Raw genomic sequence first — 89,232 nt, 5'->3', positions numbered from 1 at the left:
CTGTGGCGGTTCCGGCTGTCCGCGCTGGCCGTCCAGGCCGTGCTGTGGGCGGGCTTCGGTCTCGTCTTCGGCGAGACGGCACAGCGCCTGCTGCGGCCCGAGCCGGTGCCGGACACCCCCGGACAGACGGTTCCGGCCGCGCACTGACCCCTTCCGGACAACAAAGGGCCCTTCGGAACCATCCGGGGGCCCTCTGGCGTTCCCCCGGCACCGAAGACCTGGACTGACAGGAACGGCACGGCAGGCGGCCCGGCCGGACGCGGACCACTCGGGCGAGGAGCGGAGGAACCGAGTGGCCGAAGCCCAGGCCAGTCGCAGGAATGCCGACGGGGCCTGTCCACGGTGCGAGTTGGCGGCCCTGTCGCGCCGTCACCGGGGCCCGGCCTCCCGATCCGTCGGTCACCGACCTGCCGCCGCCGATGCCGCGGTGAGTCCGTCCACGGCCGTCGCGACCGCCTCGGGACTGGAGATCATCGTCAGATGCCTGGCGCCGGGGATGAGCGTGGGAGGGGGTGCGCCGATGCGCCGGGCGGTCTCCTGCGGTGTCCGCCGGGTGAACACGTCGTCCTCGGCGCCGAACACCACCGACTTGGGCAGGCGCACACCGGCGAGCCGGGCCACCTCATCCGCGGACAGACCCGGCACACCCGCGGCCAGCATGCTCCACAGCGCGCTCTCCGCGCCCCGCACCCGAAGCGGGCGGCGCCACTGATCCAGACCGGCGGCGTCCAGGGGCGGACAGGCGGGCCCGCACTGTGAGTCGTACATGCGGCGGATCAACGCGTCGGTGCCGAGCCCGAGCCGCAGCAGGCTCGTGCGGTATGGCTCGATCAGCAGGTGCGTGAGGGCCGGCGGCGGCCCGGCGCCGGTGTCCAGCGCGTCGCCGTCGAGGAGCATCACGCCGCCCAGCCGGCCCGGGGCCCGCAACGCCGCCTCGGTGACCACGGCGGCTCCGCTGGAGTGCCCCACCAGCAGCGGGCGCTCGCCCGGACCGCCGAGGCGCATCGCGCCAATGAAGCCCAGGAGCTGCCGGGCGAAATGGTCGACGGTGTACGGGCCGTGGCGCTCGCTGTACCCGTTGCCCGTCAGGTCGAGCGCGTACACCCGGTGGTCACGGGCGAGCAGCGGGGCGAGCCGCGACCAGGTGTCCACGGATTCGAAGGCGCCGTGCACCAGGACGACCGGCGGGCCCTGGTGGCCCCAGGTCTGGTAGCGGGTGCGGATGTCGGCGGCCTGCACGTACGTCAGCCCGCGCGGCGCGGCGGCGCGCCCTGCCGTGACGCCGTTGTAGGCGAACGAGGCCGCCGTGACGACCACCAGCAGGCCGGCGAAGCCCACCGCGGCGCGCCGCAGCCGGCGCCGCCAGCGAGGTGTCCGCCGCGCGCGCCGGCCAGGCGACGGCGGAGAAGAGACGGGACCGGCGCTCCCGTCCCCGTCCCCGTCCCCGGGTACGGCACCGGTACGGTGAAGATCAGCTCCCACAGCCCACAGCATCGCCCATGGCACCCACCGGTCGTCCGGGGGGGGGGGACCGGGGCTGCTCCACCCGGCGCAGGGGGAGTACCGCTGGGTTCCGGTCCGTGGAGGATGATCGCCCCGGAGGGACAGAAACCGGTGGCCGTACACCCGTCGGCAGACCGAGGTCCCTCGTCAGCGCACCCTTCCCCGGGGCCTCAGCGGTGCTTCCGGCAGTGCCGGCGCGGGCAACGGGGTCCCGTCGTAGCCCTTCACCTCGCCGAACCGGGCCCCTTGCGCCCAGTCCTCGCGAGCCTGCACGATCTCCTCCTGGGAGCGGGCGACGAAGTTCCACCACATGATCAGCTCCTCGGCGAACGGCTCGCCGCCCAAGAGCATGAATCCGGCGTCCGATTCGGCCCGCAGCGGGAGTTCGGACCGCCCGCACCCGAGGTACAGCATCGAGCCGGGCAGCACGGGCACCCCGTCCACGTGCACCTCCCCGGACATGGCCAGCACCCCGTACTCGAAGTCGGGTTCCAGGGGGAGGCGGACGTCGGCGCCCCGGCGCAGGGCGAGGTCGGCGCCGACGATCGGGGTGTACGTCGTACCGGGCGAGACCGAGCCGTCCAGGGAGCCCAGGATCACCGTGGCGGTCAGACCGGGCGCGGTCACCGTCGGCAGCTCGGGGTGGTACTCGAACCTCGGGTCGGTGTTCCGGTGCGCGTCGGGCAGGGCGACCCACAGCTGGGCGCCGTGCAGGAAGCGGGCGTGCGGGCGCGGGCTCTCCTCGGAGTGGCTGATGGCGCGGCCGGAGGTCATCAGGCCCAGTTCCCGGGGGCCGATCGTCTGCTGGCTGCCCGTCGAGTCCCGGTGCAGCACCTCGCCCTCGTGCAGCCAGCTGACCGTCTGCAACCCGATGTGGGGGTGCGGCGGTACCTGCATGCCGGGCTGGTCGGCGATGTCGTCCGGACCGTAGTGGTCGACGAACGCCCACGCGCCGATCATGCGCCGGCCGAGGTTCGGCAGCAGCCGGCGGACCTCGGTCGACTCCCCCAGCCTGACGTGCCGGGGGCTCAGCAGCTCGCGCACGGGTTCGGCGACGACGAACCCACGGCCGCCGCAGACGCTGGGCAGGGGCGCGCGGTCAAGGTTGCTCATGCCGCCCAACCTAGCGGGGCGCAGGCCGGACAGGGGTGCGCGGAAACCCTTTTCCGCCGATTCGGCCCCGGCCGTGCCGCGCACACCGGCGGCGACCGGGCGGTCGGTCCCGCTCCGCGGAGTGCCGCCCGGCTCACGGATGCGGTGCGCTCGGGGACGGCGTCGGCTCACGGATGCCGTGCGCCCGGGGATGCGCCGACGCGACAGGCTCACCGCGCTCGGGACCGGGGCCGGGGAGCGGGCCGAGGGCGTCGGGGGCCCTGCCGGCCGTGGACCTGGCGGCACCCGGGACAGACCGAGCGTCGCCGCGATCTCGGCCTCGGTCAGGTGCGGCCGGCAGCGCAGCACCAGCACCTCCCGCTGCCGCCGGGTCGGCGTGCGCAGCGCCGCCAGGGCCTCCCGGTGGTCCTCGTGGAGCAGCCGCCCGACCGCCGTCAGCCCAGCTGCTTCAGCAGTTCCTCGGCGACCGGGGCCGAGGAGGCCGGGTTCTGGCCGGTGACCAGGTTGCGGTCGACCACCACGTGCGGTGCCCACGGCTCGCCCGCCCGCACCTCGACGCCCGCCTCGGTCAGCCGGTCCTGCAGGAGCCACTTGGCCTGCCCGGCGAGGCCGCCCTGGATCTCCTCCTCGTTGGTGAAGGCCGCCGCGCGGTAGCCCGCGAAGGCGTTGGTTCCGTCGGCCCGGACCGCGGCGAGCAGGGCGGCCGGACCGTGGCAGACCACGGCCAGCGGCTTGCCCGAGTCCAGGGCCGTCACCAGCAGCCTGCCCGACTCGGCGTCCACGGCCAGGTCTTCCATCGGGCCGTGGCCGCCGGGGTAGAACACGGCGGCGAAGTCACCGAGGTCCACCTCAGCGAGCTTCACGGGCGTCCGCAGTTCGGTCATCTCCTCCAGCGCGCGGGCGATCTCGTCGGCCCGCTCCTGGCCGCCGTTGACCTCGGCCGCCAGGCTCGCCCGGTCCACCGGCGGCACCACACCATCGGGCGTGGCCACGACGACCTCGTGGCCGGCGGCCCTGACGGCACGGTAGGGGACCACGGCCTCCTCGGCCCAGAAGCCGGTCGGATGCGTGCTGCCGTCGGCGAGCGTCCACCGGTCGGCGCCGGTCATCACAAAAAGGATCTTCGACATGGGTTCTCTCCAGAAAGCCGGGAGCCCGGAAAGCCGGGCTCTGCGGGATCGAACGTAGGCGAGACCACCCATAGGCAGCCAATGAAGTACCGAATGGCTGACATCGGATCTCCTATGGATCCAGGGGAGCGTCCGCGGCGATACTCGGACCCGTGGAGACCCCTTCCCTCGCTCACCTCGACCTGAACCAGCTGCGCACCTTCCTCGCCGTGTACCGCTCCGGTTCCTTCACCGGTGCCGCCCGGCTGCTCGGACTGTCGCAGCCGACGGTGACGACGCAGATGCGGGCGCTGGAGCGGCAGACGGGCCGGGAACTGTTCGAACGGCTGCCGCGCGGTGTCGCACCGACCCCGGTGGCCGACCAGCTGGCAGCCCGGATCGCCGCGCCCCTGGACGAGCTGGCCGCCGTCGCAGGACCCACCCCGCCGGCCGGCACCCGAGCCGAGCCCGTCCACCTGGCCGGCCCGGCGGAGTTCCTGTGCACGGTCGTCCTGCCGGCTCTCGCACCGCTGGTCGCGGAGGGGCTGCGGCTGCGCGTGTCGACCGGGCTGACCGATCCGCTGCTGGACGAACTGCGCGCCGGCCACCACGATCTGGTGATCGCCACCACCCGCCCGCGCGGCCGTACGCTGAACGCCGTGCCGCTCAGCGACGAGGAGTTCGTGCTCGTCGCCGCTCCGGTCTGGGCCGAGCGGCTGACGGTACGACAGCAGGACCCCGCGGTGCTGCACGGCGTCCCGCTCGTCACCTACGCCGAGGACCTGCCGATCGCCCGCCGTTACTGGCGGCACGTCTTCGGCCGGCGTCTGTCCCGTACCGCCGACGTGACCGTGCCCGATCTGCGGGGGGTCCTCGCGGCCGTGGCGGCGGGCGCCGGGTTCAGCGTGCTGCCCCGCTACCTGTGCCGGGAACCGCTGGAGTCCGGCGCGCTCGTGGCGCTGCTGGAGCCGGAGGACGCGCCGATCAACACCGGCTTCCTGGTCCAGCGCCCCGGCGCCTCCGACAACCCCGACGTGGCACGTGTCCGCGCCTTCCTGCTGCGGGCGGCCCGCACGTGGTAGGCCGCCTCAGGCCCGGTGAGGCGGGCGGGAGCAAGTCCCCGCGGGGCAACGGGCGATGGGGCCCGACCTCGTAGTCTCATGGCCGGACGGCGAGGCCGGACGGCGAGATTCACGATGGTCAGACCGTGACGACCACCTTCCCACGCGCATGTTCCTCCTCCAGGTACCGGATGGCCTCCGGTGCCTCGTCCAGCGGGTACGTCCGGTCGATCACCGGGGCGAGCTTCCCGGAGTCGGCCAGCTCCCGCAGGTCCGCCAGCACCTCCTTGCTGGGTGCCGGGCCGACGAGCGGGCGCAGCCGCTGGCGGACCAGCGGGGACAGCGCGACCCCTTGGAGGATCAGGACCGGGGCCCCGAAGAACTGTCCTGATCTGCCCCCGCTGCCGAGGACGAGCGTCCCGGTGGGGGTGAGGGCGCGACGCAGGCCGGAGAGCGACTGGCTGGCCGCGAGGTCGAGGACGACGTCGTAGCGCCGTCCGGCGCGGGTGAAGTCCTCGCGCGTGTAGTCGACGACGTGGTCCGCGCCCAGCGAGCGGACCAGCCCGGTGTTGCGCGTGCTGCACACACCGGTCACCTCCGCGCCGAGCGCCTTGGCGATCTGCACGGCGAACGTGCCGACCCCGCCCGAGGCGCCGTTGACCAGCACCCGCTGCCCCGGCCGCAGCTCCGCCACGTCCCGCAGGCCGCGCAGGGCGGTGCTCCCGGCCAGCGGCAGGGCCGCCGCCTGCTCGAAGGTGAGGGAGGCGGGCTTGCGCTCCACCCAGGCGTCGGGGACGCTCACGTACTCCGCGAACGTGCCGTCCACCTCGCCGAACACCTCGTCGCCGGGCCGGAGGCCGCTTACGTTCCGGCCGACCGCCGCCACCTCGCCCGCGAAGTCGCGGCCCCGGATCCGGGCCCGGGGCGCGCGCGGCCCCAGCGCCAGCCGGGCCACGTACGGGTCGCCGCGCATGAGGTGCCAGTCGTACGCGTTCAGCCCGGCCGCCCGCACCCGCACCAGCACCTCGTCGTCGCCGGGCACCGGCTGCTCCACGTCCCTCAGCTCCAGCACGTCCGGTGCGCCGTACCGGTCCTGGACGACTGCCTTCATGTCCTGTTCTCTCCCCCCGGGCCGCGTACTCGAAGGCTAGGGCCGGGGGCACCGCCGGCACATCGGGGAACAGCCGTAGTCCCGGGGGAGGAGGAGAGAGGGTGCGTGTAGGGGGCCGCTTCCCGGGCGCTCAGAACACGTGGGTGCCGGCCGCCTCCTGCGCGGCGGCGACGGCGTCCGCGTGGCCGAACAGTCCGGGCAGGCCGCCGGTGTGCACGAGCACGGTCTTCTCGCCCGGCCGTACGTCTCCGTCCCGGACGGCTGCGGCCAGTCCGGCCAGGGCGCGCCCGGTGTAGACCGGGTCCAGGACGATCCCCTCGGTGCGGGCGGCGAGCCGGAGCGCCTCGGCCGCAGGGCCGGTCAGCGTCGCGTACCCGGCGCCCACCTGGTCCCGGCGTACCCGCAGCCGGTCCGCCGTGACCCGCTCCGCGGTGAGCGGCGCCCCGAACTCCGCCGCCGCGGCGGCCGGGTCGGCCAGCGCGCCCACATCGACACCGAGCACCGACTCCGCGCCGAGCGCGGCGACGAGCCCGGCCATGGTGCCGCCTGAACCGAGCGCGACCACCGCGGTGCGAAGCTCCGGCACCTGCGCGCGCAGTTCCTCGCCGCACCGCACGTAGCCCCGTGCGCCCAGCGTGCTGGACCCGCCGAACGGAACCAGGGCCGGCCGGGCCCCCTTCTCCCGCAGCCGGGCGCAGACCTGCTCCGCCACCGTGTCCAGGGCCGCCCGGTCCACGTCACCCGCCCAGTGCAGCCGGGCCCCCAACAGGCCGTCCAGAGCGAGGTTCCCGGAGCGGGACACGCCCGGCGAGCCGCGCAGCACCAGGACGGCGTCCAGGCCCAGCCGGGCGGCGGCCGCGGCGGTGAGCCGGGCGTGATTGCTCTGCGGGGCGCCCGTGGTCACCAGGGTGTCCGCACCCTCGGCGAGTGCCGCGGCCACGATCCACTCCAGCTTGCGGATCTTGTTCCCGCCGCCGCCCAGGCCGGTCAGGTCGTCCCGTTTCACCCACAGGTCGTCCGGTCCCAGCCCGAGCGCGGCGGCCAGCCGGGGTGCGGGTTCGACGGGAGTGGGGAACGTGCCGAGCGGCACGGGCGGGTGGCTCATCGCGGGCCTCCTGGTACACGGGACGACGGGCGACCAGTCGATCACGGCGGGCCGCCCGGCGTCACACCGGCGGCAGTCGGTGGGCCGCGCCCGGTGTCACACCGGCAGCAGCCGCGCGATCAGGGCGCTGAGCTGCCGGGCCGTACGGCACTCGTGCATCTCGACCAGCTCGGCGTAGGCGGGCGCGGCCGAGTCGCCGGTGCCCCACCGGTTGCTCGGCTCGGGGTTGAGCCAGTAGACGCGCCGGGCCCGCCGGGCGAGTTCGCGTACGGCGTTGAGGTTCGGGTCGCTCATGTTCGTGCGGGCGTCGCCGAGGACGAACACGGTGGTGCGCGGGCCGACCGCACCGCCGTACCGTTCGGTGAACTCGCCCAGCGCCAGGCCGTAGTCGCTGCTGCCGTGCCAGCCGGTGAGGGTGGCCTCGGCGCGGATGCGGGCGCCGAGCCCGTCGGGGTCGGCGCGGCCGTGGTCGAGCAGTCCGGTCACCTCGTCGAGCCGGTTGACGAACGCGAACACGCGGACCTTGCTGAACTGGTCGTGGAGCGCCTGCACCAGCAGCATCGTGAAGTCCGAGAAACCGGACACCGAGCCCGACACGTCGCAGAGCAGCACCAGTTCGGGGCGGACCGGGCGGCGCCGGCGCAGCACCGGCCGCATCGGCACGCCGCCCGTGGACAGCGAGGAGCGCAGGGTGCGGCGCAGGTCGACGGTGCCCCGCGCGGCCCGGCGGCGGCGCGCGGCGAGCCGGGTGGCGAGCTTGCGCGCGAGCGGCTGGACGGCTCTGCGCAGCTCGGTGAGCTGGTCCCGGTTCGCGAACAGGAAGTCGACCCGGTCGGCGGTCGGCCGGACCCCGCGCCGGGCGATCTCGTCCCGGCCGCGCCGCTCCGCGACCCGGCGCCGGGCCTCCGCCCCGACCAGCCGCCGGAACTCCTCGATGCGGCTGCGGATCTCGTCGTCCAGCAGCCGGTCCGCGAACCCCGCGCCGCCGCCCTCCTGCCCCCGGACGTCGGCCCGTACCCGGGCCAGCAGGGTCTGCGGGCGCAACCGGTCGAGGGTCTGGTAGGCCGAGAATCCGTCCGAGCCGGGGGAGTTGCCGTATCCACCGAGGGCGTCCACCGCCTCCGACGCCAGCCGGGCCATCGCCGCCCGGTCGTCGGCGGCCAGCGCCTGCGCGAGCCGGTCGCGCAGGGCCTCACGGTCCGCCGGCGCGCCGTCGGGGCCGCCGACCCCGCGCGGGAAGTAGAGGTCGAAGACGGGGTCGAACACCGCCCGCTGGCCGGGGCCGTGCAGCAGCGTCGCGGCCAGCCCCTCGCGGAGCAGCTCCCGGTCCGCGAGCCCCAGCGCCTCCACCGCACGGGCCGCGTCCACGGTCTCCCCGGTACCGATGCGCACCCCGTGCGCGCGCAGCGCACCGACCAGACCCGTGATCCGGTCGGCGACCGCGGTCACAGTGCGTCCAGGTTGAGCTTGGCCGCCGCCTTCTGGATGTCGTCCTGATGCTTGAGGATCACCCCGAGCGTGTCCTTGACCACGGTCTCGTCCAGCGCGCCGGCGCCCAGGGCGAGCAGGGTGCGGGCCCAGTCGATGGTCTCGGCGACGGACGGCACCTTGCGCAGGTCCATCGCGCGCAGCGCCCCGACCACCCGGACCACCGACTCGGTCAGCGCCTGGCCGAGGCCGGGCACCTTCAGCCGTACGATCCGCCGCTCCAGCTCCTCCTCCGGGAAGCCGATGTGCAGGAACAGGCAGCGGCGGCGCAGGGCCTCGGACAGCTCGCGGCCGGCGTTGGAGGTGAGGACGACGAACGGGCGGCGGGTCGCGGTGACGGTGCCCAGTTCCGGGACCGTGACCTGGAAGTCGCTGAGCACCTCCAGCAGCAGCCCCTCCATCTCGACGTCGGCCTTGTCGGTCTCGTCGATGAGCAGCACCGTCGGCTCGTCGCCGCGGATGGCGGTCAGCAGCGGGCGGGGGAGCAGGAACTCCTCGGTGAAGATGTCGGTGCGGGTCTCGTCCCAGCTCTCGCCGCGGCCGGCGCTGATCCGCAGCAGCTGCTTGGCGTGGTTCCACTCGTACAGGGCACGGGACTCGTCCACGCCCTCGTAGCACTGCAGCCGCACCAGCCGGGCCTGCGCCACCTGGGCGACGGCCTTGGCCAGCTCGGTCTTGCCCACGCCGGCGGGGCCCTCCACCAGCAGGGGCTTGCCCAGCCGGTCCGCCAGGAAGACGGTCGTGGCGACGGCGGGCGAGGCGAGGTAGCCGGTCTCGGCGAGGCGGGCGGAGACATCGTCGACGGACGTGAACAACCGGGCCTCCGGTGCGGGTCGGGGTAACAGGGACCGCCTTCTATCTAAGCGCTTGTTCACCTCCGGCGCCACGGTATACACCGATCGGTTTCCATTCTCGCGGGGCGCCGGTAACCTCGGGGTATGGCCAGCACAGAGAAGGCGTCCCCCCGCGACCGGCTGCTCGACGCCGCGGCCCGGCTCTCCTACCGCGGCGGTGTGTCCGTCGGCATCGAGGCCCTGTGCCGGGAGGCGGGCGTGTCCAAGCGGTCGATGTACCAGCTGTTCGACAGCAAGGACACGATGCTGGCCGCAAGCCTGGAGCGGAGCATTCCGTGGTACGACGCCCAGCTCGCCCACCCCGACCCCGGGAACGCGACCCCGCGCGAGCGCATCCTGCACGTCTTCGAGCGGATCGCACAGGCCTCCCTGGACGCCGACTACCACGGCTGCCCCTACCTGGCCGTGCTCGTCGAGCTGAAGGACCCCGAGCACCCGGCGAGCCGGGTCGCCCGCGGCGTCAAGGAGAGCCTCGGGGCACGTTTCCGCCGCGACGCCGAGCAGGGCGGAGCCCGCGATCCCGAGCTGCTCGCCCGCCAGCTCCTGCTGGTCTTCGACGGCGCCAGCGCCCGGGCCGGCGCGGGCGTGGAACGCCTGGACGACGGCCTCGCCGCGCTGACGGCGACCGCGCTGCTGGACGCGGCCGGCATGCGCTAGACGAGGTCCAGGGCCCCCGGTGCAGCAGGAGCAACGGACCACCCCGTCGGCCGCCACCCCGCCGGCCCGCCCGTCGGCCGCCACCCCGCCGGCCCACCCGGCGGCCCGTCCCTCGAGCCCCCCGTCGGCCGCCGCCCCGCCGGTCCACCCGCCGGCCCGCCCCTCGAGCCACCCCGTCGGTTCACCCGTCGGCCCACCCGGCGGCCCGTCCCTCGGGCCACCCCATCGGGCCACCCCAGCGCGCCGAGCCGCTCGGGCGCCCGGTCCAATGGAGCCGTGACCGCGCCCCCGGACGACTGCCTCGCGCGCAACGAATGGCTCTGCGGCGCCTATCTGGACACCCGCCGCCACCTCCTGTTCGACGCGGTCGTCCAGCACCTCCAGCTGACCGTCCTGTCGGTTCTGACCGGCCTGGCCGTCGCCCTGCCGCTCGCGGTGCTGGCCCGCCGCTGGCGCTGGGCGGCCGGTCCCGTCCTCGCCCTGACGACGGTCCTCTACACGATCCCGTCGCTGGCCATGTTCTCCCTGCTGCTGCCGCTCTACGGCCTCTCGGCCACCCTCGTCGTCGCCGGGCTCGTCCTGTACTCGCTGACCCTGCTGGTCCGGAACATCCTCGCGGGCCTGCGCGCGGTCCCCGAGGAGACCCGGCAGGCCGCGCTCGGCCTCGGCTACGGCCCCATCCGGCTCCTGCTCACCGTCGAGCTGCCCCTCGCCCTGCCCGCCGCCATGGCCGGGCTGCGCATCGCCACGGTCTCGGCGGTCTCCCTGGTGACGGTCGGCGCGATCGTCGGCTTCGGCGGCCTCGGCAACCTGATCTACGCGGGCATGAACACCTACTTCAAGGCCCAGGTGCTCACCGCGTCCGTGCTGTGCGTGCTGATCGCCGTCGCCGCCGACCTGCTCCTGCTGGGCGTGCAGCGGCTGATCACCCCGTGGACCAGGGCGGCCCGGGCGTGAACACCCTCACCGCGGCCTGGGACTGGCTCACCGACCCCGCGCACTGGCCGGGCGCCGACGGCATCGGGCACCGGCTGCTCCAGCACCTGGTGCTCACCGTCGTCTGCCTGGCCGTCAGCTGTCTGATCGCCCTGCCCGTCGCGCTCGTCCTCGGCCACCTGGGCAAGGGCGGCGCGCTCGCCGTGAACATCTCCAACGTCGGCCGTGCCGTCCCCACCTTCGCCGTGCTCGTCCTGCTCCTGCTGACCCCGGTCGGCAGGTGGGGCGAGGGTCCCACGGTGGTCGCCCTCGTCCTGTTCGCCGTACCGCCCCTGCTCACCAACGCCTACGTCGGTGTCCGCGAGGTCGACCGGAACGTGGTGCAGGCCGCGCGGGGCATGGGGATGACCGGCCCGCAGCTGCTGTTCCACGTGGAACTGCCCCTTTCGCTCCCCCTCGTCATGAACGGGGTGCGGATCGCCGCCGTCCAGCTCGTGGCCACCGCCACCATCGCCGCGCTCGCGGGCGGCGGCGGCCTCGGCCGCATCATCACGGCCGGCTTCAACCTCGCCAGCACCCCCCAGGTGGTCGCGGGCGCGGTGCTCGTCGCGGTGTTCGCGCTCCTCGTCGAGGGCGTCTTCGAGATCGTCGAGCGGCTGGCACCGGCATGGGCCCGGGGCGGCCGATGAGGCGCCGCGGGGCCGTCGCCCTGAGCGTGCTCCTCGCGCTGGCCGCCTGTTCCACCGGCCCCTCCCTGGAGACCCGCGGCCAGGTCACCGCACCGCCTGGCGACAGCCGGCACCTGACCGTCGGCTCGGCGGGCTTCACCGAGAGCGACCTGCTCGCCCAGATGTACGCCCAGCTGCTGAACCAGGCCGGCTACCGGACGTCCCTCCTCACGGTCGCCAACCGGGAGCTGTACGAGCCCGCCCTGGAGTCGGGCCGGATCGACGTCGTCCCGGAGTACGCGGCCACCTTCGCCGACTGGCTCAACGCCAAGGTCCACGGCGCCGACGCCACCCCAGTCGGCTCGCCCGACCTCGCCGCCACGATGAAGTCCCTGCGCGCCCTCGCCGTACCCCGCGGGCTGTCCGTCCTCCCGCCGGGCCGGGCCGTCGACCAGAACGCCTTCGCGGTGACCGCGGCCTACGCCCGCCGGCACCGCCTCAGGACCCTGAGCGACCTCGGTGCGGCGAAGCTGCCGGTCCGGCTCGCGGCGGGTGACGAGTGCGTGCAACGGCCCTACTGCGCGCCGGGGCTGGAGAAGGTCTACGGCATCGACGTCACCGGGGTCGACCCCAAGGGCGTCGGCACCACCCAGGCCAAGCGGGCCGTGCAGGCCGGCCGGGACCAGATGGTGCTGACCACCACCACCGACGCCACGCTCGACGAGTTCGGTCTGGTCCTGCTCGCCGACGACAAGCACCTGCAGAACGCCGACTACATCGTCCCGGTCGTCAACCGCTCCCGCGCGGGCAGTGCCCGGGTGGCGCAGGCACTCGGCAAGCTCAACGACGTGCTCACCACGGGCGACCTGGCCCGGCTGAACCAGCAGGTCGACAGCTGGCGCAGACTTCCCGCCGACGTGGCCCGCACCTATCTCGAGGACAAGGGCCTGCTGAAACAGTCGTGACGGCGCCTGCCCGGCGGACGGGGCCTGCTGGAACAGCCGTGACCGCGCCTGCCCGGCGGACGGGGGCTGCTGGAACAGGCCCGATGCGTGCCTGGCCGGAGGACGGGGGCTGCTGAACTGCCGCCCGAACCCGCGTCCGTCGGACGTGCGAAGCCCGGCCGGAACAGGCCGCGTCAGGCGTCCGACACCGAGTCGAACGACACCTGCCCCCGCGCCACACCGCGCGCGTCCGCGTCCACCGAGCGGCGCAGCGCCTCGTGCAGCTTCGCCGGGGTCAGCACCCCGAGGAACCGAGCCCCGTCCAGCACGGCCACCCACCCGGCGTCGTACTGCAACATCACTCCGAACGCCTGCTTCAGCGGCGCCCCGACCGGCACCCAGGCGGTCATCCGGTGCGCCAGGTCCCCGACCGTGCCGCCCGCCCCCAGTTCGTCGATGCCGACCCAGCCGTGCAGGTCACCGCCCGCGTCCAGGACCACCGCCCAGCGTGCGTCCTCGGCCCGCAGCCGGCCGGCGGCCCGTTCGGCGGGCTCGTCCGGACGGGCCACGGGCGGCTGCTCCAGATCGTCCGGCTCGATCGCCGTGACCGACAGCCGCTTCAGCCCCCGGTCGGCGCCCACGAACCCGGCCACGTACGGCGTCGCGGGCGCCCCGAGCACCGCGCCGGGCGTGTCGAACTGCTCGATGCGGCCCTGCCCGTACACGGCGATGCGGTCGCCGAGCCGGACGGCCTCCTCGATGTCGTGCGTGACCAGCAGCACCGTCTTGCGCACCGAGGCCTGCATCCGCAGGAACTCGTCCTGCAACTGCTCCCGCACCACCGGGTCGACCGCTCCGAACGGCTCGTCCATCAGCAGCACCGGCGGATCCGCGGCCAGCGCCCGGGCCACGCCGACCCGCTGCCGCTGCCCGCCGGACAACTGCTCCGGATAGCGCGGCCCGTACGTCCTCGGGTCGAGGCCCACCAGATCGAGCAGTTCGGCCGCCCGGGCCCGCGCCTTCGCCCGCTTCCAGCCGAGCAGCGCCGGCACGGTCGCGGTGTTGTCCAGGACGGTGCGGTGCGGGAAGAGACCGACCTGCTGGATGACGTACCCGATGCGGCGGCGCAGCCGCACCGGATCCACCGTCGCGATGTCCTCGCCGCCGACGTGGATCCGGCCGGAGGTCGGCTCGATGAGCCGGTTCACCATCATCATGGTCGTGGTCTTGCCGCACCCGGACGGTCCGACGAGGGTGACCAGTTCCCCCTCGGACACCTCGAAGGAGAGGTCGTCCACGGCCGTGGTGCCATCCGGGTACCGCTTGGTGACCTGCTCGAACCGGATCATTCCCTCACGCTACGGCAGGGCGTGGCGGGCCTCATCCGCCCTGGCCCGACCGGCGGACGCACCGGGCCCGGGCCGGCCGGTCAGCCGCCCACCGCCGGCACGGCTTGCCGCGCCGGGCACCCGTCTCCGGGCGGTCAGCCGAGGACGACCACTTCGAGCGTGCGCGGGCCGTGCACGCCCTCCACCCGGTCCAGCTCGATGTCGCTGGTGGCCGACGGCCCCGAGATCCAGGTCAAGGGGCGGGTGGGGTCGAGGCGTTCGAGGGCCTGCGGGACGGAGGAGACGACCTGGTCCGGGACGCGGACGACACAGACGTGGTGGTCCGGGACGAGCGAGATGCGGCGCCGGCCCTGGTCGGGCGAGCCGTCGAGGACGATCGTGCCGGTCTCCGCGATCGCGACGGCACAGCCCGTCACCACGCTGTCCACTTGGTCCAGCCGTGCCGCCGTGTCCGCCGTCCGGTCGTGCACCTGCACGGGATCGGCGGCGGCCAGCCACCCGGGCGGCAGCCCCGGCGGGACGAGCACCTCCCGGGAGCCGCGCCCGGCCAGCAGCCGCATGAGGAGGTCCGGCAGCTCCCGAGCGGTGCAGCGGTGCACGACCGCCCGGTAGTCCGCCAGGTTCTCGGCCAGCAGCTCCACGGTCCGCCCGGTCGTACGGTCGCCGTGCTCGCGCAGGTACCCGCGGGCCACCGCCTCCTCGTACGGCCGCTCGTCCGGCGTCACATCGGCGAGCGCCCGCCGTACCCGGCCCAGGATCCGTTCCCTGCCGCTCACCGGGTGCCGTCCTTTCCTCCGCGCGTGCGCTGCCACCAGTCCCGGAACGGTTCCGCCGGTACGGCCGGCAGGTCCCGGCTGCCCGTCCAGGCACCGACCGGACCGGGCAGCGTACGCGGATGCAGCCGGCGGGTGCGGGAGGCGAGCCGCTGGCCCGCGCGCAGGGCGCCGGGGTGCGCGAACGCCCAGCGGGCCGCCCGCATCGCCGCCCGCTCGGCGGCATGCCCCTTGGCGGGCTTCAGCACCACCCTGTTGCCCTGCCGTACCGCCGGGCCGCCCTGCACGACCCGCTCCCGCAGGTGCACCAGCACCTCGGGGATGTCGATGGCGACCGGACACACCTCGTAGCAGGCACCGCACAGGCTCGACGCGTACGGCAGGGAGGCGTCGATCGCGCTCCCCGTGCCGCGCAACTGGGGGCTGAGGATGGCGCCGATCGGGCCCGGGTAGACCGAGCCGTAGGCGTGCCCGCCGGCCCGCTCGTACACCGGGCACACGTTCAGGCAGGCCGAGCAGCGGATGCAGCGCAGGGCCTGGCGGCCGACCCGGTCGGCGAGGGTGTCGGTGCGGCCGTTGTCGAGCAGCACCAGGTGGAAGGTGCGGGGGCCGTCCCCGTCCGTCGTCCCGGTCCACATGCTGGTGTACGGGTTCATCCGCTCGGCGGTGGAGGAGCGCGGCAGGGTCTGCAGGAAGACCTCCAGGTCGCGCCACGTCGGCACCACCTTCTCGATGCCGACGACCGAGATCAGGGTCTCGGGCAGCGTCAGGCACATCCGCCCGTTGCCCTCGGACTCCACGACGACCAGGGTGCCGGTCTCGGCGACCATGAAATTGGCCCCGGAGATGCCCACCCTGGCCCGCAGGAACTTCTCCCGCAGGTGCAGCCGGGCCGCCTCGGCGAGTTCGGCGGGCGTGTCCGTCAGCCCCTCGGGCGCCGGACGGCCCCACGCGCCCATCTCGGTGCGGAAGATGTCCCGGATCTCAGCACGGTTGCGGTGGATGGCGGGGACCAGGATGTGCGAGGGGCGGTCCTTGCCCAACTGCACGATCAGCTCGGCCAGGTCGGTCTCGTAGGCGCGGACGCCCCCGGCCTCCAGGGCTTCGTTCAGCCCGATCTCCTGCGTGGCCATCGACTTGACCTTGACGACCTCCGACTCGCCGGTCTCGGCGACCAGCCGGGCCACGATCCGGTTGGCCTCGTCGGCGTCGGCCGCCCAGTGGACCGTACCGCCCGCCGCGGTGACCGACTCCTCCAACTGCACCAGGTACCGGTCGAGATGACGCAGCGTGTGGTCCTTGATCCGGCGGCCCGCCTCCCGCAGCTCCGCCCAGTCGGCCAACTCGCCCACGGCCTTGGCGCGTCTGGTCCGGATGGTGTGCGTGGCGTGCCGCAGATTGCGCCGCAGCGTCGGGTCGGCGACGGCGTCGTGGGCGGCCTCCGGGAAGGCCGGCATGCCGACGAACGTTCCGCTCATACCGCCGGTACCTCCTCGGTGCTCGCCAGGATCTCCGCGATGTGCACCGGCCGCATGCCCGTCCGCAGCCGGCTCATCGTGCCCCCGATGTGCATGAGACAGGAGTTGTCGGCCGCGCACAGCACCTCCGCGCCCGTCGACTCCGCGTTGCGCACCTTGTCCACGCCCATCGCCGCGGACACGTCGGCGTTCTTCACCGCGAACGTGCCGCCGAACCCGCAGCACTCCTCGGCGCCCGGCAACTCGACCAGTTCCAGCCCCTTGACCGCCTCCAGCAGCCGCCGGGGCCGGTCGCCCAGCCCGAGTCCGCGCAGCCCGTGGCAGGTCGGGTGGTAGGTGACCCGGTGCGGGTACCAGGCGCCGACGTCCGTCACCCCCAGGACGTCCACCAGGAACTCCGTCAGTTCGTACGTCTTCGGCACCACCGGCGCCAGCGTCCGGGCCAGCGCGTCCCCGCGGCCCTCGGCCCGGGCCCGCTCGCCCAGCCGCGGATACATTTCCCGCACCATCGCCCCGCAGGATCCCGACGGCGTCACGATCGCCTCGTACTCCCCGAAGACGTCGGAGAAGTGGCGGGCCAGCGGCTCGGTCCCGTGCCGGTACCCGGTGTTGTAGTGCGCCTGCCCGCAACACGTCTGGCCCATCGGGAAGTCCACCTCGACACCCAGCCTGGTCAGCAGCTCCACCACGGCACGCCCGGTGTCCGGATACAAGGTGTCGTTGACACAGGTCAGGAACAGGGCCACCCGCATCGCGGCTCCTCGGCGTCGGTCATCGGACGAGTGCAGGGTAATCGGCGCGCACCGGAGAGGGGGAGACCACCGCTCACCGGGCGGCGAGCCGCACCCCGGCCCCCACCTCCCCCCCGACGGCCGCGGGGCGGCGAGCCGCACCCCGGCCGCCACCTACCCCCCCGACGGCCGCCGTCGAGGCGGGGCGCGCGCCGGGCGGGCGGCTGGGCGCGGAGCTGACCGGAAGTTCAGTAACAATCCATGATCCCAGGGGTCGGCCCGCGCCCGGACATGTGCTGAACTGGGAGGCGTCCATCCCATCCGTCCCAGGAGACCCGTTGAGCCTCAGCTACCGCCAGCCCGGTGTCGTCCTCACCGACCGTCGCTTCACCGTGCCCCTCGACCACGCCGACCCGGACGGCGAGACCATCGAGCTGTACGCCCGGGAGGCCGTGGCGAGCGACAAGGCCGGGCAGGACCTGCCCTGGCTGGTCTATCTGCAGGGCGGCCCCGGCTTCGGAGCGAATCGCTTCGTCGGACGTCAGGCCTGGCTCGACCGGGCCCTGAAGGACTACCGCGTCCTCCTGCTGGACCAGCGCGGCACCGGCAGCTCCACGCCCGCCACCCGGCAGACGCTCCCACTGCGCGGCGGCCCGGCCGAACAGGCCGACTACCTCGCCCACTTCCGCGCCGACTCCATCGTCCGCGACTGCGAGGCCGTCCGCCCCGAGGTCACCGGCGGCGCCCCGTGGACCGTGCTGGGCCAGAGCTTCGGCGGCTTCTGCACGGTGTCGTACCTCTCCCTCGCGCCCGAGGGCATCGACACCGCGATCATCACCGGCGGCCTGCCGGCCCTGGACGCCCACGCCGACGACGTCTACCGGGCCGCCTACCCGCGCATCGAGCGCAAGGTCACCGCGCACTACGCCCGTTACCCGCAGGACGTGGAGCGGGCCCGGCGGATCGCCGACCACCTCCTCACCCACGACGTGGTCCTGCCGAACGGATACCGCTTCACCGTGGAGGCCTTCCAGTCCCTCGGCCTCATGCTCGGCACGGGCGACGGCAGCCACCGGCTGCACCACCTCCTCGCGGACGCCTTCGTCCGCACGCCGGCCGGCCCGGAGCTGTCCGACGCCTTCCAGGAGCAGGCGCAGGCACTGCTGTCGTACGCGAGCCACCCCCTCTACGCCCTCGTCCACGAGTCGATCTACGGCCAGGACGCCCGCCCCACCGCCTGGGCCGCCGAGCGGGTCCGCGCCGAGTTCCCGCAGTTCGACGCGGCCAAGGCACTCGCCGGCGACGGCCCGGTGCTCTTCACCGGCGAGACGGTCCACCCCTGGATGTTCGACGCCGACCCGGCCCTGCGTCCCCTGCGCGAGACCGCCGGACTCCTCGCCGACCGCACCGACTGGCGCCCGCTGTACGACCCGGACCGCCTCGCCGCCAACGACGTTCCCGTCGTCGCGGCCGTCTACCACGACGACATGTACGTCGACACCGCCCACTCCCTGGCGACGGCCCGTGCGATCCGCGGCCTGCGCACCTGGGTGACGAACGAGTTCGAGCACGACGGTCTGCGCGTGGGCGCGCCGCGGGTGCTGGACCGGCTGCTGGCCCTCGCCCGCGACGAGGTGTGACGCAACGGGCCTTCCGCAAAAGGGGTTGCGTGCGGGACGGGGCGGCCTAGTCTGCCGATCATGACCGAGCCGCAGATCACCAGCGCCCCGCTCGCGCCGATGCCCGAGGACTGGCAGCGCGCCCTGGCCGTGGTGGCCCACCCCGACGATCTGGAGTACGGGTGCTCCGCCGCCGTCGCCGCCTGGACCGACGCAGGCCGTGACGTCACCTATGTGCTGGCCAGCCGGGGCGAGGCGGGCATCGACACCCTCGAGCCCGCCGCCTGCGGCCCGCTGCGCGAGCGTGAGCAGCGGGCCGGTGCGGCCGTCGTCGGCGTCGGCACCGTGGAGTTCCTCGGCCACCGGGACGGTGTGATCGAGTACGGTCCCGCCCTGCGTCGCGACATCGCGGCCGCCATCCGCCGCCACCGGCCCGAGCTGGTCGTCACCCTCAACCACCGCGACACCTGGGGCGGTACCGTCTGGAACACCCCCGACCATGTCGCCGTCGGCCGCGCCACCCTGGACGCCGCGGCGGACGCCGGCAACCGGTGGATCTTCCCCGACCTCGTCGAGCAGGGCCTCGAGCCCTGGAACGGCGTCCGCTGGGTGGCCGTGGCCGGCTCCGGCAACCCGACCCACGCCGTCGACGCCACGCCCGGGCTGGAGCGGGCGGCCCGCTCCCTGCTCGAACACCGCACCTACATCGAGGCGTTGACCGACCAGGACCCGGAATCGTACGTCCGGGACTTCCTGGCCGCGCACACCGGTGCCGCCGGCGAGCGCTTCGGCGGCAGGCCGGCGGTGGCCTTCGAGCTGTTCGGCCGCTGAGGACTTTCGTTCGGATCAGGCCGGCTCCGGGCGACGATGCCTGCCGGCCGACCAGACCCCGCGACCCCGGCAAGATCCGAAAGAGAGGCCTAGCACCGAGGGCTCCGTGCCGGTCCGCAGCCGGGCGAGCGACGGCCCCGACGGAGAGACTCCCGCAGGTCAGTAGGCTGTATGGCATGCCGGACCAGATGACCGACCCCTCCGACCTGCGCGGCGACTGCGCCCAGTGCTTCGGACTGTGCTGTGTCGCCCTGCCTTTCGCCCGCTCCGCGGACTTCGCGCTGAGCAAGCCGGCGGGCAAGCCGTGCCCGAACCTCGGCGGCGACCACCGCTGCGGCATCCACACCGACCTCCGGCAGAAGGGTTTCACCGGCTGCACGGTCTACGACTGCTTCGGCGCCGGTCAGAAGGTCTCCCGGATCACCTTCGGCGGGCAGGACTGGCGGACCGGTTCCGAGGAGCAGGCGCGCCTGATGTTCGACGTCTTTCCGGTCGTGCGGCAGCTGCAGGAACTGCTGTGGTACCTGACGGAGGCGCTCGGCCTGCCCGCCGCCGCTCCCGTCCACCCCGAGCTGCGGCGGATGCGGGAACGGACCGAGCGGCTCACCCGGCAGACCCCGCAGGAACTGGCCGGGCTGGACGTGGCCGCGCACCGGCAGGAGGTCAACGTGCTCCTGCTGCGCACCGGCGAGCTGGTCCGCGCCGGTGCCGCCGGCAAGGGCGGCCAGGGCAAGGGCAAGAAGGGCAAGGACCGCCGGGGCGCGGACCTGATCGGTGCCCGGCTCAAGGGCGCCGACCTGCGCGGTGCCAGCCTGCGCGGTGCCTGCCTCATCGCCGCCGACCTCACCGGCGCCGATCTGCGCGGAGCGGAGATGATCGGCGCCGATCTGCGGGACGCCGACCTGACCGACGCGGACCTCACCGGCGCCTTCTTCCTCACCCAGCCGCAGGTCGACGCGGCCCGTGGCAGCGCCGGCACCCGGCTGCCGGAGTCAGTCCGCCGTCCGGCGCACTGGACGGCGGGCGGCTGACGCCGGGCCCTGCCCGGCCGGTGCCGCGTGCTCTGCGTGCCGCGGCGTGCCGTGGTCCGGCTGCGGGTCCGTCGTGGCCGGGCGCGCGGTTCCCCTCGCCCCGTCGGGGCTCCTGCGCTCCAGCCTCAGCCGCAGCCCCTCCGGCATCAGCGTCAGGCGCTCGACGACGGTCAGCCGGTAGCCGGGCTCGGCGTGCAGTTCGTAGCGGCGCAGCAGCAGGCCGAGGACCAGGGTCGCCTCGTGCACCGCGAACTGGCGGCCGATGCAGGCCCGCGCACCGGTGCCGAACGGCTTGAAGGTGTGCGGCGGCCGGGCCCGTACGGCGGCGGCGTCGAAGCGGTCCGGGTCGAAGCGCTCGGCGTCCTCGCCCCACACCGCCGGATCGCGGTGCAGCATCGGCGTCAGCACCAGTGCCCACGCCCCCCGGCGCATCGGGTGCTCCCCGGCGAGGACCGTGTCCAGGCGGGCCTCGCGGGCGAAGGCCGGCGCGGTGGGCCACAGCCGCAGCGCCTCGTCCAGGACCCGGCGGACGTAGCGAAGCTTGGCTACCCGGTCGTAGCCGGGCTGCTCGGTGTCGCCCCAGACGCGGTCGACCTCGGCGCGGGCCCGGGCGGCGATCTCCGGGTGGCGGGCGAGGTAGTACAGGGCGAAGGAGAGGGCGCCCGAGGTGGTCTCGTGGCCCGCGACCAGGAAGGTGATCACCTGCTTGCGGACGTTCTCGGCGGACAGCCGCTCGCCGGTCTCCGGGTGCGCCGTGGCCAGCATGCGGTCCAGCAGGTCGCCCTCGCCGCCACCCGACCGGCGCCGCTGTGCGACCAGGTCGTCGACCGTGCGGTTCAGGTAGGCCATGTCGGCCGCGTTGCGCCGGGCGGCGGCGCGCAGCAGCAGCGGGGCCAGCGGTCCGGGCACGCTGTTCAGCCGCTGTGCGTAGGTGAGCGTGCCGACCATCGCCGTGACGAAGGGGTGCGGCCGGTCCCGCTCGAAGGAGGCGAAGTCGTGCCCGAAACCGGTCCGCGCGATCGTCTCCAGGGTCAGCCGGGTCATGTCACCGGGCACGTCGACCGTCTGCCCGGCCAGCAGCCTGCGGTCCCAGTGGTCGGTCAGCCGGCCGGCGACCGACAGCATCATCCCGTGGTAGCCCTCCATGGCCTCCCGGCTGAACCCGGGCGCGAGGACGTCGTGCGCCAGCTGCCAGTTGGGTTCGTGGTTGTACGCGGTGAACAGGCCGTCGCCGGCCACCGGCCGCAGGTTGGCCACCCCGAGCCCGACGTGCTTGGCGAACCGGGTCTCGTCGGCCAGGTCGGCGACGAGCGGCGCCCCCCACACGAACACGAACTCCTTGCCGAAGGCCCGGCGCCGGAAGACCGGGCCCAGCTCGCGCGCGAAGCGCACGGAGTCCTGGAGCGGTGTGCGCCGGTCGGCGCCGAGCACATCGCCGAGCAGGGGCAGCCGGTGCGGCGGATGCGGGATCCGGTGCAGCTCGGGCCAGCCCTGCTCGGCGCTCCGGAAGCCCTTCGGCAGGCCGGTCCGTGTGCTCTCCGTCGTCTCCGCCATGACGCGATCTCCCTTGATCAGCGGATGGGTGAAGCGGCGCATGTTGTACGTGGGTTCAATAACGTCTTCCAGTCTGATCCCCTTGTTGAACGGGCGTCAAGTAAAGTGACGCCATGCCCGCGAACCAGGGGGAACGCGCCCGGCGCAGACTCAGCACCGCGGAGCGTCGTGAGCAGCTGCTGTCGGTCGGAGCGAAGCTGTTCTCGGAAAACCCTTACGACGACGTGTGGATCGAGCAGGTCGCCGAGATCGCCGGGGTCTCCCGCGGGCTGCTGTACCACTACTTCCCGACCAAGCGGGACTTCTTCGCCGCGGTCGTGGAGCGGGAGAGCGCGCGCATGCTGCGCATGACGGCCGCCGTCCCCGGGGTGCCGGTGCGTGAGCAGCTCGGTGCCGGCCTGGACACCTATCTCGGCTACGTCCAGGCCCATGCCCACGGCTTCCGCGCCTTCCACCGTGCCGACGCGGCCGGCGACCAGGCCGTGCGCCGGGTCTACCGGCAGGCCCTGGCCGGGCAGGAGAAGCAGATTCTGGCCGCGCTCGCCGCCGACCCGGAGTTCGGGCCCGTCTTCGAGGCCGCTCCGCAGGTGCGCCTGGCCGTGCGCGGCTGGCTCGCCTTCACCACCGCGGTGTGTCTCGAATGGCTGCGCGGTGAGGGCGAGTTGACCAGGGAGCAGGTGCGCGACCTGTGCGCCCGGGCACTGCTGGGCGTCCTCGCGTAGTCCTGCGCACCGGTTGCGGGGCCTGGGTGTCCGAGTGCTGCCGGGTGTCCCCGCGTGATCCTGTGCACCGGTGCGACCGTGGTTGGCGTGCGCCCCGATCTTCGATAGGTTAGGCAAGGCTTACCTAAGGAGGTCTCGGGATGGGTGACACACAGGACTGGACGGCCGCCCCCGGTGCGGCGGAGCGGGCGCGCTCGGTGCTGGCCACCGCGTGGTCGTGCGCGGTGACCGCGGACGGGGTGCGCGAGGAGTACGTCGGTGCGCACACCGTCACCGGCCCGGGGCAGGTGCGGCTGGCGGTGCCCGAGGACAGCGCCCTGTTCGCGGCAGCCCTGTGCGCCCCACGCCAAGAGCCCGCGGTCCTGCTGGAGTTCGCCGACGTGGCCCCGGTGCCGGTGCGCAGCCGCATCCGGGCCCGGCTCTGGCTCTCCGGCTGGTTCGCCCCGGCCGGGGACGGTCTGCTCCTCCGGCCCACCCGGGTCGTCCTGCGGCAGTCCTCCGGGCCCGTCGTCGTCGACCCGGACGAGTTCGGCGCCGCCCGGCCCGACCCGCTCGCCGAGGCCGAGGCCCGGCTGCTCACCCATCTCGCCGACGCCCATCCGGACGCCGTCGAGCGGCTCACCCGTCTGGTGCGGCCCGAGAGCCTGCACGCGGCGACCCGGGTGGCACCGCTGGCCGTCGACCGGCACGGACTGACCCTGCGCATCGAACGCACCCGCGCCCACGGCGACGTACGGCTGCCCTTCCACGCGCCCGCCGACGACGTCGCCCAGCTCACCGAGCGCATGCACGTCCTGCTGGCCCAGACCGGCGCCGCCGGCTGCCCCCGCGCGCTACAGCGGCAGCGCGCAGACGGCGACGGGTGACACGAACGGCTCGCCCGCCCGGCGCAGACCGCCACTGTCCCGGTCGACGTGGAAGACGCTGACCGTGCCGGAGCGCTGGTTCGCCGCGAACAGCAGCCGGCCGTCCGGGGAGAAGGCGACCTGCCGCGGGAAGTCGCCGCCCACCGGCACCGTCCCGAGCAGCCGCAGCCGGGCCCCGCCGGCCTCGACCGCGTACCGGGCGAGGCTGTTGTGGCCCCGGTTGGCGAGGAAGGCGTACCGGCCGTCCGCCGTCACCAGGATCTGCGCCGGGTAGTTGGTGCCGCCGTCCGAACCCGTCGGCTGCGGGTCGCCGATGCCGAGCCGGCCGGACCCCGGGTCGTAGGTGCACACGGCGACGGTGTCGTCCACCTCGTTGGCCAGGTAGGCGTACCGGCCGCCCGGATGGAAGGTCAGATGGCGCGGCCCCGCCCCGGGCCGCGCGTGCGCCTGCGCCACCTCGGTCAGCGTGCCCTTCGCCGAGTCCAGGCGGTACGTGTACACGGTGTCGGTGCCGAGGTCGACGGCGAGGACGTGCCCGCCGCCGGGGCAGGTGAGGACTTGGTGCGCGTGCGGGCCCTGCTGGCCGGGTCCGGGCTGCGGGGAGGTGTGCGTCACCAGGGCGGTGCGCTCGCCGAGGGCGCCCGAGGCGTCGACCGGGTGCACGGCGACGCTGCCCGAGCCGTAGTTCGCGCTCAGCAGCCAGCGCCCCGAAGGATGCACCGACAGGTGGCAAGGGGCCTCCCCGCCGGTGCTGCGGGTGCCGAGCACCCGCCGGTCCGCGAGCCGTACGGCCGTCACCCCGCCGTCCTGCCGTTCGTCGACCGCGTACAGCGTGCGGCCGTCCGGGTGCACGGCGAGGTAGGAGGGGTCGGGCACCCCGGTGAGCGTGCCCGAGGCGGTGATCCGGCCGGACTCCGGGTCGTACGAGGCCACCGCGATGCCGGGGCCGCCGCCCTGGGCCGAGGTGTACGTGCCCACGTACAGCGGGCGCGGACCGGACGGTGCGCGGGGCGGCGAGGCGGCCGCGCGCTCCCGCGGGGCCGGCCCGCCGTCCGTGGGCCGGGCCGCCGTGGCCGGCACCGCCACCACGGCCGCCGTGCCGGCCACGGCCCCGACGAACCGGCGCCTGGTCCAGCCGCCGCCCTGCGCCCTCCCGCGCGGGCTCCCGGGGAACACCCGTCGCGCCGTCCGTGCCTCCGTGTCCATGCCGCACCTCAGGTCGTCGGTTGCCCCGGTCGTGACAGCCACCTTGGCCCGCGAGCACCACCAAGGGCAAGCTGGGCAACGGGCGTTGCGCAGGATGCAACCCGCTGGGCCGGAGGGGCTAGGAAGCGGTCACCACTCCCCGTCCTGCACCGGTTTGCCGGGCGCGTCCTTCAGCGGGGTCACCTGGCCGGGCGACGGCGGCTGCCACGGGTCCAGGTCGTCCCCGAGCCAGTCGCCGACGGGCTTGACCGCCTCCAGGGTGCCGGTGGGGGAGAGGTCCTCGGCGTCCGCGTCGTAGTAGTCGTACCAGGGCAGGCCGGCCCGGGTGTACGCCGCCCGGTCCACCGGCGACGGCGGCGGCGCCTCGCCGGTGATCCGTCGCCACTCCGGGGGCGTCACCAGGTGCACGAACACCCGCCCGGCCGGCTCCTCGGCCCAGTCCTTGAGCGACCGGTCGTCCCGGTACACCTCCTGCCGCATCGAGCCGCCCACGCCGAGCCCCATGGCCGCGGCGCGCGGGGCCGCGGCGGCCGGGCGAGGGGGACCGCCGAACGCCATGGCGGCCGGTGCCGGCGGGGCACCGCCGGGGGCCGGCGCGGCCATGGGCGGGGGCGCCCCGTAGCCGGCGAACGGGCCGGCCGTGGCCGCCTGCCGCTCCCGCTCCAGGCGCTCCTGCTCCCGGCGCCGCCACTGCGCGAGGACGTCCTCCCGCAGCGGGTACGACTGGAGCTGCACCCCGCCCCACACCTCTTCGCCGGTGACCTGGCCCTCGACCGTCGCCCCCAGTCCCAGCGGCACGGCGACGAACTGGCGGACCGTGCCCTTGCCGGAGTTGATGCCGTCCAGCCAGGGCTGGCGGGGCAGCACCACGTAGTTCTGCGGGCGCCGGCTCAGCCGGTCGCTCCACGGCTTGCCCGAGACCGCGCACACTTTGCCCACGCCGACCTGGAGCGCGGCCGGCTCCGTCGTGCCGGCGAAGCTCAGCCACATCGCCTCGCGCAGGTACACCGGCAGCATCACGCCGCCGCGCGCCCGCCACTGCTCCGGCACCGTGTCGGCGTAGTCGGCCACCCGCCGGACCGGGAACTCGCCCAGCCCCGGCGGCAGCGCGTGCGTGCCCTTCTCGGGCAGCCGCAGGGTGCGCACGAACCGCACCGCCACTCCGCCCGGCAGCCGCAGCGTGTTCCCGTCGATCCGGACCCCTGGACCGGTCATCCGCCCACCCCCTCGCTCGCCGCGCCGGCCTGACCCGGCACCTCACTCATCGAGAACGCTCACCGAACCCCGTACGGTTCCGCCACAGCTCCTCCTGCACGCCGAGGCGCTCGCGCAGCCAGGCCAGCCGGGGCAGTTTCTCCCGGGTCTCCCGGGACACCCGGTCCAGCTCCTCCAGCAGCCGCCGGGTGCGGTGCTCGGTGTTCAGCTCGTCGATGATCCTGGTCGTCTCGGTGAGCACGGCCCCCAGCAGCTGCCAGTTCGTCCAGTCCTTGCCGATCTCCTCCCGGAGCAGCTCGGCCAGCCGGTCCCGGGTGCCGGCCGCGGTGTGCAGCTCGGCGGTGAGCCGGGCCTCCGCCGACTCGGCGTTCTCGCTCAGATGGGTGGTCACCAGTACGGCGAAGCTGACGATGGCGTCGGCCATCTCCGACAGCAACTGCTCGACGGTCGCCCCCACCCGTGGCGGGAACAGATCCTCGGGCCCGCGGGCCTTCGCCAGATCCGTGAAGGAGCGGGCCAGCACCCGCAGCACCACCGTGCAGATCTCCAGCGTGTCCAGCCCGGTGCGCAGCACCACCCGGTGCAGCAGCCCTTCCTTCACCCGCGGATTGAGCCGCAGGCTGTCCTCGGCCTGCCGCAGCGCCGCGTCCACCTGGACGATGTCGTGATCCAGCCGGCGCGCCTCGTGCAGCCGCTCGGCCGCCTGCTGCCAGGGGATCCGGCCCGCGGCCTCCTCGCCCATCCGCAGCATCAACTGCCGTACCCGCCGGGCCAGGTCCTCGATCGACCGGCCGGCCGCGTCGACCCACACCGGCGGCGGGAGCAGCAGGTTGCAGGCGGTGCCGACGACCGCGCCGATGAGTGTCTCCACGATCCGCGCCCAGGCGGTGAACCCGACGGTGGTCACCCCGAGCACCAGCATGGCGCTGATCGCCACCTCGGCGACGTACTCGTCCACGCGGACCAGGTGCCCCACGGCCAGTGAGGCGACGATCAGCAGCGCGAGGCTCCACCAGGTCAGGCCGACCAGACCGCTGAAGGCGATGGCGACCAGCACGCCGGCGACCACCGAGTTCACCCGGCGGATGCCGTTGGTGAGCGTGGCGAAGAAGGTCACCTGGACGACCAGCAGCGCGGTCAGCGGAGCGGTGAGCGGGGCCGGCTCCGGACTCAGCCGGAGCGCGATCACGTAGGCGACCGTCGCGGCCGCGGCCGACCGCAGCGTCTGGACGACCACCGGTTCCCGGCGGCGCTTCAGCAGCCGCCCCAGTCCCATGGCCCACTTTCGTACGTCGAGCATCCCTTGGCCTGTTCCCATTAGTCCGGGAACTCGAACGTGATCGTTGGCGGCCTGTTTCTGTCCGCAAGTGTTCGCGTACGGGCAGGTGGCCGCCGTTCAGACCGCGGGAGCAGGGACCTCGGCGGGGTGTGGTGGCCCGGTTCGCGGGCGATATCCGGCCACCTCTGCCGAGGTCGCCGCACCGCCCGCCGAGGTCGCCGCACCGCCCGTCGAGCACGACCACGGCACGGTCGTGCGCCGGGCCGGCGGGGCGGTGCTCACACGTACAGCTTGTCGAGGAAGGCGTGCAGATTGCCGGTGGCCCGGGCGATCTGCTGCTCCAGGGTCAGGCTCTCCTCGAACCGGGCGCCGGACTCCGGCACCTTCTTCCCGCGGACGTACAGCGAACAGGCCAGGTCGGTGCACATGTACAGGCCGACCGAGTTGCCCTCGCGGCCCGCCGGGCCCGCCTTCCTCGCGGTCATCAGCGACACCCCGCCGCCGCGATGGGTCGTCAGGCACACCGAGCACATGCTGCGGTGCAGGAACCCGCGCTGCGAGGCCGGGAAGCGCAGGGCGACCCCGACGAGCCGGCCGTCCCGCTCGGTGACCAGGTAGCTGCGGTCGGGGGCCCCCGGATCGCGCCACCCGAGGAAGTCCAGATCGTCCCAAGGGCGTTCACCGAGGTCCTGCGGAACCGTCAGTCGCTTGGCCTCGCCCTTGGAGCAGTTGATGAAGGAGCTGCGGATGTCCTGCTCGGTGAGCGTCTTCATGGGAGGGATCCTTCCGGGTGTCATCCTCGCAACCTAGGGTCTCTAGGTTATTGCCGACTCTATGCAGGCAGGCGGTTGAGAGCTAACGAATTTCCCGAGGGTGGCTCCGCCCGCCGACGGGCGGCTCCGTCCACCGGCTGCTCGCCTCGCCGGTACCCGCACGCCGACGGGGCCGAGGAGGTGTGGCGGCTGCTGGCGGCCGGGGCGCGGGTGTACGTCTGCGGCGACGGCGCCCGCACGGCCCCCGGCGTCCGCGTGGCGTTCCGTACCCTGAACCGGGAACGTACCCCGGCACCGACGACGCGGAGCCCCGGCATCCGGGACCCTTGCCTTAGCTCATAGCGTGAACTAAGGGTTGGGAGAATGTCGCGTCCGCACTGCCCGAAGGGGTATGTTGCAGGTCGGGCAGGGTTCGTGAAGGGAGCCGCATGGCGGGGCGGAACGGACGCACAGTACGCGACCTCAGGCGCGGCAACCGTACGGCGGTGCTGCAGCGGCTCTATTTCGACGGGCCGCTGAGCCGTTTCGAACTGGGGCCGGCCACCGGGCTGAGTTCCGGCTCGGTCAGCAACGTCGTCGCGGACCTGATCGCCGACGGTCTGGTCGAGGAGGCCGGGAGCGTCGACTCGGACGGCGGCCGGCCGCGCACCCTGCTGCGGGTCTCCCCGCACAGCGGCCAGGTGATCGGCGTCGACGTCGGCGAGACCCGGGTCCGGGTGGAGCTGTTCGACCTGGCGCTCACCGAACTCGCCCGCACGGAACGGACGCTGGCCCCGCAGGGCTACGACGTCGACGTGATCACCGGTCACATCCGGGACGGCGTCGCCGAGGTGCTCACCGCCGAACAGGCCGTCCCCGAACGGCTGCTCGGCGTGGGTGTCGGCGTCCCCGGCATCGTCGAGCACACCCCCGACCGGGGCGCCGTCGTGCACGGGCAGACCATCGGCTGGGACGCGGTCCCGCTGGAGCAGCTGCTCCGTTCGGCCTCCCCCCTCCCCGACCAGGTGCCGTACTTCATCGACAACGGCGCCAAGACCCTCGGTCAGGCGGAGATGTGGTTCGGCGCCGGGCGGGGCGCCCGGAACGCCGTGGTCGTGCTCTTCGGCTCCGGCGTCGGTGCCTGTCTGGTCACCCCCGAGGTGGAACACGGACGGGCCGTGGAATGGGGCCATCTGACGGTACGGGTGCGCGGGCGCCGCTGCCGCTGCGGTGCGCCCGGCTGCCTGGAGGCGTACGCGGGCGCCGAGTCGCTGCTCGCCCGCTGGCGCGAGGAGGGCGGCCGGCCCCCCGAGGGGGCCGACGAGGAGACCGCGCTGACGGCGATGCTGGCCGCCGCCTACCCGCCCTCCGACGGCACGCCCGACCCGGTCGCGCTGGCCGTCCTGGAGGAGACCGCCGAGTACCTGGGCGCCGGCCTGTCCGACCTGATCAACCTCTTCCAGCCCGAGCGCATCCTGATCGGCGGCTGGGCCGGTCTCCAGCTCGGCACGCGCTTCCTGCCCGCCGTGCGTCGGCACGCGGCGACGTACGCGCTGCGCCACCCGGCCGACCGGGTGACCATCGAACTCGGACGGCTCGGCCCGGACGCGGTCACCGTCGGCGCCGCGATCCTTCCGCTGGCCGAGTTCTTCGCGGGGGGCGGCCGGCGCCCCGAACCGGCCGGCGAGGACCGCCTGCCGGCCTGGCGCGCCGCCCTCCAGGAGCGGGCCCCCCGCTGACGGACCCCGCCGCGGCCGTCACGCCGACGGGGCCTTGCGCCGGTCACGGGTCACCCCGCGGCCGGCGGCGCCGCCCGGCGTGACGGCGGCCGGTCGAAGCCGACGGGGCCTTGCGCCGGTCACGGGTCTCGCCACGCCCACGGGGCCTTGCGCCGTTCACGCCGGCCGTCGGGCTCACCGGGCCGTCCGGCCGTCGGGCGCCCCGGGCCGTCAGGCTGACGGATGTCCGCTGCCTCGGGCCGGGGGCCTTGCCTCGGGCCGAGGGTCTCGCCTCAGGCCGACGGCTCCTCGGGTGCCGGATGTTCCGGGTGCACCGTGCCCGACCGAGGGGCGCCCTGGGGGCCGCTGCCGGCTTCGTCGGTGTCCGGCACGGACTCCTCTTCGGTCTCCTCGTCGAGCGCGCGTCCGGGGCTGACGTCCCACGGGTCCTCGTTCGGCCGGGCCTGCTGGTCCGGCATGTCCCGGGGCACCGGCCGCCCCTCCGGTGCGGACCTGGAACCGGGCTCCGGCTGACGCTGCGCGGCCATGGTGTTCTCCGTTCCTCGTCGGCTCTCGGTCCGGCCGGCTCAGCCGACCTTCCGCCCCCGCATCGGCTCGGTCTCCATCCCGCCGCCCTTCTGCAGTCCGTCCAGGAACTCCTGCAGCACCTCGGTCGCGGTGCGCCGGGGCTGCCAGCCGAGTTCGTTGTGCGCCCGTCCGCAGTCCATCAGCGGCAGCCGCAGCACGGCGTCGAACAGGTGCGGGGAGGCGGGCAGCAGACGCAGTCCCCAGGCGGCTGCGATCGCCGACCGGGCCGCCGTACGCGGCAGTCGCACCGGGCGGGAGCCGAGCAGTTCACCCAGCACTCCGGCGTCGAGCGGCGGATCGGCGGCCAGGTTGAAGGCGCCCCGGGCGGTGTCCGTGTGCAGCGCGAGCCGGTAGGCCTCGGCCGCGTCGTCGGTGTGCAGCGCCTGCACCCGGAGGCCGGGGACGTCCGGCAGGAACGGCAACAGGTCGGGCCTGGCCAGCGGACCGGGCAGGAACCGGCCGCCGAAGATCCGCCGCTGCTCGCTCGCCGACTGCCACTTGAACAGGAACGCCGGGCGCATGCGCACCACGCGCACCTCGGGGTGGTCGCGCTCGAACACGTCGAGCGTGCGCTCCAGGTAGGCCTTCTCCCGGCAGTACGCGGCGTCCGGCCAGCCGTGCGTCGGCCAGGACTCGTCCACCGGGCGGTCCTTGGGGCCGGGGGAGTACGTCCCGACGGACGAGGCGTGCACCAGCACCGGCACGCGGGCCGCGGCGACCGCTTCGAACACCCGGATGCTGCCGAGCACGTTCGTCCGCCAGGTGACGGCCGGGTCGTGCGTCGGCTGGAACGCCCAGGCCAGATGGATCACGGCGTCGGCGCCCTCGAACCGCTCAGCGAGGTTCGCGGAGTCGGCGGACAGGTCGACGGCGGACCACTCGGTCTTCTCCGGTGACCACGCGGGCGTACGCCGGGCCAGCCCCCGCACCGACTTGACGGCGGGGTCCTCCGAGAGCAGGCGCACCACGCTCGTCCCGACATTGCCGGTGGCGCCGGTCACGACCACCCTGCTGCCCGCTGAGCTGCTCACCTTCGGCTCCTCTCGTCGGCGCGGCGGAGGCTGCGACAGCCGGCCGGGTACCCGGCAGCCACGCCCGCACACCCGGCCGATCACAGCCCCGGGGCAGCTCCGGCCGCGCCGGCCCGGCGTCGGGAGGACGGCTCCGGCCGCGCCGCCACGGCGACGAGAGGGACACTCCGGCCCGCACACGAACGAGCCCCGGCCGTGACGGGGGATTCACGGCCGGGGCGGTCAGGAGGTGGATGCGGACGGCGGTCGCCTCGCGGCGAGAGGCTCCACAGGGCTTCAGCCGGACGATCGTCCCTGTGGGCAAAAGGTGAGGCCCGGGGACTCTGTCCCATCCGCACCCACGGTTCGTTCAACGGACAACCACCCCGTGGTGTTCCTGTCCGGCACGTGACCCGCGTCACCTCGGCGGCCCTCAGCCCAGCGGGCTCCCGGCCAGCCGGTCCAGCAGGTCGGCGGGGTCGGCGTACACCGCCTCCGCCCCCGCCTCCTCGAGGTCGGCCCGCGGGATCCCGCCGCAGAGCACTCCCACACAGCGGACCCCGGCCTTGCTGCCCGCCCGCATGTCCCACACGGTGTCGCCGACGAACACCGCCCGCGAGGCCGGCACCCCGGCCAGCTCCAACGCGTGCTCCACGGGCTCCGGAGCCGGTTTGCCCTCCCGCACGTCCTCGGCGCTCGCGGTGTCCGTGATGGTGTCGTCCGCGTCGATCGCACGGCGCAGCGCGCCCAGTTCGGCGCCGCTCGCCGAGGTGGCGAGGACGATCGTCCACCCGTCCCCGTGCAGTCGCCGCAGCAGCTTCGTGGCCCCGGGCAGGGCGGCCAGCCGGTCGAAGTACTGGCCGTACAGCGCCTTGTGCGCCGCGCTCAGCTCGGCGTCCCGGTCCCGGTCGCGGTCCTCGCCGAGCAGATGGGCGACGAGGTCCGTGGAGCCCAGGCCCACGGCCCGGTGCACGGCATGCATGGGCACCCGGTGCCCCGCCTGCCGGAACGCCTCCCACCAGGTCACGACGTGCAGATGATTGGTGTCGACGAGCGTCCCGTCGACGTCGAACACGGCGGCACGGTCCATCCGGGGGTCCTCTCTCTCAGTTCCCGGCCCGGGTACCACGCCCGGGCCCCGCCACGCGTGCCGGCAGCCGGCCCGCACGGGTCCAGTCCAGCAGCTCCTCGGCCGACCAGGTCGTCACCACCCGCTCGGGCGGCACCCCGCACTCCTCGGCCCGCGCGCAGCCCAGGATCTGCCAGTCCAGCTGGCCGGGCGCATGCGCGTCGGTGTCGACGGAGAACAGCACCCCGGCCTCGACCGCCCGGCGCAGCAGCCGCCGGGGCGGGTCCAGCCGCTCCGGACGGCTGTTGATCTCCACGGCCGTACCCGACTCGGCGCACGCGGCGAACACCTCGTCCGCGTCGAACTCCGACTCGGGCCGTCCGCGGCCCGTCACCAGGCGCCCGGTGCAGTGCCCGAGCACATCGGCGTGTGGATCACGGACGGCGGCCACCATCCGGCGGGTCATCGAGCGGGCGTCCATCCGCAGCTTGGAGTGCACCGAGACGACCACCACGTCCAACCGCTCCAGCAGCTCGGGCTCCTGGTCCAGCGAGCCGTCCTCCAGGATGTCGCACTCGATGCCGGTGAGCAGCCGGAACGGCGCCCAGCGCGCGTTCAGCTCCGCCACCTGCTCCAGCTGCTCCCGCAGCCGCGCGGGCGACAGCCCCCGGGCCACCGTCAGTCGCGGCGAGTGATCGGTCAGCACCGTCCACTCGTGTCCCAGCTCGGCCGCGGCCCGCCCCATCTCCTCGATCGGACTGCCGCCGTCCGACCAGTCCGAATGGGTGTGGCAGTCCCCGCGGATCAGCGCCCGCAAGGCGGAGCCGGGCCCGGAGGGGGCTGCCGCACCGGCCTCCTCCTCCAGCTTGCGCAGATACCCGGGCACCTCCCCGGCCAGCGCCTCGAGCACCACCTGCGCGGTCTTCGGCCCGACCCCTCTGAGCGCCTCCAGCGTCCCCGCCGCCGCGCGCTCGGCTACCTCGTCCCCGGGCAGCGCGGCGAGGACCCGGGCGGCGGTCCTGAACGCCTTCACCCGGTACGTGGGCGCGAGCGCACGCTCCAGCAGGAAGGCGATCCGTTCCAGGGCGACGACGGGCTCCATGCCACCAAGGTTCACACCGAGCGCCCCGAAAGGGCACGGGGAACCGCGCGCCGAGCCCCGCACCAACCGCGGCCCACAACTGGCCCCGCTCCCCGTGGCGGGGCCCGTTTGCGCACGGGGAACCGCGCGCCGAGCCCCGCACCAACCGCGGCCCACAACTGGCCCCGCTCCCCGTGGCGGGGCCCGTTTGCGCACCTCGCGCCCGGGTACTGCGATGACTCGATCACACCGTCCGTGAGGACTTCGGGAGGCGAGCCATGTCCGCACCAGCCGCGCGACGAACGGCGCTGATCACGGGCGCCGACAGCGGTATCGGCCGTGCCACCGCCGTACGCCTGGCCGAGGCGGGCCTGGACATCGGCATCACCTGGCACACGGACGAGGAGGGCGCCGAGGAGACGGCGCAGGAGGTCCGCGCCCACGGCCGACGGGCCGCCGTCGCCCAGCTCGACCTCACCCGGCTGCCCGAGGCCGCCGACACCGTGGACGAGCTGTGCGAGGAGCTGGGCCGCATCGACGTGCTGGTGAACAACGCCGGTACCGGCACCATGACGCCCTACCTCGACCTCACCCTCGCGGACGTGCGCCGGGTCCTGGACGTCGACCTCGTCGGCCCGTTCCTGTGCGGACAGCGCGCCGCCCGGCGGATGATCCGGCAGGGCGACGGCGGCCGGATCGTCAACGTCACCTCGGTGCACGAGCACCAGCCCCGCGTCGGCGCGGCCCCGTACTGCGCGGCGAAGGGCGGGCTCGGCCTGCTCACCCAGGTGATGGCCCTGGAGCTGGCCGAGTACGGCATCACCGTGAACGCGGTCGCACCGGGCGAGATCGCCACCCCGATGACCGGCCAGGAGGACACCGACGTGCACACCGAGCGCCGGCCGGGCGTACCGCTGGGCCGGCCGGGGGACGCCCGCGAGGTCGCCGCCGTGATCGCCTTCCTGGCGAGCCCCGACGCCTCCTACGTCACCGGCGCCTCCTGGAGCGTCGACGGCGGCATGCTCCGCATGGGCCCGCAGGCCGGCTCCCACCTGACCGGCGACGACTGGCGCCGTCCGTGAGGCCCCGGTGAGACTGCGGACCAGCTCCTGCGACGGCCCCGGATTCGGGCGCATCCGCTGCGGCCGGGGCTTCCGCTACACCGACGTCGCCGGCGAGCCCCTCACCGACCGCGAGCAGATCGCCCGCATCCGCGCCCTGACCATCCCGCCCGCCTGGCGGAACGTGTGGATCTGCCCCTGGCCCGGAGGCCACCTCCAGGCGGTCGGCACCGACGACGCCGGACGCCGCCAGTACCTGTACCACGAGCAGTTCCGGGCGGAGCAGGAGAAGGCCAAGCACGAGCACGTGCGGCGGGTCGCACGGTCCCTGCCAGAAGTGCGCGCCAAGGTGGCCGCCGACCTGGCCGGGCGCGGACTGAGCCGGTCCCGGGTCACCGCCTGCGCGGTCCGCCTGCTCGACCTCGGCTTCTTCCGCATCGGCAGCGACCGGCACACCCGCACCAGTGAGACGTACGGCCTGACGACCATGCTCCGCGAGCACGTCAGCTGCGCACGCGGGGAGATCACCTTCAGCTACCCGGCCAAGGGCGGCACCGAGTCGGTCCGCGCGCTCGTCGACGAACAGGCCCGTACGGTCGCCCGCGCCCTGCTGCGCCGCGAACGGGGCGGCGACCGCTTCCTCGCCTACTGGGAGCGGGCCGCCTGGCACGACCTGCACGGCGACGACCTCAACGAGGCGCTGCGCCGGCTGTCCGGCACCGATGTCACCGCCAAGGACTTCCGCACCTGGCACGCCACCGTGCTGGCCTGCGTGGCGGTCGCCGTGGGCACGCGCGCCGCCCGCGCCACCGAGACGGCCCGGCGCCGGCAGATCGCCCGGGCCGTCCGCGAGGTCAGCCACTACCTGGGCAACACGCCCGCGGTGTGCCGGACGTCGTACATCGACCCCAGGGTGTTCGAGCTGTTCGAAGAGGGGGTGACCGTCGCCCCCGCGCTCACCCGGCTGGGCGAACACGGGGACTTCGGGCGTCCGGCCACGCAAGGAGCCGTGGAGGCGGCCGTCCTGGATCTCCTGGACGGCTCTGCTGGATGACCCGTCCGCGCGGGTTGCGTTCTACCCTCGATTGCATGACCGAACAAGGAGCTCCCCACATCGCCCATCCGCGGATCCTGGTCCTCGGGGTGTGCCCGGGCAGGCACGGCGAGCCGCCGTTCCGGATCATGGAGATCGACGGTCAGGTGGTCGGTGAGGCCAGGACCGTCACGGATGTGCTGGAGAAGGCGGCCAGCCACGGCATCACCATCCACGATCTGGACGATCCCGACGTGGTCCGCTTCGTGGGCGGGGACAAGTACACCTGGTCGCTGCGCTGAGCCGACGGCTCAGCCGACCGTCCACTTCTGGTTCGCGCCGCCCGTGCAGGTCCAGATCTGCAGCCGGGTCCCGTTGGCCGAGTTGTTGCCGGTGACATCGAGGCACTTGTCCGCCTGCGGGTTGACGATGTCGTGCGCCCCGGTGACGGTCCACTTCTGGTTGGGGCCGCCGGTGCAGTCCCACAGCTGGACGGCCGAACCGTCCGCCGTGCCGTTGCCCGTCACGTCCAGGCATTTGCCGAGCGCCCGGAGCGTGCCGTCCGGGCCGGCCGTCCACGCCTGCGCACCGGTGCCGTTGCAGTCGTAGAGCTGGACCGGGGTGCCGTTCGCCGGGTTCGCACCGGCCACGTCGACGCACTTGCCGGCGAGTCCCCGGACCGGTACGCCGCCGGCGTTGTCGCTCGTCGTCACCGAGACGGAGTCCACCACCAGCTGCTGCGGAAATCGGGTGGAGCCGTCGGGGTCACCGGGCCAGTAGCCGCCGACCGCGAGGTTCAGGATCAGGAAGAACGGCTTGTTGTCGTACACCCAGGTCCTGCCGCCCAGGTCGGCGGGTGTGCGGCGCTCGTAGACGTTGCCGTCGACGGACCAGGTGATCGAGCCGGGGGCCCAGTCGATCGCGAAGGTGTGGAAGGCGTCCGCGAAGGCCTGGCCGCCGGGCAGGCTGTAGGCGGCGCCTATGCCGCCCGAGCCGGAGTAGCCGGGGCCGTGGATGGTGCCGTGCACGGTCGACGGCTCGAAGCCGACGTTCTCCATGACGTCGATCTCGCCCGAGTCCGGCCAGTTCACCGGCGTGCCGAGCATCCAGAAGGCGGGCCACATGCCCTGCCCGCGCGGGATCTTCATCCGGGCCTCGACGTGCCCGTAGGTGGCGTGGAACTTGCCGGCCGTGTTCAGCCGGGCCGAGGTGTACTGGCAGCTGCCGTACCAGCACTGGTACCCGGCCGGGTTCTCCTTGCGGGCCGTGATCACCAGGTGTCCCTGGCCGTCCAGGGCCGCGTTCTTCGTTCCCGGGGTGTAGTACTGCCGCTCGTGGTTGTTGACGTTGTCGCCGGTCTCCAGGGTCCACTTCGACGCGTCGACCGGCGAGCCGGCGGGGCCGTCGAAGGTGTCCGAGAAGGTGGCGACGGCCGCCGCCGGGGCGGCGGTCTCCGCGCGGGCCGGACCGACGGCGGCGGAGCCGGCCAGTACCGCGGACAGGGCGGCGAACAGACATCTGCGGAGCAGGCGCGGGGAGGCCATGGCTCTCCGTTCGGTGGGGGGCGAGAGAGTTGCGCCTCTTGATTTAAGGAATGAGATAAGGAGCCGTCAATACTCTGGTACAGACCTGATGCTGACGATCACTCGGCCGACGGCCGGTGCACCCGCCGGTGCACCCCGCGCCCGAGGCGACGCCCCAGCAGCAGCCAACCCACCAGCGCACCGGTGGTGTTCAGGATGACGTCGTCGATGTCGAAGGCGCGCCCGGTGACCAGTGCCCCCTGGACCAGCTCCACCATGAGCATCACGAGCGCCGTGAGCGCCAGTACCTGGAGCACCCCTCGGGCCCGCGGGGCGAGGACCGGCACCAGCACCCCGAACGGCACGCCGAGCAGCACGTTCCCGCCGACCTGCCGGAGCGTGTCCCGCAGCGAGGCCTGCTCCAGGTAAGCCCTCAGTGAGCGCCCCGGATGCAGATTGCTGTGCGTCAGGTGCACCGACGCGGGCGACGGCTGGAGGGTGATCCGGGCCAGGACGACGGCGAACGCCACCATGAACGCGAAGGCGACGAGTACCGCCAGCAGCCGCACGGGAAGCGGCCAGGCGTGCCGCGCGGCCCGGTCCTCCCCAGCCGGTTGCCGCCTCCGGGCGGTGCGCAGCACCGCGGGCAGACGTAGGGCGGTACGGGCCATCGGGTCCTCCAGTCGTCAATTCGCCGGTGTCCCAGACCGGTTACCCGCCGTACGGTCCGGGATGCGCCGTCCGGACGGTGCCGGGTGCACCCCGGTGGTTTCCGTGCACGCTCCCGGGGCACTCCCGGTCCGGACCCGCGTGCCGCCGCTCCGCCACGGGCCGGCGGTGCTTGGATGCCCCTGCGGCGCTCCGGACACGTCGCCGCACACGCGTGCGCTGCGGACCGAGGAGGTGCTGGATGACCCGTCGTACGGCTCCCCGCGCGGTCCTCCTCGCCCTCGCTGAACTGCTGGCCTGGTGGGCGGCGCTGGCGTTGCTGTGGCTGGTGCTCATCACGAGCGTCGACACGCTGGAGCGGATCGTCGGTGCGAGCTGCGCCGCCGTGGGAGCGCTGCTGGCCCGGGCCGGCCGGCGGGCGGTGACCTGGCGGTGAACGGCTGGATCCTGGCGGCGACCGTCGGACTGGGCGGGGGAGGGGCGGCCGCCCTGTGGGGCGTGACCACCGGCTCGCCGGGGCGCCGGGTCATCGCCCAGAACCTCACCACGTCGGCCGTGTGCCCCGCCCTGCTGCTCCTCTCCCAGGGCTACGGCCGCCCCGCCTACGTCGACCTCGCCCTGCTCATGGCCCTGCTGGGCCCGGTCGGCACCCTCGTCTTCGCCCGGCTGCTCGCCGACGACCTGGCGGACGAACGGCCGAGCGCCTGGGGGCTGACCTGGGCGGCGGCGGGACTCGCCGCGGCCGTCGTGATCGCGCTGTGCGTGGCCGGCGGACCTGGCCGGGCCATGGTGAAGCTGCTGGTGATCGGAGCCCTGCTGATCGGCGGCAACGTGATCGCCTCGCGGGCGCTGGCGGGCGGCTTCCGGGAGGTGCGCGGTGGCTGAGGCGCTGCCGGAACGGGGCCGGCACCGGGCGGCCGGCGCACCACGAGGAGGTGCACCGTGTCCGACGCGGTGATCACCGTGTCCCTGCTGCTGGTGGCCGGCTGCGCCACCGCGGCGGTCGTCCAGCGCGACCCGGCCCGCCAGGCGCTCGTCCTGTCCGTGCTCGGGGCGGTGCTCGCCGTCCTGTTCACCGTGCTCCAGGCACCGGACGCCGGCCTGTCCCAGCTCGCCGTCGGCTCCGCCCTGACCCCCCTGCTGATCATGCTGTGCGTGCGCAAGGTCCGGCGGCGCGGCCGGACGAAGGACGGTGCCCGGTGAACCGGCTGCGGCTGTGGCTGCTGGCCGTCGGCGGCGCGGGCCTGGCCGCCCTGCTGGTGGCCGCCTGCCTCGACCTGCCCGCCTTCGGCGGCCGGTGGCACCCCTACGGCGACCGGGCCGTGCAGGCCTCCCTCGACCGGCACATCGCCAACACCATCGCCTCCGTCAACTTCGACCAGCGCGCCTACGACACCCTCGGCGAGATCAGCATCCTGTTCGCCGCCGTCCTCGGCTGCGTGGTCCTCCTGCGCGAGGCCCGCGACGAGCACCGGGCCCCGCCCGAACCCGCCGAGGTGGCCCGCCCGGTGCGCCGGTACGCGCTCCTGGTGCTGCCCGTCGCCCTGGTCACCGGTCTCTACGTCATCGCCCACGGCCAGCTCAGCCCCGGCGGCGGCTTCCAGGGCGGAGTCGTCGCCGCGACCGCCCTGCACCTGCTCTACCTCGGCGCCGACTACGGCGCCCTGGAACGCGTCCGTCCGCTCGGCGTCTACGAGGCCTCCGACTCGCTCGCCGTCTGCGCCTACCTCGTGCTGGGCCTCGCCGGAGTGCTGGCCGGCACCGCGTTCCTGGCCAACACCCTGCTGCCCTACGGCACCTTCAACACCCTGTCCTCCGGCGGCACCGTCCCCCTGCTGAACGCCGCCGTCGGTATGGAGGTGGCCAGCGCGGTCGTCGTCCTGCTCGCCCACTTCCTCGACCAGGCCGTCGAGATCGAGGAGGAGCACGGAAGTTGAACGCACGGCAGTCGAACAACCGGGAAGGAGAACACGGGAGGTGAACACCGCGATGCACGTCCTTCCGTACCTGGTCGCCGTCTACGTCTTCCTGACGGGCTGCTACGGCCTCGCCACCAGCCGGAACCTCATCCACGCCGTCGGCTGTCTCGCCGTCTGCCAGTCCGCCACCTACGTCCTGCTGCTGGCGGTCGGCTACCGGGACGGCGCCACCGCGCCCGTCTTCTCGGACATCGAGCCCGGCTCCCGGCCCGTGGTCGACCCGGTGGTGCAGGCCCTCACCCTCACCGACATCGTCGTCGGCGCCACCGTCACCGCGCTGCTGCTCGCCCTCGTCCTGCAGATCGCCAAACGGCACGGCACGGTCGACCCCGACGAACTCCGGGAGCTGCGCGGCTGATGCACCACCTGCTCCCGCTGCTCGTGGCGCTCCCGCTGCTCGGCGCCGCCGTGCTGGTGGCCACCGGCCGCCACCTGCCCCGGATCGCCGCCGAGATCACCGGCTTCGCGGTCTCCGGCGGTACGGCCGCCCTCGCCGTCGTGCTGCTGCTCGACTCCTCGCCGCCCATGGTCGAATGGGTCGGCGGCTGGCTGCCCGTCGGCGGCGAGAGCGTCGGCATCCTCGTGGTCGGGGACGGGCCGGCGCTCGGCATGGCCACGCTGGTGTCCCTGCTCACGCTCGCCGCCCTCGCCTACTCGTGGCGCTACTTCGACCAGCCCCCGCACGGCCGCACCGGCACGTTCACCGCGCTGATGCTGGTGTTCCAGGGCGGCATGTGCGGATTCGCCATCGCCGGGGACCTGTTCAACGCGTTCGTGTTCTTCGAGCTGATGAGCGTCACCGCCTACGCGCTCACCGGCTACCGCATCGACGAGGCCAAGGCCGTACAGGGCGCCCTGACCTTCGGTGTCGTCAACTCCCTGGGCGCCTACGCCATGCTGATGGGCATCGCCCTGCTGTACGCCCGCACCGGGGAACTGGCCATGACGAAGATCGGCCGCGGCCTCGACAGCGCGGCCGGGCAGGGCGGGCCGGACGCGCTGGTCCTCGCCTCCTTCGTGCTGGTGCTGACCGGGCTGCTGGTGAAGGCCGCGGCCGTGCCCTTCCACTTCTGGCTCCCGGACGCGCACGCCGTCGCGCCCACTCCCGTCTGCATGCTGCTCTCCGGCGTCATGGTGGAACTGGGCGCCTACGGCGTCTGGCGCGTGTACGGCACCGTCTTCGCCGGACCCGGTGGCATCCCCGCCGCCGACCTGACGCGGGCGCTGGTGACCCTCGGCGCCGTCACCGCGGCCGTCGGCGCCGTCATGTGCTGGTACCAGCGGCACATCAAGCGGCTCCTCGCCTACTCCACCGTCGCCCACACCGGCCTGTTCGTCATCGGCCTCGGCATCCTCACCCCCGAGGGCGACGACGGCGTCGCCCTGTACATGCTCGGGCACGCCGGGGTGAAGGCCGCCCTGTTCGCCTGCGCCGGTGTCCTCCTGGACCGGTTCGGCAGCGTCGACGAGCATGCGCTGCACGGGCGGGCCGGGCAACTGCGTGCCACCGGGGTGATGTTCGGCATCGGGGCCCTCGGCCTCGCGGGACTGCCGACCTTCGGCACCGGGCTCGGCAAGGCGATCACCGAGGAGGCGGTCGGCGGCCCGCTCACCGTGGTCTTCGTGGCCGCCTCCGCGGTCACCGCCGGAGCCGTGCTGCGCGTCACCGCCCGCGTGTTCCTTGGCCTCGGGCCGCGCCCGGAGGACGCCGAGTACGAGACCAGCGGCTCCGACGAGGAGCCCGAGACCCCGGGCCTGCTCGGCCGGATCCCGGACACCATGACGATCGTGCCCGCTGTGCTGCTCGCCGCCGCCCTCGCCGTGGGGTCGGTCCCGGGCTTCGGGGAGCTGGTGGCCCGATACGTCAACGAGACCGGCTCGGGCGGTGCCCACGTCTCCGTGCACTGGACACTGCACGGCGCGGTGCTGGGCGTGGCCTCCACGGTGCTTGCCGCGGCCCTCGCCGCCCTCGCCGTGACCCGCCCGCGCTGGGTGGCCGCACCCGACTGGGCCGCGCCCCTCAGGCGACTGCAGTCCGGGCACGTCGGCGACTACGTGGCCTGGCTGCTGGTGGGCGCCACGGTGCTGGGGGCGCTGGCCCTGCCGGGGGTGCTGGGCGGCTGACCGGCACCCCTCAGGTGCCGTACGAGATGTGCACCTCCTTGAAGCCGAGGGAGCGCAGCAGGCCCTGCAGCATGCCGGTGGTGTTGCTCTCGGCCCGGGCGGTCAGCCCGCTGCCGCGGGCCGCCTCGCCGATGTGCCGCACGGCGAGCCGCTGCACGGCCTGCTCGCTGTTGGGGTTGTCCGAGAACAGGTCGCCGAGCCGGTCCAGCAGGCCGCGCTGCTTGGAGACGGCGTAGGAGTGGTCGGGGTCGAGGGCCGGCCGACCGAGCCGGGCGTGCGGCAGCCGGAGCGTGGCGGACGTGCGGTCACCGTTGACGGTCACGTCCTTCTCCTCGACCCGGCCGAGGTCGACGTAGGCGTCCACGGTGCCCGCACCGACGTACAGGGTGCGGGTGCCGCGGATCGCGTCCGGCAGGAACTTCGCGTCCTTCTCCAGGTCCACGACGACCTGGAAGTTGCCGGACGCGGCGTCGTAACGGCTCATGTCCTGCACGGACTTGAGGAGTGCGGGTCCGGAGCGGTCATGGGTCTCGGTGCCGAACAGGTCCCGGACGCCCGGCAGTACGGCCAGCCGGATTCCGGCGAACAGCACGACGAGCACGAGCACGAGTGCGGCCAGGACCTTGGCCCAGCCGGGCAGGTGTCTGACGGAAGTCGTCATCGCGACGGTCCTCCTTCCTGCTGACCGGATTCCCGCCGACGGCCGTACCAGACCGGCGAGTCCCCGGGAGCCGGAGGACCGGCGCGTTCGCCCCCGGCCGGGCAGCCGGCCTCACAGCGAGCCGGACGCGGCCCCGGAGCGGGCCAGGGCCGCGTCCACGCTCGGGTGCGGGGGCAGCAGCCGGGACAGTCCGGTGACCCGGAACACGCGCAGCGTCAGCGGATGCGTGCACACCACAAGCAGCTGCCCGCCGCGCTCCAGCACCCGGGCGCGGGCCCGGTAGAGCAGCCGCAGACCCGAACAGTCGAAGAACTCCACCGGCCGCAGGTCGATCACGACCCGGGCGCCGGGCCGGTCGGTCTCCCGGTCCAGGTGCGGGACGATCTCGACCGCCGCGAGGATGTCGATCTCGCCCCGGAACTCCAGCACCGTGTGACCCCGGAACGCGTACATGCCCAGCTGCCGGGTGAGAGGTACGGGCTCCTGTCGCACCGCGGCACCACCTCCCACCCGCGCCCGGACGTCGGTTCCCCGATCGTCAAGTTACCCTCGATGGAAGGAATTTGAGCATGTTCGATTGACATATGTCTTCGAGTTTGGCGCGTGTCGCCCCGTGGGCTTCGCTCAGTCCGCGAGCAGGACCAGCTTGCCCGTGGTGCGGCCGGTGTCGCCCAGTTCATGCGCCTTCGCGGCGTCCGCGAGCGGGAAGGTCCCGGCGATCGTCGCCTTCAGCTTCCCGGACCCCGCCGGTTCCGCGATCGCCTCCATCCCGGACCGGTCGGCGTCCACCCGCATCCGTACCGCCCGGACGCCCAGCCGCTCGGCCTCCTCGTAGAAGTCCGCCGAGCCCACGGGCAGGACCGACACCACGACACCGCCCGGCCGCAGGGGACACCGCCCCCCCGGGCACCGGCCCCCCCGGGCACCGGTCCCCCGGGCACCCGTCGCGGCGTCAGTCGGCGGCGTACACCCGCCCGGGCACCCGTCCCGGCGTCACCCGGCGGCGTACACCCGCTCACCCCCCACGTACGTGAGCGCCACCCGGGTCTGCGCGATCGCCTCCGGCGGCCCGGCGAACGGGTCGCGGTCCAGCACCACCAGGTCGGCAAGCGCCCCCACGGCCACCCGGCCGCCGTCGTCCAGGTGATTCACGTACGCCGACCCGGCCGTGTAGGCAGTCAGCGCGTCCGTGAGGCTCAGCCGCTCGTCCGGCAGGAACACCGGCCCGGTGCCGCCCGGCTCGACCCGGTTGACCGCGACATGGATGCCCTGGAGCGGATCGGGGCTGCTCACCGGCCAGTCGCTGCCCGCCGCGAGCCGCGCCCCGGAGCGCAGCAGCGCCCCGAACGGGTACTGCCGGGCGGCCCGCTCCGCCCCGAGGAAAGGGATCGTCAACTCGTCCATCTGCGGCTCGTGCGCGGCCCACAGCGGCTGGATGTTGGCGGTGGCGCCGAGCCGGGCGAACCGCGGCACGTCGTCCGGGTGCACGACCTGGAGGTGCGCCAGGTGCGGCCGGGTGTCGCACGGCCCGTTCGCGGCCCGGGCCGCCTCGACCGCGTCCAGCGCGTCCCGCACCGCCCGGTCGCCCAGCGCATGGAAGTGGCACTGGAAGCCGAGCGCGTCCAACTCGGTCACGTAGGCGGGCAGTCGCGCCGGATCGATGAAGCTCTTGCCACGGTTGGCGGTGGCGCAGCCGCACCGGTCCAGATACGGGTCGAGCAGCGCGGCCGTGTGGTTCTCGGCGACACCGTCCAGCATCAGCTTCACCGTGCCCGCCCGGAACCGGCCGTGGCTCGACACGGCCCGCTTCTCCACGAGTTCGGGGATCTGCTCGGCCCCGCGGTCCCGGTCCCACCACAGGGCGCCCACGACCCGAGCGGTGAGCGAACCGTCCCGGGCCGCGGTGAGATACGCCTCGGCCGGGTCGTCCATGCCGAGGAAGTCACCGACCAGCGCGTCCTGCCAGCCGGTGATGCCGAGCGCGTGCAGATGCCGCTGTGCGTGCAGCAGCGCGGCCAGCCGGTCGGCCGCCGTGGCGGGCGGGGTGAGCCGGCCGACGAGCTGCATCGCCCCTTCCTGGAGCGTGCCGCTCGGCGCCCCGGACGCGTCCCGCTCGATCCGTCCGTCGGCCGGGTCCGGCGTGTCCCGGTCGATGCCGGCCAGCTCCAGCGCGCGGCTGTTGACCCAGGCGCCGTGGTGATCCCGGTTGGGCAGGTACACCGGCCGGTCCGGCACGACCGCGTCCAGCAGCTCCTTCGCCGGTGTACCGCCCGTGAACGCCTCCATCGACCAGCCGCCGCCCAGGATCCACTCCCGCTCCGGGTGTGCGTCGGCGTAGGCGCGGACGGCGGCCACGGTGTCCTCGGCCGTGGTGCGATCGCTCAGGTCGCATTGGGACAGTTCCAGGCCGGCCGGCACGGGATGGACGTGCGCGTCCTGGAAGCCCGGCAGCAGCAGCCGCCCGGCCAGCTCGACCACCTCCGTCCGCGGCCCGGCCAGCATGCGCAGGTCCGCGCCGCCCACAGCGGTGATACGGCCCGCGGTGACGGCCACGGCGGTCGCGGCACGGCCCTCGGGGGTGAGGACGGGGCCGCCGGTGAACAGCAGGTCAGCGTGCATGGTGTCTTTCCTCGAAGGGTCGGTCGGAGACGGTGAGAAGCCCGGGCGACGCGGCGTCGGTGCCGGTTCCGGTGCGGAAGTACGGTGATCTGCGCACCCACTTGGCCCACGCGGCCACCGCGAACCCGGACGCGATCATCACGACCGGCATGAGCAGCAGGAACCAGCCGTTGTCCGCGCGGAGTTCGAGATGGTCGGCGGAGCGGTAGAAGGACCGGCAGAGACAGCCGCCGAGCCCGAGCAGCGCCAGCGCGCTCAGCACGGGCAGCAGCACCGCCCGTACTCCCTGCCGCCAGTCCTCCCGCAGCAGGCCGCGGAAGCGCACGGCGGCGGCGAGCGCGGTGAGGGCGTAGGACAGGGCGACGACGATGCCCACCGCGTTCACGATCGCGTCGATCATGTCGGCGAGGCGCGGGATCACCAGCGCCCCCGCCGCCACCGCGACGGCCAGCGCCCCGATCAGCAGCGTGCCGGCCGCCGGTGTCCCGTACCGGGCGCTGATCTTGGACCACACGGGTCCGAGGGTACGGTCCCGGCTCATCGCGAACATGCCGCGCGCCGCCGGGATCACCCCGGCCTGGAGCGAGGCCACCGCCGAGAACATCAGCGCCACCAGCGGCAGCGCGGCCAGCGGCCGGTCGGCCAGCCGGTCCCCGTAGTACGCCAGCCCCTGCGCGCCGTGACCGGCCAGTTGCTGCGGTGACAGCACCCGCTGGAAGGCGACCGAGCCCAGCAGGAACAGCCCGAGCATGGTCACCAGGGTGATGGTCCCGGCCCGGGAGGCGTCTGCGGGATCCCGCACCTCCTCGTTGACCGTGAACGCTGCCTCGAATCCCCAGTAGCAGAACACCGAGAGCAGCAGGCCCTGCGCCAGCGCGGTCGCCGAGGGGATCGCGAAGGGATCGAACCAGGAGAGGCTGAAGGAGTGCGGTCCGGTGACGATGCCGTAGCCGCAGAAGCCGAGCAGGACGACGTACTCGAACACCAGCAGCCAGGTCTGCAGCCGGGCCGCCGCGCGGACACCGGTCACCGCGGTCACGGTGACCGCGACCAGGACGACGACCCCCACCGCGGTCGTCTGCGCGGTCGAGTCCGGGTCCAGGCCCAGCGAGCCGACCCGGTGCAGGCCGGCCTCCCCGGCCAGCTGCAGCAGCGCCGAACCCGTGACCGCCGTGGTGTACGCGAGGAAGGCCACGCTCGCGACGAAGTTCACCCAGCCGACCATGAAGCCGAGCCAGGGGCTCAGCGAACGGCCCACCCAGACGTAGCCGTTGCCGGCGTTCGGCTCCACCCGGTTCAGCCGGGAGAAGGCCCCGGCGATGCCCAGCACCGGTACGAACGCCAGCAGCATGATCGCCGGCAGGTGCGGGCCGACCACCCCGGCGGTCACCCCGAGGCCGATGCCGATACTGGTGGTCGCCGCCGTACTGGACGCGGCGACGGCGACACCGTCCACCACGCTCAGGGACCTGCGCAGCCCGGGCCCGGCAGGCCCCGGCCCGGACACGGCCGAGGGCCCCGGGGGCGGGGGATCGACTCCGAGAGGTCTGTCGCTCACGCCGGCTCTCCCTCGCACCGCGGGGGCCCTCGTCGGCCCCGGTGACCGCACATGAAACTGCCGGGGCGCTTAACAGGTCAACGGTGTTGTCATAAGGTGCCGGGCACGTCCCAGGGAGGCCCCATGTCCGAACGAGTCGTCCCGCCCACCGCCCGGCAGCGCCGCCGGCCCACGAAACAGGGCGTCGTGCTGTCCGAGGAGCTGATCGTCGGGACCGCCCTGCGGCTGATCGAGGAGCACGGGGCGGACGCCCTCTCCGTGCGCCGCCTCGGCCGCGCCCTCGGCGCCGATCCCAGCTCCCTCTACCGGTACTTCCGGCACACCGACGACCTGATGCTCGCCGTCGCCGACGAGCTGATCGGCCGCACCCTGCGCACCTGGCGGCCCACCGGCGACTGGGTGGCCGACCTGCGCGACCTGGGGCTGCGCATGCACGCCGGCGCGCTGGCGCACCCCCGGGCGGCGACCCTCGCCGCACACCGCGTCACCGGGCGCGCGCACGAGATCCGGGCCGTGGAGAGCATCCTGGGCGTACTGCGCCGGGCCGGGTTCCCGGACCGGGAGGCGGTGCGGATCTACCACGCGTTCGTGGACCAGGCCCTCGCCTTCGGCGCCCTGGACTCCGCGGGCACCGCCCTGCCCCGGGCCGCCCGGGAGGCCGAGACGCAGGTGTGGCGGACCACCTACGGCCGGCTGCCCGCCGAGACCCACCCGCACATCGCGGCCACCGCCCGCCACCTCGTGGCCACCATGCGCGTCAGTTCGTACCCGGCCGCGCTGGACCTGTTCCTCACCGCCGCCCGGACACACCTCGGGCAACTCCGTGCGCGGACCGGGGCCTCCCGTCCACACTGATCCTGACGATCACTCAGAGGAGGCCGTACGCCATGACCCCGCCCCCCGCCCGGACCGCCGAGCAGCGCAAGAAGGACACCCTCCACCGGCTGGACAACGACGTCGACGCCTGGGTCGCCACCGCGGCACCCGACGGCGGTGCCCCGTACCTCGTACCGCTGTCGTTCGTGTGGGACGGCCTCTCGCTGCTGATCGCCACCCCGGCCGAGAGCCCCACCGGCCGCAACCTCGTGGCCACCGGCACGGCCCGGCTCGGCATCGGCCCGACGCGGGACGTCGTCATGGTCGAGGGCACCGTCCGGGCGGTGACGCCCGAGGACCTGGCCGAGGAGGACGCCGAGGTCTTCGCCGGGAAGACCGGCTTCGACCCGCGCCAACTGTCCACCCGTTACCTGTACTTCTTCGTCCTGCCGCAGCGCATCCAGGCCTGGCGCGAGGCGAACGAGCTGGACGGGCGCGAGCTGATGCGCGACGGGGAGTGGCTGGTCGCCGACTGAATCCGACGGCCCGGGATATCCGCTGGGGGAGAGGACACATCCCGGGAGGACCCATGGCACTGGTGAAAGCGGGCGTGGTCGTGCTGGACTGCGCCGAGCCCGAGAAACTCGCCGAATTTTACAGGGAGTTGCTGGAGGGGGAGCGGACCCACACGTCCGCGAACCTCGTGGAGGTCCGCGGCGCCGACGGTGTCCGGCTCGCCTTCCGGCGCGACGTGAACGCGACCCCGCCCAGCTGGCCGCGGCCGGAGAACTCCCTGCAGGCGCATCTCGACTTCCTCGTCGAGGACCTGGACGAGGCCGAGCGCCGGGTGGTGGGGCTCGGCGGCCGGCCGATCGAGACGAGGGACGCGGCGGGACCGTACGAGGAACGCGGCTACTCCGACCCCGCCGGCCACTCTTTCACCCTGCGCCTGCTGCCCCCGACGGCACCGAAACAAGGCTGACGGCCACCGGCGGCACGCGCCGCCCGGCACCGGCGGGCGGGGCCGGCCCGGCGCAGCGGCAGGCCGGCCCCGGTTCAGGACGGGCCCGGGTTCAGGACGGGCCCGGGTTCAGGACGGGCCCGGGTTCAGGACAGGACCGGGTTCAGGACCGGCGCCGGGGTGCAGTTCCGGCCCCGGTCCGGGGCAGGTCCCGGGGTTCAGGACCTGCCCCCGGAGGACCTGCCCCCGGAGGACCTGCCCCCGGAGGACCTGCCCGCGGGGTTCAGTCCCGGCCGCCCTTGTCCGTCGTCGGCCACACGCCCGTCGAGCGGGCGATGGCCTTGGCGCCCGTGCGGTCCACCGCACTGCGCACCACCGCGAAGATCGCGCCCTGAACGGCCGCGGCCAGCAGGATCTCGCCCCAGCCGCGGTCCGGGTCGAGAGCGTCCGGCGCGTCGTCCTCGTGCCGGATTGCCTTCCACGCCTTGCGGAAGGCCATTCCGGCCAGCGCGCCGCTCGCCCAGCTGAGCACGAATCCGACCGGCTGGTAGGCAAGAGGGAGCTTCTTCTTCTTGTTCTTGGCCATGGGTGACTACTTCCTCCTCAGGCTGTCCTCATGCGGGCCGTCCTTGCGCGGGCACCCGTTCGCCCGGCGGCACCGGTCCGGGCGGCGTGCCGTCCCCGAACGGCCGGCCGCCCAGCTCCGCACGGTGGTGCGGGCTCAGCCAGCCCCCGAGATCCGGTCCGACCGGCACGATGCCGGTGGGGTTGATACCGGTGTGCACCTGGTAGTAGTGCCGCTTGATGTGGTCGAAGTCGACCGTGTCGCCGAAGCCCGGGGTCTGGAAGAGGTCCCGGGCGTACGCCCAGAGCACCGGGTGCTCCGTCAGCTTCCAGCGGTTGCACTTGAAGTGGCCGTGATAGACGGCGTCGAACCGCACCAGCGTGGTGAACAGCCGGATGTCCGCTTCCGTGAGGGTGTCGCCGACCAGATACCGCTGCCCGGACAGCCGCTCACCGAGCAGTTCCAGCCGCCGGAACACGGCCGTGCACGCCTCCTCGTACTCCTTCTGGTGCGTGGCGAACCCGGCACGGTACACCCCGTTGTTGACGTCGGCGTACACCTCGGCCATCACCTGGTCGATCTCCCCGCGTCGCGCGGCCGGGTACAGCTCCGGCGCACCGGAGCGGTGCAGGGCCGTCCACTCGGTGGCCAGGTCCAGGGTGATCCGCTGGAAGTCGTTGGTGACCAGCCGCCCGCTCGGGACGTCCACGATCGCGGGCACGCTCACCCCGCCCGGGTAGCCGGTCTCCCGCCGGTCGTACGCCTCACTGAGGAACCGGATGCCGAGCACCGGGTCCCGGTCGTCCGGATCCAGCGTGAACCGCCAGCTGCGGTCGTCCTGGACCGGATCGGCGATCCCCATCGAGAGCGCGTCCTCCAGCCCCAGCAGCCGGCGCGAGATCACCGCCCGGCTCGCCCACGGACAGGCACGGGAGACCACCAGCCGGTAGCGGTCCGCCTGCACCGGCCAGCCGTCCCGGCCGTCGGCGGTGATCCGGTCCGCGAAGTGACTCCGGGACCGGCGGAAGGTCCGGTGGCCGTAGGCCTTGTTGCCGTCGCCGCCCATGTCTCCTCCTCGCTGCCCGGGACCTCTCGGGCAACGCGTTCCCCGTTTCGCGCCGCCCGCACGGTGTGATCCGCCCGGTCGCGGGCAGTCGGCGAAGGGTGAGCGGGACACCTTCGGAACGGGAGACGGCCGCACCGGCGGCCGTGAACAGCGGAACGGCACCGGCGCGGGCCCCAGGTCGGGAGGCGCCGTCGCCCGGGAGCACGGAACGGAACACACCACCGGAACGGCACGGCGCGGCCGGGCCCGCCTCCGACCGGCACACCAAGGTCACCGTCCTCGTGGCGCTCGTCGCCAACCTGGTGATCGCCGTGGCCAAGGCGGTCGGCGGTGTTCTCGCGGCCTCGCCGGCACTGCTGTCGGAGGCCGCGCACTCCGTCGCCGACAGCCTCAACGAGGTGTTCCTGCTGGCCGCGCTGCGCCGCAGCCGCCGCCCCGCCGACACCCGGCACCCCTTCGGCTACGGCAAGGAACGCTTCTTCTGGTCCCTGCTCGCCGCCGTGGGCATCTTCGTCATGGGCGGCTGCTTCTCCTTCTTCCAGGGCTTCGAGGCCCTGCGCAACGGCGCCGAGGAGAGGTTCAGCGGCTATGTGGCGGGCCTGATCGTGCTGGGCGTCGCCCTTGTCGCCGAGGGCGCCTCGCTGCTGCGCGCGCTGCACCAGGTGCGCCGGCAGGGCGGCGGCCTCGGCGCACTGCGCGACCCCGCCCTGCGCACGGTCGTGGCCGAGGACGGCACGGCGGTGCTCGGTGTGACCCTCGCCCTGATCGGGATGGCCCTGCACATGGTGACAGGACAGGTCGTGTGGGAGGCGTCCGCCTCGCTGGCGATCGGCGTGCTGCTGGTCTACGTCGCCTACCGGCTCGGCTCCGACGCCCGCGACCAGCTGATCGGGGAGGCCGCCGACCCGGAGCTGAGCGGCAGGATCCACGCGCTGCTGCGGGCGCAGCCGGAGATCGACAGCGTGGAGGCCCTGTTCACGATGAAGATGGGCCTCGACTCCACGCTGGTCGCCGCCCGGATCGACCTGGTGCCGGGGCTGGACAGCGAGCGTGTGGAGGAGGTCTCGGTACGCATCAAGGGCTCCCTCGCCCGGACCTTCCCCGGCGCCGACCAGATCTTCCTCGACGTCACCGACAGCGACCGGCCGGCCGACGGGGCACAGGAGAGCCCCGCCGCGACGGGGGAACGCGGCGGGGCCTGACGCACGAGTGCCCGCCCGGAAGCCGGTTCACACGTCCCCCGGAACAGATTTTTCTGAGACGGGGCACCCGACGGCCTGAATCAGCTCGCTCCGAGCGGCTCCAGCACGAAGACGGGGATCTCTCGTGAGGTCTTCTCCTGGTACTCGGCGTACGGGGGGAACGCGGCCACGGCCCGCTCCCACCACGCCGCCTTCTCCGCCCCGGTGACCTCACGGGCCCGCATGTCCTGCTTGACCGGCCCGTCCTGAAGCTCCACGTGCGGGTCGGACTTGACGTTGAAGTACCAGACCGGGTGCTTGGGCGCACCACCCAGCGAGGCGACCGCCGCGTACCGGCCCTCGTGCTCCACCCGCATCAGCGGGGTCTTGCGGATCTTGCCGCTCCTGGCGCCCCGGGTGGTCAGCACGATCACCGGCAGACCGGTGTCCCGCAGCGTCGTCCCCTTCGTCCCGCCGGAACTCTCGTACAACTCGACCTGCTCGCGCACCCACTGCGTCGGGCTGGGCTCGTACTCGCCCTCAAGAGGCATGGGATCCGTCCCCTTCGCTTCGTCGCTTCTGCTGTGGTCCGTCACCGGCCTCAACACCGGTGGCCGCACGATTCATCCGTACCGCGAACCGCGTCCGCCGATGCGGTGATCACCAACCGGACCGCAGGGCGCGGGCCCGCGGCCGGATTCCGCCCCTCCTACCCCCGGTGCTTCGGACAGATCACGCGCATCCCCCGACTGGCCGAACTTTCCGTCGACCCATAGGTGCCTGGGGCATCTAATGAAGATCGGCACGACGCACTCCTTTCGTCTGCGAGGTCTTCCCATGACGGAACTGACGGACGCCACCGGCCCGGCCGAACCCGTCGCCTTCCCCCAGGACCGCACCTGCCCCTACCACCCGCCCACCGGATACGACCCGCTGCGCGACGGGCGAGCCCTGTCCCGCGTCACGCTCTACGACGGCCGTGAGGCCTGGCTGGTCACCGCATACGCAGCCGCCCGCGCCCTGCTCGCCGACCCCCGCCTGTCCTCCGACCGCCGCCTCCCCGGCTTCCCCTCGCCCACGCCCCGCTTCGAGGCCGCCCGCTACCGCAAGGTGGCCCTGCTCGGGGAGGACGACCCCGAGCACCAGCGGCAGCGGCGGATGATGATCCCGGCGTTCACCGTCAAACGCGCCACCGCACTGCGCCCCACCATCCAGCGGACCGTGGACGGGCTGCTGGACGCCATGATCGCCCAGGGACCCCCCGCCGAGCTGGTCTCGGCCTTCGCGCTGCCCGTGCCGTCGATGGTGATCTGCGGCCTGCTCGGCGTGCCGTACGCCGACCACGAGTTCTTCGAGGAACAGTCCCGCAGACTGCTGCGCGGCCCGACGGCCGACGACACCGAGGCCGCCCGCGAACGGCTCGAGGATTACCTCGGCGGGCTCGTCGACGCCAAGGCGAAGGAACCGGAACCCGGCGACGGCATCCTCGACGAGATCGTCCACCAGCGGCTGCGCACGGGTGAACTCGAGCGCTCCGACGCCGTCTCACTGGCCGTCATCCTGCTCGTCGCCGGCCACGAGACGACCGCCAACATGATCTCCCTCGGCACCTACACCCTCCTCCGGCACCCCGGCCGCCTCGCCGAGCTGCGCGCCGACCCGGGGCTGCTGCCCGCGACCGTGGAGGAGCTGCTGCGCATGCTGTCCATCGCGGAGGGGCTGCAGCGCGTGGCGGTGGAGGACATCGAGATCGCCGGCACGACGATCCGGGCCGGCGAGGGCGTGCTCTTCGCGACCTCGGTGATCAACCGCGACACGGCCCAGTACGACGACCCCGACGCCCTGGACCTGCACCGCCCCGCCCTGCACCACCTGGCCTTCGGCTTCGGCATCCACCAGTGCCTGGGCCAGAACCTGGCCCGCGCGGAACTGGAGATCGCCCTCGGCAGCCTCGTCACCCGGCTGCCCGGGCTGCGGCTGGCCGCCCCGGCCGACGCCATTCCGTTCAAACCCGGCGACACGATCCAGGGGATGCTGGAACTCCCCGTCACCTGGTAAGAGGCTCTGCGCATGCATATCGACATCGACAAGGACGTCTGCATCGGCGCCGGACAGTGCGCGCTGGCCGCGCCGGGCGTCTTCACCCAGGACGACGACGGCTACAGCACCCTCGTGCCCGGCCACGAGAACGGCACGGGCGACCCGATGGTCCGGGAGGCCGCCCGCGCCTGCCCGGTGAGCGCCATCACCGTGCGGGACAGCACCGGCTGACACCCCGGCAGCACACGTACGCCCCACGGGCCGGCCGGGCCTGTGGGGCGTACCTGTGCCGCCGGGACGCTAGCGGCAGGTGAGCGTCGGCCCGGGCAGCATGGCGCCGGTGTACAGCGCCTGGCCCTTCGGGATCCAGTACCCGAGCTTCGACACCACCGTGGAGCACTTCGACCCGACGATGATCCGGACCCGCACCTTCTCCGGGTGGCCCGGCTGGAGTTCGGTCAGCGCGCAGTCCAGGGAGTGTGCCAGCCGGGTCTTCGCCGGGTGCCGGCCGACCAGCGGGTTGACACAGCGGGCGTCGGCCGACGCGATCCGCACGCCCGTGCCCGCCTGTCCGATGAGCCCGAACCGTGCGCTGCCGTCACCCTCCTCGCTGTCCCGGCGGATCGTGTACGTCAGCGTGGTCGTGGCACCCCGGCGCAGGACCGTCCGGTCGACGGTGACGGCATGCGTCGGCTTCGCCTTGGGCGCGGTCAGCGACAGCGTGGCCTGCACCGTGCCCGTCAGGTCGACACCGGCGGGCTTGGACCGCACCCGCACGGTGGCCGTGACCTCGTACGTCCCCGGGCCCCCGTAGTCCCCCCCACCGGGCAGGGTGCCCGAGGCGACCGTCCGGCCGGCCCGCCGGGCCTTCCAGGTGCCTTCCGTGCGGCAGCTGAACCGGACCCGCATGCCGGCCCGCCTGCAGGTCGCCGGTGCCGAGAGGACCAGCTGCGGGGTGCCGCTGCCCGCGCACAGACTGACCACGGCCTGCTGGCCGTGGGCCCCGCGCAGTGTGCCGGCGACCTCGCACAGCGTGGCCGGAGCCTCGGGTGCCGGTGCGGACCGCCCCCAGGCGGGCGTGACGAGGGCCAGCGGCAGCAGCGCCGCCCCGGCCAGGGCTCTCAGGGTGGTGGGACGTGTCGGCACCGCGTTCCTCCCGGGCGGCCGAGACCGGCCGGGCGCCGGTCGTCTGCGCCGAGAATGAGCCGACCGTACGACAATCCGTCAGCTCCCACGCCGGACGGTCACCTGAGGGCAGCAACGGGCCGCCCGCACCGGTGGACCGGTCCGGCCGCGATGGGCCATGCCCCCACCGGGGACGGCCGCTCAGCGCACCTTGCGGACGTACCCGGCGCCGCCCGGCTCGGAGACGTCCCGGTCGCGGCGGACGATGCTCAGCCGGTCGCCCCAGTGGGCGCGGGCCGCGCGCAGACCCGCGTCGGTGTACTCGATGTCCACCACCCGGTCGTCGAACGCCTCCGCGTACACCCCGCACTCGTCGTACTGCCCGCACTCCTCCGCCACCGCGAAGTCCAGCCCGGCCTGCTCGCGCTTCCCGGCCAGCTCCGGCGTGTTCTTCTGGGCGACGGCCAGGTGCCGGGAGTGCGCGTGCCGGGTGAACAGGGTCATGAACGCGGTCGCGTCGGCCGTGGTGAGCAGCCGGCGGGAGCGGGAGTAGCTGTCGTAGTTGTCGGGCTCGACGGCGTCGAAGCCCTTCCGCGCGCACTCGTCGACCCACCGGTTCACCCGCTCGGCCACCCGCTTGCGCTTGGCGGGGGTGCCGATGTCGAGGAGGGGCTCGTCCCAGTCCTCGTCGATGACGACCCGGCCCCGCGCATCACGCAGCAGCAGGTCGGCCGGCCAGGAGGAGCGCTCGGCGGGCTGCGCCTGGAATGCGTTCACGTAGCAGATGTTGTACAGCCCGGGGGCGGGGGAGTCGGACCGGTCGCGGCTGACGATGCGCACGCCCCGCGGCGGGGGATAGGCGCCGCCGATCTGGTAGTCGAACCCGGCGTTCCGCGGCGGGAGCCGTACGGTGGCGGGCTTCGGTGAACCGCTCTTCTCCCGGTCGCCCGAACCGCAGCCGGCCAGGGCCGCCACCGCGACGATCAGCGCCGCCGACACCGCGCCCAGGGCCCTGTGGGACCCCGCGGCGCGCAGAACACCCGAGGGGGGCAAGTCCGCTCCATCCTGCCCACGCCGGGCGGCGCGGCACGGGCAGGATCAAATCGTCCGCGCACCGGCGTCGTCAAGTCGCCCCCCGCGCAACGCCGTAGGCTCGGCCGTGACCATCGTCCCGAAGGCAGGAGCAGCAACGATGCAGTACGTGAAGCTCGGTTCGACGGGCCTGGACGTCTCGCGGATCTGTCTGGGCTGCATGACCTACGGGCTGCCGGACCGCGGCGTCCACGAGTGGACCCTCGACGAGGAGGCGTCCCGCCCGCTGATCCGGCAGGCGCTGGAGGCGGGCGTCAACTTCTTCGACACCGCGAACGTCTACTCCGACGGTACCAGCGAGGAGATCGTCGGCAAGGCCCTGCGCGACTTCGCCGACCGTGACGAGATCGTGCTGGCCACCAAGGTGAACGGCCGGATGCGCCCGGGCCCCAATGGAGCCGGCCTGTCCCGCAAGGCCGTCATGACCGAGATCGACCACAGTCTGCGCCGCCTCGGCACCGACTACGTCGACCTCTACCAGATCCACCGCTACGACCACACCACCCCGGTCGAGGAGACCATGGAGGCCCTGCACGACCTCGTCAAGGCGGGCAAGGTCCGCTACATCGGGGCGAGTTCGATGTACGCGTGGGAGTTCTCCAAGGCGCAGTACACCGCCGAACGGCACGGCTGGACGAAATTCGTCTCCATGCAGAACCACTACAACCTGATCTACCGCGAGGAGGAGCGGGAGATGCTGCCCCTCTGCGCCGACCAGGGCGTCGGCGTGCTGCCGTGGAGCCCGCTCGCCCGCGGCCGGCTCACCCGCGACTGGGACACGGTCACCGGACGCAGCGCCAACGACGACTTCGGCAGCAGGCTGTACCTGGAGAGCGACCGGGCCGTCGTGGAGGCCGTCACCCGGATCGCGGGCGAGCGGGGCGTGCCGCGCGCCCAGGTGGCCCTCGCCTGGCTCCTCCACCAGGACACCGTCGCGGCCCCGATCGTCGGGGCCGCCAAGCCGGGCCACATCGAGGACGCGGTCGCAGCCGTCGGACTCGAGCTGAGCGACAAGGAGATCGAGGAGCTGGAGCAGCCCTACACCCCGCACGCCATCAGCGGCCACTGACGGCCGGCCCGGGTCCGTGCGGCGCAGCGGCCGCGCCGCACGGACCGGTGACACGGGAAAGAATTGCTTTCCTTGACTGAATGTCAATAGCTAAAAGTCCGCAGGGAATCCCGGAAAACGGGAGGTCTCTTGTTCATATGTGTTCGGCTGTGCAAAAGTGTGCGCTGTCGGCGCGCAGGCAAATACATTCCCTCTGTATGCGCCAGGCCGCTCCCGTACACCCCCCACGCTTCAAAAGAGCCGCCTCAGGTGGACGTTCGAGCTGCGCCATGACCTCGCCAAATGGTACGGACTAATGGTCCGTAGAGTGTCTGGAGGAATGCGGCTGTGCACGAGGCAGGCCTGTCGGACGAGCAGTTGAGCGCCGCGCTGAAGAAGTGGACGGGCACGTCACCCGCACTCCACCCGGTCGGTGAACTCCTCGACCGGCACTGGGCGGCGGCCTTCGCATACGCCCGCCTGTGCACCGACGGACCACGCGCCGCCGGCATGCTCACCACCGCCGCGTTCACCCGGCTCTTCGGCGCGGCCCTGCGGCAGTCCGGGCCGACCGCCGCCTGGCGGCCCCACGTCCTGATCGCCGTCCGCCGGATCGCGGCCGAGTGGGACACCGACGGCCGCCGGGAACTCCTCCACCCCGCCCTGCGCTCGGACGACGGCACCGGGGAGCGCGCCTCGGCGAAGCTGCTGCCGCCGCCCGGCCGACGGCAGTTGTCCCGCGCGTTCCAGCGGGTGCCCGAGACCTCCCGCGCCGTGCTGTGGCACGTCGAGGTCGAGGCCGAGCCCCTGGCCGTGCCGGCCGCCCTGCTCGGGCTCGAGGAGGAGGACGTCCGCGTCGAACTCCGCCGGGCCCGCGAACGGCTCCGCGAGGAGTGCCTCCAGGTGCACCGGGAAATGGCCCCCGAGGACGAGTGCCAGCGCTATCTGCGCATGCTCGACGTGACCTTCCGGCGCGGCGGCACCGACATCGACCCCGACCTGGGGACACACCTGGCCCGCTGCGGCCACTGCAGCGGCACCGCCGACCAACTCGCCCGGTTCAACGACGGCCTGGGCCTCGCACTGGCCGAGGCGGTGCTCGGCTGGGGCGCCCACGGCTATGTGGCGTCCCGGGCCGCCCGCGCCGAGGACCCGGCCGCCCCCGTCCCGGCGGCCGCCGCCGTCGCGCCGATGGGCGGGGACGGCGGCGTACCCGGCGGCCGGCCTGCCGGCGAGTCCTGGGACGGGTATGCCGTCGAACCCGTGGGCGGCGAAGCCTTCATGACCGCCGTCGAGCCGGGCACGGCGGCCGGCCGCGGCGCGCCGGCCGACGGTGCCGCACCGGCCGGCCGTGGCGCACCGTCTGACGCCACTGCGTCGCCCGGTCGTGGCGTGTCGCCTGGTCGTGGTGCGTCGGACGGTCGTGGCGTGTCGGACGGTCGTGGCCGGTCAGCTCGTCGTGGTGGGCCGGCCGCTCGCCGCCGGGCGGGGGGATCCGCCGCCCCCGGCGAGAACGCCGCGGCCCCCGGCAGCGCCGAGGGCGCCGGGCCCGGCCCGTCCCGCCGCTCCCTGCACCGTGCCGCCCGGCGGGCCCGGCGGCGCAACCTCTCCCTGGCCGTCCTCACCGTCAGCGGTCTGGTCGTACTGCCGCTGGTGCTCTGGTCGGTGCGCGGCTCCGGCGACTCCCCGGCCCCCGGTGCCGCCGGCAGTCCCACCCGGGCCCCGGGCAAGCCCACCCCCTCACCGAGCATGTCCTGGGCCGCGACGGACGGCCGCGGGCAGGGCGCCCTGCGCGGCAGGCTGCACAACCTCGCCTCCGGTCTGTGCGTCGACGTCGTCGGCGGCAAGACCGTCGAGGGCGCCGAGACCGAACTCGCCGACTGCTCCGCGAGCCCGCGCCAGCAGTGGAGGTACGAGACCGACGGCCTGCTGCGCAGCTCCGCCGCGCCGGACCTGTGCCTGGACTCCCGCCTCGGCTACTCGGTCCGCCTCGCCCCCTGCGCGGCCACCGGCGACGCCGCCCTCGGCATCCGCTACGACTTCACGACCCAGGGCGCCCTGGTGCCCCGGTGGAACCAGGACCTGGCCCTCACCCCGGCGGCCACCGACGGCTCCGGCGCCCTCGTGCTCAAGACCCGTGCCCCGGGCACCGCCCAGCGCTGGACGGTCGACACCGCCCACGCGGACCTGCGGATGGCGAACGTCAACTGGGACAGCGACAGCACCTCGGTGCCGTCCCGCACCACGCGGCCCGGGACCACCGCGCCGGCCACCCCCACGCCGTCCGGCACCAGGAAGGCCGGTCCGAAGCCGACGGCGACCACGCCCGGCCCGACGCCCACCCCGACCGCGGGCACGGCCGGCCCGTGCGCGGCGTACCCGCAGTACTGCGACGGGAACGGCGGCGACGGAGGATACGGCGGCGGCCACCACCACCGCTGAGCCGGGTGCCCGCCACGAGGCACTGTCCGCCGGGTCGCGGACGATGCGAGGGCGGACGGCGGTCCGTCCTCCCGGCCGCCGGGCATGCGGTGGCCGGGCGGCACCGGCCGTGCGGCACCGGCCGGTGCGGTGGCGGGCGGTGCGGTCGCGGGCGGGAGTCCGGCCGCCGGGTCAGGGGTGGTGATGCGGCGGTGGGGGAGGGATCGTCGTCAGGTCCGGGGCCGGTTCCGGCCACACCAGCAGCACCGGGCAGGGTGCGTGGTCGACGGCGAAGCGGACGGCCGGGCCGAGGCTCTTCGGGCCCAGCCGGGACCGGTCCCCGTCCCGGGCCAGCACCAGCAGGCCGGCCCCCTCGGCGGCGGCCACCACCTCGCGTTCGACCCGGCCCGACCGCTCCTGGCGCGTACAGGGGCGGCCCAGCCGCTCCGCCGCCGCGTCCAGGAGCGCCGCTGCCGACGCGCCGCCGAGCGCCTCCAGCCGGTCACCGGGATCACTTCCCCAGTCCCCGGCCGGACGGTGTCCCCGCGGGTGTCCCCGGCCGAGCAGCCCGGCGAAGGCCCCGTGCGCCACCCCGGGCACCTCGGGTCCGCTCACATGCAGCAGCACCACCTCGGAGTCGTCCGGCGCATGGGCGCGTACGGCGTCCACGCAGGCGGGCCAGGTGCCCTCGACGAGCCAGGCGAGTACACGCATCCGGTCGGCCTCCTCCGCCTCGTCCGCACCGCTCAGAAAACCTGGAGCGACCCCCACAGTGCCACCACCGCGACGGCGAGGGAGGACGGCACGGCGATCAGGCCGAGCCGGGTGAACTCCCCCAGGTCCACACCGTGCTCGTGCTGGTGCACGATCCGCCGCCACAGCAGCGTGGCCAGCGACCCGGCGTAGGTGAGGTTCGGGCCGATGTTCACACCGAGCAGTACGGCGAGAACCGCACCCGGCCCCGCGGGCGCGGCCAGCGGCAGCAGGACCAGCACCGCGGGCAGGTTGTTGATGACGTTCGCGAGGACGGCGGCCAGCGCGGCGGTCCCGAGCAGCGCGCTCAGCCCGGTGCCGTCCGGCACCACGTGCCCGAGCAGGTCCGCGAGCCCGTTGTCGACCACCGCCCGCACCACGACGCCCAGCGCCAGCACGAAGGCGAGGAAGGCCGGGGCCGCCGCCCGCACGACCGTCAGCGGGGACGCCCGCCGCCGTGCGAGCGCCCGTCCGGCCAGTACCAGCGCGCCCGCGGCCGCCACCCAGGCGGGTTCCACGCCGAACACCGACGCCACCACGAACCCGGCGAGTGTGCAGCCCACGGTCACCAGCGCGAACAGCGGCAGCTCCGGTGCCCCGCCGGTGTCCCGGTCCGCCGGGGCCGCCGCCGCGAGGTCCCGGGCGAAGAACCGCCGGAACACCAGGTACTCGGCGCCGATGGCCACCACCCAGGGCAGCGCCATCAGCGCCGCGAACCGGGTGAAGCTCAGCCCGCTCGCCGCGAACGCCAGCAGGTTCGTCAGGTTGGACACCGGCAGCAGCAGCGAGGCGGTGTTGGACAGATGGGTACAGGCGTACACGTGCGGCTTGGGCCGTACGCCCGTGCGTGCGGCCGTGGCGAACACGACAGGGGTGAGCAGCACGATCGTCGCGTCGAGGCTGAGCACGGCGGTGATGGCCGAGGCCAGCGCGAACACCGCCGTCAGCAGCCGGACCGGACGCCCCGCCGCCCGCCGGGCCATCCACGCCCCGCACGCCTGGAACAGCCCCTCCACGTCACAGAAGTGGGCGAGCACCAGCACCGCCGCCAGGAACCCCACCACCGGCCCCAGCCGTTCCGCCTCGGCACGCGCGTGGTCGAGCGGGAGCGCGCCGGTGGCGACCACGAGCCCGGCGGCGGGCACGGCCATGACCGCCTCCGGCCAGCCGAAGGGCCGTACGACGGCCCAGGCCAGCACGGCGACCAGCAGGACGGCGGACAGGATCTCGGCGAGCGGGCTGTTCAGGGCGAGTCCTTCCGGAAGCGATCAAGGGTGCCCGCCCATGAAAACAGACGACCTCCGACGGGTTACGACGACGGGCTGCCGGCCGCGCCCAGGAACTCCGCCCAGCCGCCCGTGGGGGACTGGCCCGGCGAGAGCGTGCGCAGCTTGCGCAGCACTGCCGGGTCCTGCGCCTCCAGCCAGGTCACCAGCTGCTTGAAGGACACGAACCGGACGTCGTCGTGCGCGGCCATCTCCCCGATGGCCTCCTCGACGGCGTCCATGTAGATGCCGCCGTTCCAGCGCTCGAAGTGGTTGCCGATGAAGAGGGGCGCGCGGTTCGTCTCGTACGCCCGCCGGAAACCGGCCAGATAGGTGTCGCGGGCCTGCGCGCGCCACGTGGCGTACCGGGCGCGGTCGCCGAGCGGGTTGCCGCCGGACTGGTTGAACATCATGTTGTAGTCCATCGAGAGCACCTGGAAGGAGTGCCCGGAGAACGGTATGGACTGCAGCGGGAAGTCCCACAGTCTGCCGCCCTGCACCTTTCCCGGCCAGATCTGCAGCCCGCCCGGCGAGCTGGCGTCGTACTTCCAGCCGAGCGCGGCGGCGGTGGGCAGCAGGTTGGCCTGGCCCTCCAGGCACGGGGTGCGGCCGCCGACCAGCTCCTTGCGGTAGTCGAAGGGGAGCGGCTCGAGGTCGGTGAAGCCGGTGTTGGTCTTCCACTTGGTGACGAAGTCCACCGCCTGCTCGATCTCGCTGCGCCACTCGGAGGGGGACCAGTTGCGCACGCCGCCGGCACCGCAGAAGTGCCCGTTGAAGTGGGTGCCGATCTCATGGCCCTCCAGCCAGGCGGCCCGCACCTGCTGGAGGGTGGCGTGGATGTGCCGGTCGGCGAGGTAGCCGATCGCGGAGGCGCCGGCCGGGTGCTGCGGGGGCCGGTACAGGTGCTTCTTGGACTCGGGCAGTGTGTAGATGCCGCTGAGGAAGAAGGTCATCCCGGCGCCGTGGCCGGCGGCCACCTTGCGGAACCGGGAGAACAGCTTGCTGCTCACCTCGCCCGCGCCGTCCCAGGAGAACACCACGAACTGCGGGGGCCGCCGGCCCGGTCGCAGCCGGGCCGGCTTCGGCTGGCGGGGCTGGGCACCGGTGTCGGCGGTGGAGCCGTCGCCGATGGGCTTCACCGGGCGGGCCTGCGCGGTGCCCTTGCCGTCCGCCGGTTCGGAACCGCCGGCCGAGAGGCCGGTGCCCGACGAGCAGGCGGCCAGTGTCCCGAGGGCACCCGCCGCCGCTCCCGCCGTCAGCACCCGCCTGCGTGAGATCCCGTTCATTCGTGTCCCCGGTTTTCTGGTCGTGGCCCCAGCTGGGCCTGTTCGCCGTGCGGTCGACCGGGTTCGATGGCGGGGGGCGGGGAAAAGATCGGGGCCGGCGGCGCCTGTTGCCGTTCTGTGACAGTCCGCGGCGCCGTCATGACGAACCCCGCTGCCTCGGTGGTGACAGCGGGGTTCGCGCGGCGGGGTACGGGTCAGGGAGCCGTGCCGGGGCCGAGCACCGTCAGACGCACGGCCGAGGAGCTTCCGGAGACCGGCACCTCCCCGCCGGACCAGGCCGCCTTCAGCGAGTCGTGCTCGTCCGGCGGCGTGACCAGCAGCGCGGCAGGCGTCGCCGTCTTCGCCCCGCTGATCCCCGGGTTGGAGAAGGTCAGCCCCGCCCAGGCGCTCTTCCCGGGCTTGAGCGTGACGGTGACCGGGGAGCCGGGCTCACGGGTGGGGTCGGGTCCGAGCTGGGAACCGGACGCGTCGACGAAGGCGGCGCCGGGATAGCCGTGCAGGGTGCAGGTCCGGGCGGACCTGTTGGTGAGCACCACCGGGAAGTTCTCCTGGCCGGCGCCCGGGTCGTTGCGGCCGACGGAGGCCCGCAGTTCTGAGGTGTGGCAGCGGGAACTCGCCGCGGGCGTCGTGGTCGCGCTCGTCGCGCCGCCCGCGGACACCGTCGTCCCCGGCGCGGACGACGACGGGGCGCCGGCGGAGGCGGAGGCCGTGTCGGACGCCGGGCTCTTCGAGTCCTCCTGCGCGGGTCCGGCCGTGCCGGAGACGGAGGCCGGCGGACTGCCGTGCCCGTCGGTGCCGTTGCCGCAGGCGGTCAGGAGGCCCAGCACGGCGACCGTGCCCACGAGCAGGGCCCCGTGCCGCGCGGACCGGGGGGTGTACACCATGTCGTTCACCACTCCAGGTTCATTCCGGCACGCGCCGCGCGCATGCCGTCGGCGCCGGATGCGCCGTCATCCCACTCCGATGCACGGGGCCCCGGAAAAGTTCGCGGCGCACCGGCTTCCTTTCCTGGTTCTTACCCCGTTCTCTTCCCCGGCCACGGGTCCGGCAGGCGTCTCAGGTCACCCGCAGGGAGCGGAGAATCGGGTCGGTCGCGTCGCTGTCGTCCCGTTGGCGCACCTGCACGTACACCTGGGGCTGGGCCGAGCCGCCCGCCGGGACCAGCGCCGACTCGGTGACGGAACCGCCGTCCGGGCAGCCGTCCCAGGCCCGGACCAGGCCGTGCCGGTCCCCGGCGGTGACCGTCCGGGCGCCGGAGTAGTGGCAGCCGGGGTGCGCGAGCGCCTTCACCTTCGCGGTGACGTCGCCGTGCGTGCTGACCCCGACGAACACGCCGTCCACGGCGGCCCGCAGATCGGGCCACCGGGACAGGTCGTCGGCCACCACCAGCCCCGGCTCATGACCCGCCCGCAGCCCGAGCGCGCGCGGATCCCAGCCGGAGGCGCGCAGTTCGCGGCCCCAGCCGGCCGGCACCCGCACGCTCACCCGCCCGGTGGCGTCGGTGACCCGTGTCCCGTCGTCCGCGGTGCCGCCGCGGTGCAGCACCACGGTGACCGTGACCGCGGCGGCGGTGGCGGCGAGGACCGCCGCCACCGCCAGGGTCACGGCGTTGAGCCGGCCGCGGACGCGGTCCAGCCGTCGCGTCGGCCGCGCCGAGGGACCCGCGGCCAGCCGGTCCAGCTCCTGTGCGAACGCCGTCGCGCTCGGCCAGCGCCGCTCCCGGTCCGGCTCCAGCGCGCGCAGCACCGCCCGCGCCACGTCCTCGCCCAGCTCCGGCCGCAGCCGCCCGGGCGGTACGACCTTCCCCGGCGGCCCCGGCACGGTCCCGGTGAGCAACTCGTAGGCGACCGCGCCCAGGCTGTAGACGTCGGCGCGTTCGTCGATGCCCTCGCCCGGCTCGGCCTGTTCCGGGGGCTGGTAGCCCGCCGAGCCCGCGGCCAGGGTGAGCACCGAGGCCTGCGCGAGGCTCTTGGCGAGGCCCAGGTCGGCCAGGAGCACCCGCCGGGTGCCGTCCGGGGCGGTGTGCAGCAGCACGTTCGTCGGCTTGATGTCGCGGTGCACGATGCCCGCCTCGTGCAGCGCCGCGGCACCGCGTGCGGCCTCCGCGGTCAGCGCCAGCGCGTCCCGCACCGGCAGCGGACCGCCGGCCGGCAGATCGGCGAGGGTGCCGCCGTCGGCATACTCCATCACGAAGTAGGGTCTGCCGTCGGGGAGTTCGCCGATGTCGTAGACCTGCACCAGCCGGCCGGAACCGGCCCGGCGCAGCAGCCGGGCCTCGGCCAGGAAGCGCTCCCTGATGTCGAGCCGGTGCGCCCAGTTCTCGGCGAGCACCTTCACGGCCACCGGCGCCTGCAGCTCCGGGTCGTGGGCCAGCCACACCGTGGCGAAGGCGCCGCTGCCCAGCGGCCGTTCCAGGCGGTGGCGGCCGATCCGTTCCAGGGGGTGCATACGACTATCATGCCTGGCCTGGGATCGACTCCGAGGGGGACCCTTCCGTGCAGGACCAGGCGCTGATGGAGGAGCTCGCCCGGCGGGCCGCCGCGGGCGACGGCGCGGCCCTGGACCGGCTGCTGGCCGAGCTGCGGCCGGAGGTCGTGCGCCGGTGCGGGCGCTTCCTGCCCTGCCGGGAGGACGCCGAGGAAGCCGCCCAGGACGTGCTGTTCCAGGTGGCCCGGCACATCGCCGGGTTCGAGGGACGCAGCCGCTTCGGCACCTGGCTGTACACCGTGGTCGCCAACTGCTGCCGGCAGAAGTACCGCGAGCTGAAGCGGCGGGCCGCCGAGCAGCCGGCCGCCATCGAGCCCGCCCATGCCGTGGACCCGCGCACCACCAGCGTCATCGCCGGCTCCCGGGTGGATCTGCTGGAGGCCCTGGACCGCCTGGAGCGGGAGCATCCGCACCTGGTCGCGCCGTTGGTCTACCGGGACATCTGCCAGCTGGAGTACGCGGAGATCGCCGAACGCGTCGGCATACCGCTCGGCACCCTCAAGTCACGCCTGCACGAGGCCCGCAAGCAGGTGCGCCCCTGGCTGACGGCCTCCTGACCGCACGCGCGCCAGAAGACGGACACCTCCCGGCCGCAGGCCCGTCGGCCGCGCGCTCCGTCAGCCGCAGGGCCTGACCGGCCGTCGAGTGTCCCCGGCCGTGAGGTGCGCCCGGTCCGCTCCCTCTACACGTCCTCCTCGTACAGCGGCAGCTCCGCCCAGATCGTCTTGCCGTCCGGGGTGTGCCGGCTGCCCCAGCGCTGGGTGAGCTGGGCGACCAGGAGCAGGCCCCGGCCGCCCTCGTCGAAGACCTTGGCCCGGCGCAGGTGCGGGGCCGTGTGGCTGGTGTCGGAGACCTCGCAGATCAGTGTGGTCGCGTCATGGATCAGCCGGAGCCGGATCGGGTGCGAGCCGTACCGGATGGCGTTGGTGACCAGCGCTCGCTGACCACCAGCTCCGTCGTGAACGAGGCCTCGCTCAGCCCCCAGTCGGACAGCTGCGCCACGACCTGCTTGCGGACCGGCGCGACCAGTGCCGGGTCGGCGGGGATGTCCCAGGTCGCGACCCCCGAGGCCGGCAGGCCCTGGGTACGGGCCAGGAGCAGAGCCACGTCGTCGGCGGCGCTCCCGGACGGCAGCAGTGCGTGCAGGACGCCGTCGCAGGTCTCGTCCAGGGTGGCGCAGTCCCGCTCGAGCGCCCGGAACAGCAGTTCGCGGCTGGCGTCCCCGTCCCGGTCCCGGGACAGCACCAGACCGTCCGTGTACAGGGCGAGGACGCTGCCCTCGGGCAGTTCGACCTCGGCGGACTCGAACGGCAGCCCGCCCAGGCCCAGCGGCGGTCCGGCGGGCAGGTCCAGCAGCTCCGGCCGGCCGCCCGGCCGCAGCAGCACGGGCGGCGGGTGTCCGGCGCGGGCCACGCAGCACCGCCGCGACACCGGGTCGTAGACGGCGTACAGGCAGGTGGCGCCGACCTCGCCGGGGCTGCCTTCCCCGCCCGACTCCTCCGACAGCCGGACGACCAGGTCGTCCAGGTGGGTCAGCAGCTCGTCGGGGGCCAGGTCGATGTCGGCGAGGGTGCGTACGGCCGTGCGCAGCCGGCCCATGGTGGCCGAGGCCTGGACCCCGTGCCCGACGACGTCCCCGACGACCATGGCGACCCGCAGGCCGGACAGCGGGATCACGTCGAACCAGTCCCCGCCCACCCCGGCCCGGGCGGCGGGCAGGTACCGGGAGGACGCCTCCAGAGCGGCCGTCCGCGGCAGCCGGCGGGGCAGCAGGCTGCGCTGGAGCGCGAGCGCGGTCTCCCGCTCGCGCGAGTAGCGGCGGGCGTTGTCGATGCAGACGGCGGCCCGCGTGGTGATCTCCTCGGCCAGCAGCCTGTCGTCGGGGGTGAATCCGTCCGGGCGCCGGTGCCGGGTGAAGACCGCCACGCCGAGGGTGAGACCGCGGGCCTGGATCGGCACGGACATCGAGGAGTGGATGCCGAAGGTGCGCACCCGTTCGCCGCGCATGGTGTTCCAGGTCAGCCACTGGTCCAGGTCGCCCGCGGTCACCGAGGCGGTGATCGCGTGCCCCGCGGTGAGCGAGTCCGCCTGCGGGGAGCCGGCCGGGTAGACCTCGGTCTGCCCGGGCTTCAGCACCGCCTCGGGCACGCCGCCGAGCACCGACTCGTGGGCGGCCCGGCGCAGGGTGACCGGCGCCGTGATGCGGGCCGGGGGTTCGCCGCCGTAGTCCTCGGGGTCCAGCAGGTCGACGGTGACGAAGTCGGCGAGCGTGGGCACGCACATGGCCGCCAGCTCCCGCGCCGTCCGCAGGACGTCGAGCGTGGTCCCGATGCGCATGCTCGCCTCGTTGACGAGCTGCAGCCGCTGTCGGGCCCGGTAGTTGTCGGTGACGTCGTGCGCGGCCAGGCACACGCCCCGCACCCGGCCCTCCGCGTCCGTGACCGGGGCCATCCGGGCGAGCCAGGCGTGTGCCCGTTCCTCGCCGCCGGAGCGGGTGAAGGCCTCCATGTCCAGCGGTCTGCCCGAGGTCAGCACCTGGAGCATGTGCCGTTCCAGTTCGTCGCTCTGCGGTCGGCCGCCGATCTCCGAGGGCCGCAGCCCCCGCACCCGCTCCTCGGACAGGCCGATGACGGAGGCCATCGCGTCGTTCATCCGGCGCAGCCGCAGCGCGTGGTCGTACACCGCGACCGCGCAGGGCGACTGGATGAGGGCCGCCCTGCCGAGCGGATCGTCCGGGGCGGGCGGCTCGGCGCCGGTGAGCGGGGTGACGACGGTCCAGCCGCCCGGGTGTCCGTCCTGTGCCGGGCGGCGGTGGGCGAGCAGCCACACCGAGAGGGTGCGGCCGTCGCGGTGGCGCAGTCCGAGCGTTCCCGCCCAGCGCGGGCCCCTCGGCGGGACAGGGGCACCGGGGCCGGCCAGCAGTTCGGCGGCGGGCCTGCCCAGAACGGAGCCGGCCGGGTGGCCGAGCAGGCGCCGGGCGCCCTCGTTCCACTCGACCAGTGTTCCGTCGTCGTCGATGACAGCCCGGGCCGTCGCCGCGTCGTCGATCGGATAGACCCGGCTCATCGTCGCCGCTCCCAAGCGCACACTCACAGTGAACAGGTGGCTTCACGCGTGTTCCAGAGTAGTGCTTCGCGGACGCGTGTGAACGCCGGCCGGCGCCGGGCCGGACGCATCCGGCTGCACGGTCGAGAGGGGAAGTCCGGAGGGGGTATGGCCGATGGCGGCCACGTAGCCACCCGGAAGCGATGATCTTGCGTGGCAAGACGTCAGAATCTGTTCGGTCGCGATCAGTTGTGAGTGCTTCTGGGTAGCTCCTGCTCGTCGACCCGGTCGGCATCGAACCCTTCCGGTACCAGAGGGAATGCCGTCCCACCTGCGCATATTTACGCGTGAGTACCCTCGCGGTACCGTGAGGGGCATGCCAGCTCTCAACGTGGAGTTCAGCGAACGGGAACTCGAGGACCTGCGCCAGATCGCCAAGGAACGCGGTACGTCGATGAAGGCCCTCGTCCGCGAGGCCGCCGCCGCCGACATCGCCCGGCACCGGGCCCTGCAGGAGGGCGCGGAGGCCTTCCGCCGCTTCTTCGCCGCCCATGCCGAGGAGTTCGCCGCGGCCTTTCCCGACGACGAGCCCCCCGCCAGGGGCGAGGCCGCCTGAGCGATGACCTCCCTGATCCACATCGACGTCCCCTGGCTGCTCCAGCGGCACGAGGAAGTGCTGCCCGACCAGCCGGCCGTGGACGACTTCTCCGCGCTCGTCGCCGCCGTCGCCCGGCACCGGGTGGACCCGCCCCGGCTCGGCGTGGACTCGGACGCCGCCTGGCGCGCCGCCGCGCTGCTGCACACCCTCGCCGTGCTCAAGCCGCTGCCCGCGGCCAACGCCCGCTTCGCCTGCGCGACGGCCGTGGCCTACATGTTCGTCAGCGGCGTCGGCATCGACCCGCCCTACGGCGCCCTCGTCGACCTCACGCGCGACCTGATCTCCGGCAAGACCGACGTGTACGGCGCCGCCGACCGGCTGCGCTCCTGGCAGATCTGACACGGCGTCGGCCGGCCGGCCCCGTCCCGGGGGCAGGTGCCCCCGGCCGGCGGGGGAAGCCGCCGGGGCCGCCGGCCGAGGGCGGGAGGAACGGGGCCGGCGGCCGGTCTCACGCGGGAGTGCCGCCGTCCCGCGCGGGGCCTTCCGAGAAGGGCCGGTCCACAGTGCACCACCGGGCCGCACGCTCCGGGAGCGTGCGCGTCCGGCGGCCGCGGGCGCGCGCTTCACACGGGGCGCGCGAAGAAACGTCCGGCCTTTCCCAACTGCCCCAAACGGCAACGGTGTTCTGACTTTCCTTCAAAGCGGCTGATGTCTCACACGTGCCTTGTTGCTCGTGTGGAAGTTGTGCAAGGGTTTGAACGCGGTGCATTTCCGCCCCCTCCGCGCACGTACGCGAGAGACACGCACCCACGCACCACGCACCGAAGGAACCCGCTCAGTGCCCACCCCCCACCCTCCTCGGCCTCCTTATCCGCCGCCCGGCGGCGATACCGGAGAGTCCGACGAGTCGCTCGCCGGTCCGCTGCGGGCCGGCTCCGACACGGAGGCCTCCCGGTCCGCCGCCCTTCTGATGGCCCGGCACTGGGAGCCGGCCCAGGAATACGCGGTCATCTGCCTGGCCGCGCCCGGGCCGCTCGCCCACATGGTCACCGCCACCGCCTTCCACCAGGTCCTCGGCCGGCTGGCGCTCGGCGAACCGGCCGAGGCGCTGCGGCCCCGCCTGCTGGTCGCCGTGCGCGACACGGTCGTCAACTGGTCCGGCACCGACCGGATCACCGCCGTACTGCCCGGCCTCGGGAAACCCGCCGGGGGACGCGGAATGCGCACCGCGCAGAACCTCGTACCCGAGAACCGGGCCCTCTCCGACCGCTCGTTCCACGGCCTTCCCCGGCTGGAACAGGCCCTGTTGTGGCACACCGAGGTCGAGGCCGAGCCGATCGGCGTTCCCGCCGGACTGCTCGGCCTGGACATCGAGAACGCTTCGGCCGCGCTCGAACAGGCCCGGGACACGTTCCGGGAAGGGCTGGCACGCGCCCACCGGGAACTCGCGCCCGGCAAGGAGTGCCGTTACTACAACCGCCTGCTGGACGTCCCCATCCGCAGGGGCGGCACGCTGCTGCCGGACGTCCAGGAACACGTGTCGGGCTGCGCCTATTGCCGGCACGCCGCCGAGCAACTGGGGCACGCCGACGCCGCCCTGGGTGTCCTGCTCGCCGAGTCCGTGCTCGGCTGGGGCGCCCGCCGCTACCTCGAGTCCCGCCCCGGCCGAAGCTCCGGTCCGGCCCGGGCCCGCGGCGGGTCCCGGCGCTCCGGCGGGCGCCGGCGCGGCGGTGGCCGGCCCGGGCTCCTCGGCCGGACCGCGACGCCCGGGCGTCGCCGCGAAGGCGAGGACGAGCAGCAGGCCGGGACGTCCGCCCACCGGGCGCCCGGTACCGGCTGGTCGTCCAGGACGCTGCTGACCGGCGTCGGTGTGGCCTCGGCCGGGCTGCTCGCCACGGTCCTCGCGGTCGGCGCATGGCCGGACGGCGGCGACGGCACCGGCCCGGTCGCCTCCACGAGCGCGGTCCCCGGCTCCGGCGGCCGGACCCCGTCCGGCTCCGCCACCGCTCCCGGCACAGCGGGCCTGCCCGCCGCCGGCCGGCCGGTTCTGCTGCGCAACGCCGCCGGAGACCTGTGCCTGGACGTCAGGGGCGCGCCCGAGGCCGGTGCCGCCGCCGTCCTCGCCGACTGCTCAGGCACGGCCACGCAGCGGTGGAGCCACGACGCCGACGGTCTGCTGCGCAACGCGGCCGGTTCCGGACTGTGCCTGGACTCGCACGCCGACGCCGGCGTGGTCATCCTCGGCAGCTGCGCCGGTGCCGGCTCCGAGCGGGGCGACGACGTGCGCTACGACCTCACCGCCCAGGGCGAGTTGCTGCCCCACTGGGACCGCACGCTCGCCCTCGCCGGTGCCGGCGGCCAGGCCGGCGCCGATGTCGTCGTCAAGGTCCGGGACCGTTCCGCCGGCCAGCGCTGGAACACCGACGCGCCGACGGCGAGCCCCGGCTCACTGTCCCTCTCGGGCACACAGGACCCACCGGCCCGGCCGGCGGCGCTGCCGCAGGGGCACGCCCGGGGCCGACGGGCCGCACCGCCGCAGGGGCACGCCGAGGGCCGGCGGACGGCACCGCCGCAGGGGCACGCCCGGGGCCGGCCGGCGGTGGTGCCGCAGGGGCGTTCCTAGGGCGGCGGGCGGGTCAGGCCGGGTGCTCGACCAGGTCCGCCGAGGTGACCGTGGCCGGGCCGGTGTGCCCGGCCAGGGCGAGCGTCAGGTCCAGCTCCGCCAGCACGCACCGGACGACGTGCTCCACGCCGGCCTGCCCGTCCAGACCGAGTCCGTAGACGTACGGCCGCCCGAGCAGGACCGCCCGCGCGCCGAGGGCCAGGGCCTTGAACACGTCGTCACCGGTGCGCACCCCGCTGTCGAAGAGCACTGTCAGCCGGTCGCCGACCGCGTCCGCGACTCCGGGCAGCGCGTCGGCCGCCGCGACCGCGCCGGCCACCTGCCGTCCGCCGTGGTTGGAGACCACCACGCCGTCCACCCCGGCGTCCGCGGCGAGCCGTGCGTCGTCCGGGTGCAGCACGCCCTTCAGCACGATCGGCCCGTCCCAGTGCTCGCGCAGGAAGGCAAGGTCCGGCCAGGTGTGACCGGGGTCCCCGAACAGGCCGAGGAAGTGCAGCACCGCCGCGTTCGGATCCTCGTGCACCGGCTTGGCGAGTCCCGCCTGGAACGCCGGGTCGGTGAAGTAGTTGGCGGTGCCCACGCCGTGCAGGAACGGCAGGTACGCCTGGTCCAGGTCCCGGGGCCGCCAGCCCAGTATCGGCGTGTCGAGCGTGACGAACAGTGCCGTGTACCCGGCGGCCCGCGCCCGGGTGAGGAAACTCCGGGTCACCTCGCGGTCCTTGCCCCAGTAGAGCTGGAACCACCGCTCGCCGTCGCCCATCGCCTCCGCCACCTGCTCCATCGGCGTGCTGGACGCCGACGACAGGATGTACGGCACTCCGTGCGCGGCGGCGGCCAGGGCGGCCGCGGTCTCGGCGTCCGGATGCATGATCGACAGCACGCCGACGGGCGCCAGGGCGAGCGGGGCAGGCACGGTCCGCCCGAGCACCTCGGTCGTGAGGTCCCGCTCGTGCACGTCCCGCAGCATGCGCGGCACGATACGGCGCCGGGCGAGGGCCGCCCGGTTGGCGCGGGCCGTGCTGCCGTCGCCCGCGCTGCCCGCCACATAGCCCGTCGGCCCGGGACCGAGCCGGTGTTCGGCCAGCTCCTCCAGCCGGGTCGGATCGGTCGGGAGCCGGGGCACGGCACCCGTGGTCCCGTTCAGATAGATATCGTACTGGAAGTCCGCCCAGTGCTGCGCCATCCGTCCCTCCCGGCAGTCGTCGGCCGCGTGCCCGCCCGACGATACCGAGCGGTGGGCCGGGCGCGAGGCGCGTACGATACGCGGCCGAACCCCCTTGATCCAGTGGATGGTTCATCCCGGATGGGCGCTGCCGATGGATGAACTGACCACTCGCCGTTGCGCGGAGGGCCCCGCCCCTGGTGATCACTTAGTGAACACAAGGAGTCATGAAGGGACTTACAGGGGGCGGAGCCGGAATGTTTCAGGACGATTAACGAACAGCTGATTTTCGGCCATCTGGCCGCTTCGGGGGCGGCAGAACCGCTCTGTTCCGGGGTCACGGCGTTCGACTTCCGTGACTTCACGCCACTGATTCAACACGAAAGGTTACTGAAACCCATGGGTTCGATGTGAGTTTCGCCGGTGGACTCGGCAGAGTGGCGCTCGCCGCTCCGGCGCCCGACCGGACCGGAGCCGGCGATCTGTCAGTTCGAGCGGAAGGATGCACACAATGCGGAACACCGCGCGCTGGGCAGCGGCCATCGGCCTCACGGCCGTTGCCGTCGGCGGACCCCTCATCGGGGCCGCCGTCGCCGCACCGGGCGCCGCCCCGTCGTCGCTGTACGCGCCCTCGGCGCTGGTGCTCACCACCGGCCACGGCAACGACGCGGCCACGGCCACCCCGGAGCGCGCCGTCACCCTGACCTGCGCGCCCACGGCCACCGGCACCCACCCCGCCGCGACCCAGGCCTGCGCCGAGCTGCGCGGCGTGGGCGGCGACTTCGACGCGCTGAAGCCCGCGGGTGACGTCATGTGCACCAAGGTGTACGACCCCGTCGTCGTCACCGTGCAGGGCGTCTGGCAGGGCAAGCGCGTCTCCTACGAACGCACCTTTGGCAACGCGTGCATGAGGGACGCCGTCGGCGGCACCCTGTTCGCGTTCTGAGGCCGGGATCGCCGGGGTCCCCGTGGACACCGGATCAGGCCCGCAACTGGGGAGTGCGGCCCCTGGAGCGGGGAACCCGCGATCTCGAACCGGGGCAGGCGGGCGGAGTGGGGCCGCCCGCCGGTCTCGGGCACACAGCCGCTCCCCGGGTAGGTCCGTGGGGGGCCTCCCGGGGAGCGGCGAAAAACAACAGGTTTAGACCGCAGGTTCAACTCTTGCGCCGGTGACTCGTGTCGCACCACGGGTAGCGGCGACTGCGCCGGCAGGTACACAGAGCGACGCGGAACCGGTCCGAGAAGACCGTGGTCCCGTCCTCGAGTTCGATCTCCACGGGCCCTTCCACCAGGAGGGGCCCGCGCCGTTGCACGGTGATGCGGCGGGCCCGCCGAGCGGACTCCTGGGGCACCGGCGCGGCGGGGCCGTGCGGTACGGCGTCACCGGAGTGGTCAGGCCGGGCGTCGCCGGACCGGCGCTGGGCGGTCCCACCGCAATCGCTCGCTTCGGGCCCGGCGGACTCGTCGGGTCCCGGGTCAGCTGGGTCGTTCGGCACGGATGACCACCAGTTCTTCCTTGTCCTCGGCAGGGGCGAGCAGCCCGCGCCGGCGCAGCCAGTCCTCCCGGGAGCGCAGCACCGGCCCGAAGGCGATCCAACGGCGCCGGACCACCGCGGCCTTCAGCCCCGCCCCCCGCAGCAGCTCCAGGGTGCGCCCGGGGTCGCTCAGCGCGGAGTGCACGATCAGCAGCACTCCCGAAGGGGCCAGCAGCGCCGGCGCGTCGCGGCAGATCCGGTCCAGCAGCAGCCGCCCGTCCAGCCCCGCGTCCCAGGCCCGGGACCGGCCACGCGGCCCGCGCCCGGCACCGGGCGACGGCACGTAGGGCGGGTTGGCCACGATGACGTCGTACGTCCCGCCCCGGGCCGGTGCGAAGAGGTCGCCGCGCCGGATGCGCACCGGCAGCCGGGCAAGCCAGGCATTGAGCCGGGCCGTCCAGACGGCTCGCCGGGACACGTCCACCGCGGTCACCTCGGCGCCCCGCCGGGCCGCGTCGAGGGCCAGGGCACCGCTTCCGGTGCCGACGTCCAACACACGGGTCCCCGGCCGCAGCGCCTCCTCGCGGAGGGCCTCGGCCAGCAGCTGCGTGTCGTCCTGCGGGGCGTACACGCCCGGAAGTGTTCTGGCAATCACGTGGCGCGGGTACCCAGGGGTTCAGGATGTATGGGACATCTGCTGTTCCAGGGGTGTCCGCAGTGACGACCGCCCGGCGCGCCAGTGGGCGAGCAGCCGCCGGGACAACCGGTCCTCCAGATACTCGGTCGCGTCGATCCCGAAGGCGACGTCCGCCGCCAGCTCCGGCTCCTCGTCGAGCAGGCCGCCGATCACTTCGTGCCGGACGACCTGTTCGTGCACCGCGTCCGCTTCCACGTGCTCGTCGTAGAAGAACTCGGCGGCCGGGCCGGCGCCGGTGCGGCGCATCGCCTCGGCGAGCCGGCGGGAGCCGGGCGAGGAGGTGATCTCCACGTCGGCGAAGTGGCCCACCAGCGCCCCGCGCAGTTCGCGGTGCAGGCCGAACAGGGACATCAGGTTGACCACGGCCAGCATCTCGGCTGGGGCCGCGTTCAGGTAGCGGCCGTAGGCGGTGTCCAGGCCCAGGTCCGTCATCAGGTCGGCGAACAGGCGTGCGTGCACCCGCTCGGCGCGGCCGCCGCCGAACTCGTCGAACTCCACCGCCGCCATCGCCGCCTTGGCCCGGCCCCACAGCCGCGGCAGCACCCAGGCGTGCGGGTCGGCCTCCTTCAGGTGGTACAGGGAGCGCTGGGCCGCGTACTCGCGCAGCTGCCACAAGGCGCCTTCCGCGCACAGGAAGTGGGTGACTCCCGTGCCCTCGGCCGGCTCGACCAGGAGCGCGGCGAGCGCGTCGTCCAGTGTGCCGTGCCGCGGGCTGTCGGCGCGCAGGGCGGACAGGAAGCGCTGCTCCAGCGCGGCCCGGACGCGCAGCAGCTCCGGGTCCCACTCGGTCCCCGGCGCGACGCCGGCGAAGCCGCGGTAGTGCAGCTCGTAACAGAGGTACAGGGTGAGCTGGGCGTCGTCGCCGTACGGGTCCGCCGCCACGGCGCCGTCCGGGCGGGGGAGCGGGCCCGTGCCGCGCAGGTATGCGGTGACCGCGGCGGAGAGCGGGCCGCGGGGCGGGGGAAGCTGGGGTCCTCGCGGGTGGTGGTCCATGCGGCGCGGGTACCCGGGCCGCGGGAAAACACCGGTGCTCGGCCCGCCCACTGGAAGCACAGACGTATCCGGCCGGCCGGGAGCACGGGCAGCCGGTCCGCGGCGAGCGACGGGCAGTCGGCCCGCGGGGAGCGACGGCGTACCCGGCCCGCTCGGCCAGCACCGGTCTGCCGGCTCGTACCGCAGGCACCTGTCTGCCCGCCCGTGGAACGGACCCGTGGTGAGCCGGCTCGCCGGCGGTCGGTGTCAGTCGCCCTCCGCCTGGTCCTGGGCTCCGGTGTTCGGGGTGATCGCGTCCCCGGCCTCGCCCGGGGCGGCCTTGTCCTCGTCCCGCTTCTCGGCTTCCTCGACCTCCCGGAGCACCTCCTCCAGGGCTGTCTGCGGCTGGTCCTCGCGGTCGTGGTCGTTCCCACCGGGCATGGCGTCTCCTTCCGTCGGCGCGGTGATCTCCTGTGCGAGTTACCCGGCGGCGCCGTCCCAAGCGTCGTCCGGACAGCCCGAGGAGCCGCCGTCTCCCTGCTGACGGCGGCCCCCCGGGTCTGCGACGGCCCTCACATGTGGACGACCGGTGCGGCGTCCGCGTTCTGCTGCGGCACCCCGCGGCGGTACAGGAGGAAGGTGATCACGGTGCCGGCGGCGAAGAACACCGCCGACCACCAGAAGGCGGTGGTGTAGCTCTCGATCGTGGCCTGAGCCCGCACCGGCGGGCTCGTGGCGTCCCGGCCGGCGAGGTAGTCGGTGGCGGCGCTCGCCGCCAGCGTGTTCAGCAGGGCCGTGCCGATCGACCCGCCCACCTGCTGCATGGCGTTGACGGTCGCGGAGGCCACGCCCGCGTCCTCGGCGGCGACCCCGCCGGTGGCCAGCTGCATGGCGGGTGGCATGACCAGGCCGAGACCCACACCGATCACGATCAGCTGCGGCAGCACCGCGCTGACGTAGTCCGAGCCGGCCCCGATGCCGGTCAGCCAGGCCATGCCGGCCGTGGCGATCGCGAAGCCCAGCGGGATGACGGCCTTCGGACCGATCCGCGGCAGCAGCATCGTGGTGCCGGCCTGCGCGGTCACCATCAGCGCGCCGACCATCGGCAGGAAAGCCACGCCGGTCCTGGTCGGGCTGAAGCCGAGGTTCAGCTGGAGGTAGTAGGTCAGGAAGAGGAACACGCCGAACATGCCGGCGCCGGTGATGAGCACCGCGAGGAAGGAGGCGGCGCGGTTGCGGTCGAGCAGGATGCGCAGGGGCAGCAGTGGGTGCGGGGCCCTGGTCTGCCACCAGGCGAAGGCCACCAGCAGCAGCCCGCCCACGGTCAGGAAGCCCCAGGTCAGCGGGGAGTCCCAGTCGTGGGCCTCGGCGTTCGAGAAGCCGTAGACCAGGGAGAAGAGGCCGGCCGCGACCAGAATCGTGCCGGGCACGTCGAGCTTGGCGTTCGCCGCGTCGCGGTGGTTGCCCAGCAGGAGCCAGCCGCCCGCGAAGGCGACGACGGCGATGGCCACGTTCACGTACAGGGTCCACCGCCAGTCGAGCGCGTCGGTCAGCACACCGCCGAGCAGCAGGCCGACGGCACCGCCGGCGCCGGCGATCGCGCCGTACACGCTGAACGCGCGGGCCCGCTCCCGGGCGTCGGTGAAGGTGGTGTTGAGCAGCGACAGCGCGGCAGGTGCCAGGAGCGCGCCGAAGGCGCCCTGCAGGGCGCGGGCGGCGACCAGCATGGTGAAGCCGTTCGCGGCGCCGCCGAGCGCGGAGGCCGCGGCGAACCCGACGACGCCGACGAGGAAGGCGGGCTTGCGGCCGAACAGGTCGGCGATCCGGCCGCCGAGCAGCAGCAGGGAGGCGAAGGCCAGTGCGTAGGCGGTGACGATCCACTGCCGGTTGCCGTCGGAGAAGCCGAGGTCGGTCTGGGCGGACGGCAGGGCGATGTTCACGATCGTGGCGTCGAGGACCACCATCAGCTGGGCGACGGCGACGACCGCGAGGATCCACCACCGCTTGGGCGAGGCCGCGCCGTGTCCTGTCGCGGCCGCCTCGGCGCGGGAGCCCTCGGCCAGGGTCTTCTGGGGCATGCGGAACCACTCCAGGCAAGTCGTTCAGGGGGGTGTCGTTCGCGTACGGCAAGGCACACAGTCCGTAAACGAAACTGTTTCGTACACATGGAGCCTAGGTCAGTCGGAGCGAAACGGCAACGTTTCTTTACTTGCCGCGTCTGCATTCCTTGACTGGCATATAACTGGTGAGGCATATTGAGGCATGTCCGACGCCGCGCTCTGGACCGCCCTCGCCGATCCGCACCGGCGGGCCATCGTCACGCTCCTGCTGGAGCGTCCCCGGCCGGTCGGGGAGATCGCCGAGCACTGCGGGCTGAGCCAGCCGAGCGCCTCCAAGCACCTCAAGGTGCTGCGCGAGGCCGGCCTCGTCAGGGTGAGACAGGACGCCCAGCGCCGCGTCCACGCCCTCGACCCGGCGCCGATCGCCGCGCTCGACGCATGGCTGGAGCCCTACCGCAGGCTGTGGAACAGCAGCCTGGACGCTCTGGGCCGCCGCCTCGACGAGACGTCGGACGACACCTGAGACCCCCCGTCGCGAAGGACCCCCGCACCATGTCCGTCGACCTCACCGGCACGTATCTGACCCTCGACGACGGCCGCCACGCCGTCCGCTTCAGCCGCATCTACGACCACCCGGTCGACCGCGTCTGGCACTTCGTCACCGACCCCGGAGAACTCGCCGCCTGGTTCCCCTCCCGCGCGGAGGCGGACCTGCGCCCCGGCGGCACCATCCGTTTCACCGGCGACCCGAACATGCCCGAGTCCACCGGCCGCGTCCTCTCCGTCGACCCGCCCCGGCACCTCTCCTTCACCTGGGGCGACGACGAACTCCACTTCGAACTGGAGGCCGTCGGCGAGGGCCGCACCCGGTTCACCCTCACCAACGTCCTCGCCGGCACCGACACCGCCGCCCGCAACGGCGCCGGCTGGGAGGTGTGCCTCGCTGCGCTGGACGCCCGGGCGCGCGGCGAGCGCCCCGGCGGACCGCACGCGGGGGCGGGCGCCCCCTGGAGGGAGTTCTACGACGCCTACATCGGCGCCGGCGTGCCCTCGGGCGCTCCCGTGCCGGGCCTGGACTGACCGCGGGCGCGGAGGCCGCTCCGCCGTGCGCGGTGTTTCAGTGTGTGGCGCCCTGGATACACCGCGAGAGTTCGGCCCCCGGAGTCCGCGAGCCCGTGCACACCGTCGCAGTGAGGTCGTCACATGTCCCACGCCCCGCCCCCCGCAGGACCCTCGGACCGCACCGGGCCGGCCGTGACCTCCCTGCCCGGGAAGGGCACCGCCACCCGGCCCGCCCCGGGACGCCCCGGCCGGGGCGGCACCGCCCTGGTGACCGGAGCCTCTTCCGGCATCGGCGCCGCCGTGGCCCGCCGGCTCGCCGCCGAGGACGGCTGGCGGCTCGCGCTGAACGGACGTGACGTCACCCGGCTGGAGCAGGTGGCCGCCCAGGCCCGTGCGGTGGCGCTCCCGCTGGACCTGACCCGGCCCGGCGCCGGGCGCACGCTCACCGGCCTCGCCCTGGACCACCTCGGCCGGCTGGACCTCCTGGTGGCGGACGCCGGCGTGGGCTGGGCCGGCGACTTCACCCGTATGCCCCCCGCCCGCATCGACGAGGTCGTCGGCGTCGACCTGCTGGCCACCGTGCACCTGGTGCGCACCGTGCTGCCCCACATGGTCGAGGCCGGAAACGGACGCATCGTCCTCATCGGCTCCCTCGCCGGCAGCGTGGCCGTCCGCGGCGAGGCCGTCTACTCCGCCGCCAAGGCGGCCCTGGCCACCTTCGCCGACGCCCTGCGGTACGAACTGCGCTCGACCGGCGTGGGGGTCAGCCATGTGATCCCGGGTGTGGTCGCCACGCCCTTCTTCGACCGGCGCGGCACCCCCTACACCCGCTCCTGGCCGCGGCCGGTGCCGCCGGAACGCGTGGCGGACGCCGTCTGGACCGCCGTGCTGCAGGACCGGGACGAGGTGTACGTCCCCGGCTGGCTGCGCCTGCCCGCCCGGGTACGGGGCGCCGCGCCCGGGCTCTACCGGCGGCTCGCCGCCCGCTACGGATGAGCCGCCGTGATCGCCCTCACGGTGCTCCTCGCCCTGCTCGCGGCCCTGTCCAACGCCTCGGCCTCCGTGTTGCAGCGCCGGGCCGCCGTGCAGGAGCCGGAGGAGGGCACCGGGGCGGGGTCCGCCGTACGCAGGTTCGGGCATCTGCTGCGGCGCCCGTACTGGCTCGCGGGCGCCGGGCTGCTGGCACTGTCCAGCCTCCTGCAGGCCGGGGCGCTGGCCGTGGGCAGCCTGTCCCTCGTCCAGCCGCTGCTCGCCGCCGAACTGCTCTTCACCCTGGCCGTCGGCAGCGTCGTCTTCCGGCGCCGGCCGGACCGCCGGACCTGGCTGGCGTTCCTCGCCCTCGCCGTCGGCCTGGCGCTGTTCCTGCTGGCGGCCGCGCCGTCCGCCGGCCGGCCGTCCGCACCGCCCCGGGCCTGGCTGCTCGGCGGCGGCGGGGCGCTCGGCGCCGTCGTCCTGCTGCTGGCGGCCTCCCGCCCGGTGCGGGGCGCGCCCAGGGCGGCCCTGCTCGGCCTCGCCTCCGCGGTGTCCTTCGCCACCACCGCGGCACTCCTCAAGGAGGCCGTGGGCCGGCTCCCGGACGGCCCGGGGGCGATGTTCGGGCACTGGGCCCTGTACGCCACCGGCGGCGCCGGGCTCATCGCCTTCCTGCTGCTCCAGGGGGCCTTCGCGGCCGGTTCGCTGACGGCCTCACAGCCCACCCTCACCCTCGGCGACGCCCTCACCAGCGTCGTGCTCGGCTGGGTCCTGTTCGCCGAGACGATCCACCTCGGGCTGCGCCTGATACCCGAGGCGGCCGGCGCCGCCCTGATCGGCGGGGGCAGCATCGGCCTGGCCCGCGCGCAGGCCGCCGCCGGAGAGTGGGACACGTCCGCGTCGGACCACCCGCCGGACCACGACGGGGACCGGCCGGGCCCGCCCCGCGGTCCCTGACCCGCTGCGCCGAGGAGGTAGGTCGCCGATGTCCCCCGTGCCCGGCCGTTCCTGGTGGACGGCGGCCGCCCTGCTGCCGGCCGGCGTCGCCGCGGCGCACATCGGCCCGGCCGCGACCTGGCTCCCGGGCGTACGGCTGCTGCTGTTCCCGGGCCTCGCGGGCACCGGCCACCGCCGGCACATCGCGCTCACCTTCGACGACGGACCGGACCCGGTGTCCACCCCGCGCTTCCTCGACGCGCTGGACGGGCTCGGGGTGCGGGCCACCTTCTTCGTGCTCGGCGAGCACCTGGTGCGCCATCCGGCCGTGGCCGTGGAAACGGTGCGGCGCGGGCACGAACTGGGGGTGCACGGCTGGACCCACAACCGCCCGTGGATCCCCTCGTTCGCCCGGGACGCCGGGGAGATCGCCCGTGCCGTGGCCGCGGTGCAGGACGTCACCGGCCGGCGCCCGCTGTGGTACCGGCCGCCGTACGGCATCCTCACCTCCGGACGCTGGCGCGCCGCCCGGCGTGCGGGGCTGCGGACGGTGCTGTGGTCCGCGTGGGGCGAGGACTGGACGGCCACCGCCACCCCGGCGTCGGTGCGGGCCCGCGTCGCGGCCGACCTCCGCGGCGGCGGCACCGTCCTGCTGCACGACTCCGACCGCCACTCCGCCCGGGGCTGCTGGCACGCCGCCCTGGGCGCGCTCCCGGCCGTCGTCGAGGGCTGCCGGGAGGCGGGCCTGGCGGTGGGCCCCCTGTGCGAGCACGGACCGGCACCGACCCCGGAACGAACCGCCGTACCGACGGGGGAACCCGCCGGATAGAGCAGCGGACACCGGCCCGGCCACGGCCCGTCGGTACACCCGGGCCGGTACGAGGCCCTCCGGGCACTCCGTGCGGCTCGCAGCCCGTTCGGGTGCTCGGACGGTTCGCTCGGTGGGCAGCCGATCCGGTCGCCCGGTCCCCTCCCCGCAGGCAGTCGCGCCCACTTGCAGGCCCTTCGGGTGCCCGAGCCGGTTCACAGGTCGTTCAGGTACTCCATCGCGTCGCCTCGGAACAGCGCGTGGCCGCGGGCCACCCGGTCCGCGCGTTCCCGGCTGCCCTTCGCCAGCCGGCCGAGAGCGGCCAGCAGCTCGGTGCCGTCCCCGGCCGGCTCCGACAGGCCGAGGGCGGCCATCCGGCGCACGCCGTCCGCGCCGTGGCCGGGCAGCGGGCGGTAGCCGATCACCGGCACTCCCACGGCGAGCGCCTGCACGGCGGTCTGCCCGGCGGCGTTGTCCACCAGGGCGTGACAGGCGGACAGCAGGCCCGGCATGTCGTCCACCCAGCCCAGCGCGGCCAGCGCGGGCTCCCGGGACACCCGTGCCAGGAGCCGCTCGTTACGGCCGCACCCCACCACCGGCAGCCAGCCGGCCCCCGCCAGCAGCCGCGCGGTGGCGAGGGGGCGGGAGGCCGCTCCCCACGCGCCCGCGGACAGCAGCACCGGCGGCCGGCCGGGGGCCCGCCGGGCGAAGCGCTCCCGCCAGCGGTCCGCCCCGGGGACCGGCGCGCGGAAGGCGGGCGCGACCACCGGTCCGGCCGTCACCACGGGTGCCGGCACGGCCCGGCGCACCTCGGCGGACGCGGCGTCCGTGAGGCACAGGTAGCGGTCGTTGCCCGGATGCAGCCACTGCCGGTGCACCGCGAAGTCCAGCAGGAAGACGGCGCTCGGTACCCGCAGCCCGCCCCGGGCCCGAAGGTGTCCGGTCAGCTGCGCGGCCAGATGGAAGACGGACACCACCACGTCGGCGCCCAGCTCGTCCACGAGGCCCGCCAGCCGGTCCCCGGCGAGCCGGGCCAGGGGGACACCGCTCGGGCGCGGGCCGGTGCCCTGGCGCAGGAACGCGCCGTACAGTCCGGCGTACGCCCAGGGCACGTGCCGTACCGACGCCTGGTATCCGCGGCGCAGCCCCGTGCCCAGGCCGTACGGCAGCAGCCGCAGGACGTCCACGACATGGGCCTCGTGGCCCTGTGCCGTGGCCCGCCGCGCGAGTTCGGCGGCCACGGTGTCATGACCGGCCCCCATGCTCGCGCTCACGATCAGCGTCCGTCGCCGGCCGCCCGGCGCCTCGTCCTCGGTGGTGCGCACGGATTCCGATTCTCCGCCGGCGCGGTACGCAAACGGCGGAGCCGCCGGCCGTGTCGTGCGCGGCGAACGGGCGGTCACCGGGCCGGCCGGTGCCCCTGGGGCGGCGGGACGCGCCGGCCGGTGCCGCGGCGGTGGCCCGTGAGCCGGCCGGTGCCGCGACGGTGGCCGGTGGGCCGGCCGGACGGCGCTGTCCTGCCGGCCGGACCGGACCGTCACCCGTGTGCACCAGGGCACCCCGCCGCCGCCCGTCCTCCGGCTGCGAGTTGCCCGGTGCGTGCCAGGCTGGATGCAACGGCACACGAGAGCGGGTGGGCGGCGAGCACGGGAGGAGCCGTGGGGTGGTTGCGGCGCGGCCTGCACCGGGCTTGGCGGTGGCTGCGGGTCCAGGCCCTGTTCGAGCACGGACGGGAGCTGGAGCTGATGCACCGGGCCATGGGGTTCGCCACCCTGGCACTGGTGACGCTGGCGCCGCTGCTGATCGTGGTCGCCGCGGCCGACCCCCTGGTGCGGGGCGGCTTCGCCTCCTGGCTCACCGACGGCATGGGGCTGTCGGGCCGGTCCGCGCATGTCATCACCGACGTCATCAGCCCGCCGCGCAATGTCATCGGCACCACCAGCGTCTGGAGCGGCGTGCTGCTCGCCGTCTTCGGCGTGGCCTTCGGCGGCAGCGTGCAGAACGCCTACGAAAGGATCTGGGGCCTCGCGTCGGGGCCCTGGCACCGGGTCTGGCGGCAGGCGACCTGGCTGGTGGTACTGACCGCGTACCTCTACCAGGAGGTGGCCACCAAGACGGCACTCCACGGCGACCAGCGGATCGCGCTGTCCGCGCTGAGCGGCGTGCTCTTCTTCTGGTGGGGGCAGCGCTTCCTGCTGGGCGGCCAGGTCCACTGGCGCTCGCTGCTGCCGGGCGCGCTGGCCACGGTCATCGGCCTGGCCGGTCTGCGGGCCTTCTCCTACCTCGTCTTCACCCCGCTCATCGTCACCAACGCCCTGAGCTACGGGGCCGTCGGCACCGTGCTCGTCGTCGAGTCCTGGCTCATCGGCGTCGGCTTCGTCATCTACGGCGGTGCCCTGTTCGGCCGCTGGTTCACCGAACACCACTGGACGCCGTCCCACCAGCACGACGAGCCGGACGGGACGGGAGAGGAGGCCGAGGGCTCCTAGGGCCTCTCTTTCGGATCCTGCCGGGGTCGCGGGGTCTGGCACGCACATCTGCGGCGTTGTCGTCGGTTGTCGACGCTCCGCGTCGACGCCTTCCTCCGCCTTGCAGCTGCCTCGATAGTGTGCCCAGCATGATCAGCTCATACGCGGGTTCCGACGACGCCGCAGTCGCGACAGCCGGGGCGCGGGCCGGCGCGGAAGTGGTCCGCGCCCTGTACGGCCGGCGGCTGGACCGCATCGACAAGGGTGCCGGGGACTTCGCCACCACCGCCGATGTGGAGGCCGAGCGGGCGATCCTCCGTGTCCTCCGTGCCGCACGGCCCGATGACGCGGTGCTCGGCGAGGAAGGCGGGCGGCAGGGCGCCGCCGACGCCGCACGCCAGTGGTTGGTGGATCCCCTGTGCGGCACGCTGAACTACGCCGTCGGCAACATGCTGGTGGCCGTCAACGTCGCGCTGCGCGACGGAGCCGCGGCCGTGGCCGACCCGTTCAGCGGCGAGGTCTTCTGCACCGACGGGGAGACCGCCTGGCTGCGGCGCGACGGCGTCGACGACGCACCGCTGGCGCCCTCGCCCGCCACGCGCCTGGTGGACGTCAACCTGGATCCGCCGTTCCCGAGTGCGCCCGGGTTCCGGGCCGTGGATCTGCTGGCCCACCCCGAGTTCGCGGAACGTTTCCGGCCGCGCGTCGTGTCCACGACGCTGGCGCTGGCCTGGGTGGCGGCCGGCAGACGCGCCGCGTACGTCACCGATGGCGGCGACCTCTCCGGGAGCGTGCATTTCGCGGCCGGCATCGCTTTGTGCCGGGCTGCCGGCTGCGTCGTCACCGGCATCGACGGTGCCCCGACAGGTGAGGCGGGCCGTGGGCTCGTGGTCGCCGCCGACGCCGACACCCACGGGCTGCTGATGTCGATGATGCGCGGCCGGAGCTAGGCTCGGCGGCCGTCTGCGGAGTCTTCGGGGAGCAGTGGCCGCAGGGCGCCGAGGAGGGCTTCGACGCAGACGTCCCGCAGCTGGGTGCGGGTGCAGGTCTCCCGGGTGAGCCAGTCGACACACAGGACCTGGACGAAGACCAGCCAGCTCTTCAGGACCGCGGACACCGCCGCGCGGGCGGCGTCGTCCGCGAGGGGGAGTACGGCGAGCAGCCGGGTGCGGAGTGCGTCCAGCTCGTTCGTCATGATCGACTGGATCACCGGGTCGCCCGCGAGCACCCGGTTCGCGGCCAGGACGGCATTGCGGTTGGCCACGAAATAGTCGAGGTGGACGTCCATGCCCTGGACGAGCTGCTCGGCCAGGGAGTCGGCGGGGTCGAGCCGGGTGCCGGCGAGCAGGTGGTCCGCCGCCTGCTGGTAGACGGCCGCGAAGAGGGCGTGCTTGCTCGGGAAGTGGCGGTAGAGGAGGGCCCGGGAGACGCCGGCCTCCTGGGCGACCTCCTCCATGAGCACGTCGTCGTAGGGGCGCGCGGCGAAGAGCCGCGCGCCGACGGCGAGGAGCTGGGCGCGGCGGTCGGCTGGGCTGAGTCGCTGACGGGGAGGCACGCCCCGCAGATTACTTGACATGTGTCTACTTGCGCGCCCAGTCTAGTAGACACATGTCAACTAGCAGTCCCGGGACGGCGTCGGAGGGGACCATGGCAAGGGCTCTGCGGGCACTCGCCCGGCTGATGGGCTGGACCTGCGTGGTGATCGGGGTGTTCCACGTGCTGCTCGGCAACGCGGCGATCCCCGGCGCGGGTTCCGCCGGTGCGACGGTCGACAGCTGGGGCCGGTTCATGGGAGCCGCCTTCACCGGCTACGGGCTGGCCTGGCTCTGGGCCGCCCGGCAGCGGCCCGTCCCCGCCCGGCCGGTGCGGTGGCTGGCCGGCGTGTTCCTGCTGGGCGGGGCGGGGCGGCTGCTCTCCCTCGTGGTCGAAGGCCGGCCGCACTGGTTCCAGATCGCCCTCGCGGTCCTCGAACTCGGCTTGCCACCGGTCTTCTTCCGGCTGGCCGACGCGGACGAGCGAGCTGACCGCACGGACACCCGGGCCGTGCCAGCCGGGCAGCAGGCGCACGGCGCCGCGGACTGACGAGCCCACGGATGCTCCCTAGCCGAACCTCACGCTCTCCCCCCGGTAGCTGCCCCACTGCTCGCCCGTCCGCTTCGGGAGTGGCTGTCGGACTCCGGAGCAGCCGTAGGTGTCGAACACCACGGCGTCGGTGCCGGTCTGGTTGTCGGCACCGAAGGCGGGCGTGTCGAAGTCGTAGCAGACGCCGTCGGCCGGGTTGGTGATCGCGCCGTGAGTGCCGTCGATCCGGTCGTAGACGAATGTGCCCGTAGCCGCCTGGGCGCTGAAGGCAGGCCCGATGGTCAGAAGAATTGCGGCACTGGCGGTCAGAACGGCCCGAGCGGCGCGCTTGAGCTTCATCAAGGTGGTGGTCCTTCCATCGGGCCGTCTGCGTCGTGCCCCCTGGCAGCAACGGTTCCGTGTTCAGGGGCACCTGATCAGGTCCTTTGCGGTCCTGTCACTCGAAAGAAGGGCGCCGGTGACACGATGACGCCCCCGCGCACCCGTGCGGCCATCCACCGTGAGCCCGTACATCTCTCTCGCGTCAGTGCACGACCGGCGCCGGGTTCGACTTGCTCACGAGACCCGTCGGACCCGGCCTAGGTCAGCTGCCTGCGCACCAGCTCGTGCAGCCTGCCTCCGGTGTCCGCGAGGAGTTCGGCCGGGGCGCCCTGCTGCACGATCCTGCCGTCCTCCATCACGATCACCCGGTCGGCGTCCAGGACGGTCGACAGGCGGTGCGCGATGACGAACCGGGTGGCGTTCAGCTTGCGGGTGCTGTCGATGACGATGCGCTGGGTGTCGTTGTCCAGGGCGCTGGTCGCCTCGTCGAAGAAGAGGATCCGCGGGCGCCGGATCAGGGCCTGGGCGATCATCAGCCGCTGCCGCTGGCCGCCGGAGATCGCGCCGTTGCCCGCGACGATCGTGTGCAGCCCCATCGGCATCCGCTCGATGTCCTCCGCGAGCCCCGCCAGCTCGGCCGCCGCCATCGCCTCCTCCGGCGTGTACGGCTCGGTGCCGCAGATGACGTCCAGCAGGGAACCGGCGAACGGCTGCGCGTGCTGCAGGACCACCCCGCACTGCCGGCGCACCGCGGACTGGTCCAGCGCCGCGAGGTCCTGGCCGTCGTACAGCACGCTGCCCGAGACCGGCTTGTCGAAGCCGATGAGCAGCCGCAGCAGGGTGGACTTGCCGCACCCGCTCGGGCCGACGACCGCCACGAACTCGCCCGGCCGCACGGCGAAGGACACGTCGTCCAGGACGAGCGGGCCGTCGTCGGCGTACCGGAAGGAGAGACGGCGGGCCTCCACGGCACCGGACAGCGGGCCGGGGCGGGTGCTCGCCGTGCGCACCTCGGGCGCGGCGTCCAGGACCGGCCTGATCTCCTCGAACAGCGGCAGCGCGGCCACCGCCGACACGAACGCGCCGGTCAGCTGGGTGACCGAGGTCAGCAGCATGGTGACCGCGGTGTTGAAGGCGAGGAAGTCCGCCGCTGACATCGTGCCCCTGGCCGGGCCCGCCAGCAGCATGAACATCAGCAGGGTGCAGACGGGGAGGTACACCGTGCCCAGGACCGTGGTCAGGTTCTTGATGCGGCCGGCCTTCTGCTGCAGTTCCCGGCTGTGCGCGAACTCCCGTGCCCAGGCCGCGTACGCGTAGTTCTCGGCCGCCGCCACCCGCAGCTTGGGCAGCCCGCGCAGGGTCTGGAACGCCTGGTTGTTCAGCCTGTTGCCGAGCACCACGAGCCGCCGCTGCCAGCGCACCTGCCACAGCCCGAGCCCGCCGAACACCGCCGCGATGACGACCAGCATCCCGATCGCCGCCATCGCCATCGGCACGCTGTACCACAGCAGCAGACCCAGGTTCATCGCGCCGACCGTCACCGACTGCGCGACCACCGGTCCGACACCCGCCAGCATCCGGCGGATCGCGCTGATCCCCATGGCCGCACTGGCCAGCTCACCGGTGGAACGCTGGGTGAAGAAGCGGGTGGGCAGCCGCAGCAGCCTGTCCCACACGGCCGGTTGCAGCGCCGCCTCGATGCGGCCCTCCAGACGCAGGATGGACAGGTTCTCCAGCAGCGTGAACGCCGCCGCGACCACCCCGCTCACCATCACCGCCAGGCACACCTGGACGATCAGGTCCTCCTGGGCCCTCGGCACGTACTCGCCGAGCACCTTGCCGGTGGCGATCGGCACCAGCGCGCCGATCGCCACCGTCACCAGCCCGGCGAGCAGCAGGTTCAGCAGGTCACCGCGGGTGCCGCGCAGGCTGAACCGGAGCAGCCCGAGCGGCCCGAGGCGTTTGTCGGGCAGCGGCCGGTAGAACATCACCGCGCGCGGGTCGAACTCCGCCGCGTTCGCCTTCTCGACCGGTGTCTCCCGGCCGGTGCCGGGGTGCACGGCCACATAGCCGCCGCGCCGCCACAACAGCGCCACCGGCGCTCCGGACAGCGCCCGGTGTCCGACCAGCGGGCCCACGTTCTCCCGCCACCAGCGGCCGTCCAGGCGAACCGCCCGGGTGCGCACCCGCGAGGCCAGCGCCACCCGTTCCACCGGGTCCAGCCGGTCGCTCTCGGTGCCGCTCTGCGCGGGCTCGGCCAGCCGGATCCCGGCGGCCTCCGCGACGAGCGTGCAGGCCGCGTGGGTCGCGTCGGCGTCGGCGGCCGTCGTACGGCGGGCCGAGCGCTTGCCGATGGAGGCCAGCAGGGTCCGGTCGGCCTGCACCCGCACCGCCTCACCGGCCTTGATCCCGGCGGCCGTCCGGGTCTCGTGGCTGCGTTCCAGCTGCTCGATCCACCGGTCCAGCGCGGTCAGCAGCCGGTACTGCTGGTCGACCATGCTCTGCCACAGCGCCGGGTCCATCAGCAGATCGGCCGCGGCCTCCGCGCCGTACAGCGAGCCGTACTGTGTGCTGCCCGGCGGCACCTGCATCCAGAAGACGTCGTCGTCGGTGGGCGCGGCGGAGCGCTCCTCGGCCATCGGGGCCTGGAAGAGGACGGACAGGCCCCGGCCGACCCCGAGCGCGACCGCGTACTCCAGCGGGCTCGAAGCGGGCGGCACGTACTGCGGGTTGCCGTACTCGTCGTACGACCAGGTCTGGGTGTCGGCCGGCCGGTACAGCTCGCGCAGACCGATCCGGTGCACCACGCAGTCCCGGACCGGGCGGGCCACCAGCGTGTGCTGGGGGCCGGCGACCGGGCCGAGCAGCAGGGCGCCCGCCTCCAGCCGGCCGAGGTGGTGCCAGTGGCCCTGCTGGGCGGCGTCCACCGCGAACAGGTCCAGCGCGCCGGCCGCGACCAGCCACAGCACCTGCGGGCCCTGCAGGTCCAGGCGGCTCAGGCCGGCGCAGTCCAGCCGCGTGCCCAGCGAGCCGAGCGCACCGAGCACGAGGTCGCCGCCGTACCCCTCCTGAACAGTCGTCATCTCACCGCTCCCTGACCAGCGCCGCGTACGTGCCGCCGCGCGCCACCAGCTCCTCGTGCCGTCCGCGCTCCACGACCGTGCCGTGCTGGAGCACGACGATCTCGTCGCTGTCGC

At 74.0% G+C, this 89,232-nt stretch carries 88 protein-coding genes and 3 pseudogenes (1 of these 91 only partly in view); 42 read left to right on the top strand and 49 right to left on the bottom strand.

Features of this window, described 5'->3' with window-relative positions; all coding sequences use genetic code 11:
- Positions 1–147: pseudogene (locus JK359_RS21435) on the top strand (CbtA family protein); the annotation flags it as partial.
- A 252-nt stretch (positions 148–399) separates the two neighbouring features.
- Here JK359_RS21435 and JK359_RS21430 read toward each other — a convergent pair.
- The 3 genes from JK359_RS21430 to JK359_RS21420 form a co-directional block, all read right to left on the bottom strand.
- Entirely contained in the window at positions 400–1,482 is a 1,083-nt protein-coding gene (locus JK359_RS21430; protein ID WP_201837945.1) for an alpha/beta fold hydrolase, read from the bottom strand.
- Between the two features lie 168 nt (positions 1,483–1,650).
- The gene (locus JK359_RS21425; protein ID WP_201837943.1) at positions 1,651–2,616 is read right to left on the bottom strand and encodes a pirin family protein; all 966 of its coding nucleotides are present in this window, start codon (positions 2,614–2,616) and stop codon (positions 1,651–1,653) included.
- Positions 2,617–3,050: 434 nt separating this feature from the next.
- Positions 3,051–3,746, bottom strand: a complete 696-nt coding sequence (locus JK359_RS21420; RefSeq protein ID WP_201837941.1) for a type 1 glutamine amidotransferase domain-containing protein — start codon at positions 3,744–3,746, stop codon at positions 3,051–3,053.
- A gap of 152 nt (positions 3,747–3,898) precedes the next feature.
- Between JK359_RS21420 and JK359_RS21415 the strand changes: the two genes are divergently transcribed.
- Entirely contained in the window at positions 3,899–4,807 is a 909-nt protein-coding gene (locus JK359_RS21415; protein WP_307788212.1) for a LysR family transcriptional regulator, read from the top strand.
- 118 nt (positions 4,808–4,925) lie between these two features.
- Here JK359_RS21415 and JK359_RS21410 read toward each other — a convergent pair whose 3' ends face one another.
- From JK359_RS21410 to JK359_RS21395, 4 genes are all read right to left on the bottom strand, one after another.
- Complete coding sequence (locus tag JK359_RS21410; RefSeq protein ID WP_201837939.1) at positions 4,926–5,897, bottom strand: NAD(P)-dependent alcohol dehydrogenase; 972 nt, start codon at positions 5,895–5,897, stop codon at positions 4,926–4,928.
- A gap of 130 nt (positions 5,898–6,027) precedes the next feature.
- The gene (locus JK359_RS21405; RefSeq protein WP_201837937.1) at positions 6,028–7,002 is read right to left on the bottom strand and encodes a pyridoxal-phosphate dependent enzyme; all 975 of its coding nucleotides are present in this window, start codon (positions 7,000–7,002) and stop codon (positions 6,028–6,030) included.
- Positions 7,003–7,098: 96 nt separating this feature from the next.
- On the bottom strand, positions 7,099–8,451 hold the full coding sequence (locus tag JK359_RS21400) for a vWA domain-containing protein (protein WP_201837935.1): 1,353 nt from the start codon (positions 8,449–8,451) through the stop codon (positions 7,099–7,101).
- Positions 8,448–9,305 carry an AAA family ATPase gene (locus tag JK359_RS21395; protein ID WP_201837933.1) on the bottom strand — a complete coding sequence of 286 codons (858 nt, stop codon included), beginning with the start codon at positions 9,303–9,305 and terminating at the stop codon, positions 8,448–8,450. The genes JK359_RS21400 and JK359_RS21395 overlap by 4 nt, the downstream gene beginning before the upstream one ends.
- 123 nt (positions 9,306–9,428) lie before the next feature.
- Between JK359_RS21395 and JK359_RS21390 the strand changes: the two genes are divergently transcribed.
- From JK359_RS21390 to JK359_RS21375, 4 genes are all read left to right on the top strand, one after another.
- On the top strand, positions 9,429–10,001 hold the full coding sequence (locus JK359_RS21390) for a TetR/AcrR family transcriptional regulator (RefSeq protein WP_201837931.1): 573 nt from the start codon (positions 9,429–9,431) through the stop codon (positions 9,999–10,001).
- Between the two features lie 276 nt (positions 10,002–10,277).
- Positions 10,278–10,958 (top strand): ABC transporter permease, encoded by a 681-nt coding sequence (locus tag JK359_RS21385; RefSeq protein ID WP_201837929.1) that lies wholly within the window; start codon positions 10,278–10,280, stop codon positions 10,956–10,958.
- Positions 10,955–11,626, top strand: coding sequence for an ABC transporter permease (locus JK359_RS21380; RefSeq protein ID WP_201837927.1), 672 nt, complete (start codon positions 10,955–10,957; stop codon positions 11,624–11,626). The genes JK359_RS21385 and JK359_RS21380 overlap by 4 nt, the downstream gene beginning before the upstream one ends.
- Entirely contained in the window at positions 11,623–12,570 is a 948-nt protein-coding gene (locus JK359_RS21375) for an ABC transporter substrate-binding protein (RefSeq protein WP_201837925.1), read from the top strand. Before JK359_RS21380 ends, JK359_RS21375 begins: the two co-directional genes overlap by 4 nt.
- A gap of 173 nt (positions 12,571–12,743) precedes the next feature.
- Here JK359_RS21375 and JK359_RS21370 read toward each other — a convergent pair whose 3' ends face one another.
- The 4 genes from JK359_RS21370 to JK359_RS21355 all read right to left on the bottom strand — a co-directional run bounded on the left by JK359_RS21370 (position 12,744) and on the right by JK359_RS21355 (position 16,901).
- The gene (locus tag JK359_RS21370; protein ID WP_201837923.1) at positions 12,744–13,898 is read right to left on the bottom strand and encodes a betaine/proline/choline family ABC transporter ATP-binding protein; all 1,155 of its coding nucleotides are present in this window, start codon (positions 13,896–13,898) and stop codon (positions 12,744–12,746) included.
- 134 nt (positions 13,899–14,032) lie between these two features.
- Complete coding sequence (locus tag JK359_RS21365) at positions 14,033–14,674, bottom strand: LutC/YkgG family protein (RefSeq protein ID WP_201837921.1); 642 nt, start codon at positions 14,672–14,674, stop codon at positions 14,033–14,035.
- Positions 14,671–16,149 carry a LutB/LldF family L-lactate oxidation iron-sulfur protein gene (locus JK359_RS21360; protein WP_201837920.1) on the bottom strand — a complete coding sequence of 493 codons (1,479 nt, stop codon included), beginning with the start codon at positions 16,147–16,149 and terminating at the stop codon, positions 14,671–14,673. Before JK359_RS21360 ends, JK359_RS21365 begins: the two co-directional genes overlap by 4 nt.
- Positions 16,146–16,901, bottom strand: coding sequence for a (Fe-S)-binding protein (locus JK359_RS21355; protein ID WP_201837918.1), 756 nt, complete (start codon positions 16,899–16,901; stop codon positions 16,146–16,148). Before JK359_RS21355 ends, JK359_RS21360 begins: the two co-directional genes overlap by 4 nt.
- Before the next feature lie 317 nt (positions 16,902–17,218).
- Here JK359_RS21355 and JK359_RS21350 point away from each other — a divergent pair, with 317 nt between their 5' ends.
- The 3 genes from JK359_RS21350 (at position 17,219) to JK359_RS21340 (ending at position 20,361) form a co-directional block, all read left to right on the top strand.
- Positions 17,219–18,520 (top strand): alpha/beta fold hydrolase, encoded by a 1,302-nt coding sequence (locus tag JK359_RS21350; RefSeq protein WP_201837916.1) that lies wholly within the window; start codon positions 17,219–17,221, stop codon positions 18,518–18,520.
- Between the two features lie 60 nt (positions 18,521–18,580).
- Positions 18,581–19,330, top strand: a complete 750-nt coding sequence (locus tag JK359_RS21345) for a PIG-L deacetylase family protein (RefSeq protein WP_201837914.1) — start codon at positions 18,581–18,583, stop codon at positions 19,328–19,330.
- Between the two features lie 176 nt (positions 19,331–19,506).
- Positions 19,507–20,361 (top strand): pentapeptide repeat-containing protein, encoded by an 855-nt coding sequence (locus JK359_RS21340; protein WP_201837912.1) that lies wholly within the window; start codon positions 19,507–19,509, stop codon positions 20,359–20,361.
- Here JK359_RS21340 and JK359_RS21335 read toward each other — a convergent pair.
- Positions 20,323–21,915 carry a cytochrome P450 gene (locus tag JK359_RS21335; protein ID WP_201837909.1) on the bottom strand — a complete coding sequence of 531 codons (1,593 nt, stop codon included), beginning with the start codon at positions 21,913–21,915 and terminating at the stop codon, positions 20,323–20,325. The two genes, JK359_RS21340 and JK359_RS21335, sit on opposite strands and share 39 nt — an antisense overlap.
- A gap of 113 nt (positions 21,916–22,028) precedes the next feature.
- On the opposite strand from JK359_RS21335, the gene JK359_RS21330 reads away from it, so the two are divergent.
- Together JK359_RS21330 and JK359_RS21325 are read left to right on the top strand one after the other, a co-directional pair.
- Entirely contained in the window at positions 22,029–22,637 is a 609-nt protein-coding gene (locus JK359_RS21330) for a TetR/AcrR family transcriptional regulator (RefSeq protein ID WP_201837902.1), read from the top strand.
- A gap of 140 nt (positions 22,638–22,777) precedes the next feature.
- A complete protein-coding gene (locus tag JK359_RS21325; RefSeq protein WP_201837900.1) occupies positions 22,778–23,503 on the top strand; it encodes a DUF2470 domain-containing protein in 726 nt (241 codons plus the stop codon).
- On the opposite strand, the gene JK359_RS21320 is transcribed toward JK359_RS21325, so the two are convergent.
- The 4 genes from JK359_RS21320 to JK359_RS21305 all read right to left on the bottom strand — a co-directional run bounded on the left by JK359_RS21320 (position 23,471) and on the right by JK359_RS21305 (position 27,976).
- Positions 23,471–24,709 (bottom strand): lactonase family protein, encoded by a 1,239-nt coding sequence (locus tag JK359_RS21320; RefSeq protein ID WP_201837899.1) that lies wholly within the window; start codon positions 24,707–24,709, stop codon positions 23,471–23,473. The two genes, JK359_RS21325 and JK359_RS21320, sit on opposite strands and share 33 nt — an antisense overlap.
- Before the next feature lie 129 nt (positions 24,710–24,838).
- Positions 24,839–25,924, bottom strand: coding sequence for a hypothetical protein (locus JK359_RS21315; protein ID WP_201837897.1), 1,086 nt, complete (start codon positions 25,922–25,924; stop codon positions 24,839–24,841).
- A gap of 46 nt (positions 25,925–25,970) precedes the next feature.
- Positions 25,971–27,224: an aromatic acid exporter family protein gene (locus JK359_RS21310; RefSeq protein WP_201837895.1), complete on the bottom strand. Its 1,254-nt coding sequence runs from the start codon at positions 27,222–27,224 to the stop codon at positions 25,971–25,973.
- Positions 27,225–27,481: 257 nt separating this feature from the next.
- The gene (locus JK359_RS21305; RefSeq protein WP_201837893.1) at positions 27,482–27,976 is read right to left on the bottom strand and encodes an FBP domain-containing protein; all 495 of its coding nucleotides are present in this window, start codon (positions 27,974–27,976) and stop codon (positions 27,482–27,484) included.
- A 428-nt stretch (positions 27,977–28,404) separates the two neighbouring features.
- On the opposite strand from JK359_RS21305, the gene JK359_RS21300 reads away from it, so the two are divergent.
- On the top strand, positions 28,405–29,694 hold the full coding sequence (locus JK359_RS21300; protein ID WP_201837891.1) for an ROK family transcriptional regulator: 1,290 nt from the start codon (positions 28,405–28,407) through the stop codon (positions 29,692–29,694).
- 272 nt (positions 29,695–29,966) lie between these two features.
- Here the strand turns inward: JK359_RS21300 and JK359_RS21295 are convergent, their stop codons facing one another.
- From JK359_RS21295 to JK359_RS21280, 4 genes are all read right to left on the bottom strand, one after another.
- Positions 29,967–30,221: a hypothetical protein gene (locus JK359_RS21295; RefSeq protein ID WP_236678191.1), complete on the bottom strand. Its 255-nt coding sequence runs from the start codon at positions 30,219–30,221 to the stop codon at positions 29,967–29,969.
- Positions 30,222–30,260: 39 nt separating this feature from the next.
- A complete protein-coding gene (locus JK359_RS21290) occupies positions 30,261–31,292 on the bottom strand; it encodes an SDR family oxidoreductase (protein ID WP_201837889.1) in 1,032 nt (343 codons plus the stop codon).
- Between the two features lie 412 nt (positions 31,293–31,704).
- A complete protein-coding gene (locus JK359_RS21285; protein ID WP_201837887.1) occupies positions 31,705–32,361 on the bottom strand; it encodes an HAD family hydrolase in 657 nt (218 codons plus the stop codon).
- A 16-nt stretch (positions 32,362–32,377) separates the two neighbouring features.
- Positions 32,378–33,442, bottom strand: coding sequence for a PHP domain-containing protein (locus tag JK359_RS21280; protein WP_201837885.1), 1,065 nt, complete (start codon positions 33,440–33,442; stop codon positions 32,378–32,380).
- Between the two features lie 257 nt (positions 33,443–33,699).
- Here JK359_RS21280 and JK359_RS21275 point away from each other — a divergent pair, with 257 nt between their 5' ends.
- Genes JK359_RS21275 through JK359_RS21265 form a run of 3 tightly spaced genes read left to right on the top strand, consistent with a single transcriptional unit; the run spans position 33,700 to position 35,817 of the window.
- On the top strand, positions 33,700–34,503 hold the full coding sequence (locus tag JK359_RS21275) for an SDR family oxidoreductase (protein WP_201837883.1): 804 nt from the start codon (positions 33,700–33,702) through the stop codon (positions 34,501–34,503).
- Between the two features lie 7 nt (positions 34,504–34,510).
- A complete protein-coding gene (locus JK359_RS21270; RefSeq protein ID WP_201837881.1) occupies positions 34,511–35,536 on the top strand; it encodes a DNA topoisomerase IB in 1,026 nt (341 codons plus the stop codon).
- A 35-nt stretch (positions 35,537–35,571) separates the two neighbouring features.
- Positions 35,572–35,817 carry a hypothetical protein gene (locus tag JK359_RS21265; protein ID WP_201837880.1) on the top strand — a complete coding sequence of 82 codons (246 nt, stop codon included), beginning with the start codon at positions 35,572–35,574 and terminating at the stop codon, positions 35,815–35,817.
- A gap of 9 nt (positions 35,818–35,826) precedes the next feature.
- Here JK359_RS21265 and JK359_RS21260 read toward each other — a convergent pair whose 3' ends face one another.
- Together JK359_RS21260 and JK359_RS21255 are read right to left on the bottom strand one after the other, a co-directional pair.
- A complete protein-coding gene (locus tag JK359_RS21260; RefSeq protein WP_201837878.1) occupies positions 35,827–37,059 on the bottom strand; it encodes an RICIN domain-containing protein in 1,233 nt (410 codons plus the stop codon).
- Positions 37,060–37,157: 98 nt separating this feature from the next.
- Positions 37,158–37,709, bottom strand: coding sequence for a VanZ family protein (locus tag JK359_RS21255; RefSeq protein ID WP_201837876.1), 552 nt, complete (start codon positions 37,707–37,709; stop codon positions 37,158–37,160).
- 239 nt (positions 37,710–37,948) lie between these two features.
- On the opposite strand from JK359_RS21255, the gene JK359_RS21250 reads away from it, so the two are divergent.
- The 6 genes from JK359_RS21250 to JK359_RS21225 are packed head-to-tail and all read left to right on the top strand — an operon-like array spanning position 37,949 to position 41,810.
- Complete coding sequence (locus JK359_RS21250) at positions 37,949–38,143, top strand: hypothetical protein (protein ID WP_201837874.1); 195 nt, start codon at positions 37,949–37,951, stop codon at positions 38,141–38,143.
- On the top strand, positions 38,140–38,592 hold the full coding sequence (locus tag JK359_RS21245; protein ID WP_201837872.1) for an MrpF/PhaF family protein: 453 nt from the start codon (positions 38,140–38,142) through the stop codon (positions 38,590–38,592). The genes JK359_RS21250 and JK359_RS21245 overlap by 4 nt, the downstream gene beginning before the upstream one ends.
- A 57-nt stretch (positions 38,593–38,649) precedes the next feature.
- Complete coding sequence (locus tag JK359_RS21240; protein WP_201837870.1) at positions 38,650–38,910, top strand: Na(+)/H(+) antiporter subunit B; 261 nt, start codon at positions 38,650–38,652, stop codon at positions 38,908–38,910.
- Positions 38,907–39,644, top strand: coding sequence for an MnhB domain-containing protein (locus JK359_RS21235; protein WP_201837868.1), 738 nt, complete (start codon positions 38,907–38,909; stop codon positions 39,642–39,644). The genes JK359_RS21240 and JK359_RS21235 overlap by 4 nt, the downstream gene beginning before the upstream one ends.
- Positions 39,645–39,696: 52 nt before the next feature.
- Positions 39,697–40,044 (top strand): sodium:proton antiporter, encoded by a 348-nt coding sequence (locus JK359_RS21230; protein ID WP_201837993.1) that lies wholly within the window; start codon positions 39,697–39,699, stop codon positions 40,042–40,044.
- Positions 40,044–41,810 (top strand): complex I subunit 5 family protein, encoded by a 1,767-nt coding sequence (locus JK359_RS21225; protein WP_201837866.1) that lies wholly within the window; start codon positions 40,044–40,046, stop codon positions 41,808–41,810. Before JK359_RS21230 ends, JK359_RS21225 begins: the two co-directional genes overlap by 1 nt.
- 10 nt (positions 41,811–41,820) lie before the next feature.
- Here JK359_RS21225 and JK359_RS21220 read toward each other — a convergent pair whose 3' ends face one another.
- From JK359_RS21220 to JK359_RS21200, 5 genes and pseudogenes are all read right to left on the bottom strand, one after another.
- Entirely contained in the window at positions 41,821–42,471 is a 651-nt protein-coding gene (locus tag JK359_RS21220) for a DUF4230 domain-containing protein (RefSeq protein ID WP_201837864.1), read from the bottom strand.
- A gap of 111 nt (positions 42,472–42,582) precedes the next feature.
- A complete protein-coding gene (locus JK359_RS21215; protein ID WP_307788211.1) occupies positions 42,583–42,963 on the bottom strand; it encodes an anti-sigma factor antagonist in 381 nt (126 codons plus the stop codon).
- A 132-nt stretch (positions 42,964–43,095) separates the two neighbouring features.
- Positions 43,096–43,359: pseudogene (locus JK359_RS21210) on the bottom strand (zinc-binding dehydrogenase); the annotation flags it as partial.
- A gap of 105 nt (positions 43,360–43,464) precedes the next feature.
- Entirely contained in the window at positions 43,465–45,090 is a 1,626-nt protein-coding gene (locus tag JK359_RS21205) for an amidohydrolase (protein WP_201837862.1), read from the bottom strand.
- A complete protein-coding gene (locus JK359_RS21200) occupies positions 45,080–46,648 on the bottom strand; it encodes an APC family permease (protein WP_372445452.1) in 1,569 nt (522 codons plus the stop codon). The genes JK359_RS21205 and JK359_RS21200 overlap by 11 nt, the downstream gene beginning before the upstream one ends.
- Before the next feature lie 123 nt (positions 46,649–46,771).
- Between JK359_RS21200 and JK359_RS21195 the strand changes: the two genes are divergently transcribed.
- Genes JK359_RS21195 through JK359_RS21185 form a run of 3 tightly spaced genes read left to right on the top strand, consistent with a single transcriptional unit; the run spans position 46,772 to position 48,446 of the window.
- Complete coding sequence (locus JK359_RS21195; protein ID WP_201837860.1) at positions 46,772–47,503, top strand: TetR/AcrR family transcriptional regulator; 732 nt, start codon at positions 46,772–46,774, stop codon at positions 47,501–47,503.
- A 32-nt stretch (positions 47,504–47,535) separates the two neighbouring features.
- Positions 47,536–48,000 carry a pyridoxamine 5'-phosphate oxidase family protein gene (locus tag JK359_RS21190; protein WP_201837858.1) on the top strand — a complete coding sequence of 155 codons (465 nt, stop codon included), beginning with the start codon at positions 47,536–47,538 and terminating at the stop codon, positions 47,998–48,000.
- Between the two features lie 53 nt (positions 48,001–48,053).
- Positions 48,054–48,446, top strand: coding sequence for a VOC family protein (locus JK359_RS21185; RefSeq protein ID WP_201837857.1), 393 nt, complete (start codon positions 48,054–48,056; stop codon positions 48,444–48,446).
- A 262-nt stretch (positions 48,447–48,708) separates the two neighbouring features.
- Here the strand turns inward: JK359_RS21185 and JK359_RS21180 are convergent, their stop codons facing one another.
- Both JK359_RS21180 and JK359_RS21175 read right to left on the bottom strand, forming a co-directional pair.
- Positions 48,709–49,011 (bottom strand): DUF4235 domain-containing protein, encoded by a 303-nt coding sequence (locus JK359_RS21180; protein WP_201837855.1) that lies wholly within the window; start codon positions 49,009–49,011, stop codon positions 48,709–48,711.
- Positions 49,012–49,039: 28 nt separating this feature from the next.
- The gene (locus tag JK359_RS21175; RefSeq protein ID WP_201837853.1) at positions 49,040–50,056 is read right to left on the bottom strand and encodes a glutathione S-transferase family protein; all 1,017 of its coding nucleotides are present in this window, start codon (positions 50,054–50,056) and stop codon (positions 49,040–49,042) included.
- Positions 50,057–50,199: 143 nt separating this feature from the next.
- Between JK359_RS21175 and JK359_RS21170 the strand changes: the two genes are divergently transcribed.
- Positions 50,200–51,258, top strand: a complete 1,059-nt coding sequence (locus JK359_RS21170; protein WP_307788210.1) for a cation diffusion facilitator family transporter — start codon at positions 50,200–50,202, stop codon at positions 51,256–51,258.
- An 80-nt stretch (positions 51,259–51,338) separates the two neighbouring features.
- On the opposite strand, the gene JK359_RS21165 is transcribed toward JK359_RS21170, so the two are convergent.
- Positions 51,339–51,788 carry a nitroreductase family deazaflavin-dependent oxidoreductase gene (locus JK359_RS21165; RefSeq protein WP_201837851.1) on the bottom strand — a complete coding sequence of 150 codons (450 nt, stop codon included), beginning with the start codon at positions 51,786–51,788 and terminating at the stop codon, positions 51,339–51,341.
- A gap of 286 nt (positions 51,789–52,074) precedes the next feature.
- On the opposite strand from JK359_RS21165, the gene JK359_RS21160 reads away from it, so the two are divergent.
- Entirely contained in the window at positions 52,075–53,295 is a 1,221-nt protein-coding gene (locus JK359_RS21160; protein ID WP_201837849.1) for a cytochrome P450, read from the top strand.
- A 12-nt stretch (positions 53,296–53,307) separates the two neighbouring features.
- The gene (locus tag JK359_RS21155) at positions 53,308–53,508 is read left to right on the top strand and encodes a ferredoxin (RefSeq protein ID WP_201837847.1); all 201 of its coding nucleotides are present in this window, start codon (positions 53,308–53,310) and stop codon (positions 53,506–53,508) included.
- Between the two features lie 69 nt (positions 53,509–53,577).
- On the opposite strand, the gene JK359_RS21150 is transcribed toward JK359_RS21155, so the two are convergent.
- Together JK359_RS21150 and JK359_RS21145 are read right to left on the bottom strand one after the other, a co-directional pair.
- A complete protein-coding gene (locus JK359_RS21150) occupies positions 53,578–54,423 on the bottom strand; it encodes a hypothetical protein (protein ID WP_201837845.1) in 846 nt (281 codons plus the stop codon).
- 180 nt (positions 54,424–54,603) lie between these two features.
- Positions 54,604–55,455, bottom strand: coding sequence for an endo alpha-1,4 polygalactosaminidase (locus JK359_RS21145; protein WP_201837843.1), 852 nt, complete (start codon positions 55,453–55,455; stop codon positions 54,604–54,606).
- 139 nt (positions 55,456–55,594) lie between these two features.
- Here JK359_RS21145 and JK359_RS21140 point away from each other — a divergent pair, with 139 nt between their 5' ends.
- Positions 55,595–56,563 carry an aldo/keto reductase gene (locus JK359_RS21140; RefSeq protein ID WP_201837841.1) on the top strand — a complete coding sequence of 323 codons (969 nt, stop codon included), beginning with the start codon at positions 55,595–55,597 and terminating at the stop codon, positions 56,561–56,563.
- Positions 56,564–56,890: 327 nt separating this feature from the next.
- Positions 56,891–58,984, top strand: coding sequence for an RICIN domain-containing protein (locus tag JK359_RS21135; RefSeq protein ID WP_201837839.1), 2,094 nt, complete (start codon positions 56,891–56,893; stop codon positions 58,982–58,984).
- A 171-nt stretch (positions 58,985–59,155) separates the two neighbouring features.
- On the opposite strand, the gene JK359_RS21130 is transcribed toward JK359_RS21135, so the two are convergent.
- From JK359_RS21130 to JK359_RS21110, 5 genes are all read right to left on the bottom strand, one after another.
- Complete coding sequence (locus JK359_RS21130) at positions 59,156–59,677, bottom strand: universal stress protein (protein ID WP_201837838.1); 522 nt, start codon at positions 59,675–59,677, stop codon at positions 59,156–59,158.
- A 32-nt stretch (positions 59,678–59,709) separates the two neighbouring features.
- Positions 59,710–60,963 carry an SLC13 family permease gene (locus tag JK359_RS21125; RefSeq protein WP_201837985.1) on the bottom strand — a complete coding sequence of 418 codons (1,254 nt, stop codon included), beginning with the start codon at positions 60,961–60,963 and terminating at the stop codon, positions 59,710–59,712.
- A gap of 62 nt (positions 60,964–61,025) precedes the next feature.
- A complete protein-coding gene (locus JK359_RS21120; RefSeq protein ID WP_201837836.1) occupies positions 61,026–62,267 on the bottom strand; it encodes a polysaccharide deacetylase family protein in 1,242 nt (413 codons plus the stop codon).
- A 194-nt stretch (positions 62,268–62,461) separates the two neighbouring features.
- Entirely contained in the window at positions 62,462–63,151 is a 690-nt protein-coding gene (locus JK359_RS21115; protein WP_201837983.1) for a DUF4232 domain-containing protein, read from the bottom strand.
- Positions 63,152–63,323: 172 nt separating this feature from the next.
- Positions 63,324–64,715 carry a serine/threonine-protein kinase gene (locus JK359_RS21110; protein ID WP_201837834.1) on the bottom strand — a complete coding sequence of 464 codons (1,392 nt, stop codon included), beginning with the start codon at positions 64,713–64,715 and terminating at the stop codon, positions 63,324–63,326.
- Between the two features lie 47 nt (positions 64,716–64,762).
- Between JK359_RS21110 and JK359_RS21105 the strand changes: the two genes are divergently transcribed.
- A complete protein-coding gene (locus JK359_RS21105) occupies positions 64,763–65,311 on the top strand; it encodes an RNA polymerase sigma factor (RefSeq protein ID WP_372445451.1) in 549 nt (182 codons plus the stop codon).
- A gap of 125 nt (positions 65,312–65,436) precedes the next feature.
- On the opposite strand, the pseudogene JK359_RS21100 reads toward JK359_RS21105, so the two are convergent.
- Positions 65,437–67,820, bottom strand: a pseudogene (locus JK359_RS21100) (SpoIIE family protein phosphatase).
- Positions 67,821–68,175: 355 nt separating this feature from the next.
- On the opposite strand from JK359_RS21100, the gene JK359_RS21095 reads away from it, so the two are divergent.
- The 3 genes from JK359_RS21095 (at position 68,176) to JK359_RS21085 (ending at position 71,020) form a co-directional block, all read left to right on the top strand.
- On the top strand, positions 68,176–68,415 hold the full coding sequence (locus JK359_RS21095) for a hypothetical protein (protein ID WP_201837833.1): 240 nt from the start codon (positions 68,176–68,178) through the stop codon (positions 68,413–68,415).
- 3 nt (positions 68,416–68,418) lie between these two features.
- Positions 68,419–68,796 carry a toxin Doc gene (locus tag JK359_RS21090; protein WP_201837831.1) on the top strand — a complete coding sequence of 126 codons (378 nt, stop codon included), beginning with the start codon at positions 68,419–68,421 and terminating at the stop codon, positions 68,794–68,796.
- 439 nt (positions 68,797–69,235) lie between these two features.
- A complete protein-coding gene (locus tag JK359_RS21085; protein WP_201837829.1) occupies positions 69,236–71,020 on the top strand; it encodes a ricin-type beta-trefoil lectin domain protein in 1,785 nt (594 codons plus the stop codon).
- 13 nt (positions 71,021–71,033) lie between these two features.
- On the opposite strand, the gene JK359_RS21080 is transcribed toward JK359_RS21085, so the two are convergent.
- Entirely contained in the window at positions 71,034–72,203 is a 1,170-nt protein-coding gene (locus JK359_RS21080; protein WP_201837827.1) for a lactate 2-monooxygenase, read from the bottom strand.
- 490 nt (positions 72,204–72,693) lie between these two features.
- On the opposite strand from JK359_RS21080, the gene JK359_RS21075 reads away from it, so the two are divergent.
- Positions 72,694–73,128, top strand: coding sequence for a subtilase-type protease inhibitor (locus JK359_RS21075; RefSeq protein ID WP_201837825.1), 435 nt, complete (start codon positions 72,694–72,696; stop codon positions 73,126–73,128).
- A 208-nt stretch (positions 73,129–73,336) separates the two neighbouring features.
- Here the strand turns inward: JK359_RS21075 and JK359_RS21070 are convergent, their stop codons facing one another.
- The 5 genes from JK359_RS21070 to JK359_RS21050 all read right to left on the bottom strand — a co-directional run bounded on the left by JK359_RS21070 (position 73,337) and on the right by JK359_RS21050 (position 77,404).
- Positions 73,337–73,534, bottom strand: a complete 198-nt coding sequence (locus tag JK359_RS21070) for a CDGSH iron-sulfur domain-containing protein (RefSeq protein WP_201837979.1) — start codon at positions 73,532–73,534, stop codon at positions 73,337–73,339.
- Positions 73,535–73,658: 124 nt separating this feature from the next.
- On the bottom strand, positions 73,659–74,312 hold the full coding sequence (locus JK359_RS21065; RefSeq protein WP_307788209.1) for a HemK2/MTQ2 family protein methyltransferase: 654 nt from the start codon (positions 74,310–74,312) through the stop codon (positions 73,659–73,661).
- Positions 74,313–74,333: 21 nt separating this feature from the next.
- Positions 74,334–75,347, bottom strand: coding sequence for an iron-containing redox enzyme family protein (locus JK359_RS21060; RefSeq protein ID WP_201837821.1), 1,014 nt, complete (start codon positions 75,345–75,347; stop codon positions 74,334–74,336).
- Between the two features lie 246 nt (positions 75,348–75,593).
- The gene (locus JK359_RS21055) at positions 75,594–75,767 is read right to left on the bottom strand and encodes a hypothetical protein (RefSeq protein ID WP_201837819.1); all 174 of its coding nucleotides are present in this window, start codon (positions 75,765–75,767) and stop codon (positions 75,594–75,596) included.
- Positions 75,768–75,898: 131 nt separating this feature from the next.
- The gene (locus tag JK359_RS21050; RefSeq protein ID WP_201837817.1) at positions 75,899–77,404 is read right to left on the bottom strand and encodes an MFS transporter; all 1,506 of its coding nucleotides are present in this window, start codon (positions 77,402–77,404) and stop codon (positions 75,899–75,901) included.
- Between the two features lie 184 nt (positions 77,405–77,588).
- Between JK359_RS21050 and JK359_RS21045 the strand changes: the two genes are divergently transcribed.
- From JK359_RS21045 to JK359_RS21025, 5 genes are all read left to right on the top strand, one after another.
- Positions 77,589–77,909, top strand: coding sequence for an ArsR/SmtB family transcription factor (locus JK359_RS21045; protein ID WP_201837815.1), 321 nt, complete (start codon positions 77,589–77,591; stop codon positions 77,907–77,909).
- Between the two features lie 29 nt (positions 77,910–77,938).
- Positions 77,939–78,466: an SRPBCC family protein gene (locus tag JK359_RS21040; RefSeq protein ID WP_201837813.1), complete on the top strand. Its 528-nt coding sequence runs from the start codon at positions 77,939–77,941 to the stop codon at positions 78,464–78,466.
- 123 nt (positions 78,467–78,589) lie between these two features.
- Positions 78,590–79,444: an SDR family NAD(P)-dependent oxidoreductase gene (locus JK359_RS21035; protein ID WP_201837811.1), complete on the top strand. Its 855-nt coding sequence runs from the start codon at positions 78,590–78,592 to the stop codon at positions 79,442–79,444.
- A 6-nt stretch (positions 79,445–79,450) separates the two neighbouring features.
- Positions 79,451–80,377 carry a DMT family transporter gene (locus tag JK359_RS21030; protein WP_201837809.1) on the top strand — a complete coding sequence of 309 codons (927 nt, stop codon included), beginning with the start codon at positions 79,451–79,453 and terminating at the stop codon, positions 80,375–80,377.
- 28 nt (positions 80,378–80,405) lie between these two features.
- Positions 80,406–81,185 (top strand): polysaccharide deacetylase family protein, encoded by a 780-nt coding sequence (locus tag JK359_RS21025; protein WP_201837807.1) that lies wholly within the window; start codon positions 80,406–80,408, stop codon positions 81,183–81,185.
- A gap of 194 nt (positions 81,186–81,379) precedes the next feature.
- Here the strand turns inward: JK359_RS21025 and JK359_RS21020 are convergent, their stop codons facing one another.
- Positions 81,380–82,489, bottom strand: coding sequence for an MGDG synthase family glycosyltransferase (locus JK359_RS21020; protein ID WP_307788207.1), 1,110 nt, complete (start codon positions 82,487–82,489; stop codon positions 81,380–81,382).
- 342 nt (positions 82,490–82,831) lie between these two features.
- Between JK359_RS21020 and JK359_RS21015 the strand changes: the two genes are divergently transcribed.
- Positions 82,832–83,653, top strand: a complete 822-nt coding sequence (locus JK359_RS21015) for a YhjD/YihY/BrkB family envelope integrity protein (protein ID WP_201837975.1) — start codon at positions 82,832–82,834, stop codon at positions 83,651–83,653.
- Positions 83,654–83,781: 128 nt separating this feature from the next.
- Positions 83,782–84,582 carry an inositol monophosphatase family protein gene (locus JK359_RS21010; protein WP_201837805.1) on the top strand — a complete coding sequence of 267 codons (801 nt, stop codon included), beginning with the start codon at positions 83,782–83,784 and terminating at the stop codon, positions 84,580–84,582.
- Here the strand turns inward: JK359_RS21010 and JK359_RS21005 are convergent.
- Positions 84,579–85,187, bottom strand: a complete 609-nt coding sequence (locus tag JK359_RS21005) for a TetR/AcrR family transcriptional regulator (protein ID WP_201837803.1) — start codon at positions 85,185–85,187, stop codon at positions 84,579–84,581. The two genes, JK359_RS21010 and JK359_RS21005, sit on opposite strands and share 4 nt — an antisense overlap.
- 92 nt (positions 85,188–85,279) lie before the next feature.
- Here JK359_RS21005 and JK359_RS21000 point away from each other — a divergent pair, with 92 nt between their 5' ends.
- On the top strand, positions 85,280–85,714 hold the full coding sequence (locus JK359_RS21000; RefSeq protein ID WP_201837801.1) for a DUF4345 domain-containing protein: 435 nt from the start codon (positions 85,280–85,282) through the stop codon (positions 85,712–85,714).
- 18 nt (positions 85,715–85,732) lie between these two features.
- On the opposite strand, the gene JK359_RS20995 is transcribed toward JK359_RS21000, so the two are convergent.
- From JK359_RS20995 to JK359_RS20985, 3 genes are all read right to left on the bottom strand, one after another.
- Positions 85,733–86,053: a hypothetical protein gene (locus tag JK359_RS20995; RefSeq protein WP_201837799.1), complete on the bottom strand. Its 321-nt coding sequence runs from the start codon at positions 86,051–86,053 to the stop codon at positions 85,733–85,735.
- Positions 86,054–86,292: 239 nt separating this feature from the next.
- Positions 86,293–89,118, bottom strand: coding sequence for an NHLP bacteriocin export ABC transporter permease/ATPase subunit (locus tag JK359_RS20990; RefSeq protein WP_201837797.1), 2,826 nt, complete (start codon positions 89,116–89,118; stop codon positions 86,293–86,295).
- A gap of 1 nt (position 89,119) precedes the next feature.
- Positions 89,120–89,232, bottom strand: the 3' end of a protein-coding gene (locus JK359_RS20985) for an NHLP family bacteriocin export ABC transporter peptidase/permease/ATPase subunit (RefSeq protein ID WP_201837795.1). It continues 2,110 nt past the right edge of the window; only the last 113 of its 2,223 coding nucleotides appear in the window; the start codon falls outside the window, past its right edge — the gene reads right to left on this strand; the stop codon is at positions 89,120–89,122.

Origin of the sequence: Streptomyces actinomycinicus (assembly GCF_016741775.1) — a bacterium.
Taxonomy (GTDB): Bacteria; Actinomycetota; Actinomycetes; order Streptomycetales; family Streptomycetaceae; genus Streptomyces; species Streptomyces actinomycinicus.
Note: the sequence above shows the minus strand (reverse complement) of the source record. Positions and strands in the feature narration are given on the sequence as shown.

Coding starts and splice junctions, on each gene's coding strand:
- JK359_RS21425 (WP_201837943.1), bottom strand. CDS start 2,616: ATGAGCAACCTTGACCGCGCGCCCCTGCCCAGCGTCTGCGGCGGCCGT.
- JK359_RS21420 (WP_201837941.1), bottom strand. CDS start 3,746: ATGTCGAAGATCCTTTTTGTGATGACCGGCGCCGACCGGTGGACGCTC.
- JK359_RS21410 (WP_201837939.1), bottom strand. CDS start 5,897: ATGAAGGCAGTCGTCCAGGACCGGTACGGCGCACCGGACGTGCTGGAG.
- JK359_RS21405 (WP_201837937.1), bottom strand. CDS start 7,002: ATGAGCCACCCGCCCGTGCCGCTCGGCACGTTCCCCACTCCCGTCGAA.
- JK359_RS21390 (WP_201837931.1), top strand. CDS start 9,429: ATGGCCAGCACAGAGAAGGCGTCCCCCCGCGACCGGCTGCTCGACGCC.
- JK359_RS21375 (WP_201837925.1), top strand. CDS start 11,623: ATGAGGCGCCGCGGGGCCGTCGCCCTGAGCGTGCTCCTCGCGCTGGCC.
- JK359_RS21370 (WP_201837923.1), bottom strand. CDS start 13,898: ATGATCCGGTTCGAGCAGGTCACCAAGCGGTACCCGGATGGCACCACG.
- JK359_RS21360 (WP_201837920.1), bottom strand. CDS start 16,149: ATGAGCGGAACGTTCGTCGGCATGCCGGCCTTCCCGGAGGCCGCCCAC.
- JK359_RS21355 (WP_201837918.1), bottom strand. CDS start 16,901: ATGCGGGTGGCCCTGTTCCTGACCTGTGTCAACGACACCTTGTATCCG.
- JK359_RS21345 (WP_201837914.1), top strand. CDS start 18,581: ATGACCGAGCCGCAGATCACCAGCGCCCCGCTCGCGCCGATGCCCGAG.
- JK359_RS21340 (WP_201837912.1), top strand. CDS start 19,507: ATGCCGGACCAGATGACCGACCCCTCCGACCTGCGCGGCGACTGCGCC.
- JK359_RS21335 (WP_201837909.1), bottom strand. CDS start 21,915: ATGGCGGAGACGACGGAGAGCACACGGACCGGCCTGCCGAAGGGCTTC.
- JK359_RS21330 (WP_201837902.1), top strand. CDS start 22,029: ATGCCCGCGAACCAGGGGGAACGCGCCCGGCGCAGACTCAGCACCGCG.
- JK359_RS21325 (WP_201837900.1), top strand. CDS start 22,778: ATGGGTGACACACAGGACTGGACGGCCGCCCCCGGTGCGGCGGAGCGG.
- JK359_RS21320 (WP_201837899.1), bottom strand. CDS start 24,709: ATGGACACGGAGGCACGGACGGCGCGACGGGTGTTCCCCGGGAGCCCG.
- JK359_RS21315 (WP_201837897.1), bottom strand. CDS start 25,924: ATGACCGGTCCAGGGGTCCGGATCGACGGGAACACGCTGCGGCTGCCG.
- JK359_RS21310 (WP_201837895.1), bottom strand. CDS start 27,224: ATGCTCGACGTACGAAAGTGGGCCATGGGACTGGGGCGGCTGCTGAAG.
- JK359_RS21305 (WP_201837893.1), bottom strand. CDS start 27,976: ATGAAGACGCTCACCGAGCAGGACATCCGCAGCTCCTTCATCAACTGC.
- JK359_RS21300 (WP_201837891.1), top strand. CDS start 28,405: ATGGCGGGGCGGAACGGACGCACAGTACGCGACCTCAGGCGCGGCAAC.
- JK359_RS21295 (WP_236678191.1), bottom strand. CDS start 30,221: ATGGCCGCGCAGCGTCAGCCGGAGCCCGGTTCCAGGTCCGCACCGGAG.
- JK359_RS21285 (WP_201837887.1), bottom strand. CDS start 32,361: ATGGACCGTGCCGCCGTGTTCGACGTCGACGGGACGCTCGTCGACACC.
- JK359_RS21280 (WP_201837885.1), bottom strand. CDS start 33,442: ATGGAGCCCGTCGTCGCCCTGGAACGGATCGCCTTCCTGCTGGAGCGT.
- JK359_RS21275 (WP_201837883.1), top strand. CDS start 33,700: ATGTCCGCACCAGCCGCGCGACGAACGGCGCTGATCACGGGCGCCGAC.
- JK359_RS21265 (WP_201837880.1), top strand. CDS start 35,572: ATGACCGAACAAGGAGCTCCCCACATCGCCCATCCGCGGATCCTGGTC.
- JK359_RS21260 (WP_201837878.1), bottom strand. CDS start 37,059: ATGGCCTCCCCGCGCCTGCTCCGCAGATGTCTGTTCGCCGCCCTGTCC.
- JK359_RS21255 (WP_201837876.1), bottom strand. CDS start 37,709: ATGGCCCGTACCGCCCTACGTCTGCCCGCGGTGCTGCGCACCGCCCGG.
- JK359_RS21250 (WP_201837874.1), top strand. CDS start 37,949: ATGACCCGTCGTACGGCTCCCCGCGCGGTCCTCCTCGCCCTCGCTGAA.
- JK359_RS21230 (WP_201837993.1), top strand. CDS start 39,697: ATGCACGTCCTTCCGTACCTGGTCGCCGTCTACGTCTTCCTGACGGGC.
- JK359_RS21225 (WP_201837866.1), top strand. CDS start 40,044: ATGCACCACCTGCTCCCGCTGCTCGTGGCGCTCCCGCTGCTCGGCGCC.
- JK359_RS21220 (WP_201837864.1), bottom strand. CDS start 42,471: ATGACGACTTCCGTCAGACACCTGCCCGGCTGGGCCAAGGTCCTGGCC.
- JK359_RS21205 (WP_201837862.1), bottom strand. CDS start 45,090: ATGCACGCTGACCTGCTGTTCACCGGCGGCCCCGTCCTCACCCCCGAG.
- JK359_RS21195 (WP_201837860.1), top strand. CDS start 46,772: ATGTCCGAACGAGTCGTCCCGCCCACCGCCCGGCAGCGCCGCCGGCCC.
- JK359_RS21190 (WP_201837858.1), top strand. CDS start 47,536: ATGACCCCGCCCCCCGCCCGGACCGCCGAGCAGCGCAAGAAGGACACC.
- JK359_RS21185 (WP_201837857.1), top strand. CDS start 48,054: ATGGCACTGGTGAAAGCGGGCGTGGTCGTGCTGGACTGCGCCGAGCCC.
- JK359_RS21180 (WP_201837855.1), bottom strand. CDS start 49,011: ATGGCCAAGAACAAGAAGAAGAAGCTCCCTCTTGCCTACCAGCCGGTC.
- JK359_RS21175 (WP_201837853.1), bottom strand. CDS start 50,056: ATGGGCGGCGACGGCAACAAGGCCTACGGCCACCGGACCTTCCGCCGG.
- JK359_RS21165 (WP_201837851.1), bottom strand. CDS start 51,788: ATGCCTCTTGAGGGCGAGTACGAGCCCAGCCCGACGCAGTGGGTGCGC.
- JK359_RS21160 (WP_201837849.1), top strand. CDS start 52,075: ATGACGGAACTGACGGACGCCACCGGCCCGGCCGAACCCGTCGCCTTC.
- JK359_RS21155 (WP_201837847.1), top strand. CDS start 53,308: ATGCATATCGACATCGACAAGGACGTCTGCATCGGCGCCGGACAGTGC.
- JK359_RS21140 (WP_201837841.1), top strand. CDS start 55,595: ATGCAGTACGTGAAGCTCGGTTCGACGGGCCTGGACGTCTCGCGGATC.
- JK359_RS21130 (WP_201837838.1), bottom strand. CDS start 59,677: ATGCGTGTACTCGCCTGGCTCGTCGAGGGCACCTGGCCCGCCTGCGTG.
- JK359_RS21120 (WP_201837836.1), bottom strand. CDS start 62,267: ATGAACGGGATCTCACGCAGGCGGGTGCTGACGGCGGGAGCGGCGGCG.
- JK359_RS21115 (WP_201837983.1), bottom strand. CDS start 63,151: ATGGTGTACACCCCCCGGTCCGCGCGGCACGGGGCCCTGCTCGTGGGC.
- JK359_RS21110 (WP_201837834.1), bottom strand. CDS start 64,715: ATGCACCCCCTGGAACGGATCGGCCGCCACCGCCTGGAACGGCCGCTG.
- JK359_RS21095 (WP_201837833.1), top strand. CDS start 68,176: ATGCCAGCTCTCAACGTGGAGTTCAGCGAACGGGAACTCGAGGACCTG.
- JK359_RS21090 (WP_201837831.1), top strand. CDS start 68,419: ATGACCTCCCTGATCCACATCGACGTCCCCTGGCTGCTCCAGCGGCAC.
- JK359_RS21080 (WP_201837827.1), bottom strand. CDS start 72,203: ATGGCGCAGCACTGGGCGGACTTCCAGTACGATATCTATCTGAACGGG.
- JK359_RS21075 (WP_201837825.1), top strand. CDS start 72,694: ATGCGGAACACCGCGCGCTGGGCAGCGGCCATCGGCCTCACGGCCGTT.
- JK359_RS21060 (WP_201837821.1), bottom strand. CDS start 75,347: ATGGACCACCACCCGCGAGGACCCCAGCTTCCCCCGCCCCGCGGCCCG.
- JK359_RS21055 (WP_201837819.1), bottom strand. CDS start 75,767: ATGCCCGGTGGGAACGACCACGACCGCGAGGACCAGCCGCAGACAGCC.
- JK359_RS21050 (WP_201837817.1), bottom strand. CDS start 77,404: ATGCCCCAGAAGACCCTGGCCGAGGGCTCCCGCGCCGAGGCGGCCGCG.
- JK359_RS21045 (WP_201837815.1), top strand. CDS start 77,589: ATGTCCGACGCCGCGCTCTGGACCGCCCTCGCCGATCCGCACCGGCGG.
- JK359_RS21040 (WP_201837813.1), top strand. CDS start 77,939: ATGTCCGTCGACCTCACCGGCACGTATCTGACCCTCGACGACGGCCGC.
- JK359_RS21035 (WP_201837811.1), top strand. CDS start 78,590: ATGTCCCACGCCCCGCCCCCCGCAGGACCCTCGGACCGCACCGGGCCG.
- JK359_RS21025 (WP_201837807.1), top strand. CDS start 80,406: ATGTCCCCCGTGCCCGGCCGTTCCTGGTGGACGGCGGCCGCCCTGCTG.
- JK359_RS21010 (WP_201837805.1), top strand. CDS start 83,782: ATGATCAGCTCATACGCGGGTTCCGACGACGCCGCAGTCGCGACAGCC.
- JK359_RS21000 (WP_201837801.1), top strand. CDS start 85,280: ATGGCAAGGGCTCTGCGGGCACTCGCCCGGCTGATGGGCTGGACCTGC.
- JK359_RS20995 (WP_201837799.1), bottom strand. CDS start 86,053: ATGAAGCTCAAGCGCGCCGCTCGGGCCGTTCTGACCGCCAGTGCCGCA.
- JK359_RS20990 (WP_201837797.1), bottom strand. CDS start 89,118: ATGACGACTGTTCAGGAGGGGTACGGCGGCGACCTCGTGCTCGGTGCG.